Source organism: Priestia sp. MDV22-iso46 (genome assembly GCF_058629175.1).
Map to the genome: position 1 here is coordinate 862,486 of NZ_JBZVWT010000001.1, position 115,343 is coordinate 977,828.

Genomic DNA, 115,343 nt, shown 5'->3' on the forward strand with positions numbered 1-115,343 from the left:
TGAAAGAGTATTAGATAAATTAGAACGATATAAATTTCCCCCTCCGCTCCCGTCCGTTCCGTAGTGACATCCTAAGAAACTTGGGTTATGCTCGTCGTATTCTACAAGCATCGCTCCTGCTCCGTCACCGAACAGCACGCATGTTGCACGGTCCGTATAATCTGTAATTCTCGACATTACTTCGGCACCAATAACTAAAATCTTTTTATGCAATCCCGACGTCACTAAGCCGTTCGCCACATGAAGTCCATATGTAAAACCGGCGCATGCGGCACTTAAATCAAATGCAGCAGCTTGATCAATATGAAAGTAATCTTGAACCTGACATGCTACGCTAGGAAAAAAGTGATCAGGCGTTGTTGTCGAAACAATAATTGCATCTACATCTTCTATTTTTACATCATATCGGTTAAGCAAATTTTCAACGGCTTGAATGGCAAGCGTGGACGTGTATTCACCTTCTCCTGCAATTCGTCGTTCTTTCATTCCCGTACGCTGTACAATCCATTCGTCACTTGTATCAACCATTTCTTTTAAATGGTCATTCGTTAATTTTTGTTTTGGTGTATATATCCCCATTCCCGTGATTCTAGCTTTTGATTGTATCATTTCTCCACCTCAAATCAGTTGATACTTAATTATAACATCTACCTTTAATATCTGGTACTAATTTATTGTTAGATAAAAAGCGCAAAGGCATACCCTTTACGCTTTTTATCAAATAGAATAATCTTCTGGAATAAATACTTTTAGCTGCTTAGGCTTTACATACACCTGATCTCCGACTTGAAGGCTGAGTGTTTTATAATGCTCTTTGCTTAATTCAGCTTCTAAAAATTCTTCTGCATCTTCTCTTTTTAATTCAATTTGCACGATAGGTCCTATCACATGAATATGGCTAACGGTTGCAGAAACGGCATCTGCGCTTGTGTTTACCTTTTCAAGGTGAATATCATGAGGTCGCACATAACCAACAGCTGCTTCTTCATTTCTTCCGCTAAATTCTGGAACATCCATTTCAAAGCTTCCTTGTTTTAGTCTACCTTTATGAATGCGGCCCTTGAATAAATTGACGTTCCCTAAAAAATCGTACACAAACGGACTGTTAGGATGATCATATACTTCCTCAGGACTTCCAATCTGCTCAATTTTTCCGTTGTTCATCACAACAATACGATCGGCCACATCTAAAGCTTCTTCTTGATCATGCGTAACGAATATACTCGTAATATGAAAGTCATTATGCAATTTACGCAGCCACCTGCGCAAATCTTTGCGAACTTTTGCATCCAAAGCTCCAAAAGGTTCGTCTAATAGCAGTACTTTAGGTTCCACTGCTAACGCTCGAGCAAGCGCCACTCGCTGCCGCTGTCCGCCGGATAATTGAGAGGGATAGCGATTTGCAAGCGGCTCTAGTTTCACAAGCTGCAGCAGCTCGGCTACTTTCTTGTTAATGTCCGCTTTAGAAGGTCTTGTTTTTTTAGGTCGTACTTTTAAACCATACGCAACGTTATCAAATACAGTCATATGTCTGAACAAAGCATAGTGTTGAAAAACAAACCCTACATTCCGCTCCTTTGGATTTACGTGCGTAATTTCCTTTCCATCAAATAAAATAGCTCCTTGATCAAGGTGTTCAAGACCGGCAATGATGCGAAGCAAAGATGTTTTTCCAGAACCGGACGGACCGAGTAAAGCTACTAATTCACCCGTTTGAATATCAATGTTAATAGAATCCAGCGCTTTAAAATCACCAAAGTTCTTTGATACGTGCTTAATATGGATACTCATCTCATAAGCTCCTTCCTATTTAAATATGCTTGGCTTTCCACTCGATAATGTTTTTCACAATTAAGGTAAAAATAGCTAAAACTGACATTAAAGAAGCTACCGCAAATGCGGCTGCAAATTGATATTCATTGTAGAGAATTTCAATATGAAGAGGCATCGTATTTGTCATTCCTCGAATGTGCCCAGACACAACGGAAACAGCTCCAAACTCCCCAATCGCCCGCGCATTACATAAAATAATGCCATATAATAAGCCCCATTTAATATTAGGTAACGTCACTAGAAAAAAAGTTTTGAAACCGCTGGCTCCTAACGTTAACGATGCTTCTTCTTCTGCTGATCCTTGAGCTTGCATAAGTGGAATTAATTCTTTAGCAACAAACGGCAGCGTTACAAAAAGCGTAGCTAAAATAATACCGGGAATAGCAAATACAATTTTAATATCTTGATTAAACAGCCATTCTCCGAATAACCCTTGTGCACCAAATAATAAAATAAAAACCAATCCAGCAATAACAGGCGAAACGGCAAACGGTAAATCAATAAGCGTAATTAAAAGATTTTTCCCTTTAAAATCAAACTTCGTAATTAACCATGCAGCTACTACGCCAAAAACGGCATTTAAAGGAACGGTAATAAGCACAACGATTAACGTTAGTTTAATAGCAGCCAAAGCATCCGGATTCGTAATCGCAGCTAGATACGTTTCCCACCCTTTTTGAAAAGCTGTCATAAAAATGGTGATGAGCGGAAGCACTAAGAATAGAGCTAAAAAAGCCAGCGCAATAAATGTAAGCAGCCATCGGACGACTTTGGGCTCTTTTAAACTAGAATGATTAAGTTCCACATTCGTTTTTGCATGCTGCATTGGAACATGTCCTGCCAATGCCATCCCTCCTTAACTATGTACAAATTTACGATTTGTCCACCATTGAATAATATTAATAAGTAATAACAGAAAAAATGATACAACGAGCATGACTGATGCAATAGCAGTAGCGCCCGCATAATCGTACTGCTCGAGTTTTGTCATAATAATAAGCGGCGTAATTTCAGTTTTCATCGGCATATTTCCAGCAATAAAAACAACTGACCCGTATTCTCCAAGCGCTCTTGCGAATGAAAGAGAAAAGCCTGTTAAAATAGCAGGCACCAGCTCTGGAAAAATAACTTTTCTGAACGTTTGCATTCGGCTGGCTCCTAAACTAGCAGATGCTTCTTCAATCTCTGCATTAAAGTTTTGCAATACTGGCTGCACCATTCGGACAACAAACGGCAGACCAATAAACGTCAGAGCGATAATAATTCCGATAGGCGTAAATGCGATTTTAAACGTAAATAATTGACCAATCCATCCTTTTGGGACGTAAAGAGTGGTCAAGGCAATGCCGGCAACAGCCGTTGGTAAAGCAAACGGCAAATCTACAAGTCCATCAATAAACCTCTTTCCAGGAAAATGATATCTCACTAATACCCATGCAATAATGGTTCCAAAAATAACATTAATAATGCCTGCTGCAAATGCTGCTCCAAAACTTAATTTATATGATGCTACTACTCTAGAGTCTGTAACAGTTTTAATAAAGTCGCTCCATCCCATAGATGCCGTATTTAAAAAAATCATAGCTAACGGAAAAAGCACAAGGATACTTGCATAAAACATCGTAAAACCTAAAGAAAGCCCAAATCCAGGTAAGATGCTTTTCTTTTTCTTCTGTCGTTGTAACACGCTCACGTCTTACACCTCTCTCTGCTTTCAAGATACATGTACACAGAAGATACGAATTACCATTCGTATCTTCCTCATTTACTTTTTTTAATGCATCATATTACTTTGGCTGATAAATCTGATCGAATGTTCCTCCATCGTTAAAATGAGTTTCTTGAGCTTTTTTCCAGCCGCCAAAATCTTTGATGGTGACTAGGTTAAGAGAAGGAAATTGATCTTTGTGTTTCTCTAATACTTTTTCATTTCGAGGACGATAGTAGTTTTCCGCTGCGATTTCCTGACCTTTTTCTGTATATAGATATTTCAAGTATGCTTTTGCTACCTTTGTTGTGCCTTTCTTATCAGCTACTTTATCTACTACAGCAACAGGCGGTTCTGCTAAAATACTCAATGACGGTGTTACAATTTCAAATTTATCTTTTCCTAGCTCATTTAACGATAAGTAAGCTTCATTTTCCCATGCAATTAACACGTCTCCAATGCCCCGTTCTACAAACGTAGTTGTCGCTCCGCGTGCGCCTGAGTCTAACACTTCGACATTTCCATAAAGTTTACTCATGAAGTCTTCAATCTTTTTGTTATCTCCGTTATATTTATTCTTCGCGTATGCCCAAGCTGCTAAATAATTCCAGCGTGCGCCTCCAGAAGTTTTTGGATTTGGCGTAATAACGGATGTACCTTTTTTCGTTAAATCATCCCAATCTTTAATTCCCTTTGGATTTCCTTTACGAACTAAAAAAACAATTGTTGATGTGTATGGTGTAGAATTATGAGCCAATTCTTTTTCCCAGTCTTTGTTTAATAATTGGCGAGTTTGAGCGATTTCATCAATATCGTAAGCAAGCGCCAGCGTTACTACATCCGCTTCCAAACCGTCAATAACTGCTCGGCCTTGCTTACCAGAGCCACCGTGTGATTGCTTGATAGTAACGTCTTGCCCTGTTTTATCTTTCCAATAAGATGCAAAGCTCTTATTGAACTCCTGATAAAGCTCACGTGTAGGATCATATGAAACGTTTAAAAGCTCTACTGATTTTTTTGAATCGTTTTTACTCACAGAACTATCTTTCCCTGCTGTTTCAGTAGATTTCCCATTGCCGCAACCTGCTAGCACGACGAGCAATGCTGTTAGCACCATTAAAAACTGAACTGCTTTTTTCTTCATGTTTTACTCCCCTTTTTATAAAAAAATACAAAAAGGCTGCTATCTCTTTGAAAAGAGAAGCAGCCTTCAGTTAGTCTGATCAGCGTATATGCTCTTAAATTATTCTTATTAAATTTATTCGTAAGAATAAAAAGAAGATACTTTCTGAAAAGACAATTTATTCTTGTTTTTATAATAAACACACTTTACCTATTAGTCAACTAGGTTTTTAATCTTTTTTACACTTATTTTAGTTCTTTTTACGTGTTTTCCTTATTTACTGCGTGCCTGATACTCTTTTTCTAAGTCAGAGAGTGTGAGTTCAAAAAGATGATGGTTTTCTTTTTTGTAAATCCCTTTTTTCAGTAACTCTTCAATGAGGTATTGTTTTCTTTGCCGCACCGCTGCTCGTAATAAATTTTCCATCTTTTCTCCTCCTATTATATTAATTTAAGAATAAAAAAAAGACTTCTAACACAGGTCAGAAGCCTTCGGTAATCCGGTCAGCACAGGAATGAAACTGTCAGATTTTCATAATTTTAAAAAGTATAAAGCTGCTGCTTTAGCAGCTTTACACTTCTCATCGTCATACTCGTACAACCTATAATTTTAATTCAAAAAATTCTAAATCTTTGACCGGAAAGAAAGTCAATTTTTCTTCGAATACGCACGTTTTCTATATTTAATAAAGTACTTGCTTGCCCCGCCGTCAAGCATTCGCTAGCTAGGCTGTCCCTTCAGTTTCTCTAAATACGTATTTAAATAGGCTTATTTGTGGCTTGCTACTTTGCTTTTAGCTAAAAAGCGGTTTTTTTCCGTGCTGTCCACTTGAGTAATTTGTCCGTCGTGAAGAGTAATTAGTACAGATCCATAGTTGATTTCAGTTAGTAATTTAACAATATAATCTAATTTTTCTTGTGTAATTGAAGCCATTTTATCATTCTCCTATTCATAGATAAATTTATATTTTAGTTGCAGTTGAATAAACAAAGCGAACAACATCTATAAGTACTTGTATAATGTGCAGAAGATAAATACATGGTAATCCTCCCCATATGTTCAGTTGAAGATTGAGATTTTAATGACCACAACCAATGTACAGAAAAGGCCCACACTAGTAGCGAACAAGTATGAGCCTTCGGTTGACCGATCAGCTTCTTTAGCATCCCAATTTTTTCAAAAGATTTATACTATCTATATTATTTACACTTTACCTATATGTCAAGTAGGGATTAAAAAAATAAATAGATATTATTAAATTTTTTTATATCTTTGACCTAATAAAAAAGACTCATCTGCATGAACTTACACAGACGAGTCTTTTTTAGTCCTATTTTTTTGGATAGGCAGGGTTACCGTAAAAATGCTTCCTTGTTCTTTTTTGCTTTCAACACGTATTGCGCCCTCATGCAGCCGAACAATTTTTTTTGTAATGGCTAGACCGAGGCCGCTTCCTTTTAACGTTCTGGATTTATCTACTTTATAAAAGCTTTCAAAAATATATTTTTGATCTTCTTCGGCAATACCAATTCCATTATCCTTTATTTTCACGTCTATCTCTTCGTTTTTTTGATGAATGGATATTTTCACCAATCCATTTTCAGGCGTATATTTAATAGCATTTGTTACTAAATTCAGCCAAACTTGCTCCAACAAATCTTTATCTGCTTCCATTTGAACATTGGATAAATCAAGGTCAATTTCTATGTTCTTTTTTGTCCACTGAGGTTCTAAAGCCATGACCACATGCCTGATTTGTTCATCTAACCGGTATTGCTGCAGCGTTAGCGTTTGATGTTCAGAGTCTAGAGAAGCAAGCTTTAGCAAATTGGAACTAAGCTGAGAAAGTCTTGTACTTTCTTTTTCAATAATCGTTAAATATTGTATCTTTTTATCTTCACTGACGATATCATCTTTAAGTGCCGCTGAAAAACCACGAATAGAGGTCAGCGGTGATTGAATCTCATGCGAAACGCTAGCAATGAACTCTTGCCTCATCGTCTCTATTTTGTTTAATTCTTTAGTCATTTGATTAAAGTTTTTAGTTAACAAACCAATTTCATCATTTGTCGCGTGCTCGACTTGCACATTGTATTCGCCTTGTCCGACAACTTTCATCGCTGTACTGAGACGCTTAATCGGTTTAATAATAATCGTTGAAACATATGCAAATAATACAATACCTACTAATAAAATTGTAATAAGCTGGATATTTTGAACATCTTGAATAACTGAAAATTGCCGCTGTGGATGTGACTGAATAAATAGAGCATACGACCGTCCATTTTCTTTAAAAGGAAGACCCACTACGTTTGGCTGTGGACGATTACCTTTTTCCTCGTTTAAATTAGAATAACGCTTCCCGTCTAATACTTGATCTACTTCTTGCGGTGTAATTGGAATAGGCGGTCCTGGCTGTCCTAATACTTTTTCTTCATGCTGATCATCAATAATAATAAACGAAAAATGAATGAATGATGAATTAGATAAAAACCTTGCAGCTTTGTCGGAGTCTTCTGCTCCGTACAAATCGATAAAATCTTCTCCCATCTTCACCATATCCTGACCTAATCGCATTTCGAGCTTCTGCTTGCTAAGAAATGTCGTGACGACAACGGTAATCACAACGCTCAATAAAATTGTAATGATGAACGACAGAACCAGCTTTACATAAATTGATTTCACGTTAACACCCTTCTGCTCTATAGCCTAGTCCGCGAATTGTTTTGATTTCCATACCGACGTTTTTCATATGATTAAGCCTCTCTCGCAGACGTTTTATGTGAACGTCTACCGTGCGCTCATCGCCTTCATAATCATATCCCCAAATTAATTGAATAAGCTGATCACGAGTAAAAATCTTTCCTGGAGAACTAACTAACGTGAACAGTAATTCAAACTCTTTTAACGGCAGCTGTTCGCTTGTTTCTCCTGCACTCATCTCTAATTTGGTACGGTCTAGTTTTATATTCCCCATATAGATTACATTGTTAGCTTCTACTCGATACCTGCGTAAAAGAGCCTTTACACGAGCAACCATTTCCTGAGGATCAAAAGGTTTCACGACATAGTCGTCTGTTCCGATATCAAATCCTTTTAGCTTATCATGCGATTCGCCTCTAGCTGTTACCATTAAAACCGGTATATCAAAATACTCCTTAATTTCCTTTGTTAGTTCCCATCCGTCTTTAAATGGCATCATGATATCAACGACCGCTAGATCAATTCGAAACTCTTCCATTTTCGCCCACGCTTCTTCACCATCTGCTGCTTTTATAATTTTAAATCCTTGATTTTCTAAATATAATGATATCAGCTCTCGAATATGTTGATCATCATCTGCAACTAATATTTGAATCATACATGTCTCTCCCTATTCCTAAGTTTGTCCAGCTTTTACGCACAGTAAGCTCTCTGTTTATCGTAAACAGAGAGCCACATAAGATCATACAATGATTTTATACTTCAAATATGAACTGAATATGAACAAACTGATTAACTCTTATTAGCTGAAGTTGTTTGCTCGTTCTTTTTCTACAATTCCTTCCAAATACGATAAAAACGTTTGACGTAAATCTTTACGCTTTAACGCCACTTCTACCATTGCTTTCATATAGCCTATCTTATCTCCAATGTCAAAGCGCTGTCCTTCCAGTTCAAGAGCAAACAGCCGCTCTTTTTCACATACTACACGCAGTGCATCTGTTAATTGTAATTCATTTCCTACCCCTCTTTCAATGGTTTTTAGATAAGAAAAAATAGAAGGGTTTAAAATGTAGCGGCCCATAACGGCAATAGTTGACGGAGCTTGTTCTATCGATGGTTTTTCGATCAAGTCACTCACTTCATGAAGGCTGCCGGATTTATTTTTTGGCTGAATGATTCCGTATTTCGATACCTCTTCAACATCCACTTTTTGAACTCCGATAACTGATTGATTAGTCGTTTCATACGCTTGGATCATCTGTTTGAGCGCAGGTTCTTCAGAAGTCATAATATCATCTCCAAGAAGAACGGCAAACGGCTCATCTCCAATAAACTGCTCGGCACAAAGAATAGCATGACCGAGTCCTAACGGCTCTTTTTGACGAATATAGTGAATGCTGGCCATTGATGAGATCGTTTGTACTTCTTTTAACATGTCAAACTTGTGTTTTTCTTCAAGCATTTGCTCTAACTCAATTGATTTATCAAAATGGTCTTCAATTGATTTTTTGTTTCGTCCTGTAATAAAAATAATACTTTCAATGCCTGATTTCACAGCTTCTTCTACAATATATTGTACAGCAGGCTTATCGACAATTGGCAGCATTTCTTTCGGCTGCGCTTTTGTCGCTGGCAAAAATCGAGTTCCTAAACCGCCTACTGGAATAACTGCTTTTTTTATCGTCATATATGAATCCCTCTTTCTTTTTTAGTAGTAAATACAAATAATTTAGTACCAATAAAGTTGATACTGACACTTGCGATTGTAATTAAAAGTTTACTGATTAGCAGCGGTATACCCCATTTATTATATAGAACAGTCAACAGAAATGATGTTAGGGATAAAGTGATCAAATTTACGATCACAAATGAAATCACTTCACGCTTACTGCTTTTTTCTTTTCTCTCAAACGTCCATTTGCGATTCATGACATAACTGTTTAAAATGCCCACACTGTATGAAATCCACTGCGCTAGTATGTAGTTAACACCGATTGTTGTTAAAAGTGCGTATACTACAAAATCAATCAGTGTATTTACAACTCCTACTAACGCAAATTTAATAAAAGATATCCATTTGTTAGTCACGAAGTGATACTTCCTCGCGTGTTTCAAGCTGATACTTTTCACGGACGATATAGAGTGGACGATTTTTTGTTTCATCGTAGATGCGGCCAATATATTCTCCAATCATCCCAAGAATAATTAAAATGATGCCGCTAAAGAATAGCTGAATGACAATTAATGACGACCACCCGGTGATGGTGCTGTCTGTAAATAACTTCAAATACATCACCACTAAAAGATAAATAAAACCGATACCAGATAGAGTTACACCAGCATAGCTAGCTAGCTTTAGCGGTTTATAGGAAAAAGATGTAATGCCATCCATTGAAAGCTTCAGCATCTTTTTCAAAGGGTATTTCGACTCCCCGGCCAAACGCTCGTCTCGCTCATATTCTACTGCTATTTGCTTAAAGCCAACCCAGCTTACTAATCCGCGAACAAAGCGATTTTTTTCTTGAATGCTATTCATTTGATTGCACACTTTGCGATCTAGCAAACGGAAATCCCCTGTATCAAGCGGAATATCAATATCGGTCATCGCACGTAAGAAGCGATAAAACATAGCAGCCGTTTGTTTTTTAAAGTATGTTTCTCCTTTTCGCTTTGTACGCTTAGCATATACAACGTCAAACCCTTGCTTCCATTTTTCAATCATCTCTAAAATCAATTCGGGCGGATCTTGCAAATCAGCATCAATCACAACGACCGCCTCTCCTCTTGCATAATCCATACCAGCTGTAATAGCAATTTGATGACCAAAGTTACGGGCAAAATCTAATAAAACAACCGCTGGGTCTTGCTCACTGTACTCTTTAATGATTTCTGCTGTTCGATCTTTACTGCCGTCGTTCACGAAAAGAAGCTCGTAAGCTTCTTTCGTTGAACGCATCACTTCTGTGAGACGGCGGTAGGTTTCATGAATCACTTCTTCTTCGTTGTAGACAGGAACAACAATAGAATATTTAACAATGGAACTCATGTTCATGCCCTCCTTATTTAAGCGTTATTTCGTATAGTGTTCCGTTTCCAGATGGCCCTTGCTGAGCACTTGATGAAGTAGACTGCCACTTGGAAGAAGGAATCTCCTTACTATTTTCTTTAATCCACGTGATAACGTCAGATTGACCTCCCTTGCCCATTCCAGACAAGTAGAAATATTTCACTTCACCTTTTTTAATCATGGCTTTTAATTTACTTACCGTTAAAATTGGATCTGAACCGCTAAATCCACCCATTGCCATTACTGGCTTGCCCGTTTTGATAATGTAAGGCGCAGCTGAAGTTGAATCCGTTGTGGCAAATAAATATTTTTCACCTGTATTATTTTTTGTTAAATAGTTTAGTAGCTTTTGGTTTACTTCTGCGTTCATCCCTCCACTTTTTCGTTTTGAAGATGATGATTTGCTTGAAAAGCTATTTGGCATTTGACTATTATTGGATGAACCGCCTGGCATTTGCATTTGACCACTGTTTGAAGAACCGCTTGGCGGCTGCATTTGACCATTATTGGACGAACCGCCCGGCATTTGACCGCCGTTCGATGAACCGCTTGGCGGCTGCATTTGATTGTTCGATGATGAATTGCCGCTAGAGCTTCCTGGAGGTTGCATGCCGTTAAAGCCAGACTGTTTGCTATTTGTAGCTTTGCTTGGAGGTCCTCCCATACCGCTTGAAGAATCAGGACCTGCTGATGGAAGCATGCTATTTCCACCATAAATAATTGGTGTCATCGCCCAGTACGCCGGCATCGCAATTAAGACAACCATCGCTGCGGCTCCTAGGTAGTTCGTCAACGAATTTTTACGCTGTTTACGAATAGCTAAAACAAGAGCTAAAATGACGCCCAGTGCTCCTACACCTGCAATTGGCGCTACGCCGATTGAGCTGACATAAGGAGACATAATATATACTTGAAGTGCTGCTGTCGTTAAAATACCACCTGGTAGCAGCCATGATTTCCAGTCATTATGCTGTTTGTACATGCTCCATAAAGCTACTGCTCCCGCTCCGGCAAATGCAGCGATTGGAGGTGCCAGCATAATTAAATAATACTGATGGAAAAATCCTGCGATACTAAAGAAGACAGCTACTGGTAGCAGCCACGCTAACCAAAATAAACTTTCTTTTTGTTTTGCCGTGTAAGGCCCTTTAAATTTTACTCCGGCAAATAAACCCACGATTGAAAAGATTACAAATGGTAATAACCAGCTGATTTGATCTGATAAACCTTTTTGGAATAGTCGGAAGGGACCAGGATTCCCCGTGTTAAACATTCCGTTTTGATTCCCTCCGCCTGGAGCCTGCATCTTTTGAGAAAAGCTGCTCTTTCTTTGATTTGAGCTTTGTGAAGAATCAGCACTTGAATTACTATTTTGTTTTGTTTCACTGCTTGCTGTTTGCTGCTCAGTTTGAGCAGGCTGTTTATGACTGCTTCCCGTCACGCTTGTATTTCCAGTTAAACGATTGATACCGTTATATCCAAAAGCAAGCTCTAGAACTGAATTTGTTTGACTGCTTCCCATATAAGGTCGCTTATCAGCAGAAGTTGAATCTACTACAACTGCCCATGAGACAGAAACGGCAAGCATCAGTGCAGTTGCTGTTGTTAAGAAAGCAATTTTCTTTTTCCACGTGATTTTGGTTGCCACTACATAGAAAACATAAAATGCTGGTAAAACCATGTATGCTTGAAGCATTTTCATGTTAAATGCAACACCAATCATCGCAAAAGCCGCTAACACCCAGCCAAATTTAACCGTACGCACAGCACGAAACAACATCCATGTTGCTAATAATAATGTAAATACAAGCATACTATCGATATTATTTGTTCGGCTTACCGCCGGTACGATTGGCGTCAGGGCCATGGCAAGAGCAGCAAACCTCCCAGCCCATACGCCAAACGTACGTTTTATGAGTACGTATAGTAAAAGGACTGAACCGATGCCCGCTAAGGCTTGCGGTAAAATGACGCTCCACCCGTGAAATCCAAATATTTTGGCGCTAATTGTCTGAATCCAAAACACAACCGGCGGCTTATCAATCGTTACGTAGCCTCCTGGATCAAAAGATGCGTAAAAGAAATTATGAAAACTTTGAAGCATACTTTTGACAGCTGCCGTGTAATAAGCGTTGGCGTATTCATCTGTCCAAATTTTAAATAAGCTCAAAAACGCTGCAATTAAAACGATTGGAACTAAAAATAAGTCTATTCTTTTTTTATTTGAAGTTCGTTCTTCTTTCACTTCACTGTTCATGTGTTTCATTTCACTCCTTCGTAATTTCTGACTTTAGTCTAACAAGCATCTGTGAACTGATTATGAACAGCAAAAATAATTTTTATTTTTTAAAAATCCATTTGACCTCTTACGCTCACCAATGAAATATTTTACAATTAAAGAATCAAGCACATGAAATAGAAAGCGTATTCTTGGAATGCTGCAGCTTCTATGAAACATTATTATCAACACTTCATCCACTTCTTGCTCAGAAAGGAGACAACTTTATGATTCAAGTAAAAGATATATACGGAAATTTACCCACACTAGAAACAGAAAGACTCCGCTTGCGGAAAGTTACCAAAAAAGATGTGCGTGACATGTTTGAATATGCCTCAAATGAAAAGGTAAGCAGATATGTAAATTGGGAAAAGCACCGAAAGCTTCAAGATACAAAAGAGTTTGTTTCCTTCGTTTTAAAACAGTACAGCAACCAATCCATTTCTCCTTGGGCTATGGAAATCAAAGCCTTGAAAAAATGTATCGGCACCATTGACTTTGTCACTTGGAACCCTACCCATCGCATTGCGGAAATTGGCTATGCGATTTCTGAAGCATATTGGAATAAAGGATTTGTTACGGAAGCAGCTGAAAAAGTAATTGCGTTTGGATTTGAAGAAATGGATTTAGTCCGCATTCAGGCGAGGTGCTTTATTGAAAACGCTGCATCTGAGAAAGTGATGAAAAAAATCGGTATGTCTTATGAAGGAACGATTCGAAAAGCCATGTTTATTAAGGGAGCTCATCAAGACTTAAAGTTATATTCAATCTTGCGAGAAGAATATACACGCAACGCGTAGAAAATGTATAAAATACTTTCCATAACATAGGCTAACTTCAACACTAACTCTTCCTTTTGAGGTGAACAATGTTGGAGCAAGCAATTCAGCATTTAGACTTATCTGCACATGGTTTGTGGTTTCCGATTACCGTTAGTTTATGTTTATTTATTCTTGCCTTTTTTTTATTTAAACGAAAGCTAACTTGGCGAGATTTTTATATCACGTTTAGCGTAGTTGGATTTGTTGGATGGCTTTGTGATGTTATCATCACACGTGTTTTTAACGTGATTGATTTGGGAGATTCAAAAGTTACAGGACTTGGAGATATTCTAAGCTATACATTTATTCCACCTTCCCTTTCCGTTTTATTTTTGACTTACTTAACAGCTAAAAATAAATGGGTTTTATCACTTCTCTTTTGCGCTGGTTCACTACTCATAGAATACGGAATGATTAAAAGTGGCTATATGCATTTAAACGGCTGGTTTTTTATCTATTCAATAGTGGTATACTTACTCGTTTATGCTTTTGTGCTACCATGGCATATCGCATTTATTAAGTAAAAAAGCGGATGTTGATTAACATCCGCTTTTTTACTATACACTTACTTCCTATCCACTGAAATTCGTATTTCACAGCGAGTTTTAAAAGAATTGGAATAGTTACGTTTATAAAATACATTTCTAATTCTGGTGTCCCTGCATGTTCATAGTCTGTCATTTTATGCGACGTGATGACAGGTGCGTGGGTCTATGTTCTTCAGAACGTCTAAATCCAATTTTTAAAAGCGCTGCTTCTAAATTAGCTTCTGTTTTAATTTGATTAAAATTAATTCCTAATTTCACTACCGTTTGGGCAATTTCCGGTCGTATTCCCGTTATAATAGCTTCCACTCCTACCAATTTAAGAGCTTGATGAATTTTGAAAAGATTGTCTGCGACCATTGTATCGATAATTACAACACCTGAAATATCCAAAATAAGATAAGCTAATTGAAGACTTGTCCCTTTTTTCAAGCAGGTCTCCATAATAACCTGCGAGCGATGAGTATCAATTTCCCCAATAATCGGCATAATAGCGATGCCTTTGGTAACGGGTACAAGCGGAACTGAAAGTTCTTCTAATGACGTATAAGCTAAATTCATCATATATCGATTATGCTCATCGTAAATTTGACCAAAAATACATGTTACCGTATCTAAAAGCGGATCGATTCGCTCACTGACGTGCAGCATAGTAATTGCGGCAAACTGATGCTCCTCTAGTTCTCTTGTAAATACATCCCAAATAACACTGCGATAGATTGGCAAGGTACCTAGCGCTTTTTCTAAAGGAATATTTTTTTCTACCGCATATTTACCGGTAGCAAGCGCCCACTCTTTAACAAGTTTAAGTACAGCCTCTTGCTCTTCAAATAGTACTCTTCCAAAATACTCCATAATGGACACTCGCCACTTCAAAATTTTCTTTTCTTTTAATTCCTCTGTACTTAAAGGATGTGTAGCATCTAAACGTTCTGCTAATTTTTCTGACAAGTTGTATTTATGTTCAATAATCTTTTTTCCTATATACACGAGCTCCTCTTTCATAAAATACGCTCAGCTCCTCTTTTTTGCTATTTTTACTGCGTATATAACCTTGACTAAGCCTTCTTACCCATCCGACAATTGACTAGCCTTCCTAAAAATAACAAAAAAGCGGTTATTTTATGAATTTTCTTTCTTCTTATTATAGTACCAGAAAAAGAGGCGTACAACTTAAAATTTGCTGCGGATAAAACTTATGCTTTCGTATAAAAAAACAATCCTGTTCCAATTGGAACAAGATTGTTTTTTTATATTCACTTTCTTTTACCTCACCTTACACTTGGAATAACCAGACAACAATAGGCCCAAAAACCGAGCCTAGTACAGCGCTTAATGTCATTGATACTGAACTCATCGATACCGTTAATTCACCGTATTCAAATGCTTTAGAAGTTCCTAAGGCATGAGAAGCGCTGCCTAGGGCAATGCCTTTTCCTAAAGAACTCTTAATACGAATCCACTTTAAAAGTAAAGGTCCAAGGATTACTCCCGAAAAACCTGCAATCATAACAAATACTACGGTCATGGATGGAACGCCCCCTAATCCCGTAGCAATTTGAATCGCAACCGGAGTAGTAATGGACTTAGGAATAATGGATAAAATCAGACTTCGATCAATGCCGAATACTTCAGCGAACACAAGTCCGCTAATCATACCTGCAAATAACCCTACAAATACCCCTCCAATAATAGGAACGCTGTATTTCACCAGCATCTCACGCTGTTTATAGAGTGGATACGCTAATGCGACAACGGCTGGTCCTAGAAGTGAATTAATCCATTTGCCTCCAATCATATACTCATCATAGGAAACATGAAAAGTAAGCAAAAGAAGAATAACGAATATGGTTGTAGTTAAAACTGGAATAAGAATTGGATAGGAGAACCGTACATATACTTTTGCCATGACTAGGTACAAAGCAACTGTAGCTACGATTATAAAGACCGCGATAAAGAATTCTTGCACTGTTGTTTCTCCTTTCGTTTGTTCGCTTTCTTTTCTAAAAGTTGGCTGGCAATCCCTGCGGCGGCCATCGTAACAATCGTACTAAGTACAATAATTAAAAACAAAACCGCTCCGCTGCTTGAAAGAAGCGAAGGATAATTCATCACACCCGCCATAGCTGGTATAAATAATAGCGGTAAAAAAGATAACAAGAAACTCGCTCCGTCTTCAATCACTTTGATGGGAACAATTTTGCACATTAAGCAAATAAGCATTAAGATTAAGCCTATAATACTTCCTGGAATAGGCAGGTGCAGCATATGGTGAACAGCTTCGCCAATCATAGAAAAAGCATAAAGAATCGCAATTTGTAGAATAATTCGTATCACTTTCATTATAGGTCACTGTCCTATAGATAAAGAACAGCTGTCCTCCTCTCTTTCTTTTGTCATGTTGTCTAACATTTTACTATATAAACATACTTTACTTTACCTACTTTTACTTGTACTATACAACTATATATACATTTGTATTATACAAGTATATATTTCTTTGTCAATGAATGATTTTGTAAGGAGCGATTATGATGCAAGAAAAGAATTCAATTGAATTGATTGAATATGAACTTACTACCTTTATTAGACGAGCCGTCTATCTTGATAATTCCGAAAATAAAATAGGAAACCTAGAAAGATCAGCGTATTTATTATTACGCCAGTTAGATGAATTTGGACCAGCTCGTGTAAAAGAACTAGCTGAAGCATTTAAACTCGACATTTCAACTCTTTCTAGACAAGCTGCTGCTTTAGAAAATAAACAGCTGATTTCCCGCTCCTCTGATCCTTCGGATGGACGCGTCAGTCTATTTGATATCACAGCACGCGGAAAACGAATGCTGCAAAGTGATAAACAAATGCGCCTTGAACGCTATCATAGTATGTTGAAGAAATGGTCCAGTGAAGAAAAAGAGCTGTTTGGCAAACTATTAATGCGGATGAATGACGCATTTATCGATTAAATAGAAAGCCCTAAAAAATTAGGCTGCTGCTGCAAGGTGTTTGTCCCTGTCTCTTTTCCGTTTCTTGCATTTACTGTAAAGAGACTATTGAAAAGGATGTATGATTATGTCTGTTCCGAACAAAAGGAAAGCCACGCCCTGCCTTTTCCCCGGCTATAAATGGTGCGGCCCCGGATGCAGTGGTCCAGGATGCCCAGTAAATGATGTAGACTGCTGCTGTAAATACCACGATTTATGCTATGAAGATTACGGTTCATGCCGCTCATGTGATGAGCAATTTCTTAACTGTCTTTGCTCCAAAGCAAATCCATACAGCTTGAAAGGAAGACAGGCATACGCTATGTATACCTATATGCGACTGAAATTAGCTTTAAAACAATATGACTAAGCATAAAAGAGGTGAATTTAAAAATTCACCTCTTTTTTATACTATTTTATCCGTATGAATCCAAAAGCGCTGAACAACAGCTCCGTTTTCTTCTATATAATCCTCGTCTTGTATACCACCGTTTGCCAAAATAGTTTGACGAGAAGCGATGTTCCAATCATCGCACACTACTAATGCCCGTTGAACTCCTAGCTTTCTGATCTCCTGAAGAGATAACTTTAATAGCAGCTTTGCATACCCTTTTTTTCTTTCACTTGGCCGAATACCATAACCTATATGCCCTCCGCTATTTCGAAGCAATTCACTTAGTTCATGACGGATATTAACTACGCCTATTACTCTTTCGTTATGCATTAGCCAATAGGTAGAATCGGGTACATATCCTTTTTTTAATCCAATACCTTTTTCTGCATTTATTAACTCTTGAATCATTTCTTCAAAGTGAGTAGGGTCTTTAGCAATTACCCACGGAATCATTTTTTCTCCGCTTGCTTTCCATTCATGATAAAAGCTCATATAAGCCTTTTTATAAGCTGCATCTGGTTTCATTAAAACGGCGGCTTCCACGTACCTTCCTCCCTTTTTATTTATTATGTTTATACTACCGATTTTTCCCAATAAATAAAAGAGGATAATTTACGTGATGTGTAAACTGTCCACTGTTTAAATAAATTCCTTAAAAAACCTTGTTACTTTTGCAAGGGCGTACAGGAAGGTTCGCTTCATGACAGGTTCTTCTTTCCTTTGGACGTCGGGAGATTTAATCCATCGCTTATGGTTGGCAACAAGGATACTTTTATCTATTTTGTTTTCCATCGCCATCGTTAATTCTTTTGCAAATTTTTGACTATCGATAATGACCATCGATTCATTATTTAAAAATGTAGAACGGGAATCTAAATTAAAAGAGCCTACGGCACTGAGTCTTTGATCATAAATTACGGATTTTGCATGGATCGAATAAGGTCCTTGGTATTCGTAAAGCTTTACACCTGTCTTCATAATCGTATCCCGCATACTTATATACCCAGAAAAAGCTAACACATTGGGCGTAGATGTAACTGAGTTTGTGAGTAGCGTCCATTGAACGTCTCGCTTCTTTTTTATGGCTGTATACTTGCTCATCGCATTAGTTGGCACAACATAAGGGCTTTGAATAAGAACAGACCGGTTAGCTCCTTCTGCCAGATTAATAAGCGTTTTCCACATAAAAGGTCTTTTATTAAATCGTTCAATTGGATTATGAATAAAAGAAACACACTTTGTAGAAACGGTGGAAGCATTCCAATTAATCTTAGGAGTTGCAAACGTTTCTCCTACTTGCTTAGCTTTACCGTATTGCTGCAGCAGCAAAGCTTTCATCCTCTTTCCCTGATCGACCTGGTACTGTGTGAGATGATAAAAAGCTTTTTTAGTGTAAGGATGAGCCCATAATTCATTTATATAATTCTGCATTTGAACGATGACGCTATCTTGTTTATGTTTGCTGTTTGTAATAAAGACATCACGATCATAGACGAAGTCTGGAGGAGGCTTGTTGGCCAAATACTTGTCCCCTATATTCCGTCCCCCTATTATGCCTAGCTGTCCGTCTACAATCATTATTTTGTCATGCATACGATTTTGCCACGCCCAAGGTTTAAACAATTGAAACGGTTCATAATACTTCACTTCAATATTAGGATGTGAAGCTAATGCGTAGAGCACGCCTCTTCGATTCCCTCGTAAGCCGTTAGCTATCCCATCTAAAAGAACGCGAGTATAGACGCCTCGATCAGCTGCTTTAAAAAGAGCGGCCATAATTAAATCAGTTGACTCTCCTTTTCCTATTGAGTAATATGCAATATCAATCGATTTCTCAGCTTCTTGAATCATTTGAATACGAACTCTTCCTGCCTCATATCCATCTTCGAGAAGTCTCACCCGGTCCGTAGACTCACTGTGACCAAAAAAGCTACCCGGTTTAATTGAGGTCGTTTCCTCTCCTGTTTTTAAAGGTACATAAAAGAGAACCACCGCCGCTATAACCACATACAGAATATATAAAGATAAAATAATAAGTAATCCTTTGAATGCTATTTTTATCATCGCAACTCCAGCTTTTTGTCTTTTTCTGTTATCGTTCACAAATAATGATCATTACATGCAAGAAACTGCTTCCTTGATTGTTTTGCGCTTTGTCTTTTTGACACATTTATTTTTTCTGATTCACTATTTGTATAGTATGCTAGTACATATCATAGAAAAAAGGATGATGGTGATGGAGGAATATTCTTTTCGTTTTCATATTACAGATTCTTACCCTTTGCACAATGAAAACGATAAAATAGAAGCTGTTGTACGCACCAAAATCAAGCATGCGGACCGAGGATGCTTGTATGAGGGTTATCTTCGTGTTCATATCACTAAAGTCGGGGTATTTCCAGTAGCAAAAGATATTGCTGAAGCAATTAGCGTTCGTTCGCTTCGTCAGCAGTTAGCGGCCGAATTAAAAAGATACGTACGACCGCACCGCAATTTTTTATAACTTTATCCAAACATTTGTCCAAGTGGACTTTCATCTTCAATAATATCTTGAATAGTATAGATAGAAATGGGAAAGTGAGGAATTCCATATACGTAAGGAGCCAGGTCATACAGCTGATAAAAGAGCACAAGTGATTTATCGGCGATATAAAAATCTTGATCTGGTTTAATTCCTTTATATTCTCCAAGAACCATAATATCGCGCTCTTTTATTTGCTCTCCTACTATTTTAGAAAGAATGCTCACGTAATTACTGTCTTTTTTAAATAGATCTTTGAGTTGATACGTTTTTCCAGTCAGCACATTAAACGTTAACGGAACGACCACGGTCAATCCGTGCGCTCCCCCGGAATAAGCAAAATTGACAAGTGTTAAGCTGAGCACATTTCGCTCGTTTGTTTTCAACTCATAGTAACCCGTTTCTTCTGTATCCGGATTTTCTCCATATCCCTGCTGACGAATTAATTCATTCGTGCGCTGCAAAATTTTACTGTTCATGCTGTGCTGAACAGCTTGATTAGTCAAATGTACAACTGGATAATAAACGTTTAACTTTTTCTTCACCATTTGTTGAGAATATACGGTTGCAGGTAACGTAACCATCGCTTCCTCCTCTTTGTATACAGGTTGTTACATTCTATTCTTTTAGTATTCATTCCATTACTAAAGCAAAAAAAGATTCAGACATAACGAAATCACTCCAACCTAAAGACGAACAAACTGGATAAATGCTCTAGTATGGATCGCTTTTGATACCGCTATTAATTTCCGTGCAAGATTTCGCTTTCCGCGGAAATCTTCGCCTTGCCCTCCAATCAACAGCTAGAAGCACCTCCATACATGAAACCTATGTTGACTCTATCAATGAAAAAATCCGAACGAGTTTGATTCTCCATCAAGAATCAAACTCGTTCGGATCTTCCTTCAACGAAAATACCTTTGTCTCAGCCTCTTTTTAACTTCTTATTATTTTACGTTGTTAATTGTTTTAGCAGCGTCTACCGTATTTTTTAATAACATTGTGATGGTCATCGGACCAACTCCGCCTGGTACTGGTGTAATATAACCTGCAACTTCTAAAGCCGCTTCGTAATCAACATCACCAACGAGTTTACCATTTTCCATTGTGTTACCTACATCAATTACAATGGCACCCGGCTTAATATCATCTGCTTTGATAAGTCTAGGTTGTCCTACAGCTGACACAAGAATATCAGCTTGTTTTGTTAAAGCAGATAAATCTTTTGTGCGAGAGTGAGCAATTGTTACCGTTGCACTTTCTTGAAGTAACAGCATGGATACTGGTTTACCAACAATATTGCTTCGTCCAATTACTACCGCATGTTTACCTGAAATTTCTTCACCTGAACGTTTAATTAACTCAACGATACCATGTGGTGTACATGGTAAATAGCACTCATCGCCAATAACCATATTCCCTACGCTTACTGGGTGGAAGCCATCTACATCTTTTTTAGGAGATACAGCATTTAATACTGCCTTTTCATCAATATGTTTTGGTAATGGAAGTTGAATAAGAATACCATGAACAGATGGATTTCCATTCAAGTGATGGATTTCGTTTAAAAGCTCTTCTTCAGTAATCGTTACGTCACGTTTGATAATTTCAGATGCAACACCGATTTCTTCACAAGCCTTTGCTTTCGCTCTTACATATGATTGCGAAGCAGGATTTTCTCCTACTAAAATCACGGTTAAACCAGGAACGATACCTTTTGTTTTTAATTGAGCTACCTCTTCTTTTAATGCGGCGCGCAGTTCTTGCGCTACTTCTTTTCCTTTAATTACTTTCGCTGTCATGATGTTTTTTGCTCCTTTCAACTGTAGCCATTTAATAAATGTACGAATTATAGTTATTAATCTAACACAAAAGTTCGGTTTTGTTCAATGTTTTTATTATTTTTATTTTAAATAGATGAAAATAAATAACAAATAACGTATATTCCATTCTTATCGTACTATAATATTTTGTATTCACCAAAGCTGTTTTTATTCAAACGTTGCTTTTCCAAATTAAAAACCGCACCTTCGGCACGGTTTTCGGCGATTTATTTTTCTGTTGATATGCTTTTCTTTGTAGTCAACGGCAGCACGTCTTCCTCTGTTTTTAGATCCTTTACATGCATTTCCTTGAGAGGCGCACTTATTTTCTTATTTTTCGGAGGTTCTTCAAAATTCTCCACCCAATCACATAGCAATTCAAATCCTTGATACACATAAGGCAGGAGAGGTTGAAGCTTTCGATCTGGGTCAATTTGATGATTCCATACTAAGCTATCAATGTGGTTTCCATTTTCAACTACATAGTGACGATGAAGGTGCTGCTTACCAGAATCTTTTACCAGTTGTTCATAAGGATAAGCATGAATATCCGGAAAAATAAGAGCATCTAACGACCCTGTAATGCTTATCAACGGAACGGAAATATCACCTGTATTTTCAATTTCACGAACTCTTCGCTTTACATTTTGGGGTCTTTCTTGATAATCATACTTTTCAAAAATAGAATCTAACGAACGATCTCTAACTCCATTTTCAAAAAGCGTCAAGTATTTTTGCCATGGAATGCTTCCAGGTGCTTGACTGTCAAACTCATCTCTATATATATTAAGCGTTAAAAACCAATAATACTGGTCATGATATGGCCATAAAAACTCAGATCCTTTTGGCAACCCTGCCTGATACAAACGGTGCAAAGCTTCTTTTTGCGATTCACCTACCGTGTACAGTGCTTCTTCGGCATAATTTACAACAGGTGTTAAGGAAGTAATTAAGTTATCGTGATCAGCTCGCCACATAACCCCTTCCCATTCAACACCCCCATTAAAAAGCTGAGGCTCTCCATTTTTTCCATCGTTTTCTAAAGCATAACGAACAACATAACCCCCGTTAGAAATACCTAACGCATACGTTTTTATATCAAAATATTCTGTCACTTCTTTTTGAAGTTTGTGACGATAATTTTCAAACAAAAATCTCTGAGCTATTTTTGTCACTTCTCGGTATTGAATATGCCATTTTCTAATGGAGTCTTCTTCTTTGACTAGAGCGTTCTTTGCTTTAGCAAATGGATCATCTCGCACTTCTTCTCCCTGAGTTCCTTTATCAGAAGCAGCAAACGCAAACCCTTTTGCCAACACATAGTCGCTGAACAGTAAATCCGTTGATTTCTCATCCCTGGTAGCTGGAACTCCTGACATAACTAACTTTCCATTCCAGTCATCAGGAATTCGAATGAGAAACTTACCACCATCAACTTCACCTTCTACTTGAACACCCGTTATTTCTTCAGGCTGATACATGTAATACCATCCATTTTTTTCTTCTTTTGTTCCCCAATAGATAGGAGCCAGCCCAATGTTCCCATAGGCAGTCGCTGCTTGAAATTGAAGAGGGTTTTTAGTCGTTAGCCAGTTTCCATACCTACCGTCAAACGTTGTGATATTCAAGTGATAACCTCCATTCACATTTGCTTTTGAAGACACTCTTGGGGACTGTACACGCATAATTTTAGTTAAATATTACCATCCATTTCTCAAAAAGTACACCAAAACGCCTTTCTTACAGAAAGAAAGTAGACATTTATCACAACTGAGCCCATAGCGCCGTATAATATTGAAATTTATTCAAAAAAAGGAGTGTCAATGACTATGAGTTCGTTTAATTCTTCAAAACTTTCTACGACTCTTATTCCCCCTGCTACTTCCTCCTATCCGGTTTCCGGAAGAAAATATACTCTTACTCATTCTGATACAACCGGTCAGCTTTTTTTAAGCATCGGATGCTCATATAACAACAAGGAGATAGATGAAAATATGCGTGATGAAGTACTGGCTGCTCTTCACGTAACAGATCGACAGGCAGTTATTCAAGGCGAAGTTTTTGTTAGCGGAGGCGAGTTCAGCCGCGAGCAAGCACAGCTTCGTTATCAGATTTTCCGTCGTGAACTCCCCCTTGCTTTAGAAGCAATGTTTTACGGAGACCAAGCGTTTTTTCAACATTATCCAGACTTGCTAAATACGCCGATTTACATTTATTTTGTATCGACTTATCAAGAATTTAGAGGGTGGTCCTATTATCAAACTCCTAAATTTTATTTAAAACAAACATGCAGCAGCTAGCACGCTAGTGCATAAACTAATGGGAAATGAACGAGGAAGGTGTGAATGTTTCATGTACAGTCAATGGGTTTACCCCTATATGCCGCGCTATTACCATCCAGTGGTTCCTACTACGAATGAAAATTATTTAGAACCTTATAGATACAATGAAGACTTATTTTCTTATATCCTGCATGAGGAAGAGGAAGTTAGATCTACACGCGATGTAGACAGAGTGATGAAAATTTTAAAACGCCAGTATCAGTCTATCTACAGAGATGCTCAACGAGGCGGGATGGATAGCAAACTAACAGAATACTTATTTCGTTCCATTGTAAGATTTGTTGATGATAACTATAACAGTTACAGCGGATCTATTAACGAACGCGTCGAAAAAGCCGCGCGACAGCTGAAAAAACGTGACCCCTGGATATTTGAACTTTTTAACTTATACAGCGTTTCCCCCGCTTCACAAGTTCGAATTACCAACACGATTTTAACCGTTTCATTTGAAAATTTACGTAGAGGAAATGAAGTATCAAATCCTAGATAAACAAAAAACCGCCACAATTGTGACGGTTTTTTGTTATGGTAATACAGTTGCTCCCATTAGATGGCTATCAACTTGTTTAGCTACTTCACGACCTTCATGAATAGCCCATACGATTAAACTTTGCCCACGACGAGCGTCACCAGCAGCAAAAACACCTTCAACATTTGTTTTGTAATTTCCATACGCTGCATCTACGCGACGATTTTTCGTTTCAACACCAAACGCTGATAGAACCGGATGCTCTGGACCTTCAAACCCAATCGCAATAAAGACAAGCTGAGCTGGCCATACTTTTTCTGTTCCTGGAATTTCGGTAAAGATGTACTGTCCATTTTCCCCTTTTACTTTTTCCATTTGAACTGTATGAAGTTCCTTTAGATTGCCTTGCTCATCTGCCACGATTTTTTTCGTTTGAATTGAGTATTCACGTGGATCGTCCCCAAATTTTGCCTGTGCTTCTTCATAAGCATATTCAAGATTAAATACATGTGGATATTCAGGCCACATATTATCTGCCGTACGCTCAGCAGGAAGCTGAGGATGTTTACCAAACTGAACAACGCTGCGGCATTTTTGACGAAGAGCAGTAGCTACACAGTCAGCTCCCGTGTCTCCGCCTCCAATAACAATAACGTCTTTTCCTTCAGCATCAATAAATTGACCATCTTTGAAGTTAGAGTCTAAAAGGCTTTTTGTTGAAGTTGTTAAGTAGTCCATTGCAAAGTGAACTCCTTTTGCTTCACGACCTTCTAATACTAGATCTCTTTGCTTCTGAGCTCCTGTACACAAAATTACAGCATCATATTGTTCTTTTAACTCTTCAGCAGTAATGTCTTTTCCAACTTCCGTATTCGTTATAAAATCAATACCTTCTTGCGTCAATAAGCGAACACGTCTTTCCACTACTTCTTTATCTAGCTTCATATTTGGGATTCCATATGTTAATAAACCGCCAGCACGATCTGCTCTTTCATATACCGTTACTGAATGACCCGCTTGGTTCAGCTGATCTGCGCTTGCTAAGCCTGCTGGCCCAGAGCCAATAACAGCAATTTTTTTGCCTGTTCTCTTCTCCGGAATACGCGGAGTAATCCACCCATTCTCAAAGCCTTTATCAATAATAGCGCGTTCGATATTCTTAATCGAAACCGCTGGATCTGAAATAGCAAGCGTACAGGAACCTTCACACGGAGCAGGACAAACTCGTCCTGTAAACTCCGGGAAGTTGTTCGTTTTTATTAAACGCTCTAAAGCTTCTTTCCAGCGTCCTTTATAAACTAAATCATTCCACTCTGGAATTAAGTTATAGATTGGACATCCAGAAGTAAAAGCATTAATATCCATTCCCATGTGGCAAAAAGGTGTGCCACAATCCATACATCGTGCCCCTTGACGGCTTAGCGCTTCATCAGATAAAGGAGCAGCATACTCTTTCCAATCACCTAAACGTTTTAACGGGTCACGTTCCTTCCCTTTTTCACGTTTGATTTCCATAAATCCTGTTGGTTTTCCCATCGTACTCTCCCCTTTCTTACTGAGCTACCGCTTCTTGTTGTTTTGCCGATGCTTTCTTTTCTTGTTTTGCATTTTCCTCAAACGCACTCATAGCTGCTTCTTCTTCCGTTAGTCCAGCTGCTTTTTGCTCTTCAATGCGATTCATCATGCGTTTATAATCATTCGGAATCACTTTTACAAATTTTGAAAGTGATTGTTCCCAATTTTCCAAGACAAATGCTGCTTTATGACTGTTCGTATATTTCAGATGATTTGAAACCATCTCTTTTACTTCTTCTGCTTCTTCGCCTTTTAAACCCTCAAACCCAATCATGTCTTTATTACAAAGGTTTTTGAATGCTTCTTGATCATCAGCAAATACGTAAGCAATACCGCCTGACATTCCTGCACCAAAGTTTTTACCTACATCGCCTAATACGACAACACGTCCGCCAGTCATATATTCACAGCCATGATCGCCAATTCCTTCAACCACTACGTTCACACCGCTGTTACGAACTGCAAAACGTTCCCCTGCTAGCCCGCTAACATAGGCTTCACCGCTTGTTGCACCGTAAAATGCAACGTTCCCGACGATAACATTCTCACCTGACACAGCTGTTGTTTCCTTAGGTGGAGCAACAATGATTTTACCTCCTGATAAACCTTTTCCGATATAATCATTTGCATCTCCAGTTAGATACATAGACATTCCTTTTGGAACAAACGCACCAAAACTTTGTCCTGCAGAGCCAGTGAATCGAAGAGTAATCGTATCTTCTGGCAAACCTTTCTCACCGTAACGTTTTGTAACTTCACTTCCCACAATTGTTCCAGCTACACGGTTAATATTAGAAATTGGAAGTTCTAACTCGACTTGATACTTATGCTCGATTGCTTGCTGTACCGCAGGCAAAATCTTTTGCATATCAAGAGATTCGTCAATTTTATGATTTTGAGGTGTTTTAAAGGTACGTACACCTTCAGCTTGATATAAAAGAGTTGTTAAGTCTAAGTGCTGAGCCTTCCAGTGATTTTTTGCACGTTCGCTAACGCTTAATACGTCTGTACGTCCAACCATTTCATCCACTGTTTTAAATCCAAGTTCAGCCATAATTTCGCGCACTTCTTGTGCAACAAATTTCATATAGTTAACGATGTGGTCCGCTTCTCCCAGGAACTTTTTACGAAGCTCTGGATTTTGCGTTGCCACTCCAACTGGGCATGTATCTAAGTGACACGCACGCATCATGATACAGCCTAAAACAATTAAAGGCGCCGTAGCAAAACCAAACTCTTCTGCTCCTAGAAGTGCTGCCATGACTACATCTTTACCCGTCATTAATTTCCCGTCTGTTTCAAGCACTACTTTTTCACGAAGACCGTTTAACATAAGCGTTTGATGAGCTTCTGATAAGCCAAGTTCCCACGGTAGTCCAGTATGTTTAATACTTGTTTTTGGAGATGCTCCCGTACCTCCGTCGTAACCGCTAATGACAATAACATCCGCTACTCCTTTTGCTACTCCGGCAGCAATCGTTCCTACACCTGCTTTTGAAACGAGCTTGACGCTGATTCGTGCATCACGGTTTATATTTTTTAAGTCATGAATAAGCTGCGCTAAATCTTCAATCGAATAAATATCGTGGTGTGGAGGAGGTGAAATTAAGCCTACTCCTGGCGTTGATCCACGCACATCTGCCACCCATGGATATACTTTGTTTCCTGGAAGCTGACCGCCTTCTCCAGGTTTTGCACCTTGTGCCATTTTAATTTGAAGCTCATCTGCATTCACAAGGTAGTGACTTTTCACCCCAAAACGCCCAGAAGCGATTTGTTTAATCGCACTGCGGCGATTATCTCCATTCTCATCCAGAGTGTAGCGGCTAGGATGCTCGCCACCTTCTCCACTGTTGCTGCGTGCCCCTAAACGGTTCATCGCAATCGCTAATGTTTCATGAGCTTCTTGACTTAAAGATCCAAACGACATAGCACCTGATTTAAAACGTTTTACAATCGAATCAACTGATTCTACTTCATCAATGGAGATAGATGAACGCGATCCATTAAACGAGAACAGATTGCGCAAGAAACCGATGCGTTCTTCATTAGCCGATTCAGAGAATTTTTTAAATAAGCTGTAATCTCCCTTACGGCAAGCCCACTGCAGCGTGTGAATTGTTTTTGGATTAAACGCATGATGCTCGCCCGTGTGTCTCCACTGGAAGTCACTTCCTGATTCTAACGTTTGCTCAATTGTTTCAACATAAGCATTGTCATGACGCGTTTTTGCTTCTTTTGCAATAACATCTAAACCGATACCGCCAAGCTGCGAGGCAGTACCTGTAAAATATTGCTCGATAACCTCTGCACTGATTCCAACTGCTTCAAAAATTTGTGCGCCCCGATAACTTTGCACCGTTGAAATACCCATTTTAGACATTACTTTTACGACACCTTCAGTAACGGCTTTTACATATTTCTCAACAGCATAATCATACGATACGTTCAACGTACCTGCGTTAATTTCATTTTGATATGTTGCAAAAGTAAGATATGGATTAATTGCGTCTGCGCCGTAACCAATCAGCGCTGCAAAATGATGCACTTCACGCGCTTCTCCCGTTTCCACTACAATGCTCGCCTTTGTACGGTTTCCTTTTTGCACTAGGTGCTGGTGCAGCCCGCTGACCGCTAATAAAGCTGGAATAGCTACGGATTGAGCTCCCGCTTCACGGTCTGTCAGAACAAGAATGCTAGCACCTGCGTTAATTGCCGCTTCAGCTTCAGCAAATACGCGATCAAGATCTGCTTTTAAATCATTTGTAAATACAGCAGATATAACGGCACTTTTGAAATCTGGATGAATGGCAGACTTCAGCTGATCAGTTTGATCGTTTGTTAAAACCGGCGTCTCAAGCTGAATTCGATGAATGTTTTCTTTGGTTGGATGCAGTAGATTCCCTTCTGCACCAAGCAATGTCATTGTCGATGTAACCAACTGTTCACGAATAGCATCAATCGGTGGATTCGTTACTTGAGCAAATAGCTGCTTAAAGTAATTGAACAGCGATTGAGGACGATCAGACAACACGGCTAATGGAGTATCGTTCCCCATTGAACCAAGCGGATCTTTTCCTTCTGTAATAACTGGAACTAAATATTTATGAATATCTTCATACGTGTAGCCAAATGACTTCTGGCGAATGACCAAATCATCGAAGTATTCAGATTTTTCTTCTTGCACTTCTGGCAACGTTACCAGCTGTTCATCTAACCACTCTTGATAAGGCTCAGCCTGTGCCATTTCAGATTTAATTTCTTCGTCTGAAATAATTCGGCCCTCCTCTAAATCGATTAGAAGCATTTTACCTGGGCTTAAACGATCTTTATATAATACATTTTCATCTTCAACATCAATGACGCCTACTTCTGATGAAAGTATGATGTAATCATCTTTTGTAACATAATAGCGAGCTGGACGTAAACCGTTACGGTCTAGAATAGCACCGATTTGCTTTCCATCCGTAAACGAAATAGCAGTCGGACCATCCCATGGCTCCATTAATGCGCTATGATACTCATAGAAAGCACGTTTTTCTTTTGACATGTGCGGATTCTCAGACCAAGGCTCTGGAATAAGCATCATCGCTGCATGCGCTGGCTTGCGGCCGGCCAATACAAAGAACTCTAGCGCATTATCTAACATGGATGAGTCGCTTCCTTCAGCATCTAAAATTGGAAGAACCTTCGGCAAATCCTTACCGAATGCGTCCGAAACAAACTGCTGTTCACGTGCTCTCATCCAGTTTTGATTACCGCGAAGCGTATTGATTTCACCGTTATGAATTAAATAACGGTTTGGATGTGCTCTTTCCCAGCTTGGGAACGTGTTTGTGCTAAAGCGAGAATGCACTAAAGCAAACGCTGAAGTAAAGTCTTCATCTTGTAGGTCAAGATAAAAAGCATCAACTTGCTCAGGCGTTAATAACCCTTTGTACACAATTGTTCTACTTGAAAGACTTGTAAAATAAAAACGGTTTTGACGCGCCTGCGCCCAATTTTCCGCTTGCTTACGAATAACATATAGCTTGCGTTCAAACGCTAAGTCATCTTGAATACTGTCATTTGCCCCAATAAATACTTGTCGTACGTACGGACAGCTTTCTTTTGCGACTTTTCCGATTTTTCCGACATTTACAGGTACAGTTCTCCAACCTAGTAACGTTTGTCCCTCTTCTTCAATTAATTTATTAATATAAGCTTCGATTTCTCGACGCTCGTCTTCATTATTTGAGAAAAAGATCATTCCAACTCCATAACGACCTTTTTCTGGCAAGTTCAATTCAGCGCATGTCTTTTTAAAGAACGCGTGTGGAATTTGTACCATTAATCCAGCTCCATCTCCTGTTAGCGGATCGCTTCCCTGTCCGCCTCGATGGTCAAGCTGGCAAAGCATATTTAGTCCTTTTTTAACGATATCATGTGACGCTACGCCTTTCAATTGAGCGTATAGTCCGATTCCACATGCATCGTGCTCAAATTCAGGACGGTAGAGACCTTGAGCTTTTGGCATTTGATTGTATGTCATCTTCTTCTCCCCCGTTCGTTTTCTTTATCTTTTTAAGATCACCTGTTTACATTGTAAGTTTTCAAATCAATATAAACAATATATAATTTAGATAAAACTAATCTAATTTTGATATATATAGATGGAGGATGCCTATGGAACTGCGTCAATTACGCTATTTTATGGAAGTTGCAAAAAGAGAACACGTATCTGAGGCGGCAGAATATCTGCATGTAGCTCAATCAGCGATCAGCCGTCAAATCGCGAATCTGGAGTCTGAGCTAGGTGTTAGTTTATTCAAACGCGAAGGAAGAAATGTCAAGTTAACAGCAATAGGAAAAGTCTTTCTTGAGCATACGGAGACGGCTATGAAAGCTATTGACTATGCGAAAGAACAAATTGATGAATACCTGGATCCTGAAAGAGGAACGATTAAAATCGGATTTCCAACAAGCCTTGCCAGTCACCTTCTTCCTACTATTATATCAGCCTTTAAAGAAGAACACCCAAATGTTGCTTTTCATCTTAGACAAGGTTCGTATAAATTTTTAATTGAATCGGTTAAAAAAAGAGATATTAATATCGCTTTTTTAGGCCCTGTACCTGTAGAGGACCAGAGTATAGAAGGGCATATTTTATTCACTGAAAATCTTTTAGCCCTTGTTCCTTCTCATCATCCGCTCGCTGAACGGGATAACATTCGGCTGCGGGATTTAAGAAATGAAGATTTTGTGCTATTTCCAAAAGGATTCATTTTACATAAAATGGCCTTTGACGCTTGCAAACAAGCAGGATTCATGCCCAATATTTCATCTGAAGGAGAAGATTTAGATGCGATTAAAGGTCTTGTATCCGCAGGAATCGGCGTCACGCTTCTTCCTGAAAGCACAGTGTCTGAAACGACTCCTCGTTTTACGACTAAACTTCCTATTCATACGCCGCAGCTTCAGCGTACAGTCGGGATGATTATTCCTCGAAATCGTGATTTAGCACCTTCTGATAAAATTTTTTATAAGTTTGTCAAAACCTTTTTTGAACGGTTGGAGCAGTATAAATAAGAGAGGCCCCCTGCCTCTCTTATTCTTTGCTTTATACACTATTCCTCAGCAGATCAATTGTATAAATAGATCTTCTTCCCCTAAAGCTAACAGGCATTGACGCTTACCGGACTCTTTCTTATACTGAAGTAACTGACTAAAAAGAAACAAGGTGACTGCTATGGATTTTAAAATTAATTTTTTATCATTTTACGTAATACAAGTAGAAGGAAAAGAAGAACAGGCCTCTAAACAATATAAGCATTTTCAAACGCTTGATACGGAAGAATATGAAGAAAGTTCGATTAAAGATTTTTTAGACGGTGAATTTAAAAAAATTGTAAAGCGTAAAGTAGAACGACACCCCAAAGCAGAACAAGTGCCTACAAAGCTCGGGTATTTTATAGTTGAACCAGGACACGCTCTCGACTCAAACCCTAATTATAATTTATTTCACCGCACTCGTTTTGCCACAACCAAAGAAGAATTTGAAGAAAATAGCGAACAATTTATCAATGCATACCTTGATACTGCAGCCGTTCGAGGAGGAGCATTTTTAGTTGTATCCGCTGTTCCAAGAAAATATTTTGATCATGCTTTTGTGTTTATTTTAAAATGTGACTTCGAACCAAAAGTGGCTTCAATTTCAGATGAATCAACCCTTATTCGTCACGTAGAAATGGCAATTACTACTAAAAACATGAAATCTATTCAATACCCCTACATGCCTGAAGAAGGAATGGTCGAAGAAAGTGAACTTGTCATCCACCAAGCATCTCACGCCCGTTATTTTGAAGACTTCTTAAAATTCATTGACTACAACGAGCCGATGCCTGAGATTATGAAAACACAAGTGATGGATATGGTGCGTGAACACGTCAGCGAAACGTTTGAAGCAGAAAGCGTAGAACTTGAACAGTTTGAATCGGACATGGAACTGTGGGCAACAAGTGAAAAGCGTGAGCTTCAAGAACGTTTGGATACGCATCAAGTTATGGAAGCTGCTGCTCATATCGTCGAGCATACGCCTGATGCCGAGTTAAAAATGAAGCTTGGCGAAACAGAGATTAAAGGGCTGTTAGCTGATTTCGGGGAAAATATTCACTTAGCGAAAGTGAACGGACGCTACGTGGCTTTAATTGAAGCGGAATCGATTCTGTTTGAAAAAGGCGCGTCTCCGATTGAGTTTCATAAGCCCGATGATTTGCATGGAATTATTGAAAAGATCAGCAGTAAGAAATGGGAAGAATAAATAAAAGCCAGAGAGTAAAACATAGCTCTCTGGCTTTTATTTAACTGAAAAACCAGCTCTATTTATCCACCTTAATTCTCTACTAATTGGCTCACGGAAACATTTTGTTCATTTTCTGGCTGACCTAGCGGATAAATTCTTACCGTATCATTTTCTTCGCTTACATGTTGAATATAAACGGCCGTATCGTTATACGTAACGTTAGCCATAACGGGTGAATCAGCAATTTGTTTTGCTCGCTGCTTGTCCACGTTTCTTCCCCCCTCTATGCTGATATACATATAAGGTTTGCTCAAAGAATAGATGCTATTCGCCCCCTAGAGCAGTTCTACCGTTTTTTAGCGGTGCGGTAACCAAGGTAAAAAATGAAAGAAGTATAGGTAATGAATGCAGCTCCAGCCAGCAAGAGCATTTTGTGATGATGCCAAAGGGCCGCATATGTTTTGATGAAGATTCCCTTTGTAAGTAAAATATATTGATACACAATAAAAGCAACCACTAAAGCAAGAAACAGCACTCGAAACAAACGAATGAAATCAATGTTAGATAAAATGGAAGCAACTTTTACCCAGGGCGATGTAGGAGGCTGCGCTTTTTTAGCGCTTCGGCTCTTCGACTTTTGTTTCTTTGTAGGCGGAGCTTTTGATTCTTCTATTTTAGGTGCTGGTTTTTGTTTTCCTTGAGCCATTAGTCCCTTTCCCTCTTTCTTAAATAAAGTGTCTAAAAAAGAAGCTTTTCTATTTTGCATATTCAAGAAAGGAGCGGCTATCTCCTTTTGACTTTTAAAAATACTTTCCTTTTTTAAATACAGAATGTCTTTAGGTATGTGCCTATAGCATTTTTCTTATCTTCGCATACGTTATATCGTGTTTGATTTGAAATTACTATTTAAAAGGAGCGATGCCCTAATGAACCCTTATTATTTCAACCCTGGATACATTCCTCAGCAAGTTGATTACTCAGTTCAACAATACTATCCCCCTTACGTACCACAGCATGAAGAATACGATGAAAGACAGCAGCTTCAAAATCTTGGAGGATTTGAACGAAGAATTCGTGCCCTTGAGAGACAAAATGAGGAGCAAGTCAGAGAAATTACTCGTTTAAATCGAGTTGTAGAGCGACATACTGATCGTATAAACAGATTAAATCAGCGCTTACGCAATGTAGAAAGAAGACTTAACATTCCATTTACAGCAAGCCAGGACGGATTTTAAACTCACCTTAAGCATTCCCGTTTCTTTTGAGCGAGAATGCTTTTTTACATGTCTTCCGTCGTTTTTGATAGCACAAAGGATATTTGATTAAACTTTACATAAAATAAAATTTGACTATGAAAAAGAAAAGGAGAAAATCACATGAAATCACCTGTTGTTATTTGTCCTAACTGTCATTCTCAAAAAGAGCTTGCTACCGTTTTAACTGCTCAGTCCAATCAAAACGTTATCTATACATGCTCAGCTTGCGGATATAAGCTGACAAACATTAAAACAAGCAAAGGATAATAAGTATCTCTCACCTCACTTAGTACCTATACTCAATACGTTCCTTCTGTCCACATACAAAAATTAACGTTTACGTAAATGTTATTAATTTTGTATACTAATAGTATTATGGGAAAGGGAGTTGAAGAAGTTGAAGTTTAAAATGAAGGAACGCGGGCAGCTGCATTTGAGTCCCGAAGGAAAACAATTGATTTTAGACTTGTACGAATCAAATATGATGGAATCTGTAAATGAAGCTTTGGATGCTGAAACAAGAAGCTTTCACAGTGGAAAAGCCGATGGGATACAGGCTATTCTACTTCTTTTAGGAGTACAGCTAGAAGAAAACACTTCACAATCATAAATGAATGCCCTATAAAAACCGTAAAAGCAGACGCACTCTTCTGGTGAATGCGCCTGCTTTTTATGATTCTTCCTGCTCAAATTTTACAATTGCAGTCTTAGCACGATCTCTCAGTGACAGAAGATCAGACTCTACTTTTAAGATATTTTTCTTTTTCTGTTCAATCAGCTTGAGCTGCTCTTCTACCGTATGTAACACTTGCTCTAACTTTTCTTTTTGTTGACTTGTTCCTTTCACTTGCCTATAATCCATCTTTTGTATTTCAAGAGTATCACTTAAAGCAAGAAATTCCTGTAATTCTTGAAGCGAAAAACCCATGACTTCTTTGGCATTCGTAATTTTCTTTAAAAATTCTACATGTTCTTCGGTGTACAGACGAAATCCTCCTTCACTTCTTGGAGGTGCTGGCATCAGTCCAATTTGTTCATAATAACGAATTGTACGTTTTGTTAAACCGCTTTGCTTCGCTACATCATCTATTTTTAGTTCACTCATTTTTAAATCCCCTTTAATCAATTCACAATGTCAACTTTTCATACTTGTTACTATTATACACTAACGCTAGATATCTCAAAACAAATCTGAACAGCTGTACACTTATTTAAAAATAAATAAGCAATTTCTTTACCCTTTTTTAGAGTAAAAAAATTGCTTATACAATATATGCTGGGTTCTTTTCTCTGAAACCTTCTCATAAGTGCCGTTTTTGTTAATTTACGATTTAGCATACAAATTAATAAATTTGTTTTTGAGAGTTCTTATTTCTATCCACTAAATGTTTATTAACTTGTATGTAGCCTTCTCTTTCTGTACTAGCCCCGCCTGCGCTGAGTACACCGATAGCCACGCATGCTATCCAACCTAATTTCATTATAACAGAAAGCGCTTACATAATAAAGTGTTATGCTTTAATTTCTAAAAAGTTATAAATAAAAGCAGCAGATATTTTTCCACCTCCTGCTGACTTGTTAAATAGAACCGGCACGATACAGCTTTATCAAACAGTAAATACGTCGTCTTAATAAGCTACTTTATAAATCAAAAACCGTTCATATGGGTTTTTACGATCCAACTCTGGCAGCATTACCTCTTCTTTTAAAATGAAAGAAGGGTGTTTTTCGAGATGATGAAGATAATCCTCCGAACTATAATATAAAATCAAATCAATCTCGCGCTTATTCTCTTCCCATGAAAGCAAAATATTGTTCACTACTTGGATAAAAATTTGAACTGAAAAAGGATTAAAAAAATAAAAGCAGTTGTCTAGTGGATGAATCTTATATTCCTGGGCTAAACAACACTGAAAATGAATATGATGTTTGCGACCCTTGGCTTTTTTTAAATAGCGCCTCTGGTTATCTATGGCCTGCTCATAAAAGTGTTCATTCATTTCTACCCCTACAGCGGTGGCATTGCACAGGTAGTTCACATAAAAATTTAGCCTTCCTTTTCCACACCCGAAGTCGACAATTCTATCGCTGCTTGTTAGCTCATACTGAGTGAAAAGTGTTTCTAATGCACTATAAGGCGTGGGTTCATAACGGTGGTAATGAAATGAATCATTAAATCCCTTTTGTTCTCCCGTTGTTTTTATATTTAATAAAGCGTCATAATATTGCTCATTCATAGCCAATCTCCTGTTTATAGTTGTTGAAAAAGAGAAAGAAGGACAGATGTCCTTCTTTCTCTTTTTTCTCACTCTACTTTCACACGCATTTCTGATATTTTAAGACCAATCTCTTCGATTAACTGCACAGCTTCCGCTCGTTTTTGATCATCTAATGTGCTGATTCCCCGTACGTCTACGCTTTTTAAATATCGATAAGAGGCTTTAAGACGTTCTAGGGTATCTTCTTGGTCAAATGTTTTCATGATTATCTCCTCCAGTATATGTAGTTACTATATGTATACCACAAACATGTCCGTAATAAATCTAACCTGTTTAATAAATACTAAACGTATCTGATTTATCTAAGAGGAAATGCACTTCTAATAGCTGATATATACTCAAAGAATTCCTGGGTTTTCGAATTTTTCCGTTCATTTCTCGTATTAGTTGCAAAAAAAGCTTCTCTTTGCGCTTTACTTATCTCAATTTGCACACCCATCCGCCTAGCTGTTTTATTGGTTATATTTCTAGGGCTTGTACCGGAAAAAGGGTCTTGATCTGATAAAATTTCTGTACTAAAACCTTTGGAAACAAGCGCTTCATGTACTTTGGACCTTAACGCTTTGTCAGCACCGCCGATTTTAGTGTGTTTTTCACTTTTATCATTGTATCCATGAAAAGATACTACATAGTCTTCTTTCGATATAATAGTTAGCGCATGAGGTTCATCAAAATGAGTGGATGTGATATGAAGATCGGCATTTCCTGCTTTCTTTAACCCTTCAAATATATAGTACGAGTATTCGTTTCCTGCTAGCCCAACAGCAAGTTCGGATGTTCCAGTTTCGATACCTCCGCCGTGTATCGCAAGCATAATAATGTTAGAAGGTCTGATTTCAAATTGAATTTTGTAGTCTTGGTTGTATACTTCATAAGAGGCAAGTTCAGAGAAGCTAGCATATTTATCTGGCATCATATATCCTCCTTGTGAATAAGACATAGTAAATAAACTTATTAGTTCTTTCTTTAATGTACCACATCTTTTCTTTCATCACATACTATGTGATTGCAATTACCAATAAATATGGTACGATTAAGTTCGAGTTTCTTGCTCGTTAAAAGTTCACCAGATAGTCAAAATTTTCATTTTTAAGCATTCCATTTTTATCTTATAATAAAGGATGTACTTATTTTTAATTGGTAATTCGACATTTTTCTTTGTTTTTTTAAAAAGTTCAAGGAATGTTAACAAATTTTACGAGCAACCTTGATGTAATTACGATATTTTTTTGTTAAAATAGTTTAGTTGATTAATAAAGATTAGGTTTATTCATGCAAGAATAAGCTCAAAAAGGAGAATTGCTGTGAAAAATACCGAAGTTATCACAAAGGAATCACTTCCTATCAATCAGTATTTTTCCCGGGAAGTAATCAGTGCTATTATAAAAACTGGGATTATTAAATCGAACTCACTAGGAATGGTTGCTGGGCTTTGTCTCGCAATTGCTGTTAATGACTTAAGCTTTGTGACACAAATTCCTATCATTATTTTGGCTTTAATTGGGACATCCTTTGTCGTAGGAGGAGCTGGGGCAGTTAATAACTTCTATGACCGTGATATTGATGCGATCATGAAACGTACGAAAGACAGACCGACGGTAACAGGAGCGGTCAACCCTAAATTTGCTCTATGGTTAGGACTGGCTTTATTTGTTATCGGTGTAGGTATTTTATTTTTAGTTTCTAACATGGCCGCCATTATGGGTATTTTAGGATTTTTCTTTTATGTAGTGCCTTACACTATGCTTACAAAACGTACAACCATTTATAATACCGAAGTCGGAAGTATTTCTGGAGCTATGCCTCCAATCATTGGCTGGGCCGCTATTTCACCAGACTTATTTCATCCGGTAGCAATTGGATTGTTTGTATTTATGTTTTTATGGCAGCCTCCTCACTTCTACGCTATTGCGATTAGAAGACTTGAGGAATATAAAGCCGCAGGTGTACCAATGCTTCCTGTAGTAAAAGGTATCCGTCGTTCCAAAGTCCAAACGCTTGTATACCTAGTTATTTTACTAGCGGCATCTTTCTTATTTTTGTCGTTTAGTAAAATTATCGCATTTACAATGTTCTGTTTAACATTAGTGTGGATGCTTCTTGGAATTGTTGGATTTAAAAAATTAGAAGATACAAAATGGGCTACTTTAATGTTTGTGTTCTCATTGAACCATCTTACGATTATTTTTGCCCTTATGATTATACTGTCATTTTTTAAATAATAAACTTTCAAAAGCAGGTAGCTATCAGCTACCTGCTTTTATACTAGATACATCTTTTGCTTTAAGCGAAATTATTCCTCCATACCTTGCCGAAACTGCTCCACCTAACGCGTTAGCAAAGGTTGTGTACTGCTTCTGTGACTCCTCACTTTCAGGTAATCCTTTTTCGTGAACGCACCATAAAATTCCTGCCATAAATGCATCACCCGCTCCCGTCGTGTCTATCGCCTGCACTTCTTTTGCACTCACATGAAGCGTTTGATTTGCAGTAACGGCTGCTGCGCCATTTTCTCCCTGAGTGACCCATACGTACGGAATATGATATGCTCTCAGTTTTTCTAGGCTTTCTGTCAGGTCTGCTGAATTCATCAAAAATAGGAGCTCATCTTGAGAGATTTTCAAAATGTCTGTTTCGGACAAAAACGGTGTCACGATATTTCTACATGCTGCTTCACTTTCCCATCTTTTCATTCGAATATTTGGATCAAACGCTACAAGCATACGATGTTTTTTTGCGAGCCTCACAGCTTCTTTTGTAGTTTCCTGAGAAATCGGATGAAACAACGTACCTGATCCAAAATAAAAAATCGCTGCCTGCTCAAATAAAGCTTCCTGCAGCTCATGTTTATACACTTGCTCATGAGGTGTAGAATCTATGTAGGAATGAAAGTAACGATCTCCTTCTTTACTTTTATGTACATACACTTCACAAACTTTTTTAGTCTCCGATATTACACAGCCGCTTTGATTCACTCCTTCAATTAAAAGGTTCTTTCTTACAAAATCACTTGTTTCATCACTGCCTAACTTGCAGATATAATATGCTTTTGCTCCTAACTTCTGAACTCCAACTGCTACATTAACGGTTGTGCCTCCCAAAAAAGGGTCAAAGCTAGTGTTAAATTCGTTTTTAGCAATATAATCAATAAATGCCTCACCGTATGAAATAATTCCTTTTTTCAAGTTAATCCTCACCTTCTTTCTTCTGTCTCCCAACGCATTTGACACATACACACGCTTTTCCTCTGCTTTCTAAAGGAATTTGTTTAAACAGACCAGGAGTAAAAACTTTCTGCATACACCAACACTTTTCTATTTCTCTGCCTTGTACAGAAGCACAGTTATTTTTTTCTCCGCAGATAGGACATCTGCTATCATCGCCTGAAAATGGCATGAATTCCTCTCCTTTTTTTCTATGTAATTGTATAGATTATCTTTATTAGTATACAAGAGGTGGTTAAAATGTGCTTTCTGCTTTTTGATATTTTCGTTTTCAACTTCTTCTATTCTTGATACTATACATATAAAGGAAATAACATATTGCGAAAGGAGTCTTTATGACGACACATTTATTTCACCAAAAGCCCCTTGCTACATGGATGCATGAATATCCTTTATTAACACCTTTAATCAATAAACAGGAAATACTTTGGATAAATCCTTATATAAAACCTGCTCAAGGAGAACTTTCTTCACTTTCTTTACATACCAAAGATATAAAAGATGCAAAAGAACGTCTTTCTCGCTTTTCTTCTTTTCTTCAAATCGCTTTTCCGGAGCTGAAAGCATCAAAAGGAATCATTGAATCACCTCTTCAAGAAATTGCATACATGAAAGACTATTTAAATCAACAAATGAATAACATGCTGCAAGGAAAATTACTGATGAAATGCGATCATGATCTTCCCATATCAGGTTCTATTAAAGCAAGAGGCGGCATTTATGAAGTATTAAAATTTGCTGAAAGTCTTGCTATCAAAGAAGGACTGCTTACCGAGGAAGACAGCTACGCTCTTCTAGCTGAAGAACGATGTAAAAAGTTATTTTCTTCTTATTCTATTGCAGTAGGATCTACCGGTAATTTAGGTTTAAGCATTGGTATTATGAGCGCTACTCTCGGCTTTAACGTCACCGTCCATATGTCAGCGGACGCTAAAAAATGGAAAAAAGATCTGCTTCGTTCTAAAGGTGTAACCGTTATTGAATATCAGTCTGACTACGGAAAAGCCGTGGAAGAAGGACGAAAGCAAGCTGAAGCAGACCCCGCCTGTCATTTTATTGACGATGAGCAGTCTAGAGATTTATTTCTTGGTTATTCCGTCGCTGCTTTACGTTTGAAAAAGCAGCTAGCCGAGCTGCGGATTCAAGTAGACGCCGAACACCCTTTATTTGTCTATTTACCTTGCGGAGTAGGCGGAGGTCCTGGCGGTATTACGTTTGGATTAAAAGCAATATACGGTGATCACGTTCACTGCTTTTTTGCTGAACCTACTCACTCTCCTTGCATGCTGCTTGGATTAATGACCGAGCTGCATGATGGCATTTCCGTTACGGATATTGGACTTGATAACGCAACAGCTGCCGATGGACTAGCTGTAGGAAGGCCATCTAGCTTTGTAGGCGAAACGATAAAATCGCTTATTAGCGGAATTTATACCGTAGAAGATGATCAGCTTTTCCGATTTATTTATGAGCTAGCCAATCGTGAAAATATGTATATAGAACCTTCAGCAGCGGCTGGTCTACAAGGACCTCTCCACCTGATGGAAAGCGGGTCTTCCTATATACAAGCGCAAGGACTAGAAAACGATATGTCAAAAGCTACTCACCTTGTATGGTCAACTGGAGGCAGTATGGTGCCAGTTGAGGTGATGAATAGCTATTACGAGCAAGGGAAAAAATTTAATGAATAGATAACGTCAAAAGGCATGGAGAACAATGATGTTCTTCATGCCTTTTTAGACGAAGTAGCTTGCAGAAAGATAGGATGCCAAATCTCAAATGGAAAATATCCCGACTTATAGCTGCCGCTTGTACCCATAGTTGCAATTTTTATTTTTCTGTATCCTTTTTTCCATAAAAAGGTGCCTGCAAACACCTCAATTTCTTCTATTTTCTTTCTTCTAATAATCGTGGTTTTTCGTGTTAAAAACTGCGATCGAATACTGACAAATACATCGTTCATCATTAAGCCGCCTTGACGATAGCCGCCCCAGTGAATAAGTACGTATACAAGGCATAGCACAGCAATAATCCACACAAACATGGATTTCCAAAAGCTGATGCCAATCCCTGCCGCCGCAAATAACAAGACCGGTACTAGTAATGGATACCACGCATATTGAATTGCTGTATTTCTTGGACACTTTATATATTCATAGTGCGGCACATATACGTTCATTAACGCTGCAATCTTTTTTTGCTGGATAAACGGGTGCAAATAGACCTTTTCTTTTAAATCAGAGGTTACGACGTTTAACGAAACGGAAGACCATCCAAATAAGCGTCGAACCAACCCTTCCTCTATCGTAACAGCCTGTATTTTATGAAAAGGAATCGTAAGGGATTTCTTATTTAACAGTCCGTATTTAATATGTAGATAATGATCGTAGCGTTCTACGGTAAAACCGCCAAATCGTATCACATATAAAACGATAGACAGCAAATAAGCAAGCACCACAATTATAGCCACTAATACAAATAAACCAAGCATCGATTGATGAATCACTTCTTCGTAAGCTGTCTTCACCCAGCGGTTGATATACGTATCAATATACTGATAGAGAAAACCAAGAGCAGCAAATATATAGCCAAAATTCCCGGAAAACGCAGCAGCTAACGCCAGCTGTTTCACCGACACTTTCATCGTACGTTCAGGACTTTTTTCCCTTATTTCCGGCTGACTCCCTGACAGCTTTAACGTATCTTTAAGATGGTGCGCTTCTTTTAGTGAAATACCAGATAAATCAATTTCAGCATCTGTACCGCTGCTGGCCGTGTCAATACGAAGCCGGGCTAAGCGAAGAATTCTAAAAACAAAAGGCTGATCTAACTGAATCGATTGAATGCGATTTCGTTGAATAAATCTTTTTTCTTTTTTAAAAATCCCTTTATACAGACGCACTTCCGTTTCCGTTACTTCATAACGAAATTCCTTCCAAGTAAAAAAAGCAAATAAAGCGACTACGCCTCCCGCTAATAGCGTTGCCCACCAATATGTAAACAACAGGTGCCGATTGACAATAAATACAAACACAAAAGGCAGGATATTATTTTTTATATGTTCAATAAATGCTATTGCAATATATAACGGATGCAGCCGCTTACTCATCTTCATCATCTACCTCTGCTAGTCTAGCAATATACTCTCGCAGTGCTTCAGCATCTCTTTGTACAAGTGCAGGAATTTCGACGCTTCCAGCTGCTGTGATGATTTTAACAGATGCCAAGTCAAATTTTCGAAAAATCGGCCCTGTCAACGTTTCAACGTGCTGCACTTTCACAAGCGGAATTTTCGTATGATACCAGATAAACAGCCCTCTTTGTACATCAATTTGAGTATCTGTGACTTCATATGAATATACATTCATATATACATTTGGAGCTATAATTGTATATATGATAAAGCTCACGACTAATAGTCCAGCTGATATCCATCCAATAATTGACCACCAATCAAAAAAATGAACGAGTAGAAAATAACCCGCTGTTGCAAGAAGCCACAGGCTATGCGTAAAAATGGATTGCCAGCGCATCGCTTTTTTAGCCTCGAGGGGCAATTTGCCCTTTAAATGTTCAAACTCCATAAAAACTCCTTTCTCTACCTTTTTTACTATTTCTATTACTATATTACGTTAAAAAAGGAAAAAAGTTTCATAGTTTGCTATTTTCTTATTATTTTTGATAAAAAACAAACAAGGCTGCCTATTTCGAGGCAGCCTTGTTTGTTATCGATAAACGCCGTCTTTCTCTCCGTGTACAACAGCCGCTCTTTCAACTGCTTCAGATACTGCTTCATGTACAGCTAGATTAAGAGGATGAGGAACTAAATCGCCTGGACGCGTTGAATTTGCAATGGCTTCAGCTGCAGCTACAAGCATCGTATGCGTAATATCGCGCACCCCCGCATTTAACACTCCTCTGAAAATACCTGGGAAGCCAAGTACATTATTTACTGACCTTCCGTCAGTAGCGTAAATAGCTCCTGCTTCAAGAGCATCTTCAGGTTCAATTTCTGGCTTTGGATTAGAAAGTGCTAGAATGATTTGCCCTTTTCGAATCCATTCTTTTCGTATTAAGCCAGGTACACCTGTTGTCGCAATAACAATATCACAGTTCTCCATAAGCTCTTCTAATGAATCCGCTACTTTTCCACCGTAGCTGACTAAGCGCTCATTCGCTTCAGGAGACTTATCAGCTCCTATCACCTGTTTAACACCGTAAGCCATGAACATTCTGCAAGTAGCGATGCCGGCAGCTCCTAAGCCGATTTGTCCTACTTTTGCTTCTTTCAAATTCACACCTGTGCTGCGACAAGCTGAGATAGCTGCCGCTAGCGTCACCACCGCTGTTCCGTGCTGATCATCATGCATAACTGGAATATCGAGCTCTTCTTTTAAACGTTCTTCAATTTCAAAGCAGTGAGGCGACCCTATATCTTCTAGTAAAATACCGCCAAATCCCGGTGAAATATTTTTAACCGTTTGAATGATTTCTTTCGGCTCATTTACATTCAACAAAATAGGGATAGCGTTTACATTGGCAAGTTGATCAAATAACGCAGCTTTTCCTTCCATAACAGGCATTCCTGCAACTGGACCAATATTTCCCAATCCTAGTATAGCGGTACCATCTGTTACAATCGCAACCGTGTTTCCAATACTCGTATAAATCTTCGCTTTGTCCGGCTGTTCTTGAATAGCACGGCAAACGTTTGCTACACCAGGGGTATATACTCTTCTTAAATTAGCAATTGACTCAATTTTCATTTTGCTTTTCATTTGAATTTTGCCGCCTTCATGCGCATGAAGAACTTCATCTGATACTGTATGTAAAGTAATGCCTTCTAAACTGCGAACCGCTTCAAGCAATTCCTCAAGCTGGTCTTCACTTTCTACTTGAACCGTAATGCTTCTCATGGTGTAGTTATGTCCTACTTTAACGGTTTCAACTTCACCAATATCTCCTCCAACATTTCCAATAGCTGTTGCTACTCTTCCTAAGTTTCCCGGTACGGTCGGTGTTTGTACCATTAATGTGCGTATTAAATTGTTCATCATATCCCCATATCCCCCTTGTCTTAATCCTGCAAGTACGCATGCTTACTAATTGAAACGTTTAAAATGGTCAAATTTCCTATAAGTTCATGTTATCTACTTATCTTACAAGTAGATCTATACGTACTGTCTTTTCCATTAAAAGAAAAGCAATAGATAACGCTTTCAAACAGACGTTTCGCTTTGATTATAAGCAAAGTTTTTAGAATAATCAAGCGATGACATTGTGAAAATTCATAAATTATTAAGAAGGAATTTGTTCTTCACAAACAGAAAAGACTTATATAGAAAAGAAACAAAGGAGTGAATCAATTGAAATCAATTTGTGTGTTTGCAGGATCAAGCGCTGGAATAAAAACAGAATATAAAGAGGCCGCCGTCTCGCTAGGACGCTACATGGCCCAAAAAAACTACCGGCTGATTTACGGAGGCTCGCGAATGGGCCTGATGGGAGAAGTCGCAAATGAAATGCTTCAGCATGGAGGCGAAGTCATCGGCATTATGCCCCGCGGTTTGTTTAGCGGTGAAATTGTTCATACCGCGCTGACAGAACTCATCGAAGTAGAGAGCATGCATGAGCGAAAGGCAACTATGCACGAGTTAGCTGATGGTTATATTGCGCTTCCTGGAGGTTTCGGGACATTTGAAGAGTTGTTTGAGGCTCTTTGCTGGGCTCAAATTGGTATACATAAAAAACCAGTAGGGTTATTAAATGTGAACGGCTACTACAACCCGCTTATGCAAATGGTTCAGCATGCCGTAGATGAAGGGTTTTCTACGGATTCTGCTATTCGTCTCATCAACATTTCTGATACTCCCGAGCAGCTTATCTCTTCAATGGACACGTACACGTCCCCTTCAGAGGACCAAAAATGGAACACTGAACGCTAAAAAGCAAGCGCATAATTTGCGCTCGCTTTTTAAGCTTTATTAAAAGTAATCTCGTATTTTTTTACACCAAAAACAAAAGGGCTGCCTATTGGCTTTAAAGACTGATTTTGAACTTTCGAAAATTCTCCTTTTTCTAGTAACTTAGTAAAAGCAATTTTCCCTTCCATTCTTGCTAGCGGTGCTCCTAAGCAAAAATGGATGCCAAATCCAAAGCTCACGTGAGGATTTGTTTTACGATGCACGACAAAAGTGTCAGGACGTTCAAACTTAGCTGAATCTCTATTTGCACTCGCTGCCCAGCTAATTACCTGCTGTCCTTTTTTAATCTTACACTCTCCAAGTTCTACATCTTCAGCAGCTATGCGTCCAATCGCTTGAATAGGAGGATAATAGCGAAGCGTTTCTTCTACCAGGTTCGGAACTAGCGATATGTCTCGACGAACTTCATTCTGCACGTCTACGTCTTCTGTCATATACCGAACTCCGTTCGTAATTAAGTTTGTTGTTGTCTCATTACCTGCTACTAGCAATAAAATACAAAACCCCAGCACTTCCTCTTCTGTTAAATGCTCGCCGTCGATTTCTGCTTCTAAAAGAAGCGAAATGAGATCTTCTTGTTTATTTTGCTGACGCTCCGCGATAATTTCTTTAAAATACCCTTGTAAAAAAATCACGCCTTCATTACGCTTTTGCATCATTTTCGCAAAAGCTTCGTCTGAATTATTTTCAGCACCGCTCACTAAGTCATCGGAGTATTTTTTAAACAGTGCTCGGTCTTGTATTGGTACTCCTAGCAGCTCTGCTATTACAATAATCGGCAGTGGTCCAGCAAAGTCTTCTACTATGTCAAACTTTTTTTTGCTGCTTACTTCATCTAATAAATAATCTGCAATCTCTTCAATATGACCCTCCAAGTGCTGAATAGCTCTTGGCGTAAAAGCTTTGTTTACTAAGTTTCGTAACTTTGTATGTTTTGGAGGGTCCATCATTAAAATACTTTCTTGGCGTTCTTCCATTGCTCGTTTGGATGAAAAAAGCGACGGGTTTTTTAAAATATACTTTACTGTTTCATAATCAAATACATCCCAGCAGTTTCGGCTTTCATCGTAACGAATAGGTGCCTCTTGACGCAGACTGTTATAAATATCAAATGGGTAAAGCTGCTGTTCAACTGATTTGATTTCTTGCATAGGAATCCAGTTAGCATAGCGATTTTCTCTTTTTACTGCTTTTGAATTCATCTCGTATTCCTTCTTTCGTTTAAAAGTGACCTCGTTAAGTTTTTTAATCTTCTACAGATCAAAGAATTTTTTTCCATATTTGTATCTTTTGATCAGACTATCACAAGGTTTTTTCACTTTCAACGGACATAATCAGAAAATTTTGTCAATTATACAGAAGACTTATTTTATTTAAGGTCTAAATCAGTGATTCTTTTCCATTTTTTTAGTTCATTTATCTTGTTTCATAATAATCATAGAGATGGTTACACTACAAGTAAGTACGTAAGAAAGTAGGGATCTCATGTGATAGATGCCCTTATGTGGGGTGGTGTCTCAGGCTCAGCTGTATTAATTGGAGCTATTATAGCTATTTTTATACCTTTAAAAAAACAGTTGACTGCTTATATTATGGCTTTTGGCACGGGCGTTTTGTTAGGAGCTGCTGCTTACGAGCTCATTCAAGATTCGGTAAAAGAAGCGGGAATCATTGCTTCTTCTTTAGGCTTTTTAACAGGCGCAGCACTTTTTACTCTTCTTGACATCTCCTTAGCTAAAAAAGGCGCTCACAAAAGAAAACGTTCGGACCACCTAGTCCCCGCTAGCTCGGGACTAGCCATTTTTATTGGTACCATTATGGATGCTATACCTGAGTCACTGATGATTGGCGCAAGTTTGATTGAACAGCACCACGTTAGCTGGCTGCTTGTTGTTTCTATTTTTATCAGCAATATACCCGAAGGAATCTCCGGGACAAGCGGACTACTAAAAAGCCAATATAAGCAAAAGAAAATTTTTTCATTATGGCTTTCTGTCTTCTTTATATCAGCTCTTTGTTCTTGGATTGGATATCTATTTCTTCAAAATGCTACCCCAAACATGATGGGTTTTATTGCCTCATTCGCCGGGGGTGGAATTGTGTCAATGGTTGCTTCTACGATGTTGCCGGAAGCTTTTGAAGAAGGTGGCCCTGTTATTGGTTTTATTGCTTCATTAGGGTTATTAACTTCTATTATTTTGGATTATCTTTCTTTTTAGTGAATAAACTTATATTTTGTATGAAACAAAATATATAGGTCTTTCGTCTTTACAAGTAGATATAAATAAAAGGAGTTACCATTATGAAAAAAATATATGCTTCTCTTACACTTTGCACAGTGCTCACTTGCCTATCAGGGTGTGCTTATGCACCTCATAATAATCTGTCTGCCGAAAGAGTCTCTGCTTCTTCTATTCAACATACTTCTTCAAAACATGAGGCTTCAGTAGAGGAAATTACAAATAAGCTTCCAGGACACGTTTATTTAAAAGGTATAGCCTTTCAAGATACGCAAAAACCTTATTACTTAGCAATTAATTACGCGGCAATAAATAATCAGCATACGTTTGAAAAAAGCTGGACGTCTGTGAAAACTAAACGCATACTTTTACATAACGCAACCATCTTACTTTCTGCCGTACAAAATGCTGACAGCGTTCACTTTACTATTAATACGACTGTTCCTCAGACAATCACCATTACTCGAAAAGAGTTAACCGACTTCTACGGAATAGATCTTCGGAATTATAATGATGTGAAACAAGTATGGAAAGAAAAATTCGAAGGACAGCAAGAAAAAATCGAGGAATTTTATGATGCACATCCAATTACGGAAATGCAGTAAAAGCGGCCCATGGCCGCTTTTTAAAGTTGTTTTTTCATAAACACCTGCTCAAGTTTGATTCCTTCATCTGTATATAAATCTTGAAAACCAAATGATTTTAACATTTTCACGAGTAAGCTATTTCTTTTTTGAGGTACATTATATGTATTGTAAGCAATTGGTCCATACATATTAAAAATGGTTGCTAATAAAAAGCCCAGAACGTCCTCTGAATTTGAGATATGTTCCTTAACGCTTCCTTGATAAAAAGTAACAGAATTCACGATGCCTATGGAAGAAAAATTCTTTTGAAATAACAAATAGCCAACTTCTTCGTTTTTTTCATTCAACGTAATAAACGATTCTCCATCATGAATACAGTCAAATTGATTTTTCCACGGAACGTCGTATGTATAAAAGGGTAGGTTTCGAATATCTTTTGCAAGCCTTCGCTTTAACGAATACGTAAGCTGATTCTTCTTTTTAAGTAGAGAAGCGTGAAAACTACCTCTATGCTTTAGAAATAAAAGCGTATCTACAATCTCATATCCGTATTTCTGATAAAGGTGAATGGCTTTTTCATTCACTTTAAATGCTTCCAGACTGGCTTCCACTACTCCTTGCTGCTGATATTTCTCAAGTGTAGCTTTTAGTAAGGCTTCACCAATCCCCATTTTTCGGTAAAGGAATGCTACACTTGTACCTCCATTCCAAGCATGTTTTTTTCCTTTAACTCTTTTTATTCCATTTAACATAATTCCAGCTGGTGTGTCATTATAAAAAGCGACAAAAGAATGCTCGACAGATAACTGATCCACATCAAACCTACAAATGAATTGATCTAGTGACATCTCAACCGGAATGTAATAATCTTCAAAACCTTTATTGAATGCTTGTAATGCATCAGAAAAAGAACACTGACTTAGAGGCTTAATTATAATCACGGGATATTCCTTCCTTTTGTAAAAAGATAATAAGCTAGAAAATCATTATAAGAAAACATCATCAATAACATTCTGAATTTTTGTGGTTTTTAAAAGAAAAGAAAGAGACATACCGTTTAAACACCCTGTCTCTTCCTTTCTTTTAACACTCTATTCTATTGTCTTTTAACCTCTACATCCGACGCTTTCACAAACGCATAGCGGTGATTAAAATAAATTTGATAATATTCGTCTTTTCCAACAATCATTTTGTGATCGTTTGGATTTGTTGTAAAAGTGGGTGCATAGTAATAGTCACTCCTTACTTTTTCTACCCCCACATACACCTGCTCTGGAGAAATTTTATACTGAAGTGGCACCATAGCTTTAACTGGTATACCAGAAGAATAGGCTGAAGCTTCCGGAAAAGCTCCTCCGTATACTTGAATGCTTTCTTTTCCTGGTTTTGGCGTTAATAATATGCCTGTACCTTTACTTGTATTTTTATTATGCGGATTATAAAACCACGCTTTTTGCCCTCCGTACCAAATCGCTGTCCATTCTCCTTTTGTCTCAGCTACTGCATACGTTTGGCCAGTTACAGCTTTGCTTCCCCAGTCTAACGTTTGTTTCGTTCCCGGTCCTGAAGCTGCAGGCTCATTCAGTAGCGGTGAATCATTGCTTGGAGCTTGATGCAAATACACAAAGTTGGCCGGCTGCTTTGGTGCATCTGATACCTCCGGCTGATTGTTTTGAAAGACTGGATTAATCGTAACGGCTAGTTTGTTTGTGTGCTGGCGTTCAACCGGGCTTCCTACCAAATCCATATAGTGTCCCCAATCCCAAAACGGCCCGGGATCTGAATGCATACCTGATTGAGCCTTAGGAGACAAACCTGGCACCTCGTCATGACCAATAATGTGAGCTCGGTCTAACGGAATATTATATTCTTTGGCAAGGTGGCGTACGAGTCTTGCCGAAGAACGGTACATTTCTTCTGTAAACCACGTGGATCCTTCAAGCGCAAACCCTTCATGCTCGATTCCAATACTGTGCGTATTAAAATACCAGTTTCCTGCATGCCATGCTACGTCTTTGTTATGAATCATTTGTGCGATGTGACCATCACTTGAACGGATTACATAGTTTGCAGCTGCTCTATTTGGGTTAGCAAACAAATCAATCGTTCCATCATAACTTACTTCTGTATCATGAATAACAATATAGCGAACATCTGATTTTTGGCGATTCGCAATATCATAGTTTCCGTAATCTGAAGGACTTTCGCTGAATTTCCCGTAAAATGCAGGGATGTATTCACATTTTAAAGATGCGGGACAATCTGCTTTATTCGTATTGGAATTTTCAGAGCGAGGAATCGATATATCTATGTTTTGAGGAGAAATTTTAAGATGCTGTCCATCTGAAGTTGTAAGCTCTGCTCCTTTTTCCAATGTTTCATATACATCATCGGCAAATACTTGAGCGTTTTCTTTATCCTGAGAAGCACTGTAAGCGGCGACTGCATCGTACCATTTCTGATCAGTGGACGGTATGTTTCCATTTTTGTCTTTTGCGATAAAAGCTAGCACAGCAGCGCCACCGCGAATATTTTGCACAGGATCTTTTTTTAATCTTTCTTTATCTGAGTTAAGCAGCTTAGCAGCTAAGGAGAGCGTTTGCTGTTTGTCATATGCTGGTTTTGAAGGTGCAGCTCCGTTTCCTTTTCCATCTTCTAAAGAAGGGATGTCTGTTAAATGCATAAGACCGTATCCCCCGGCCGCACTAGGTTTTCCATTATGATTTTCCCAGCGCGACTTGTTGTAGGAAATTGCTTTTAAAAGCGAAGCTGGCACACCAAATTCTTTAGATGCTTGTGCAAATGCTAGCTCCAAAGAATCTGACTGATTCTCTGCAGCCAAAGCGACTACAGGCGCTTGTAGCGTATGAATAGACGTATAAGCTGTACACATAACCCCGGCTGCAAGCATGGCTACCCCTATCTTATTTAATTTTAATCGTTTCTTTAGTTTCAAACGTATTCCTCCCCCGTAAAGTATGTAAATGAAGTCAATAAAGACATAATATGACTTTACCTCGTTCTCAACCATTTCGTCTTCTTTCTTTCTATTCCCTTGAGACAATAGTCTAGAAGATTCGACAGAGTTACTAGGAGGAAAGATGTGGTACGAGGAAAAAATCATAAAAATCATCCCTCTTCTTTAAAGCTGCGCTCTCAAAAATGGTTGAGTACAAAGGCGGTCCATTCATCCCTTTTGCTGCCTTTTTAATAAAGCAGCAATATTGTAGATAATGACATTCCTTCTATAATTCAACTATTACTAAACCAAATTTCTTAATTTACCAGTTTTTTAACAGACTGTACGTTCGACATTTTAGTAACTTTTCACCATAGTTAACCATGGAAAAGGTTGCTATTATTAAAGACAAGAGAATGTTTACATATGATTGAACGCAGCAAGAACTGCTCTTGAAAGGAGATACCTTATGAGAGGACACAGCATTCCAGCAATTAAGTTGAATGAAGAAGAAAAAGAAAAATTAGAGGAACTTATTGAACACTATAATTTAAAACGAACGTCTCTCATTCGAAAATTTATTATGGATGGAAAAGTTAAGCCTCCTTTAATCGGCAAAGAAGCAGGTGTGGAACTATTGGTTAACCTCCGAAAGATTGAGTCTGAACTAAGCCGGCTAAGCAATAATATGCATCAAATTGCAAAGTACTTACATAAACCAAAAGATAAGCAAAACCATTCACAGAATCTTGAAGAAATACTATTAGAAATGATGAAAAAACAAAAACATGTACAAGAAGATGTAGAGACTATTTCAGAGCAGCTTAGCGATCATTTATACGTTAAATAGAGAAAAAACGCTCTTTTCATTTCAGAAAAGAGCGTTTTTTATAAAGAAGTAGGGATTTAAATGCTTTTTTTCATCCCGCACTTTGCGCATGTACGGATAAAAATAAAGTCTTTTACTAAGCTTTTAAATTTCACATGTCCACAGTTATCGCATCTGCCTGCAACTTTATCCGGAAACTCCTCATATACATATACTTTTGTTAAATCAATCGCTTCTTGTTGCTCTTCCATTTCCATCACACCTTTATGCATCTTTACGATTCAGCTCTTTATATTCTATCAAAAATAAGTAAAATTACTAGGGTGAAAGCTTCAAAAAACAAGCAGGTTTTTTCACTATTTTTTTATCCGTTCAGCTTTGTACCACCATTTTTCTCTATCTAAAAATGCTTTTACATTCAGTATTTTTTTATCCCGAAGTGTAATGATGGCTACTGCAGCTCCTTCTTTGGAAAAGGTTACCGCTGTTTCTAACTTTTCTTTCGTCACAAATACTTTTAATGTTTCCATATTCTCTTTTGTTAATTCCGCAGTTGTGATGGTTTCTCCTTCAATGATTGTATCTTTTTTTTCAATAAAATGTTGTCCATCAATCACCCAGGCTGCACGCGTTTCACCATAAACTTGAAAGAGGGTATTCTTTTTTAAATAACCTGTTCTCTCTGACATATTTGCATCCTTATACGTCTCCGTATCCTCAGTTGTTTTGATCCATAAAGGTTTATATAAAAAAGTAGGCTTTGGACAACCTTCCTCGTCAGAATCTCCCAAAGGATTTGTAGATTTAGGCTCCAAGTTTAAAAACTGTGCAACCCCTTTTGCATATGCCACCCCCATATCTTTTAGAAATTGAGGATTTTTTAAGAGCTTTGCATCATGTTCTGTATCAATAAATCCAATTTCAGTTAGTACAGACGGCATATATGAACGCCTTAACACACTATGATTAGCCAATTTCCTGCCTCGGTTAGAGTGATTGTATTTAGTGAGAACAAATTTCACATGATCGTGAATATCGTTTCGTAACACAATGGTTTGGTTATTTATATTTTTGCTATAAATAAAATCTTCATATCCCGTTTCGCCGCCTGAATTTATATGAATAGATAAGTATACATCAGCACCCCACGCATTGGCTTTGTTGACCCGTTCATTTAATGACAAAAACACATCGGTTGTACGCGTTGTACAAAGAGAAAATCCTTGATAGTGAGTAGAAAGAAAAGAGATGATGTACTGTTGAACAGCTAACACTAAGTCTTTTTCATATAGCCCGCTGGCGACAGCCCCTAGATCTGCCCCTCCGTGACCTGCATCTAAATAAATTTTTTTCATATAACCTGTCTCCTCCTTATCCGTAGCATATGCATGAATAAGCGAAGACGTTTGTTATACAAAACTACTTTTATGTATAAAGCTTTTTGCTATGACTCATTTAGAAGTCTTTACAACTGATTTACCATAGCTGGTAACATCAAAATATGTATTTGATCCATCGTCTTCATTGATCACAACATCTAAGTCATGAAAATAACGATGAAGTTCTTTTAACAGTGCTTGATCTTTCGTCTGCTCTAGCTGTCCAGCGAGCTTCTCCATATGCTGAAAGTCTTTCTTTAAAACAGAATCTTTTACTTCAATCGTGCCAATCGTATTTTTAATGGCTGTCGCTTCTTCTTGTACGGAAGACCAGTCTGGGTGCTCAATGGCACTCCACCCCGTCAAATCATTTAGTACGTCATGATGTTCAGCTATAAAATCTTTTGCCTGCTGATCACTGCTTTCCAGCTTATCAACTTTTTGTTGATTCACTTTAATGGCACTTGCCTTTATACTTTGCTGTGATAAAAAAGGAATTTTTCCGTTTTGGTACAATATCCATCCTGTCGCTCCTCCCCCGACTAAAAGAACGGATAAAGATATCGAAATGATCATACGCTTTTTCTTACTTTTATGTCTTTTTTCCATTTGACTCCTTTCCGGGTATTCAAAACCCTTTAGGCCTTATGAACTGAAACGAATAACCTACAAAAAGAATTTTACCATATTTTTAATATTAAAAATATTAAAAAAAGAGACTCCTTCGAGTCTCTTTGAATCCACTTCAATTAACTTTCACCTGTGTGTAGCGATTCTTAGGAACATTCAACTGCAAGTTACTTCTTAACGTACTCCCTTCGTATTCTGTACGATACAGGCCTCTTTCTTGCAGTATCGGTACAACGTGTTCAACAAAGTCATCTAAGCCATGGGGAACGCTTGAATGAATAATAAAGCCGTCAGCTCCTTTTTCTTCAAACCACTGTTCCATCAAATTAGCGATATGCTCTGGCGTCCCAATAAATTGTGTTTTAGGTGTAGCAATTCGCAGCGCTGCTTCTCGCAGTGTCCACTTATATTTTTTAGCATTTTCTTTAATTTTGTCTGTTGTACTGCGGAAACTATTACTTCCTATATCTCCTAAGTCAGGAAATGCCTCATCTAATGGAAACTGTGAAAAATCAAAATGATCGAAAAAGCGTCCTAAGTAGTTTAGCGCATGTTCAATTGTCACCAATTGAGAAAGTTCTTCATATTTTCTTTCGGCTTCTTCGTTTGTACTACCAATTATAGGACCAATTCCCGGGAAAATTAAAAGTTCGTTTTCATTGCGCCCTTGCGCTGCGGCTCTTGATTTTACATCTTGGTAAAAAGCTTTTGCTTCTTCTAAATTGTCTTGTCCCGTAAACACTGCGTCAGCCGTTTTCGCTGCTAGATCTTTGCCGCTTTCAGAAGAGCCTGCTTGAAACACTACGGGCTGCCCCTGAACTGAGCGGCCAATGTTTAACGGGCCTTCTACAGAAAAAAATTCGCCTTTGTGATGCAATCGGTGCAGCTTTTTCTCCTCAAAAAATTGTCCGGTTTCTTTATTTCGAATAAAAGCATCATCTTCCCAAGAATCCCATAATCCCTTTGTTACTTCTAGAAACTCTTCAGCTATTCTATAGCGTTTGTCATGAGTGGGGTGCTCTTTTCCATAGTTAAGCGCAGATCCTTCTAATGGAGATGTGACAACATTCCATCCCGCTCGGCCGCTGCTAATATGATCAAGTGAAGCAAATTGTCTAGCCACCGTAAACGGTTCGCTATACGAAGTCGATAGAGTGCCGACTAAACCAATATGAGAAGTGACAGAAGCAAGTGCTGATAGAATAGTAAGAGGTTCAAAACGATTCAAAAAATGCGGAAGCGATTTTTCATTAATATATAACCCATCGGCAATGAACACTAAATCAAATTTTCCTTCTTCCGCTTTTTGAGCCTGCTGCTTGTAAAAATCGAAATTAACGCTGGCATCTGACAAAATTTCAGGGTGTCTCCACGCCCCCATATTTCCTCCGACTCCATGAATAATAGCCCCTAGCTTTAATTGTCTTTGATGTGTCATATTACCATTCTCCTTTTTCATATCCATTCATAAATTCTCGTAATTGATTAGTTAAACCGCCTGCTCCAAAGCGAAGGACTCCTTCTTTTTCTGTCTTTCTTTCATTTCCTTCTTGTGCAAATTGTAAAAAAGCGATAACGTGAACTCTTCTAGGGTGAATATTTTCAATTCCTTCGTCATAAAACCATTGATCAATTGTATTGTAAATCCCTTTATTGACTTTGAATTGACTGTGGCACCAATTAAAAAACTGGAGATCAGGCAGATTTAAATATCTCGCTTGCCCTAGCTTGGAAGCTGTAGCTTCACTAGATACATAGCCCATATGTTGAAATCTTTGCTTAGCTTGCAGCGTATCAGCTTTAATTTGATGCTTTAAAAACTCAATAGAAGGGAACTTTTTCTCTCCTCGCACCCGAAAGATTACGTCGCATTGAACTGTCTCTCCATAAATAACGTCGTTAAAATCCAAAATATGAACCTCAAATGTTTTAGATAGTTCCGATCCAAATGTCGGCTTAACCCCTACATTCATAACTCCTATATGTTCAAGTCCCCGCAGATGAACGAGGACACCATACACGCCATTTTTTAATTCCTCATGCTGAGTATCTATATTAGCTGTTGGAAACCCTAAGTATCTTCCTTGCTGCCTTCCAGGTACAACCTGGCCTTTTATAATAAGTTTTTTGCTTGTTTTAGCTTTTAATGCTCCTCTATTCACTACGTTCACCCTTCTTCCCTTAAGTCTAGTAAAAAATAAAAGGTTCTTTGCACAATGTCACACATTGTGCAAAGAACCTCTAGTGATCTAGTCGGTTTGTTTAATTTGATGATTTTATCATATACTTATTATTCCTATGAGTCAAGTTGGTTTTTAATTAAAATATTAGATTGTTTTTTCATAAATATAAGAGTAAGGAGAATGCGTTGGGTTAATACGCTTGAAAAATTGCTTTGTTCGATCTTCTTTTGGGTTTAAAAATATGTCTTCAGGATGACCTTGTTCGACAATCTTTCCTCCGTCCATAAACACCACGTGATTAGAAACTTCACGGGCAAAACTCATTTCGTGCGTCACAATGATCATCGTAATTCCTTCTTCAGCAATTTTACGAATAACAGACAGTACTTCACCCACCAGTTCAGGGTCCAAAGCAGACGTCGGCTCATCAAATAAAATGACTTCAGGATTTAAAGCAAGCGCTCTAGCAATGCCCACTCGCTGCTGTTGACCTCCTGATAACTGACTTGGATAAGCATTTGCTTTTTCAGCAAGCCCAACTTTTTCAAGGACGTCTAAACTGCGTTGTTTCGCTTCTTCCTTTGGCAGCTTTTGAACAATAACTAGCCCCTCCATAATATTTTCAATAACGGTTTTGTGTTTGAACAAGTTGTATTGCTGAAAAACCATCGTTGTTTTTTGTCGAAGAGTTAAAATGTCTTTGCGATTTGGCTTTTGGCACTGAACCGTAAATTGATCAATCGAAACTTCTCCTTCATCTGCTTTTTCTAAGAAATTAATGCAGCGTAAAAACGTAGTCTTTCCAGAACCACTCGGTCCTAAAATGGTCACAACGTCGCCTTTTTTAACAAGTAAATCAATACCGTCCAATACTGTATTATGACCAAATGTTTTTTTTATATTTGTTAGTGTAATCATACAACCCCTCCTCGATTATAAACAGTTAATTTACGTTCAAGCAGCGCTGTTATTCCTTCTATTAACATCGTCAGCATCCAATAAATAAGAGCAGCAGCAATATAGGCTTCTAAAAACTTGAGATTATTCGAAGCTACGATATTAGCAGCACCGTTTAGCTCTTTTTGCGATACGATGAATGCGATAGAAGACGTATGCAAAAAGCCGATGAAGATATTACATAAATTCGGTAAAGACAAAGCAAACGCCTGTGGAAAAACAATTCGTTTCATCGATTGAAAACGATTCATCCCAATAGCATACGCAGCCTCAATTTGTCCTTTTTCTACAGCTAACAAACCAGAGCGAATAATCTCTGACATATAAGCTCCCGCTGTAAAAGACAAAGCGATTAATACAAATACGACAATAGGAATGCTGTTTGCATTGAAGCCCCATCCATAGTAACTCGATAGTTTATTAATAAATAGCGGGAACCCTAGGTAAATAACCATAATATGAAGAATAGCAGGCGTTCCTCGGAAAAATGATACGTATACGTTGGCAATTGGCGTTATTATTTTCACTGAATTGATTCTCACAGCCGCAACAGCAATACCAATAAGCAACCCGCCTAGTAACGGACCGATGGTAATAAGGAGCGTTAAAGGTAATGCCTTTAAAATTTCTACAAATGCTGTCCATATAAACGGTACGTCAATAATCATGTTTACACCTCTTTTAGTAAGCTCGTTTTATACATGAACAGGCTGATCATGTTTTTGCAGCTTCTGTTCTGATTCCACAAAAAATTTCTCTAATATAATCGCCACAAAATAATAAATAATGGCAAGTGCGATATATACCTCCACTGCATGAGCCGTTGCAGCGATAATGGTATCTCCTCTTCCCATCATATCCATCACACCAATGGTAAAGGCTAAAGACGTATCTTTTAAGGACCCAATCACAAGATTTCCAAAGTTAGGAAAGGCTACAACGAGAGCTTGCGGCAGCACAATTCGAGTGAACGTTTGTTTTCCGGTCATTCCTATACTATAAGCTGCTTCAGTTTGCCCTTTATCTACACTATTAATGGCACCGCGCATCATTTCAGAAAAAGACGCCGCCGTGCTCAGTGAATACGTGATAATAACAAATACGAGCGGAGCCATTCTTGAAACGTCAATATGAATCAATTGTAAAAGGGCAGGTATCCCGTAAAAAACTAAAAATAATTGAATTAAAATAGGCGTTCCCCTCATAAAAGAAATATAAACTGCTGCTATTTGACTTAACACCGGTACTTTATAAATACGAGGCAGGGCAATAAACAATCCCAAGGTACTGCCAATCACAAGTGAAGCAATCAAAATCCAAATTGTAATATGCAAATAAGATAATAATTGAGGAATAGAGGTGAAAATCAGCTCTATATCAAATGCTTTTCCCATCTTTTTCTCTCCTTTGTTTCCCTCTACAGGTAGCGAAAGGACCCAAGTTCAAGGCTTGGGTCACAGTAAGTGCTTTAGTTATTTCCAGCTGCTTTTGTATAATCTTCTCCCAGCCATTTTTTACTTAATTTTGTCAATGTTCCGTCTTCTTTTATTTCTTTTAACGCTTTATCAACATCTTTTTGTAAACCTGTTTCATTTTTGCGAAGCATAAAATATACTTTTGAATTTGAAATAGCAGGCCCTACAACTTTTTGCTCTGCGTCCGCTTGTTTATTGACAAAGTCAACTGCAAACGGCGTACTAATCGTGGCATCCGCACGCCCTGTTTTCAGCTGCGTTTTTGTATCATCAGATCCTTGGCCTGAATAGACGATATTAATTTTATTTCCATGTTCTTTGTTATACTTATCGATTAAGTTAGCAGAATTACTCGTTGCTCCTACAATTACCTTTTTACCGTTCAAATCTTTAATTGATTTAATAGACGTATTTTTTTCGTTTACAACTACATGTAGCGGAAAGATATTATAAGGTTCTTTATTAAAAAGGAACTTTTGTTTTCTCTCTTCATTCACTTCCATCTGATGGGCTACTAAATCAATTTTGTTCGATTCTAAGCTCAAAAGTAAATTAGAAAAATCCATTGTCTTAAATTCGAACTTATAGTTTGGAAGACGTTTGTCTATTTCTTTAACAAGTTCTACGTCATACCCTGTTAGATTTCCTTTATCGTCAAGAAAGCAAATGTTCGGAAATTGCGTACCCGTTCCTACAATAATTTTTTGTACTTTGTCTTTGCTTGCGTTAGCCGCTGTTTCTTTATTTGGTGTTCCGCAAGCGGCTAGTAATAAAAGAAGTGATAAAAAGATAGCTGTCAGCTGTAGTTTTTTCATGTGTTTTGTCCCTCACTATGTCTCAAAATAATTTATTGTTTTAATGAATTAATAAAATACATGTTCCAGCTATTTAACGATTGGTGAAAAGTCTTCAATCAATTTTTCTATTTGTTCATAATCTTTTTCAATTACTCCTTTAAACTGCCCCTCGTCTCCAATTTCAACGACCGGTACATGGCGAATACCGTATTTAAATTCAAGTAAATCCCGCAAATAATCTTTTCCTTCTACATCGATACTTTCATATTGATATCCTTTCTCATGAAAATATGCTTTTAGTTCCTCGCAATGATGACAACCTTTTCGATTCCATAATAAAATCTTTACTGACATTTTGTCTCCTCTTTTCTTTTTAATTATTAATTAGCTTTTTGCAACTCTTTGTGTTTTTCTAACTCGTATCTTTCAGGATGTAAGATTTTCCTTAAGAATACGCCTTTTCCTTCTTCTCCTTGATCGACTTCAAAAAAACGTTCGTACCCTTTCCTTTCATACATAGGAATCAACCACGGATGTCGATCAGAAGTAGCCAATGTAACGGCAGGTTCCCCCAATTGATCCCGAATAATTGTTTCTTCAACCCATGTTAAGAGTTTAGAACCTACTCCTTTCTTTTTAACCAAAGGATCTACCGCAAACCACCATAAGAAAGGCCAGTTCGTTATTTCTTTATACGTTCTTGCTGTAATCGTAGCTACGATTTTTTTATCACTTTCCAGCACGTAGCAACGGCTGTTTTGAATGTTTTCTTTTACAAGTTCAATCGTTGCCGTTGCGGCTGGAAACTTAATTCCTAGCTCTCGAATCGGCTCGTATGCTCGAAGTGTTAAATTCAACAGTTCTTCAGCATCTTCTACGGTTGCTAATCGAAATAATTCACTCATTTTCTCCACCTCATTTTATAAATGATTGAAGAGATAGACCTGCTTTATAAATCAGCTCATCCACCGCTTCCTTTAAACGACTTTTAGCATTCATATTGTTGATGCCTGCAAAAGACACGTATTCATGCAGCAGAAAAAGACTGCTGAGCCAATAAGGTCTACCTAAAAAAGACGCTAAAAGTTTTAAATCATATTTAGCTTTTAGTAAAGAATTCACATTTTCCCCAACAAGAATCGGCAGAAGTATTTTTTTATGCAATAAATCTTCCGGCAATACTTTTGTTAGTTGTTCAAAAGACTGTACGTATGTTTCATTTACTCCAGATAACAGAACGACAATACTTTTAGCTTGGTTCACTTTTGAAATGAATACCTTTACTTCTTTCTGAGCTTCCTCCGTTAAAGCGTGTACATCATGATACAAAATAGCTTCTGCGTGCACTCCTTTTGAGGTTAAGCAAGCTTCTAGCTCATCTTTTACTGAAGCTATTTGTTGATAATTATGAGAGCTTCCGTTATATAAAATACATACATCGCTCACTTTCTTCCCCTCCTTTTTATAGCAAAAAGGCTCCTGGAGTTTACTCAGGAGCCTTTGGTAGACCAATCAGCTTTAACTGTTTGTTTGATAAAACTGGAGAATGAAGTGAAGTGTCTTTGAAACATACTCACTTAATTCTTATTTATCCAAGTTGTTTTATCGGCTTTTCTGTTTGATGATTCAACTATATAGCCTCAAAATGGCAAAGTCAACTTATTTTTTTAAAAATATTTTTCTTTTAAAAAACTCTTTTCATTTGGAAAATCCTTTGCTAAAATAAATCCCAATTATTCTTACCTTTTTTATCAACTTTAAGGAGTGTTTTCATTGAAATTAAGTATTTTAGATCAAAGCCCACGTTATGAGGGTGAGCGTGCTGAAGATGCATTTCAGCATACCATTCAATTAGCTCAGCTAGCAGAAGAACTTGGTTACCATCGCTTTTGGGTAGCCGAGCATCACGACTCTGAACATGTTGTAGGATCATCACCTGAAGTGTTAATTTCTCACCTACTCGCTAAAACGCATCATATCCGTATTGGTTCAGGGGGCGTTATGCTTCAGCATTACAGCCCTTATAAAGTAGCAGAAAATTTTAATGTTTTAGCCTCATTATCTCCAAATCGCATCGATCTTGGAATCGGTAGAGCACCAGGAGGACTACCTCATTCTACTCAAGCCTTACAACAAAACTCTCAGCCCACTAAGTCCTTAACAGACAAACTGATAGAACTTAAACAATACCTAAACGATACGCTGCCGGAAGATCACCCTCTTTACGGTTTAAAAGCCTATCCAAGGCCGGAAAAAGCAGCAGATATGTTTTTACTGGGAGCAAGTGCTTCAAGCGCAGAGCTTGCGGGTTCATTAAACCTTCCTTATGTATTTGCTCAATTCATTAATGGTGATCAAAAAGTGCTAGAAGAAGCGATTTCTGTCTATAATCAGCACGTTTCATCTCGCGCACGCTCGCTTGTCGTTGCCCTTTCCGTCATCGTAGCGGATACCGTAGAAGAAGCAAAAGCATTAGCATCCAGCACAAAAATATTTAAAGTATACTTACAAAATGGTAAGTCCGCTACATTAGGCTCCAAAGAAAAAGCGGAAGAATTTGGTCAGCAGTCCAAAGAAAGCTATCAAATTGAAGAAAAAGAAGCCAACGTCATATACGGTACAAAAGAAACCGTTCGTCAAAAGCTTAAAGCTTTGAAGCAGTCATTTTCTATTGATGAATTTATTATTCTTACTGCTATTCAAGATTTTGAACAAAAAAAGCGGTCTTATACGCTCTTAAAAGAAGCTTTCAGTGAAGGAGATGCTCAGAAAACTAATCACACTTTAGCTGCTTACTAATCTAGAAGCTGGGACAAATAAATTTTAGTTGAAGTAAAACGCGAACTAATAATCAAAATTTCCGATTATTAGTTCGTGTTTTTTTATCATTAAAATGGACGTAGCTTTCATGTGTTTAGTTGCTTCTAGCTGGTGGTTGGAGGACAAGACAGAGACCCCTGCAGGAAAAGCGGAAGGGATGAGACCCCGCAGGAGCGTATGCGACGAGGAGGCTCATCCCCCGCGGAAAGCGAAGTCTTGCACGGAAATCAACAGCGGTGTAACAAGTCATCCATACTAGATCATTTATCTCATTTGTTCGTCTATAGATCCGAGTGATTTCGTTATATCTCAATTTCTTTGTTTCATCTACTTACGAGGAGTTCAAACAAAGTATACGCATGCTTCTTTTTTTCAAAAAATCATTAAATTGAATCGAACGTTTTTTTATAGTACCATATGAAGATATGAGTCTAGTAAAAGAAGGGAATTTACACATATGCCTTACAAAATGATTGTTTTAGATTTGGATGATACACTATTATGCGATGATCACACTATTTCTCCGCGCACGAAAGAAGCATTAATGAACGCGCAAGAATCAGGAGTAAAAGTTGTACTTGCTTCTGGACGACCAACTTACGGAATGGTTCACATTGCGAAAGAGCTAGAATTAGAAAAGTACGGAAGCTTTATTTTATCGTTTAACGGGGCAAAAATTATTAATTGCTTAACAAATGAAGAGCTATTTAGCAGCACATTATCTCCGAGAACCGTTGCACGTCTCAACGATATTAGCCGCGAAGAAGGCGTTTTAATTCATACGTACGTTGGAGATGAAATTATAACAGAAGTAGAAAATAAATTTACGGATATTGAAAGTGACATTACAGGTCTGCCGATCCGTGTTGTTTCATCTTTTACTGATGCCGTTACAGAACCTGTTGTAAAAGTACTCATGCTTGCAGAACCGGAAATGCTGGTTCACGTTGAAAAGAAACTTCAAAAGCAGCTTCAAGGAGAGCTAAGCGTAATGCGCTCTAAACCATACTTCCTTGAATTTACAGAAGAAGGCGTCACAAAAGGGACAAGTCTCCACTTATTAATTCAACAGCTTGGCATTACACGCGATGAAGTGATCGCCATTGGCGACAGTTATAATGATCTTGCCATGATTGAATTTGCTGGACTTGGCGTAGCAATGGGAAATGCTCCTGAAGATATTAAAGAAAAAGCCAACCACGTAACAGATACAAACATGAACGACGGTGTGGCAAAAGTTGTGGAAGAATTTATCTTAAAACCCGTTAGCGTTTCATAAGACAAAAAAAGCAGCTCGTACGAACCGAGCTGCTTTTTTGTTCTGATTTTATACTCCTAAAAGTTTCATAAGAAGCGTAGCTAAAATAACAGTAGAAGCGCCTCCAAGTCTTGTTGCTACTTGAGCAAATGGCATAAGTGACATACGGTTGGAAGCTGATAAAATCGCTACATCTCCCGTACCTCCTAAACCGCTGTGACAGCCGGTTACAATGGCAGCATCCACTGGATGCATTTTCATCATTTTACCTACAAAATAACCCGTTGCTACCATAGCAATAACAACTGCAGCACATACAACTACATAGCCTGGTGTAACAATTTTCACTACATCTTCAAGAGGAATATACAAAATTCCTAGCCCCACCATTAACGGCCATGTTAAGCTCGTAGAAATGAATTTGTACATATGGTAAGCACCTTGCTCCATCTTAGCAGGCATTACTTGTAAACATTTGACTAGCGTTGCCGCTACGATCATTAAGACTGGACCTGGAATTCCTAAAAACTTATGTGCTAAGCCTCCGAAAATAAAGAAACTACATGCAATTAAAAGGCCTGCACCCATTAACGAAAAATCTACTGGCTTATTGATGTTTGTTTCTTCTGAAATTCCATCTCCACCTTTTGTCTTTACAAGAACTCCGTTACCTGTTAATTCTGGCTTTTTCTCTCCAAGACGTTTCATTAAGCCGGCACACACAATCGCAACGATGTTTCCAATAACAGCAGCTGGAATCATTTGCGACACAAAAGATTCTGCTGAACTACCTAAAATTTGAGAATAAGCAAGTGAAAGCGGTAAAATACCTTCACCAATCCCTCCTCCAATGATTGGTACAACAATGTAGAAAAATGTATGTTTTGCTCCGTAACCAAATAACGTCCCAACAGCTACCCCTGCAGCTACAGCGGCTAGCGTACCTAATACAAGCGGTACAAACATACGTGTAAAGCCTTGAATTAAAACTTTGCGGTTCATACCAAGGATACTTCCGGCTACTAAACAAGAAATATAAAGGTATAAAAAGTTTGATGTTTTCATCAAAGTTGTTACCGCTTCCATAGATGCGGGATTTAAAACATTATAAAAAACTAATACGGAAGGTACAAGCAGCGATAAAATAGCTGGTCCGCCAATATCTTTTAAAATCGGAATTTTTAATCCTAAATCACCAAGCAGCATTCCCATTACCATAATAATTGCAAATCCGCCAATCATATCTGGAGGAAGCTCGTTGTAAACGGCCGCGCCATATACAATTAAGGCAAGTAACACATATAGCGGCAGAGGAATAACTCCTACTTTAATATTGTTGATGCGCTTCCAAAATCCTTTGTTTTTAGGCTGTGAATCTTGAGTAAACGTTTCCAATTTACGTGCTGTATTCATGTCATAACCCCCTGTGGTTCTAATATAGAGAATCATACACAAGTTTAAAAAAACTATATACGTTATGTAACTTAAGAATTCTTTTTGTAACTAAAAAAAGCACAGCTTCTTTTTTGAGAAGCTGTGCTTTTTCTATCTAAAAATTAAGCATTTACTGTTTCTAAAGCTTTAATTTCTTTGTATGTTGGTTCCCACATTGCTGCTTTCACTGCTGCTTTAACGTCTGATGGAACTTCTTTTGCAACTCCATCTTTAATCGCTGCGTTAGCAACTGCTAAAGCAACGTTATATGATACTTCACGTAATTCTTCTACGCGCGGTAGTAATGAAGCACCTGGTTTGCTGCTGTCTACCATCTCAGCTACAGCGTGTGCACATGCTGCGAACATGCTGTCTGTAATAACTTCTGCTTTTACCACGATTGATCCAAGACCAAGACCTGGGAAAACAAAAGCATTATTAGATTGACCAATTTCATATTCTACACCATCGTATTTAACTGGTTCAAATGGACTGCCAGTTGCTACAAGTGCTTTTCCTTCTGTCCAATTTAATAAGTTTTCAGGAGTAGCTTCCGCAAGCGGAGTTGGATTTGACATTGGTAAAATAGCTGGGCGTTCTACATGCTTCGCCATTTCTTTTACGATTTCTTCTGAGAATGCGCCTGCTACACCAGACGTACCAATTAAGATTGTTGGCTTAACTTGTCTGACAACTTCTAAAAGAGAAATTTTGTCTTCTTCACGGTTCCAGTCCTTCACTTCTTCTGCTTTTCGTGCATAAGGCGTTTGGAAACCTAATAAGTCGTCCATGTCATCTGTTAAAAGGCCTCGGAAATCAACTGCCCAGAAGTTTTTGTATGCTGCTTCTTCTGTAATACCGTCTAATACCATCGCGTCACGAACTTGGTCTGCAATACCGATACCTGCTGTACCCGGTCCAAAGATTAAAACGCGGTGGTCACGAAGTGGCATTTTAGACACTTGAACTGCTGAGAAAATAGCGGCAAGCGTTACAGCACCTGTTCCTTGGATATCATCATTAAACGTTAGAATTTCTTTTCCGTACTTGTTAATAATGTTACGAGCATTTACATTACCGAAATCTTCCCAGTGTAACAGTGCATTAGGGAATATTTCAAGAGATTTTGAAATGAATTGATCTACGAAATGATCATAACGCTCACCGCGGATACGTTCATGACGGTTTCCGATATATAAAGGATCATTTAATAATTTTTCGTTGTTTGTTCCTACATCAAGAACAACTGGAAGTACTCTGCTTGGGTCGATTCCTGCTGCAGCTGTGTATACGGCTAATTTACCGATAGCAATATTAATACCGCCAACGCCCCAGTCACCAATTCCTAAAATACTTTCTGAATCTGTAATAACCATTAAATCAATGTCTTCACTATTTGCATCGATATTTTTAAGGGCTTCTTCAATGCCTTCTACATTATCGATTGACAAGTATACGCCACCCGGACGGCGATATTCATGGCTGTATTCTTGGATTGCTTGTCCAACTGTTGGTGTATAAACAACTGGAAGCATTTCTTTTAAGTGATCTTGCAATAAACGATAGAATAATACAGCATTACGGTTCTGTAAATCGTTTAAATACACATTCTTACCAAGGTTATCCGCCTGAGCTAAAAATTGCTCATATGCACGTTTTGCCTGCTCATCTAAAGTTAAAGTCATTGGAGGAAGTAAACCTTCTAATCCTAACGTTTTACGCTCTTCTTTTGTAAAAGCTACTCCTTTGTTTAACATTGGAGCTCCTAAAATTTCTTTCCCACGTAAAGTCGTTTCAATTGTTTCATTATCTGCAAAAAATACGTTGCGCATACGACTATCTTCCTTTCTGTAGACTTGTATGACAAGCATACAAGTTGGTTAGATTTAAGTAATTAATACCTTATATGGATATTACTCATATTATTCAAATGTCCGTTAACTTTTTATGAATAGCTTGCTAATTCATTTGACAATAGTATATTTTATGCCTATCTATTTCTGCTGTCAACTATTTTAGTAGAGCAATTTTTTAGTTATAAAGAGGTGAAAAATTCTGAATTTAATATCTTTTATCAATTTTCTTTTTATATAGGTACTAAGAACCCTCTTTATTCTATTCATCTCTTTTTGAAAGTCAAAATAATCCTTTAATATGGAAAAAATGTTTAATTATAAAAAATTTATTTTGAAATAATTTTAATTTAACTATAAAAGAATATTTTTTATTTTTTTGTCTATGCTGATTAGTGAATTACTATGAATATTTTTTCCTTTCTATCTATACATATAAACTACATAGTTCTTTTTTATAATAATGGAGGTTATTGTATGTTAAAACCAGATACAGCTATTATTTTTGGATTTCTTATCGAAGAAGCGGCCAGTCGATTAGACGATCAAGAGATTAAAGAAATTGCGGCTAAAGAGCTAGAAAATGGAGAATTGGTGTTTGAAGAAGCGAGTTATTTTTATAAACGCTTTTTTATCCCTGCTTCCTCTGAATTAAGACAAGCTCTTCGCCGAGAGGTCTTATCGCTTCATTTAACATTAAATCAAATCAAAAATGCTCATGGCAACGGATCTATGTCTAAGATTGCTCATATGCATCAAATTATTGCAGAAACTGAAAAATCAACAAACGAACTTAACAGACTTTTAAATCTTGCGTTCTATGAGGGTGAGGACGATCAGACCTACGCCTCCTTCATGAATATTTTTTCAAATAAATCATAAAAAAACCGTCCTTAAGGACGGTTTTTCTTATTGAACACCTTTCATTAAACGCTGAATTTTTGGAGAAATCATTAGCACAATTAGACCTAAAATGACCGAAACTCCGCCCAATGCAGCAAAATAAACAACTTGCGAAATGTTTTCATAGTATTGAACAAGCTGAGCATTGATTGCCTGCGCCGCTGCGCTTGTTAGGAACCATAAACTCATCGTCTGAGCAGAAAACGCTGCAGGTGCTAGTTTTGTTGTAGTTGATAACCCTACTGGTGATAAACAAAGCTCTCCAACTACAACTAAGAAGAAGCTTAGCACTAGCCATAGCGGGCTCGCTAACGTTTCATTTCCATGAATGCTAGCCGGGATAACCATGACAAGGAAAGAAAGCCCTGCAAATAAAAGTCCTAATGAAAACTTCTTTGGTGTAGAAGGCTGTCTGTTTCCTAATTTTACCCAAACCGCTGCAAAAACTGGCGCAAACATAATAATGAATAGCGGATTTAACGATTGGAACCAGCCAACTGGAATTTTAAAACCACCATACGTTAGCTGCGTATGATCTTTTGCATACGTTGCTAAAATTGTTGACCCCTGCTCTTGAATCGCCCAGAACATTACTCCAGAGATAAAAAGAGGAATGTACGCTAATACGCGTGAACGCTCATCAGCTGTTGTCTTGGGGCTCTTATACATAACAACAAAGTAAATGATAGGAATAACAATCGCTAAAATACTTACAAATAAAATAACGCCTTCAACAGTTAAAATGCCCGCTAAAGAAGTCAGTACAATAAAGACTGCAAGTACAACTACAGCAAGTGCAATGGTACCAAAAACTTTTTTGCGTTCTTCTGGTTTTAAAGGGTTTGGAACTTGTCTGCCTGCACGACCTAGGTTTTTGCCTCTTGTAGCCATAAATACGATTAGACCTAAAAGCATTCCTACTGCCGCGATTCCAAAACCTAAGTGGTAGTTATACTTTTCACCTATTGTTGAAACAACTAGCGGCGCGATAAATGCTCCGGCATTTACACCCATATAGAAGATACTAAATCCAGCATCTCGACGGTTATCAGTAGGGCTATACATATCACCCACAACGCTTGAAACGTTTGGTTTTAATAAACCTGTTCCGATGATAATTAAGAACATTGAAATAAACAGCGCGGTTACACCTGCTGGCAACGCAAGCACTAGATGTCCGAGCATAATAAATATACCACCGTAAAACACCGTATTAGACGTACCTAAAATGCGGTCTGCAATCCAACCGCCAATAATTCCAGACATATAAACAAGGGAACCATAAATAGAAAAGATCGCTAAAGCGGTTCCTTGTTCCATTCCTAATCCACCGTTTGCAATTGTATCGTACATGTACAATACAAGTAGCGCACGCATTCCATAGTATGAAAAACGCTCCCAGAATTCTGTAAAGAACAAGGTAAATAACCCTTTAGGATGTCCGAAGAATCCTTTTTGAGGAACTGTTTCATACACTTTTTCTCTCTCTACCGACATATTCCTTAACCTCTCTTTCAACCGTAAACCATCATAGACAAAACTGTCAAAAAATTATGATGATATAAAAAAATAGAAACAAGAAAATTTTATTCTTATAAAATGATTCTGTCAATATCAGAATTTTACAATGAGTGCATAAAATACGATTTTCCATTATAAAATTGCACCTATAAAAAGCTTTAAATCAAGATTTCTTTTCTTAAAATATCTTTTTGAAAATTTTTTTATACAAAACCCTTGATTACAAAGCATCTGATTATCTACTTTTCATACAACCAGATAATATTTTTCTTTTTGGAAATTTTTTCTCCATATTAAAAAAGAAGCTTTATTATTTTTTTATTATGCTTCCCTCAACCAAAAATATATTTTTTCAGAATAATAAAAACCTCTTTAGAAATGTCTCTTTTGTTATAGTAGATACTCATTCTTCTCCTATGTATTACCTTTAATATAAGTCATCCTCATTTTTTTATGTAAAAAAAGAGATAAAAGGTTTATTTTTTATCTCTTTTTTCACTGTACCTACAATTTTACGTATTCACCGTTTACCATTTGTCCTTTGTGAAGAGGAAACACACCTTCTTCTTTATTGTATACAATCGTTCCTCTATTAATAGTGGTTAAAATAACGCTATTAAATACCGTTCCTTCATATATACTGTGCTTATGTTTGAAAACCATTCCTTCTTTTGTCACTTTTTCAGTTTGATCCAGATCAACGATAACCAAATCCGCATCCGACCCTAGCAAAATGCTTCCTTTTTTAGGATATAAACCGAATCGTTTAGCTGGATTGGTTGATACAAGCTTTGAAATGTGAGAAAGAGAAATCCCTCTAGTGATGGCTCCCTCACTAATCATTGCTTGCAAAGAGTACTGACCGCCTGATATTCCACCCCAAACTTTAAATAAATCATTCTGATGAGCTGTTTTTAACTCAATTGGACAAGGAGAATGATCCGAAGAAATCATATCTACCTCCTCTGATTGAATACAAGCCCATAATTTTTCTTTTTGACTCCTGCTGCGAAGAGGAGGTGCACACTTAGCCGTTACGCCAATTTCTTCAAAGTCTTCCTCTGTAAAAAGTAAATAATGCGGACAAGTTTCCAGCGTAACGTTCATTCCATTCTTCTTTGCTTCCGTAATAAGCCGCACTGCTTCATAGCTGCTAATGTGCACAAAGTGAAGTGGACATCCCGTTTCTTCACCGTACTCAAGCGCTTGCTTTACTGCGTTTACTTCTGCTACAACCGGTCGCGTTTCTAAATAATCTTTAATAGCAGTTTGCTTTTGCTTCTGTTTAGCCTGTTCAAGCTTTTGTATTAAGTCATTTCTTTCAGCATGCAGGGCAAGCACTTTATTTAGTTTTGCAATCTCTTTCATTCCTTCGTATAATGTGAGGTCATCTGAGAAATCAAATTCAGAACCGGCTTCTGACATAAATGCTTTAAAACCTATTACACCCGAATGAGCCATTTTGGCTAATTCTTCTTTATTACCAGGAACCACCCCTCCCCATAGACCATAATCTACTACTGACTTTTGATCAGCCAGCTTTTTCTTTTCCCACAGCGCTGCTTCTGTTACGGTAGGAGGAACGCCGTTTAAAGGCATATCAAAATATGTAGTGCAGCCTCCCGCAGCCATAGATGCTGAACCGTAGTCAAACCCTTCCCAATGGTCTCGGCTCGGTTCATCAAAATGCACGTGAATATCAATCATTCCAGGCAGAACATATTTGCCTTTAGCATCTACGTATTTTTTTGCTGGTGTGCTAACACCTTGCACTATTTCTGCAATCTTTCCTTTTTTAATCCCTATATCCGCTTTTACTATTTCGTCTTCTAATACGACCGAACCATCCCGAATAATTAAATCGTACATGTTATCAAACTCCCCTTTATTTAACTACTCCATCTTCTTATTAAACGAAGCAGTCTGCTATTGTTCTATCATGCACTGTTTCCTTTAAAAAGTCTTTATCCTTGTAAAGAAACCTGACACATAGACTGGTTATTACGCTAGTAAATATAACTGAATTATCTGATTTTTACACTCACCATTTTGTCTAAACTTTTCTTTTTTATTTGGTCACTTTCACTAACTAAAAAGAGATTAAGACACAACCAAATCAACAGCTAGAAGCAACTACATACATGAAATCTACGTTCACCCTAAACATAAAAAAACCGAACGAGTTTGATTCCCCATTAAGAATCAACTCGTTCGAATCTTCTTTCAACTAATTTTTTCACAGTCTCTTTTAACTCTTTTTCACTTTTTGTGACATTGGCAACCTTACTGTAAATGTACTTCCTTTTTCTTGTTCACTTTCTACGTCAATTTTCCCTTTATGTGTTTCTACGATCCATTTAGCGATTGCTAAGCCTAGCCCATGACCTCCCATTTGACGAGATCGCGATTTGTCAGCACGATAAAAGCGGTCAAAAATCCGATCCTTTTCATCTGGATGGATCCCAACGCCCGTATCACGTACTTTTAATATACATTCACTTCCATGCTGAACTACTTGAATGTTTACACTTCCATGAGGAGTCGTATATTTAATCGCATTGTCTAACAAAATGTAAATCAGCTGAGTTAGACGCTCTTGATCTCCAGTTACTACTAATTTTTCCGGCGTATCCAGCTGCAAATCAATATGTTTAGAAATCGCTAGGGTTTCAACGGATTCCATTACCTTTTGCACCGCGTCTGTAATATCAAAGGGCATCATTGCTTTTTCTACTTTATTAGAGTCTGAGCGTGCAAGCGTAAGCAAATCACTGACGAGACTCGTCATGCGCTTCACTTCAGCTTTCATATTATTGATTAATTTTTTAGAAAAAGGATCTTCTGTTACTTCCTCCTGCATTTCTAAAGCGTTGATAGAAGAAAGCATAACGCTAAGCGGCGTTCTTAACTCATGGGATGCATCCGCCACAAACTCTTTTTGCTTTTGGAAAGCTGTTTCAATTGGAACCATAGCCCGTTTTGACATTAAGCGGCTAATATAAATGGCTACTCCTACAAACAGTACGGTAAGGCTTAACATAATAATAAGGAGCCACTTTAACAGCTGATAAAGAAATGAAACGTCTTTTCCAATATAAAGCATCCCTAAAAATTGACCTTTATAAAAAATAGGTTCACCCGCCATCATCAAATCAATATCTATTTTGCCTTCCCCGTTTTGCCCTTTTACTCCTTCAATGTGTTCGAAACTAGGACGCGGGGCTTTTATTCGTTCTTTCCTCACTTCATTTTCAATAGGGATCCACCCATCAATTAAATCTAATAAGTTAGAGCGAAGCCGCTCGCTCGCTTCGTTTCCCATAATAAGGTCCCCTTCAGGACTGATTACATAATAAAAAAATTGATCTTCACCAGCTACGACAATGTTTTTGTACTCTTCTTTTGACTGTTGATTGGAGCTGTTTATCGCTTGTTTAATTAAGATGCTTTGGACAATTCGGGACTCTTGCTTTAGCATGCTATTTAAGTTTTGCTGCTGACTATTGGATACAACCACATATACCAATGCATAAACAATAAACACGAATAATAGCAAAAACAGCATTAGTAATGCGCTATATCGGAATGTTAAACGATTTTGCGTCTGGCTGAATAAATCTTGCTTTACTTTTTGTTTTACTTTCTGTTTAGCTCTTGTAAGGAGTTTAGCTTTCAATTTTGTAGCCTACTCCGCGAATGCTTTGAATAAGATCCTGTTTGTTAAATTTCTCTAGTTTTTTTCGCAAAAGTTTAACCGTCGCATCAATCGTTTTAATGGAAACATCTGATTCATATCCCCATACCCGGTCTAAAATAATATCTCGAGAAAGAACTTGTCCTTTGTTTTTCACTAAAAAATCTAGGAGTTGAAATTCACGAGGACTTAATTGAATAAACTCCTCGTCAAACTGTACGGTTTGACTTGCTCTTTTTAATATCATGCTGGCAATCTCTACTTCTTCTTCTAAAATCGGTGCATAATTACGACGAGACAAAGCACGAAGCCTTGCAAGCAGCTCGTCAATTTCAAATGGCTTAATAACGTAATCATCCGCTCCCGCATCTAAGCCTTGTATACGATCTTGAACCGCATCTTTTGCTGTTAACATAAGAATAGCTCCGGCGTATCCTTCTTTTCTTAGACGTTTACATACATCGATTCCGTCGCCATTGGGCATCATCCAGTCAAGAATTAACACATCATAATGCGCTTCAGATGCATAATCATATGCATCATTCCCTTCCGTCACCCATTCGACGTTATAGCCTCCTTTTTTCTTTAGCATATAACTAACTAATTCACCTAGCTGCAAATCATCTTCTGCTAGCAGTACATTCATTCCGCGTAACTCCTTCCTTCGATACATTTCGCTGCATCCTTTTGTTTACTTTATTATACAAAAAGAATCAGCAGAAACAAGCTGCCTCTACTGATCTCTTTTCATTTTAAATTCCCTTAGCTATACTCAGCAGGGGCGTAAACTGCTGTTCAGCAGTTTGCGTCTTTTGTACTCTTTATGAATGCCTAACGATTTGATTTGAATATGAAGGATTTGATCCATTAACAGTTTCTGTGACCTTTACAACACGCCGGCATATCTCAGCTCGTACACCTCTGTGCTTCAATTGCTCGACGATTTTTTCTAACTTACTATAAGACGCTGTTTGTTTCATATCCATCCCCTCATTTCGTTAAGGTATTATTTATGAATCAAGTTTGTTTGTAATATCATACTTTTTCTTTAGCTTTTGTAACCATGTTGGATACTCTGTTTGGTATTTTTGATCAAGCAGCGTTTGCTTGATTTTTGCTTTACTATTTTCATATGTTGCTTTTTGCGCTTCTTTTTTGCCTGTTACTTTAATAATGTGATAACCGTATTCTGTTTTAACTGGATCACTTACTTCATTTACCTTCATTGAAAATGCTTTGTTGGCAAAAGCTTCGACCATATCACCTTTTTTGAAATATCCAAGGTCTCCGCCATTTGATTTAGAAGCTGTATCTGTTGAGTATTCTTTTGCTAACTTCGCAAAATCTTCTCCTTTATCAAGCTTTGCCTTTACTTCTTTCGCTGTTTTTTCGTCTGCTACTAAGATATGACTAGCTTTCACCTGTGCTTCTGTAGCTAGTGAATCTTTATTTTGATTAAAGTACGATTTCATTTCACTATCTTTAATATTAATAGTCGACTCGACCATTTTTTTTGCTTCAATATTCGTCTTTAAATCTTTTTTCAGCTCTGACAATTTTACACCGCTAGATGCTAATGCTTGATTTAATGCATCTTCTCCCCCGTACTGACTTTTAAGGTTTTCTAATTCAGCATTAATTTCTTTATCGGTTACTTTAATATTTTGTTTAGCTGCTTCTTTTGAAATAACTTTTTGTTCAATCAGTGAATCAAGGACACTTGATCCTCCTTGAGCAAGAAGAGCATCGTACAGCTGATCTTTTGTGATTTTTTCATCACCAACGGTAGCAACCACCTTTGATTTATTCATTGCTACGGCACCAATAGCTACTGCAGCAATAATCACAACGGCTGCAATAATTATAATTATTTTGTTTTTAGACATCGTTAAACTCCTTTTCCATTTCTCATTACTTACCTAAACTTAAACTTTTGCGCCTTGGTAACGGTTTAAGCTCAATTAAAGGTCTTGCAATAGTAGATACGTATTTACTCGACAACAACCACGCCACTCCACAAGCTCCAATTAGAAGAATACTGTATCCTTGTACACTTTCTATCCAGTCTCCAAAAGAAGATAGGCGGATATATTTAATCAGAAACCCATGTAGCAGATATACATAAAAGGTTTGAGTACCTCGAGATGTAAAGGACATCGTTTGTGTAGGGATCAAAGCTAGAAAGGAAATCGTCATTGCTAAGCTGATGCTATAAAATAGCGTACGAATGGTCATTCCCTCTAATTGATTTACACCTAAAGAGGCATAAGATTTTGAACCAAATAACCACTCTTTCTCAAAATCCGGTGCTATATACTGAATCCATAGAGCAATAATCAGCAAAGTGCCTCCAGCTACTTTTTTGCAAGAAACAGACTTCAACTTTTTAAAATGTTTTTTTTTCATATAAAATCCTGCTAAGAAGAAGGGAAAGAACACAAAGGTTCTAGAAAGGCTTAACGTTGTTTCCAGCGGTTCACATAAGCCAATCATAATTCCTAAAACTGCCGCAACGGCTAAAGGATATTTGATTTTTGTAAAAATGAACAACATCGCGTTCCAACAAAATAAACTCAACAAAAACCATAGCGACCAAGCTGGCTGAAACACTGAAACTTCGAATGTGGATTCATCATACAGTTTATAGTCGTATACCGCATAGATAAGTTGAAAAATAATATAAGGAAGTAATACTTTCTTCGCCATCTTCCACATATATCCTTTTTTTCGGTATCCCTTTGCAAAATAGCCGCTTATTAAAATAAACGCTGGCATATGAAAGGTGTAAATAAATATGTAGAGCGTTCGTAGCCACTGTTCATCATTGATGAAGGGAGTTAACAAATGGCCAAACACTACTAATACAATTAAGATAAATTTTACATTATCAAAATACGCATCCCGCTTAGCCATTTGACCTCCTCCTTTCTTTCGCGTTCTACGGATCTGTACGACGTGCTGCTGCGAATATCTTTTCTTTACATTCCTTACTATACATAGTGAAAATGAAAAAACAGTGAAAACCTTGCTTATTTCTATTTTTAAATAAGGCGCGGCTAAATAAGTTTGACAAATGGCGCCTCTTTCTCTACTATATAGATACGCACCCTATCCAATTCAATTTCGCTTGTTGCGGGACACTTAACCAGTACGGATGGATAGGGTGTTTTTGTATGCAAAAAAAAGCAGAAGACCTAGGTCTTCTGCTTTTTATTTTGCTATAGGCTGACTTTCGTTTTTTCTGTTTCCTTTTTTATTTTTCAAATAATAAAACAAGTAACAAAAAAGGACAAATGGGATACCGCAGTATAATGCGATACGCTGACTCTCATCAAAAGCCAGTCCTACACAAGCAGCAAAGCATAAAACAAACGCTAAAATAGGTACAATAGGATATAAAGGAGCTTTGTAAACAAGCTTCGATACATCATTCCCTTCTTTAATATAGCGTCTTCTGAACATAAAGTGAGAAGCCGCAATAGCCATCCATACAGCTACAACCGCAAATCCAGAAATAGAAACTAATACTAAGTAAACAGTTGTTGGTGCAACTACGCTTGACAGCAAGGACAGACATGCCACTCCCATGCTGATAAGTAACGAATTAAATGGAACTCCTTTAGACGTTACTTTCCCTAACCAAGTGCTGACCATTTTTTGATCAGATAATGACCATAGCATTCTCGAACATGCGTATAATCCTGCATTAGCGTTTGATAATAAAGCTGTTAAAATAACCAAGTTCATGATATCTGCTGCGTAAGGAATACCTATTTGATCGAATACCGTTACAAAAGGACTTTCTAACACTCCTGCTTGTTTCCATGAAATCAATCCAGATAGTACAAACATGGCGCCAATAAAAAAGAAGAACGTACGCCAAATGATATTTTTAATTGCGCGAGGTATGTTCTTTTCCGGATCCTCTGTTTCCCCCGCCGTAATACCAATTAATTCTGTTCCCGAAAAAGCAAAGCTAACAGAAACCATCGTAATTAATACAGGCATAAGTCCATTTGGAAATAAACCGCCCTCTCCTGTAAAATGAGAAAGCATCGGCGCTTTTTCATGACCGCTAAGAGGAATGAATCCAAACATCGCTGCTGCGCCTAAAATAATAAATACAATAATCGTTAATACTTTAATACTTGAAAACCAAAATTCTGTTTCGCCGAAAAAACGTACAGATGTTGCATTTAAACCAAATAATAAAAGGGCAAACAGCGCGCTCCATATCCAAACCGAAACGTCAGGAAACCATCTTTGCATAAGCAATCCAGACGCTGTAAACTCCGAACCGACAGATACCACCCAAGTCAGCCAGTAGAGCCAGCCAACCGCAAAACCAGTTCCCGGCCCGATAAACTTCGTAGCGTATACTTGAAATGATCCTGACACAGGCATTGCTACGCTTAGTTCCCCTAGACATATCATGACTAAATACATAATTAATCCACCGATTAAATAAGCAAGGAGTGTTCCCCCAGGACCTGCTGCATTAATTGTGTAGCCTGAATTAAGAAACAGCCCCGTACCGATAACACCACCAAGAGAAATCATAAATAAATGACGGCTTTTCATTTTTCTTTGTAACTGATTCATAGATGTTGTATTCTCTCCCATTATGTACCTCCTTTTTGTAGTAAACCCATCAAAAAACTTGGTTTATTTACATATTCTCTATAGTCTCTTCTCTGCAGGAGTAGGCTCTATTTCTTCGATATGTACGAATTTTGTATATTGTATACAATATACACTTCTTAAATCTTTTTACGATTATATCATTTTTCAGATTTTTTACAACAATGAATAGTAAAAAATATTTCAATAATTCTATTTTTTATATTCTAACTAAGATTAAATGAAGTGATATGATATGATTATTTTTACACCTGTACGTTCTTTCATGCTATTTTTATACTTTTTCATCACCATGACATGAAGAGAAAGAACGGCTGATGCGATATTTATTTTAGGGGGAAACAATGAACAAGGGGCCTATGATTTATCATTCATTAAAAGATCATGTATATAACTACATAGCAAGTCAAATTCAAGACGGTACACTGCTGCCTAACGACAAAATAAATGAAGCCAGTATTTGTTCTCAGCTGAATGTCAGCCGAACGCCTGTGAGAGAAGCGCTTATTAAACTGGCTTCAAACAATCTATTAGAATACAGACCGCGCAGAGGGTTTACTGTAAAGGAAATTGACACACCAAAAAAACTAGAAGTATTTGAAATCGTCGGTGCTTTAGATGGTCTTGCAGCTGCGCTGTCGATTGATCACTTAACGGAAGAAGATTTTACGAAGATGGATGAGCTTATTAAAAAAATCGATGTTTCGATTGAATTAGAAAATTATCAGGATTATCAAAAATATCAAACGTATTTTCATCGAGTATATTTGAACCGATGCGGTAATGTGACCTTAAAAGAACAGCTTATGTCTTTGCAAGACGGATTCATCAGACAAACGTACTTTAGCAATGACAATAAAGAGCTATACGCCATTTTACATGTGATGAATGAGCATCACCGCCATATTCTAAAACTTCTGAAGCAGAAAAAAAAGGCGGATGTTCAGCTTTACCTTCAAAATGTCCACTGGAACATCGAATATCCAGAAATGATTTGATCAAAGAGCTCGAGACATAACTAAATCAATCCAATCAACAGCTAGAAGCAACGAAATACATGAAACCTACGTTTATCATACCAATAAAAAAATCCGAACGAAGTTGATTCTCCATCAAGAATCTCAATTCATCGTTCGGATCTTCTTTCAACTAACATACTGTTGTCTCAGCCTCTTTTATTTCGCTATAGAAGAACGCTGTTTTTCTTCGGTTACGTACCAAATGAATTTCCCTGTATATCCGTAAATAATCGCCAAAATAATAGAGACAAAGCTTAGCCACATAAACGGCAGATAAGCGAATGTAGAAATCCCAAGCGTTGTAGCTAGAAATACACCGTTGTCCGTCCACGGAACCATCCCTGAAGTTAAGGTTCCCCCTACTTCCGAGTTACGGGCAAGCACTAGACGCTGTATTCTTAACTTGTCATAACTTTTCTCCATAATTTTCGGTGTTAAAATTAATGAAACATACATTGCACAACCAAATATATTCCCTAATAACCCAACGAAAATAGTAGAAGCCGTAACGTTTCCTGAATTGACAAGAATTTTTTCGAATTTAGATAACAGGACTTCTAAGACGCCGAGCTCATCTAATAACCCGCCAAAGCCTAGTCCAAAAATAATGACAATAATGGAACCGACCATGCTTAAAATTCCGCCACGATTTAACAGCTCACTTAAAAATGTGTTGTCGGTATTAATTTTAAACCCTTCATAAGCCGTATTAAATGCGCTCGCCACATCCATATGTTGAAAGACAACTGCCCATATAATTCCTAATAATGAGCCAATCGCAATTGCTGGAAGAGAAGGTTTCTTGAATGCTAAAAGGACAATGACAGCCAAAGCCGGAATCAGCATCCACCCGCTGATATGGAATGTATCCAACAGCGAAGATTTTAATCCTTCTACCCGTCCAGCATCAAAATCTTTTCCTCCATACATAAATCCTGTTACCGTAAATAATACTGCCGTAATGAGGTAAGCAGGAATATCCAACACTAACATTGCTTTTACGTGATCAATAACGTTCACTCGAGCCATTGACGCAGATAAAATGGTACTGTCAGAAAGAGGAGAAAGCTTGTCTCCAAAATAAGCTCCTGAAATCACAGCTCCAGCTACTAAAGCGAGCGGCATGCCTAAGCCTTGTCCGATTCCCATCATCGCGATTCCAGCTGTACCAACCGTTCCCCAAGATGTTCCTGTTGAAATCGAGGTAATAGAGCAAATGATAAGTGTAGCAAGTAAAAAGAATGTTGGATTAATAAACTCTAATCCAAAATAAATAAGAGAAGGAACAACTCCTCCGGCAATCCATGTTCCAATTAACGTACCGACGGCTAATAAAATTAAAATAGCTTCTAAGCCGTTTGATATTCCTCTTGTAATGGCCCCTTGCAGCTGATTATACGTATACCCAAGTCGTACTCCTAGCGCCATAACAATAAACCATGAAATAAATAAAGCGAGCTGAATAGGTAAATCAAAAACAGTTGCAAATGAAATAACAACTGCTAAAAATAAAGCAAGCACAATCATTATTTCCCACATAGCTGGTAAACGGGTTGTGTTCAAACTAGCTCCTCCTAAACTGGTATGTAGATTCTGGAATGTGGTATCGTTTAAGAGTAAAACGTCCTTATTCTATTCTTTAATTGTTCCTCTTACTGCTTGAACCTATGTACTTCTTTGAATGCTTAAACAATAAACTGCATCTTTTTAAGAACATAAAATAAGGATACTCGTGTAAACAATAAGCCATTTTTCTTTTATCCAGTGGTCATAATACCACAAGAGCGTGCTTTCTTACAAGACTAGTTATAAAGCGCTTTCTGTTTATTTATACATTTTAATACATAAATATATTTTTATTTATTTCATTCAACGAAAAGAGGTAAGTAACGTGAAAGAATATGCAACATTTGCGGGAGGATGCTTTTGGTGCATGGTCGCTCCTTTTGATCAGCTTCCAGGAATCAGCAGTATCCGCTCGGGCTACGCTAAAGATGAACAAATCACTTCTGAAGCTAAACAGGAAAGCGAATACGTAGAAGCAGTACAAATTGTATGGGATCCTTCTCATATTATGTTTGAAGAACTGCTTAACCTGTATTGGCAGCAAATTGACCCTACGGATTCTGGCGGACAGTTTTCAGACCGCGGACCGGCATATCGAGCCATTATTTTTTATCACAATGAAAAACAAAAAGAAGCGGCTTTCGATTCTAAAAAAAAGCTAGCCCAAAGCGGACGCTTTAAGCATCCTATCGTCACACCTATTTTACCTTTTTCTTTTTTTTATGAAGCAGAAGAGCAGCAGCAGGATTATTATCGAAAAAACACATTTCACTATAAATTATACAAAGAAGGCTCGGGGCGAACTGATTTTCTGGCACAGCATTGGCCAAAGGACCGCTCCTATCTAAAAAAGGTCCTAACGCCCATGCAATATTTTGTTACGCAGGAAAACGGAACCGAACCTCCTTTTACAAATTTATATTGGAATAACAAAAAACAAGGAATTTACGTTGATCTTCTAACGGGAGAAGCACTGTTTAAAACGTCAGATCAACTCCCTTCCCATACAGGGTGGCCGGTTTTTAAACGCCCTATTTTATACGGAAATATAAAAAAAGTTCCGATGCAGCATGAAACAGCACTAAAAAGCAAAGAAGGAAATAACTATTTGGGTTTACTATTAACCGAAGAAAACAGCGAATACTATCAAGTAAATTCCGCGGCTTTGCGCTTCATTCCAACAGAGAAGCTTAAAGAAGAAGGGTATGAAGACTTTTTAATTTTGTTTTGATACTTATACTTTTTTAAAAGGATAAAAATAAGCCGTGACTTGATTTGCATAGTGCACAATTAAATCGCGATTGTCCGCGGGACGCAAAAAAGGCGGAGTAATAGAATCATCTCTTATTTCACACTCCCCTTTTTGCAGCTCCCAAGGATCATGATAAAGGTCTCCTCTGTAGACATTTCCTTGATGAGTGGTAAATAAGCAGTAGCGCTCTGTAAGCCAATGAGCTAATTCTCCTTTTCTACTGCGATAGGACGGAGAAATACCTCTATATGTAAGCTTTACTCGCTCTTTTTTTGAGTCTCTGTGCGTTCGAACTGACTGAAAAGAAATATGGTTCTGAGTTTTGTTGAATGTCATAGTAGCGTGGTAATAAGGCAAATGAAAAAACTGACGAGCAATCCATACCCCTAGCGGATTGCTTGCGTCTAAACTAAAAAAATAAACGCCTTTTTCCCCTTTATATGTAACATATGTACGCACATTCAGCTCATATAGCCGTGAAAAGATGGGAACTGCGGGCGTTCCTTTGAATCGAATGTCTGTCATCGTAAAAGGCACAAGTGCAATCCATCCTTGACCATCATAGGTGTCAGGCTCTAACTGACTAGGCAATAAAGAAGCCAAAAATGTCGGATCTACAGGCCAATGAATAAACAGTAAATCTTTCCACGTTTGTTTCATTATCCAATTATTTTTCACTTCTTGGTCCCTCCTTTTTCTAGATGTTCTTTCCCATTAATTCAGCGGCTGCCGATTTCCCTGACAAATATGCGCTCTCTAACCGTGAGTGATTTGTTTCGTCTTCCCTTCTTAAAAAAGCATCTCCTGCCACCAGTAGCGACGGCATAATTTTAGCAAAGGGCTGATGAAGAACTTGTTCAACCTCTGCATAGCGCCATTTCTTTAACTGAATGCTTTTAATATGATTTGCACCTATCCATTCTTTTATTTCATTTTTTATCGCCCGCAGCAGCTCATGTTCATGTTCATCAAAATGTTTTTCTGACCAGTCTTTATTCATATATATGCTAAGAATGGGCGTCTTTGATATTCCTTTTTGCTCATGATTAACGATTCTTTGGATTGTGCTAGAAGGATTCGTGATTTGACCATGATCACCATACAGCATCTCTGTGTAAAGCTCCACGATAGCAACCAAGCAGGGACTAAATTTCAGTGTATTAAGAATTGATTGGTCCGTTTGCAGCTTACTATTATTAAGTACCTCAATAACCTGAGGAGACGGAGGTGTAAGAATGATATCAGTCGCTTCAAAAATCTCATTTTCTTCTGTATACAGCTGATACCTTCCGTTTTGAAAATCAATGGCTTGAACTTTTCGATTCACGTATACGCGTAGATCTTCAGCTAAATATTTAGCTAGCGCATTCATGCCATTCATACTTTGATACCGAGGGTGATGGTCACCAAACCACTTCTTAACCTTTCTATCAGCTATCCATTTATTTACGTCTTGTTGAAATTCATCGGATCTCACTGTAAAAAATTGAGCTCCGTGATCTGCTTTTCCATCTCCTACTCTTCGAGTAGCCATTCGTCCCCCTACACTTTTACCCTTATCAAGAAGAAAGACCTCTATTCCTTCTTTTTTTAATTCAGCCGCTGCTGTAAGGCCAGTCATTCCAGCACCTACTATTCCTACTCGTCTCATTTTTTCCTCCTTATTTAACGCATTTACTTACAGTATAAAAAAAGCGGAATGATTGAGCTAATTTAAACTGTCTTTTTCATTTAACTGCGTTTCTGCTTGTCCCAAAAAAATAGTCTACGATTCCATTCAGCTGAGTATACTTGTTGTATACAAATATATCTTTACCTGCTAGCACGTCTATAGATAGGAGGACTGTCACATGATGCTCTATGATATTAAGCACAAAGTATATTACGAAGTATTTAATACAGCTCGCCCTAAAATGAAGGACGCTCACCAAGGACGAAGCTGGGGATATGTTTATAAAAATCTCAATGGACAACCTACAAAGTTTTGGATTGATTTTACGCACGGACGGTTTATGTACTTTCAAGTTGAAGACAAGTGGTATCGCGTGCAATATTTGCAGTCCAATGATAAGAAAAAAACAGCGGATGTCTTTAAAGGCGCTCTCATTGACTTGATTTTAGATGGAATGGATCTCAAGTTAGTACGAGGAAACTTTGAAAAGAGAAGACTCTTAGCTTTATAACACATAGAAAAACAGCCGTAAAAGCAGGACTGCTTTTACGGCTGTTTAATTGTACGAGGAGTAATCAATATTTCAACCCTCCTATTTTTCGCTTGTCCCTCTGCTGTATTGTTAGATGTCACCGGTTTGAACTCTCCAAATCCTTTTGCACTGAACATGCTTGGATTAAGCTTATCGTTTTTTAAGATAACTTTCATAAAGTTAACTGCTCTCATCACGCTTAACTCCCAGTTGGATTCAAAACCAGCGTTGCGAATAGGTACGTTATCGGTGTGACCGCTAATAATAATATTACGAGGAGGATCAATCACCAAAAGCTCTGAAATATCATTTGCGATTTTTGTATCTTCACTCCGAACTTGTGCTCTTCCCGAATCAAACAATACATTGTCTCGAATGGAAATTAAGAGACCTTCCTCGGTTAGCGAAGTCTGTAATTGATTTGTTAAGTTTTTCTTTTTAATATACGCATTAATTTTAGATTGAATTTGCTGAAGCTCTTCTTGATCAGCTTCTCGAATGGTTTGCTCCTTTTGTTCGCTCGTCAACGATTGTGAAGAAGCAGGAGACTGATTGGGGGCTGTCTCCACTTCATTTGTTTTTTCCGTACTTTTAGCTGCAGGAGTATTTGAAGGCTGAACCGCTTCTTCAGATTCCTGCAGAGATTGAAATTCCATCACGCCCGTTCCTCCAACGAACGCTTCATTAAATGCGCGAGAAAGGTTCTTAAATTTCTGCGCATCCACTGAGCTCATTGCAAACAATACAATGAATAAAGCAAGTAAAAGTGTAAGCAAATCTGAGTAAGGAAGCAGCCAGCTTTCGTCAACATGGTCCTCTTCATGCTTTCGTTTTCTGCGTCTACTCATTTATGCCCACTTCACTTTCTTGAAGAAGCTTTTTACGTTCCGCTGTTGGCAAATAAGAAGCCAGCTTTTGCTCAATTACTTTTGGTGTTTCTCCTTCTAAAAGTGAAAGCACTCCTTCGATCATCATATACTTTACCTTTACTTCATGTTTCGATTTACGCTTTAGTTTATTTGCAAACGGATGCCATAGTACATACCCAGTAAAAATACCAAGAAGCGTAGCAACAAACGCCGCGCTGATCGCATGTCCTAGCGTATCTGTATCTTCCATGTTCCCAAGCGCAGCAATTAACCCTATAACAGCTCCAAGTACACCCAGAGTTGGAGCATATGTACCTGCTAAAGCGAAAATACTTGCACCCGTTTGATGTCTTTCTTCCATAGCATCAATTTCTTCAGACAACACGTCTCGTATATAATCCGCACTTTGACCATCAATAGCTAAATTCAAACCATTTTTTAAGAAAGGGTCATCTACATCAATAATTTGGGCTTCAAGTGATAGTAACCCTTCTTTTCGAACAACTTGTCCCCATTCAGAAAACATGGATACTAAATCAACGGGCTGCAGCATTTTTTGTTCTTTAAACAGGACACCAAACAGTTTTGGGACTCTCTTGATTTCATTTGAAGGAAATGCAATCACTACTGCTCCGACGGTTCCGACAATAATAATTAAAATAGCAGCCGGATTTCCTAACACAGATGGATTAACCCCTTTGAAAAACATGCCTACAATAAGAGAGGCTATTCCTAAAATCAGTCCAATAAAAGATGTTTTATCCATATGTAATTCTCCTATCCTTAACTTCCTGTTCTTTCTTTTTGTGTATTTTATCCTCATCTTTTATTTCGACTATTTCATAGAATTTTTAAGCTTTTTATGAATCATATTTACAATTACAGCTTTTCTCTATTATAAAAACACTTTTTTTAACTTTTCATAAAGAATATCTGAAGGTCCAGCTATAATCGCTACAATTTGATTTTCCACATAAATAGCAGCCGTCATCTTATTATCAATATCAGCTAAAATTGCAAATCCGACGTTAATGTTCAACTTTACTCACCTCTATCACGTTCTTGTTTATCCGACATATAAAAAGAACAGTCTTACCATTTATTTTTCCGTCTTTTATTGACATTTGTAAATTTTATATTAAGATTATGTAAATGAGTTGACAAAATGGAGGTGATATCATGCTACTAGAAAAATACTGTAAAGACACTGATTTAATGATTATCCAGTTTACAATCGAACTAACAAAAGACATTCACGCTAAAATCTCCGCACGTACTTTATTTTATGAAGAACAGGTGATACGTTATGCTAATAAAAGAATACGTTCTTTCTTACATCCTCTTTCCCTTAAACATACGCTAAAATTTGTCTATCAATCTGAAATACTACAAACCATTCTATTCAAATTAAAACCAACTTTTGAGCAGCAGCATGTATTGCGCTGTATTTCATCTTAAAAAGGAGTTTCCTTTAGCGGAAACTCCTTTTTGATTTGATTCTACGATATAGACGATATGCTTTTCTGATAACGTTTAAAAGCGGGTACGGCAAGCGGATATGGTACTTATCAATAAACGGATAAAAGGTGTAATAAGCTTTTACAAGGTCTGTCCATTTTTTATCAATACCTTCTTTATAAAAGTCAGAGATATCCACCACATACCCTCGTCCATCTTTCATCATGACATTTTTACCATGCACATCATATGGGTTTAAACCCTGGCTTCTTGCATAGTCCAAAGCTTTATTCACATCTTTTATGACTTGTTCTGGAATCTTTATGCCCCGCTGGACGGCATCATACAGTGTAACGCCTGTAAGCCTTTTTAAAATCAAGTACGTCTTTCCCTCATGAAAAAGTTGAGAATAAGCTGGGTGAACGCCCAGCTTTCTATACACTTGCGCTTCTTTTTTTACACCATAAATTTCTCTTCCGTATACTTTCACGACAAATTCAGGATAATTTTCGTGCGTAAACACACCGGCATAGTTTCCTTTACCAATAAGTACCCACTCTTTTGTTTTGTTCGTAACTTCAACTGGATCATAGTCACTTTCACTTTGAATCGTAACTTGCGTTAGTAATGATGTTTCAACTAGCGACACCAACTGTTTAATTATTTTATCCATAGTCCCCTCTAAAAATCCTTCAGTAATCTCTATCAAATATTACCCTATGATAAATCTCAATGCAGGATGTGTCAATAAATTGACAGCCTGATATAAAGAGGGAAAGTATTCCCATTCATTCAAGACTGCGTGTGAACTTTGTGAACATTCACATTCAGTTCTTCTTTCATATTCAGCATTACGCCCGCCATCGGAGCAATAGATTCGGGCTTAGTCAGCTGAAATAAAAAGCGCTTTGTCATTTCTGACATAAAAATGGTTACTATTTCAGTGATATAGTCCATGCCCCTTTCCGCTTGATGCTCAATCCCAAGCGGCATATACATATAGCTTGGGACATCAATGGACCCTCCTTTTTCGAAACGGTCAGGTAAAAATTCACTTGGCTCTAAAAAATAGTCTTCATGGCGATGCATCATATAAGGGCTAATTAACATAATCTCCCCTTTTTTAATACTATAGCCATCTATTTGTATATCTTCACGTGCTTGACGCCCAAATAGCCAAAGAGGCGGATACAACCTCATGCTTTCAGCAATTATTTTACGCATATAGGTCAGGTTTTTGGTTGAAAGTGATTCGCCGCTAGCATAGGCTTGAATTTCTTTATGCAGCTGAAGATGCTCCCTAGTATTTTGAGACAGTAAATGAATAGACCAGCTGCATACGTGCGTAATCATTTCATACATCGAAAGGAATATAGATTTTAGCTGTTCGTATATTTCTCTTTCATCGATTTCTTCTCCGCAAGAATTCAATATATACTCCAGTAAATCATTTCCTTCGGTTTTGTTTTGAACACGCATTTGAACACGTTCAAAAAGGAGTTGTTCTAGCTGCTCATCTGAGTCAGGCTGGTGCAAAGGTAGACGAATATAAATTTTGCCTAACTTTTCTTTTTTTCTCATAAGCGCTTGAACATAGTGAATTTTATCTTTATCCTGAATCGAAATGCCAAATACAAGTTGAAGGAGTACAGCTACGACTATCTGTCTTATGTCTTTTACTATCTTTCGAAGCTGCCCTTCTTCCCACGTTTCCGTATGCTTTTCAATTATTTTTGCGATTACTTCCTTATTATAAGTTAGATGTTGTTTAAGTTGTGAGGGTTGAATGGGGCTCATGTATAATGCTTCATCTGTCCATAACATTTCTTCGCCTAGCAGTGTTTTAAACATGTGCGTTAGTTTAATTTTTTGAAACGCCTTGCTGTTTGTAATGACTACATCTTTAATAAGTTGAGGGTCTCTCGTTACATAAAAGCGTTTGTGCGCAACTCTAAATGTTGCAATTTCTCCATACTGAGTCAAGTTTTCCAAAAAACCCAGTGGGTTCTCTCTAAACTTTTGCAGGTGACCGGTAAGCTTATACGACGAGGGGCCCTGTATAACCGGCAATGTTATCACTCCTTTTCTAAAAATGCGGGACTTAAACAAATAAAAGAGTAGTCCACTAAAGACTACTCTTTTTCACACAAAGATATGCTATTGATTTTCACAAAAAATCTTACTTATTATTCCATATTGATCCATACGCTTTTCACTTCAGTGTAATTATCAAGCGCATAGCTTCCCATTTCACGACCAATTCCCGACTGTTTATAACCTCCAAACGGGCTTGCTGCATCAAATACGTTGTAACAGTTCACCCAAACTGTGCCCGCTTTAATACCATGAGCAATATAGTGTGCTTTCTTTAAATCCTGTGTCCAGACGCCCGCTGCTAGACCATATGCTGTATCATTTGCTTTGGCAATCAAATCATCAAGATCGTCAAACGGCATAGCAGCTACAACCGGACCGAAGATTTCTTCACGAGCAATCGTCATCGAATGATCGACATCTGCAAAGATAGTCGGTTCTACGAAATAGCCTTGATCAAATGGAATGTTTCCTCCTGCGAGTACTTCCGCTCCTTCTTCAATTCCTTTATCAATATAGGTTTTCACTCGTTTTTGCTGCTGCGCAGATACAAGCGGACCCATTGTCGTCTCATCTGCTAATCCATTTCCTTGTTTAATAGATTTCGTTTGAGAAACTAAATCAGCTACGACATTATCATATAAGCTTTTTTGGACATACAGACGACTTCCAGCACAACATACTTGTCCTTGATTAAACATAATACCTGAAAGCGCACCAGGCACTGCTTTTGTTAAGTCTGCATCCGGGAGGATAATGTTTGGTGATTTACCTCCAAGCTCTAACGTCACACGCTTTAAGGAGTCGCTAGCTTGCTTCATAATTGCTTTTCCGACAGCAGTAGATCCTGTAAAAGCAATTTTATCGACAAGATCATGATGAACGAGCGGTTCACCTGCTGTTTTCCCGTAGCCTGGCACAATGTTTAGCACGCCTTTTGGGAACCCTGCTTCATCGGCTAGTCGAGCTAAGTAAAGTGCAGAAAGCGGCGTTTGCTCTGCTGGCTTGAGCACAATTGTACATCCAGTTGCCAAAGCGGCTCCGAGCTTCCAAGCGGCCATTAAAAGTGGAAAGTTCCACGGAATAATTTGGCCAACAACCCCTACTGGTTCATATCTTGTATAGTTAAAATACGCTCCTTGCACAGGAATAGTTTGTCCAACCATTTTAGTTGACCACCCAGCAAAGTAGCGGAAATGTTCAATTGCTAATGGAATGTCTGCATTTGATGTTTCACGAATTGGTTTTCCGTTATCAAGCGTTTCAAGCTGCGCAAGCTCCAATTGATGTGTTTCCATTAAATCAGCTAATTTATAAATAAGTCGACTTCTTTCAGCTGCTGACATCTTTGTCCAAGGTCCATGATCAAAGGCTTCTCTAGCCGCTCTGACGGCACGATCAATATCCTCTGGATTTGCTTCAGCTACATCTGCCAACTTTTCACCCGTTGCTGGATTTACTGTTTCAAACGTTTTTCCTGAAACAGAGTCTACCCATTCGCCGTTAATGTATAGCTGTTTAACTCCTTTTAAAAACTCCACTACTTTCGGACTCATTTCAACTTTTTTCGCTCCAAGATTTTGCATCAAATACATACCTCCCCACGAATTTTGAAAACGCTAACAATGAATATTTTACCATGTTATCTAGTAAAATCAACAATTTCGCATGAAATATTCTGAATTTTTCTACATATATTCTAGTTATCTAAAATTTATCTTACTAGCACAAATGTCGAAAGAGGCGAAACGTTTACTGTATTTCCCTTCACCGTACGGAGCGTTTTTGTTCCTGCCTGCTCGCCGTCAACAAGTAATCTCCACGTTCTGTTAGAAGGTAGATGAACCGTTTGAGCTTGTTTATTTGCATTATGAATCACCATTATTTCGTTTGCTTTATCTTTATTGGCTTTAGCATTTAACGTATAGCCTACTACGTTTGCTGATGCATCAACAAAGCGTAAATTTTGATGAATAGCCTGTGCACTCGTCATTCTAAATGAGGAATATTGCTTTCGAAGCGCAATAAGTCCCTTCATATAATCTACTTCTTGGCTGAAAGCTGCTCGGCGCTTCCAATCTAGCTGATTGACAGAATCGGGTGACTGATAGCTATTATGATCTCCGCCTTTTGTTCTCATAAACTCTTGACCTGCATGTATAAAGTTCATTCCTTGAGATGTTAAAATAATAGAAGAAGCAAGCTTATGCATTTGCTTTTTCGTTTGTTCGGTTTCAGCAGGGTTCGTCAGCTGAAGTTTATCCCATAATGTATGGTTATCGTGTGCTTCTACATACGTCACAACTTGATCTGGGTCTTCATACGTGGCAGTTGAATGATCATAATCAATTCCAGCTGCTATACTTTGCTGTATGAGCTTTTCTTGACCCTGTTTTCCATTGACAAATCCGTTGTCACGATCAAAAAATACGCTGCCTTTAAGACCATCTCGCATACCGTCATTAAAGTGAGCGATGCGCTTCATATCCTGAGCGTTTTTCTGATTAGCTTTTAGCTTAGCATCAAGCTCGGTTTCTAGATCCCAGCCTTCTCCTAAGACGATAATAGAAGGATCAATTTCATCTAACTTCTTTCTCACTTCATTCATTGTCTTTGTATCGTGAATCCCCATTAAATCAAATCGAAACCCGTCAATGTGGTACTCTTTTGCCCAATACGCAACAGAATCTACAATAAACTTCCGAACCATTTTCCGTTCAGACGCCGTGTCGTTTCCAACACCTGTTCCGTTGGATAGAGTTCCATCTTCTTTATAACGGAAGTAGTAGCCTGGAACTAGTTTATCAAAGCTATGCTCACTCACTGCATACACATGATTATAAACAACGTCCATTATCATACGAAGCTGCTTATCATGAAGCGTTTGAATCATTTGTTTGAGCTCAATAATTCTCGTCTTAGGATTATATGGGTTTGTTGAATAGGAACCTTCTGGGACGTTGTAATTTTTTGGATCATATCCCCAGTTAAACTGCGGCTCGTTTAATTTCGTTTCATCCACCGTACGATAATCGTAAATAGGCAGGAACTGAACGTGCGTCACACCTAAATCTTTAATATGACTGAGTCCTGTTTTTACGCCATTTGGTCCTTTCGTATTCCACTCCGCTACGCCTAAATATTTTCCTTTATTTTTGATACCGCTCTCTTTTTGAGACGATAAATCTCGTACGTGCAGTTCATAAATAATCGCATCTTCTGGATTTTTAAATTTCGGCTTATTTGTACTCCACTTTCTCGGATTTGTCTTAGCCAAATCTACGACAACTCCGCGATCTCCATTCACCGTTGTTGCTCGTACATATGGATCAACCGCTTCGCTCCAGCTGTTCCCAATTTTTACTTTGTACGTATAAATTAGTTCATCTTGATTTCCTTTTAATTCCGCTTTCCACGTTCCTTTTTCACTTTTGGTCATAGAAATTTCTTTTACAGCTTTGGAGTTCCATGACGAATAAGTCACTAGCTTGGCTTCACTTGCGGTTGGAGCCCATACGCGAAAATTTGTTTGTTTCTTAGAATACGTGTTTCCTAAATCGTTTCCGCTATATGCATACTTTTCGTCAAATTCTTTCGTGCGAACGACATTTCCATTGACTACATCAGCTGAGCCGTAGCCTTTTTGCTTAACTCTATACGTTTTTGTAACGTCCAAAGGCTGTTTTGTTATAATTTTAACTTTAGTAGTAGCAGCGTCTCCTCCCTCTTTATAAGGTGTCACTTTCTCAATTTGAGCTCCGTCAATTTCAATGTCTCCTACACTCTTAGAAGAGTCAAACGGCACGTTTGTTTCTAAGGTGATTTGATTAAATGTATCCATAGTCGCTTTCGTGATTTTCCGAGTGATATCTACTCCAGCTCTATCATAATAAATTCGATTTTGTCCTTGAACAATCCATACTTCTACATTCCCATCTTTACCAACCTTGGTAATAAAGCGGTCCCCTCCGTCTTTATTTTCCCAATCGCTGTCACTAGTAGAATGGCGTACAATAAAACCAATTTTGTCAAATAAATTACCGCTTCCACTGTTAATGGCGTAAGTCGCTCTCTTCCCAAAATTCGTGTCTTCCGTAAATTCGATTTGCTTGCCTTCTTTTTCATCACCTGGCCATGTCCAAATGTTCCACCCGCTGTAATCTCCGTCGTACCGATGATAATTTAAGGTAACGTTTACTTTATCAAACTTCGGTAAATCTCGGTATTCACCGTCAGGAGGAGACGTATATGTATGTTCATCTCCACTTTTCACCCATACTTCTCCTTCACCGTTCTCCACTGAAACGAAGCGGTCTCCTCCATCTTTTTCCCACGACTCTGTTAGAACAATAAAACCTACTTTGTCATAAGTACCGGGTAATTCAACTTCCGCTACTTTTCCAAACTGGTCTTCTCCTGTAAATGCGTAAGGCTTCCCTTCTCCTCCTTCAGGAAAAACCCATAATCCCCATTCCTTTTTATCATTTGGAGCAGACTGATAGTGAATCGTGATTTTTGTTGCGTCTGCCGCAGATGCAAACGATTGCATAAACAGGCTAAAAAAAGAGCTTACTAGTAAGAGCAAAGCCGTCAGTACCATTGCATATTTAGTCCAACTACGTTTCAATGAAAACCCTCCCGTAAAATAGAGTACGTACACATTTTTCACTATAACCTTTTTTGAAAGCGTTATCATAAGTATTTTTTCCTATTTTATGTGAATGAAGAAAAAAAATCCATAGTTAACAATGTTAACTATGGATGACGTATCTCTTTTACACTTCTGCTGTTTCAGGTGAAATGGTTTGATCGTTGTATACGCTTGTATCTAGCTCTTTTGTTAATTTACTAGTGACGACTCCGGCTGTCATACTTCCACTTACATTAAGCGCCGTACGCCCCATATCAATTAATGGCTCTACTGAAATTAATAAACCTGCTAGCGCTACTGGTAAATTCATAGAAGATAATACAAGTAAAGCCGCAAATGTCGCTCCTCCGCCAACGCCTGCTACGCCAAACGAACTAATTGCTACAATGGCAATCAACGTGAAAATAAATGAAGGCGTTAAGGGATCAATACCTACCGTTGGTGCAATCATAACGGCTAACATAGCTGGATATATTCCAGCGCATCCATTTTGACCAATTGTAAGACCAAATGAACCTGCGAAATTTGCAATTCCTTCTGGAACCCCTAACTGTCTTGTTTGTGTATTAACATTCAAAGGTAATGCTCCAGCACTTGTACGGGAAGTAAAGGCAAAAGCCAATACAGGAAATACTTTCTTAACATATGTGATCGGATTTACACCGATGATTGTTAGAATAACTAAGTGAACAATAAACATAGCTGCCAATGCGACATAGGATGCTACAACAAATTTTCCAAGTTTAACAATTGCATCAATATCACTCGTTGCTACTGTTTTGGTCATAATTGCAAGTACCCCATAAGGAGTTAAACGAAGAATTAGCGTCACTACACGCATTACGATTGCATAAAGCGTATCAATAATTTTTGAAAATAACGCCGCTTCCTCAGCTTTTTTACGCTTCACGCCTAAATACGCAATTCCAACAAATGCCGCAAAGATGACAACGCCAATCGTGGAAGTTGAACGTGCGCCTGTTAAATCAAGAAACGGGTTAGCAGGTAATAATTCTACTACTTGCTGCGGGATTGTTTTTGCTTCTAAACTAGATAAATTGTTTTCTAAGTCCTCTCCGCGCTGAAGTTCCGCTTCCCCTTTTGTGATTTGGACAGATTCTAAATTAAAGCTCGTTGTTGTAAAAATACCAATTGCAGCTGCTATCGCTGTTGTGACAAGCAAAATCCCAATAATTAAACTACTAATCTTTCCAATATTGCTCGTCAATTTTAAGCGAGTGAATGCCGCTACAATCGATACAAATACAAGCGGCATAACAATCATTTGAAGAAACTTAACATATCCGCTTCCTACAATGCTAAACCAATCGGCGGTCGTCATCGTTACTTCATGAGTCGGACCATACACCCACTGAAGAGCAAAGCCAAAAATAATCCCTAGTCCAAGCGCTGTAAACACACGCTTTGAAAATGATACATGTTTTTTCTGCATCATAAACAGCCCCGCAAGCAATGCGAGCATAATGAAGATGTTTAGAATGACTAATAAGTTATTCATAGATGTTCCCCCTGTAATTTTTCCATAAATTATGTCTCTATTACTTATAATATAACAATACCAATAAGTCAACTAGGTTTTATGTTTTTTCCTAAAGACAGTTTTTTTGAATAATTTTGATAAAGCAAAAAAGCTAAGGATTTTCCTTAGCTTTCTATTTTACGCTTGTATGTACTTCAGTGGTCTTTTGCTCCGTTACCAGAGATGGTCCTTCTTTCATCACACCGGATGTACCACGATTCATATATAGGATTACATTTCATATAATTCATTTAGCCATTTTACAAACAAATGTCTCGGTAATTCTAGTTCGTGAAGCTCGACATATTGAATATCAGATAGCGTCGTCCCTCTAGCCATATAAAAGTACCACTGCCAGCCAATATCTTTAGCAATGGCATAGGATTTAGCTAGATCTTGTCTATTATCTGTCTGCTGCATATCATTCATCCACTGCGTTTCATCCGCTTCATACTCATAATAATGGAGAGTATATTTATCACACCAATACGCAAGGTCTTGATGGGAAAACGGATTTTCCCCGTCACATACTTGAAGCAATAGCATTCTTAAATTTTCCGGTGTATACGGTAATATAATTTTTTGATCTGCACGTCTCATTTTGCTACCTTCCTGACATGTTCGTTTCTTTTATTACATCATGTACGGCTGCGTTTAGCAATAAGAAATGGATGACGTTTTCATTACTTTTCGTTTACAACATTTCATTTGCTTGCAAAACCGCCGTATCTTCGACATACAGAGGCAGTCGGATTTTAACAATCGTCCCTTTGTTCTGTTCACTCTCAATCTGCAGGGTACCGTGATGATCATGAATAATTTTGGAGCTGATTGTTAATCCAAGCCCCATTCCTTTTTCTTTTAAAGTAAAAAACGGTTCTCCTATATGTTCTAGACGGTCTTTAGAAATTCCTACTCCTTCATCTCTAACTTCTATAAAAATATGGTTATCCTGCGCTGTTTTGATTGTAATGTAAATATTTCCAGGCCTATCCATGGCTTCAATTGCGTTTTTAAAAACATTAAGTAATACTTGAATAAGGTGATTTTTATTTCCATACACACTAGCGTTATTTGTTTGTTCATCGTATAAGAAGTCAATGTTTTTCAATAAAGCTTCATGGGAAGTTAAACTCATTACATACTTAACCGCTTCTGTAAGAGAAAACACGCGAAAATGTTCACTTTCAGGTTTTGACAAAAGGAGCATTTCACTGACAATACCATTAATTCGTTCCAGCTCATCAAGCATGATGTTAGCATACCCTATTGCGGATCGGTCTGTTTCTTTCATGAGCTGAACAAACCCTTTAATACTCGTAAGCGGATTTCTAATTTCATGAGCAATTCCAGCAGCTAATTCGCCTACTACAGAAAGCTTTTCCTTTTTTATCAGAAGCGCTTCTGCAAGCTTTTGCTGAGTAATATCTCGTCCAATCGTGATAAGAGCTTTTCTTGAGCCATCATCAAAAAACACAGGTATTTTAATAACATCAAATGTTTTGACCTCGCCGTTTGGTATTTCAAATGCTTCTTCCGTGCGTACCTTTTCCTTTTTTCTCCAAGCTTCTTCATCCGATGAAATACAGTGTAAGAAAGCCGCTTGAAAGAAAGGCACAAGCTCCCCAAGTTCTGCATCGGTTTTACCCCTGTAATCAATACCCTTTAAATGATAAAGTTCTCTTCCAAAATCATTCACCGCCACCCATTTGCCAGCTCCATCTTTAAAACAAATAAAATCTGGCATTGAATTTATTAATGTAGCAAGCTGATACTGTTCATCAGACACCTGGGTATGAACCGAACGCTTATGAAGTAAATAAAACGTGCCAGCCGTTACGCCCACTAGTAAACTATCTTTTATCAAACTGCTAAGAGCATATGCTCCTTTAAAAAATGCCATTGTTTGAAAGACGATGTACGCCCCTACAAGCAGAAGACCCGCTACCGCCGCTGCTTTTCGTACACCCTCCCTATTTTTTATCAATATTTCCCACCAGCCTTTGTTTTTTACGTGAATACTCTCTATGTCTCATCAATTAAGTTCTGAACATTCTTCTTGCTTTTAAACTAGTTTACCTTATTTTTTTATTCTTATCTAATACCTTTTTTTATTACTTTTGACACAGTTTCTTTTATCCTCTTTATTTGTTTCCGCATTTTCATTTTATTTGAATTATTTTCTCTATCAAAATAGGAATTTAGATACGGAATACCCTGGAACATTTAGGTAATAATACTCTTTTTTGTATTTTCTTAATATTGTAAATTCGATTAGTACCAACTACATCGATAAATTTAGGGGGATTTTAATGAAAAAAACCGTGATTTCTTTGGCTGTAGCAACAAGTTTGACTTTATCTTTTACAAGTGTACAAGCTTCTACTTCTGCAAATACTTCTCACCATCAAAGTTCTGAACAAAAAGTATTAAAAAAAATCAATGCTGAGAAAATTTATCAAGACATTGCGTATCTCTCAAAAAAACCTCGTGTGGCAGGAACTGAAGCTGAACGCGAAGCTGCTACATTTGTTCAAAAGCGTTTGTCTAAACTAGGCTATGAGAGCGCAGTAGAGCCTTTTACCTTTACCGGTTACACACCAGCAGCTAGTTTTTCACTAAGCGTAAACGGTACGAGCTACTCTCCAACAACTTTTACTTATAGCACCAATGGAAATGTCACCGCTGAAATTGTAGATGGAGGGCTGGGTACAAAAGATAATTTAGCAAACAAAGATGTGACAGGTAAAATTGTATTAGTTCAGCGAGGCACTATTACTTTTGGTGAAAAAGTATTAAATGCTGCTGAAAAAGGGGCTGCAGCCGTCATTATTTTTAATAATACAGACGGTGAGCTAAACGGAACGCTTGGCGGCGCTAATGATAACTACATTCCGTCTCTTGCTGTTACCAAAGAAGAAGGTGAAAAGATTCTTACTTCTATTCAAAAAGGCGAAAAGCCTTCAGGTATAGTAAAAATTGAAGGAGCTGTCGTAAGTGAGCGAACATCTTATAATGTAACCGCTACTAAACCTTCTACTTTTAAGAAAAAAGGAACAAATGATATTATTGTAGTAGGTGCTCATCATGATTCTGTGGCCGGAGCGCCTGGGGCAAACGACGATGCTTCTGGAACAGCAATGGTGCTTGAATTAGCTCGCGTATTTAAAACTCTTCCTACTGATACAGAACTGCGATTTGTTACATTCGGAGCTGAAGAAGTAGGCTTACTAGGATCCGAGCATTATGTTAGTGAGCTATCTGAAGATGAGAAAAATCGTATTGTTGGAATGTTTAATTTAGACATGGTAGGAAGTCGAGATGCGGGAGATTTGGTGATGAATACAGCTGATGGAACACCAAATCTTGTCACAGAATTAGCTCAAGCTTCAAGTACAAGATTAAATGGATCACCTACGCCATTTCAAGCTGGCGGCCGCAGTGATCACGTTCCTTTTGCAGAGGCAGGAATACCGGCTGCTCTATTTATTCACAGTCCGTCTGAACCTTGGTATCATACGCCTGAAGATACCCTTGATAAAATAAGCAAAGAAAAACTTCAAGATGTGGCTGAGATTGTTGGAACAGCTATTTACGATCGTTCCAGTCCCGACCAACAAGGTTCTTCAGTTAAAAAGAAAGCAACATTTAAAGCTCCTCACCTTTATCACGAGCAAGATGTTAAATAAGAATCTATCCCTGTTATTCATACATGATCAAAAAAAGAGATGTTTATGCATCTCTTTTTTTGATAAGCAGATTTCTCAAGGTTTTAAATCCATTATGCTACAATTATTATAGAGGAACCTCACTTATTGCTTACATAAAACTTTTGAACAAAAGAGGTGTATTTTTTGGATTTTACGGTAGACCATTCAATTCTTTTATTATCTATTCTCCTTGTCATAGGGGTACTTACTGCAAAGTTCTCTACTCGCCTTGGAGTCCCTTCGCTCGTACTCTTTATTATTGTAGGAATGGTTGTTAGCCACTACATCTACTTTGACAATGCTCTTTTAACACAAGGATTCGGAATATTAGCACTTATCATTATTCTTTTTGATGGGGGTGTGCAGACAAAATGGAAAGATGTTAAACGCGTTGTTCGCCCTTCCGTTTCATTAGCTACTTTCGGAGTCCTCATTACGACAGTTTTAACGGGTGTACTTGCCAAATATATTTTAGGTGTTACTTGGCTTGAAGGCTTTTTATTTGGGGCAATCGTTGGCTCTACAGATGCTGCGGCCGTGTTTTCTGTACTAGGGACACAGAATATCCGCCAAAAATTAAACTCCACGCTAGAAGCAGAATCTGGTTCCAATGATCCGATGGCCATCTTCTTAACCGTTTCTATTATTGAATTAATTCAACATCCGGACTCTCCTATCCTCTCATTAATCCTTAATTTCTTTTGGCAAATGGGAATCGGGCTGGTACTTGGTTTAGTACTTGGAAAAGCATCCGTTTGGATTATTAATCGAATTAATTTGGATTCTTCAGGTCTTTACCCTGTGCTTACATTGTCATTGGCCGCCTTAACCTATGGAATTTCCACATTTGTAGAAGCAAGCGGTCTACTTGCTGTATATGTAATGGCAGTGGTAGTAGGAAATGCAGATCTAACTTATCGTCATACAATTGTCCGCTTTAACGAAGGTTTTGCATGGATGATGCAAATTTTAATGTTTATTTTACTCGGCCTTCTTGTCTTTCCTAATCAACTGCTAGATATCATTTGGCAGGGTATACTGTTATCTCTTTTACTTATGTTTGTCGCTCGTCCGCTCGGCGTATTTCTTTCGATGATGTTTGCTAAATACTCATCCAAAGAAAAACTGTTTATTTCTTGGGCCGGTTTAAAAGGAGCTGTTCCAATTGTATTAGCCACTTATCCTATGATGGCAGGTTTGGAGAACAGCACGCTCATTTTTAACGTCGTTTTCTTTGTTGTCTTAACTTCCGCTCTTCTTCAAGGAGCAACAATCGCTCCTTTAGCCAAATTTCTAAACCTTTCTCAAGGTGAAAAAGAGACGGTTCCTCACAGTCTCGAGCTTGTTTCGATGGGCAAAACCAAAAATGAAATGATTGAGTTGAAGCTCGTGGAACATGCAGATATATCAGGAAAATCGCTTGAAGAACTTCACCTCCCTGAAGACATTTTAGTGACTGCTGTGATTCGAAATGATAAACTACTTACACCTAGAGGAAATACACAAATTTTTGCAGGTGATACATTATATATTCTTATTTCGAAGAAAAAACGGGATAAAGTAAAAGCATTTTTCCAAAAAAATACGTCTGACGGGGACGAAAGAGAAGGAAAAACCAGTTAAAAAATTGGTTAAAGCCTTTACTAGAAAAACAGCACCCGATTATTGAACGGAGTGCTGTTTTTGCTGTTGCATCAAATAAAGAGATTTATAATTAGGGTGATGTTTTAAAAGTTCTGAGACCGTTACAAATTTATACCCCTCTTCCTTTAACTTCGGTAAAATTTGTTTTAATGCTTCAATGGTTTGGGTTCGATCTCCTCCAGTATCATGAAACAATACAATATCTCCTGACCTGGCATGGTTAAGCACTTGACTTACAATTTTACCTACGCCTGGATTTCTCCAATCAAATGTATCTTGATGCCAAGACCAAAGAATAATGGTATACTGCTGATTTTTAGCAGCTTTTACTACCCGATCGTCATAATAGCCAGTAGGTGGACGAAACAGGTAAGGTTTTATTCCTGTAATAGCTTGTATACGTTCATCCGCTTTTTCAATTTCTTGTTCAATTCTCTCTACTTCCTGGCCCCTTACTTTCAAATGGCTATATGTATGATTAGCAAGTTCATGACCTTCGCGAACTTCTCTTTGAGCAAGCTTGGGAAACGACGTTATTCGATCGCCGACTACAAAAAAAGTTGCTTTGGCACCGTACTTTTGCAATAAATTTAAAATGGTCGGCGTATATTTAGGATCTGGTCCATCATCAAATGTAAGCGCAATCAACTTTTCATCTTTCATGGGAACTTCCCACACGATATCTCCTTTTTTTTCATAATAAAATCTGCTCTTCTTTGCAGCATCCGCCTGAATACCATAGAAATTAATGGAAACAATAATGATAATTGACAAGCACCATTTCACTCAATGACCTCCTTTTTTGTCTAGGTGTGATTCATGCGTATTGTCAATAAACGCTTTAATACCAACTGCAAATAATCGTTCATCACCCAAACACACGCGCTGTTGACGGCGATTAGCTGCAGAAGTTGATTTACGGTTTTTCATAGTCTTCTCTCCATTACTAATTGATTGTGTTTTTAGCTTTACCAAAAAGTCAAAAATAAACCTACGGGTTCTAACATGCCGAAAACATTTTTATATAGTAACTACACGCTGTCTAGCGTTTTGAATAGGAGATATATACATGCGAAAATTTTATTTAGCGCTTCTGTTAATGATAAGCGCAACCATAGTTATACTGCCTTCTGTTAAAGCAGTCAGTGAAAGCAATGAAAAACATCAGCAGCTCACCGTAAGCGAACAAGGATATTCTCTTTCATTGCCCAATGAATATACGCTTCAAAAAGAAGAGGATGGAAAAGATATTCTTTTTTCAACCAAGACTCCCTATACGTGGATGCGAATTGAAGTCCTTTCCGGGAAAGAAAGTACAAGCAAATCATATCTAGATCATTCAAAAGAATTGTTTGATGACCAGTTTGGAAAATCGTTAAAAATTTCTTCTACATCCCTATTTATTCAACCCGTTGTATTTGCATCTATATCCGGGAGTAAAAAAGAAACGGCAAAGCTATATGTACTAAGAGAAACAAAGGGGCACCCTCCTTTAAAAATCACGATGGTTACAGCTAAAAATTCTGATGATGAAAAAAAGTTAATTTCAATTGTTAACTCAGTAAAAACGCATGAATGAAAATAGATAAGGAAGCCAGCTATGAAAAAAAAGATATTTCTTGTTTGCTTTATATGTTTGATGAGTGGCTGCTCAACTGCTTTTCGTGAAGAGCTTATTAACACACAGGAAGAAATTCCAAAAGAACGCTTGCCACAGCAAGAATTCACCTATCCTTACAAAGGAAGCAGTAGAACAGATGTGGGTTATCTTAAAAGAAGCATCAATCAAAACTATACGCTTTACGTACTAGAAGGATACGAGTTTACAGAAGAAGAGCCCCGAAAAGATGTCATTTACAACAAAAAAAATGATGCTTTGTGGATGCGGATTGAAGTGTTTCCCTCAAATAAAAGTGTAGAGGAGCTCAATAAAGAAACAAAAGAAATTTTAAGAGCTGGCTTTTCAGAAGTGGCTTCCCTTGATACGCACCTCATTCACCATAACTTAGAGATAGAAGCTGCGTACAAAGCATCAGATGATAAAAGTAACGCATACGGTTTTCTCGTTCGAAAGCAAAATCAACACCCTACTTTCCGGTTAACGATCTTTGCTCCTAAATCTGAAAGAGATTTAACTCCGTTTTTAGAAATGGCGAGAACGCTTCAAAATGCATAAAACAGAGAAAAAGTCGGTTTACAAAGTGTGTAAACCGACTTTTTCTTTATTTCATATCTAATAGTTTAGTTTTTAAATCTTTTTCCATTTGATACAGCTCTGATTCTGCCTCGGTACGCTTCGTACGTCCTTCTTCTTGTATCTTTAGCACTTCTTCTAACGTGGTAATCAAATCGGACTGCGTTTTTTTCAATGTTTCGATATCGACAATCCCCGCCTCGTTTTCACGAGCTACTTCAATCGTATTCTGCTTGAGCAGCTCTGAATTTTTAGTAAGCAAGTCGTTTGTTGTCTTAGATACTTGCTTTTGGGCTTCCATTGCTTTCTTTTGGCGTAATAAAGTGGTTGCGATTACTACTTGATTTTTCCAAAGTGGAATAGCTGTTAAAATAGAGCTTTGAATTTTTTCCACAAGGGTCTGATTGACTTCTTGAATTAATCGAATCTGCGGTGCACTTTGAATGGCAATTTGACGGCTCAGTTTTAAATCATGCACTCGTTTTTCTAGCCTATTGATAAATTGATTTAAATCATTGACCTCCTGAGCCATCAAGTAGTCATTTTTTTGAGATGCTGTTTGCTGAAGCTGGGGCAGCGTTTCATTCTGCAGCGCCACTAACTTGTATTCTGCCGCTGCAATGTAGACGTTAAGCGCCTCGTAAAACTGTTTATTTTTATCATATAAGCTATCTAGCATCGTAATGTCTCGATACAGCATTTGTTTTGAGCGCTCTAACTTATCTGCAATTTTATCAATTTCAACATTAATGCTTTGATATTTTGTTAATAAATTTTGAATAGGCCTAGAGACTCCTGAAAATAATCGACCGATGACTCCTTTTTTCTTTGCAGAAAAATCATCGGGATTCACTTGGCGAATCTTACTCATTAAATCTCCTATAACGTCTCCTACTGGTCCCGTATCTTTCGTTTGAACATGCTGTAGTACAGATTGAGAAAACTGAGATAGTTCTGACTGAGCTGCTACCCCGTACTGTAAGATAGCCTGCTGATTTTTATAATCAATTTGATTTGCGATTTTCTGTGCTTTTTCCTGATATTCCGGTGTCAAATCATCGTATGTGTTTCTTTTTGCAGCGCGAGAGTCCGGTTGTACCTGCAGGGTAGGCGACGCAAAAGGATCATCAAGCAGCGCATCTAACGATTGATTTTGATTATATTCTTTCATCATAAAATCCCATCCTTTGCATTTACGTTACTTTGTGCGATTAGTAGCTGTCGGTATATACGGCTGCTCCTCTTCAAATGCTTGTTTTAGCACTTTAAGCTCTACATCTAACGTCAGCTTATCTTGTGAAAGAGCACTTGTTAATAAATGCTCATACTTCCCTGATAACCCGCGCAGCATGTCTTCCGCTTCATGAAGACTTTCTTTTACTTCTATGCTTTTTGTTGGTTTTGATAATAAAAACATATACCTTTCAATGACGGTAACCGTTGATTGTAAGTAGTTCGTAAAAAAGGGCTGAACATCTTTATATCGTGCGGGCTCTTTTTCTACCATTTCAATGATGCTTTTACCTACTTTGTATAGTTTAGAAAGTTCTGTCCACATATGAACAGACCGAATTTTAAAACGATAGCTTCCAATGGTTCTTAATTGCTTTTTTGCCTCTTTTACTTGATGACGAACGTATGCAATTTCTTCTCTATACGGATTTTGATAATGACGTCGAGCACTGCTCATAATAAAAAACAGGCTCGTCACGACCATTACTCCTATACTAATGCCAAAGGATTGAATCATCGTGGTACTAAATCCAAAATAGCTGACCGGAACGGCTACTGCTCCTGTTACCCAAATGGCAAGAATCTTTTTTATGATTCGAACGACTTTCATCGCTTTCACTCCTATCTCAAATGTGACCGAACTTTTAAACGTATACATATTATACCATTGTCTTCCCGTCTCTTAAAACGATTACTGTTATAATTTATATACGGATAAAACCTTTAAAGGTTTCATAAAACAAAAAAACAGGCAGCTATTAAAAGCTGCCTGTTTTTTATTGATCTTCGCGCTTGTTGTAATCATACTTCGAACGTTCAATTGGTTTGAACCCTTCTGGTGTATGAAAGCGGAGTAAATCTCCGTAAACAAGTTTATCTGATAGTTCTAGTTTTTTCTTAACTAGTTCATCATACTTATCATACTGTTTCGCTTCCTTATCTGAAAGCTGCTTGCCCGTTGCGTTGTCATACACTTTCTGATCAACTTTTGTTACCTTAGGTGTAACAAAGTCACCGTTACGGAAAGGTACAACTTGCTGATGTTCTTTTGATAATAAGTCTGTACCAAAGTCAATATAGTCTTTTGTATCAAGACCTAATAAATGCATCACTGTTGGACGAACATCTACGTCTCCGCCATACGTATGATTTACGCCGCCTTTAAGGCCTGGTGAAGTAATAAATAATGGTACGCGCTGCAGTTGAGCTTGTTCAAAATCATTGATGTTTTTACCCATTACTTTGCCCATTGCACGCTTATGGTTTTCAGAAATACCGTAGTGGTCACCGTACATCACGACCATCGTATTGTCTGCTAAACCAGAGGCCTGTAAATCCTCAAAGAATTGCTTGATTGATTCATCTAAATAACGAGCCGTTTGGAAGTATTGGTCAACTGACTTATCTCCTGTATTGTGAGGTCCAATCGTTTGGTCTTCCTTATCTAGCGGATAAGGGAAGTGGTTTGATAACGTAATGAACTTCGCGCTAAATGGCTGCTTTAAGCCTTTTAGGTACGGCATTGATTCTTTAAAGAATGGTTTATCTTTTAAACCATAGTTCAGCGTATCTTCGTCTGACATATTGTAATAAGCTGAATCAAAGAATTTTTCTACACCCATTGATTTATACATTTCATCACGGTTCCAGAACGATTTTCCATTTCCGTGGAACACAGATGTTGTATAGCCTTGCTGATCTAGAATACCAGATAGCGACTGATAGGTGTTATTTGCTTTTGTTGTAAATACAGAACCTTGAGGTAAGCCGAATAATGAGTTCTCCATCATGAATTCAGCATCTGACGTTTTACCTTGCCCTGTTTGATGGAAGAAGTTATCGAAATACATTGTGTTCTGATCTTTTAATAGTGAATTTAAGAATGGCGTTACTTCTTCACCATTTAACTTATAACCAATCATAAATGACTGAAGTGACTCCAATGAAATATAGATGACGTTTTTGCCTTTTGCTTGACCGAAATATTCTTTGTTCGGCTCAGCATATGTTGCTTTTGCATAGTTCTCTACCTCAGCCACATCACTGCTATCTGCTAACGCGCGCTGTGCTGAAGATTTCGAGCTCTGGATGATGTCATAGATCGTATAGTTATACGTTCCTAAATATTTTACTAAATAGTTGCGGTCAAATGTTCTTGTTAATAGTTGAGGACGATCCATTTCCGCTAGTGCGATGTTGGCACTTAAGAATAAAATCCCTGATAAAAATACACCTGTCACAGTACGTCGACTAATTGTTGCTGGTAAGTCAACTTTTTTCCATAGTACTAAAACTAAAAGAATAAAGAAATCTGTGAAGTATAAAATATCAGTTGGGCTAATTAAAGCCATGGCACTGCCGCCTAATTGACCAAAGTTGTTTGACTGAGTCAATACAGGAACAGTAATAAAATCATTAAAGAAGCGATAGTATACTACATTTGCGTACAGGATGAATGAAAGTAAAAAATTCATTCCAAGCAGTGCTCGTACTTTTCCGCGCCCTTTAAATAGTAGTGCAATGGCAAAAAAGAAAATTGCCGAACCAATTGGGTTTATGAAAAGTAAAAACTTTTGCATAAAATTATCTAACCCTAAGTTAAATTCGATACGATAAACGGTATACGTTTTAATCCAGAACAACAAAACTGCAATTAGAAATAACGGCAGCTGTTTCGAAAAAATATTTTTACCGTTTGTCATGAGCTGTTTCATATTCCCACCTCTGTCTCTATTGAAATTTAAGCTCACTTTTATTTTTATAGTAAATGTAAAAAGAAATCTCTCTTACAAAAAATGTAAGAGAGCTAATCTGTTCTTTCACATTTTAACTCTTTAAAAAAAATTGTCAACACCGCTACGTATAATTTTCACCAAACGTGAGAAAATAACTACTTTCTTATTCCCAGCTCTATCGGCTTTCAAACACAAATGTTTTCTGTGCTTTTTTCTTCTCACTATTTAATACGGACAACTTCTCTTTAAGTTTCACTATTTTATATTTATTTTTTATTTTGTCCACTATACATATAAATTTAACACTTGCCTTAGTTTTCCTTCTCCTTTACAAGAGAATGCATAAAAGTACTTGTGAATATTTGTTATATCAATACCTCTTATTTTCTTTTCTTTCTACAGTAAACCACATATTTTGAGTTATTTCTTTCTTTAAATTTGAAAAAAATGTGTCAGTTTGCATCGAAAATTTTTATTTTTTTACCTTTTTGTTTATAATATAAATTATAAATATTATTTGAAATTTCAGATCTCTTTAACATCTGATCTAGAAAGTGCATTTTTTATATAAAATTGGAATTAGTACGGGCTATGCATGCTTGTATACCTAGAAGTTTAAACGTCTTACATTTTTATAAAGGAGAAAAAATGAAAGAATGTATTGTTTTCATTACAAATATTATTAATGTATTGCACGACGGATTAATTTATATTTTTTATTTACTAGGATTTTCTCTTTCAGATAAAGAACTTCACTTCTGGATTATTGGTATTATTGGACTGCTCACGTTTTTAAGCGTTTATATGATCTTTAAATTATTGTCAAAGTGGAAATTTAGTATTACAGCTATTTCTTTTATCTATACCCTTACCGTTATGCTTGTCTTAGTTTTTGCCATTGAAATTCAGCAAGGAATTACCACCCGGGGCAATATGGAATTTGATGATGCCATAGCAGGTTTATGGGGGTTTTTAGTCTTTTTTAGTATTTATATCGCCTTTGCTTCTTTTTTTCTTTTATCCAAGAAGTTATTGTCTTCGAATAAGGAGAAAAAAATAAAAACCGAGGCCCCTACTCGGAGCCAAAGGCACGTGAATTAATTTCGTTTGAGTTTCAAAACGACTTGATGAATTCGTATTCGATTATATCGTTGAACCAAAATAAACGGTACGTTTGCAACAATCGCATAAATAACCATCCAAACACCTATAGAAGGAGAGTTCCATATAAAAAAAAGAATAGAAGGAAGTATGCTGATCCAGTGAGTTAACTCTGCTCGATTTGTTTCAATTAAAAAAAGCTGTGCATATTCCTTCGTTCTACTCTCCCATTTCTTTTTATAAAATCCTCGTTTAAATAGCTTTCCTTCATCAGGAAGCCACGGTTTCCATCGGTGTACCCCGAATTTTTTATATATCCCAACTGTTTCCCAGCTTTGAACCTTAAACAGCGCAAGGTCCTTCTTTAAATAAAAGGGAGAAATTTTTGTGCATCTGTAGGCGATGAACATGTGAATCACAAACCATGCCATGATATTAATTAAGAGCTGAGCACCTGTCATTTTATCACTTTCTTCTTTTTTTCTTCTTCTATAGATATGCTGCGTTCTTTCCATTTAACTTGCTTTCTCACTGCTGTTTGGATGAAAGACCATACGAATAGACCCAGAAAAAACAGCACATGAATAGGAAATAAGCACAAAGAAAAAAAAGTAAACGAACCTATTTTTCTTAAGCTATTAAATAAGAGACTTACATAGCAAACATAGCTGCTAATTGCCAAGCCTGCATGTTGATTCCATAGAGTAGGTAAAAAAAGGACATAATTAATCATGCTAGTAAGCCACAAACTTACTAGAAATAAATAAATGGCTTCCGTTTTCCCCGCACCTGAAGCGAAACTTTTACTCCACCCTCTTATAAGGCTTTTCATACCATTTGGATACATGCGCATGGAAAGAGCTCCCTGTCCACTCATACACGTAATAAATTCACCTTGATTGTTCATTTTCTCAACCAGCGCCATATTTTCAACCACTTCTTTTTTTATCCCTTCGTGGCCTCCGCTTTGAAAGTAGGAGGCTGCGCTGCAAAGCAAGCACTGCCCGAAACCGACAGAAGGACTTTTCCAATTTTTAAAGGGGTGAAACGCGCCAATCGATGCAAACGTAACATAGTGAAATAAAGCAGAAAACATTTCATAAGGCCTCTTAACAAGATGATAAGGATGAACCGACAGCACGCCCCCTTGCTGTTGATAATAGAAAAATACTTTTTCAATTCCGTCTTTCTCTACTGTAATATCAGCATCTAAAAACAAAAGCACCGAGCCTTTTGCTTCTCGTGCTCCATTCCAGCATGCCCATGACTTTCCTAGCCACCCAGCTGGAAGTGCGCCAGGGTGCACTACTTTTACGCCAAATGCTTTGGCTACCCTCTCAGTATTATCTGTTGAGTTGTCATCTACAACAATCACTTCAAAGTCAGCGTTCCGTAACTGGAGTGACTGCAATAAAAAGGTAAGGTTTCTTTCTTCATTTCTAGCTGGAATAATAATGGACAAACATGACATATCGTTTCTTACTATTTTTACACGTTTAAATGTAGGGATAGTGATGACAAGCGTACCTGTCAAGACAAGAGCAACCAGTAAAAAAGACATCCTTTTCTCCTTTCCTTCACGTATGAAAATTAGCGAACTGGACAAAATAAAAAGTTGTAGACCTATTTTTATTTTGCGTGAAGTCATTTTATACACATTGTTGACAACTCGCTTTTGTTTTATAAGGAGGAAAAAGATGAAAAAGAAAGTAATTGTTGTAGGCGCAGGTTTAGGTGGTCTGTCAGCTGCTATTCGTCTGTCAGCTGATGGATATGATGTAACAGTCGTTGAAAAAAGCGAGCGAATTGGCGGTAAGTTAAATATTCGCAGCGGCAAAGGGTTTTCTTTCGATACGGGACCTTCTATTTTAACAATGCCTTGGGTGCTAGAGCAGCTGTTTGACAGTGCAGGCCGCAATATCCACGACTACTTGACAATAGAACGAATTGAGCCTCAGTGGAGAACTTTTTTCCAAGATGGAACACAAATTGATTTGACCAGTGACCTTCCTCGCATGCTTCAGCAGCTTCAAGAACTTGCTCCAGAAGACATTGAAGGTTTTTTTGACTATTTATCTTATGCAAATAAAATGTACGAATCGAACTTAAAAAGTTTTTATAAAAAAAGTTTATCTGGACTGCACGATTTACGAACGATGCACACGGTAAAAGAACTGCTTCAAATGGATCCAATGAGATCTATGGATGCTACTACACGCAAATATTTTTCAAACAAACATTTGCGTCAATTGTTTAATTTTTTAATTATGTATATCGGCTCTTCTCCTTATCATGCACCGGCTGTATTAACACAGCTTGCTCACGTTCAGCTAGGATTAGGTATTTATTACGTAAAAGGCGGAATGTACAAAATTGCTGAAGCGATGGATAAGCTCCTTCAAGAACTTGGCGTCACTGTACATCTAAATACGCCGGTAAAAGAAATCACAACAAGCGGAGCAAAGGCAACTGGAATTACACTAGAAAATGGCGAGAATCTATCAGCAGATATTGTGGTATCTAATCTAGAAGCAATTCCAACTTACCGCTATTTATTAAAAAATCATGCGCAAGCAGCTAAACAAACTCAGCAGCTTGCAAAATTTGAACCTACTGTTTCTGGCCTTGTTCTTTTATTAGGGGTTAACAAACAGTACAAGCAGCTTCAACATCATAATTTCTTCTTCTCAAAGGATCAGAAAGAAGAGTTTGATACAATCTTTAACAAAGGTCAAGTAGCCATGGATCCGACAATTTACATTGGCGTATCGTCTAAATCAGACCCTACGCAAGCTCCTGAAGGAAAAGAAAACCTGTTCGTTCTTACTCATGTACCTCCTTTAAAAGAAGGCGACGACTGGGCTGCATTAAAAGACCGCTACCGTGATGTCGTATTGAAAAAGCTTGAGGCAATGGGATTAGAAGACTTACGTTCAAGCATTGAGTTTGAATATACGTTTACTCCTAATGATATCCAAGAGCTTTACGGTGCTAACGGCGGGTCCATTTATGGCGTAGCAACTGACCGTAAGAAAAATGGAGGTTTTAAAATTCCGGCAAGAAGTCAGCTTCTTTCTAACCTTTATTTTGTGGGCGGCTCTACACACCCTGGAGGCGGCGTGCCAATGGTGACATTATCAGGTCAGCTTACAGCGGACGCAATTAATGAAGATTTTCAGATTCCTCGTATGCAAAAAGATATTGGATAATGAAAAAGTGCAGGAAATTCCTGCACTTTTTTTAAAAGTTCATTTTTGACTGTCCACCGTCTACGTTTAACGTCGCACCCACTATCCATGAAGCTTGAGACGATGCTAAAAAAACAACGGCGTTTGCCACTTCTTCCGGCTCTCCAAAGCGCCCTGCTGGTATTTCATTTTCAACAAACTGCTTAATCTTTTCCGGATTTTCATCCATTCTTTTTTTCCAATTACCCGTTTCATGCAAAATGCTTCCCGGCGCTACTCCATTTACACGAATTCCTTTAGAAATCATTTCATCTGCAAACGACTTTGTAAAGCTGATAAGCGCTGCTTTTGCGTTATTGTACGTGACTTTCCCTCCACTTTCCCTTCCGAAAATAGACGTAACATTAACGATTGCCGCATCTTTTGTCATATGCGCCGCTGCTAGCTTGCTCAAGTGGACAGCTGAAAAGTAGTTAAGCTCCATCGCTTCTTTGAAAAGGGATAAATCTGTTTCCATCGCAGTGCTTCCATTACTTCCTCCAGCGTTATTAATTAAAATATCAATGCTTCCGAAGTCGCTAATGAACTTCTCAATTAATGCAACTCTGTCTGATTCGTTTGTTAGGTCTGCTGTATATGTACGCACGTTTTCTAATTCTGACTGTGCATCCTGTAACGCTTCCTCTCCTCTTGCCGCAATTCCAACATTTGCTCCTTCTTGAATAAACAAAGCAGCAATAGCCTTCCCAATTCCTTTTGACCCGCCGGTAATAAGTACATTTTTACTTTGCAACTGTAAATCCACACGTATCCCTCCACGTTAAATGATAATTACTATACTTTCTATCATAGCTCACTGCATGTCAAAATTAAAATCATATACTGTTTTACCTTTTTATTCCTTTTAAATCGCTGCGTTTTATGGATACATTCTTTGAATTTATTGTCAGAACTCTTAGCAAAAACAAGCCACGGCGTGATATAATGCTTTTTGGTGTAAATGTTTTCAAATTGGGGGTTTTTTAATGCAACAAACGTTTTCAACATCTCAAAAAGTTAAGCAGTTCGTTTTTATTTTATTTCCGATATTGGTCACCCAGTTTGGAATGTTTTCAATGACTTTTTTTGATACGATGATGTCAGGAAGGGTAAGTGCAGATGACTTGGCAGGGGTAGCAATTGGTTCAAGCTTATGGGTACCTGTTTTTACAGGGCTAAGCGGGATTTTAATGTCTATTACGCCAATTGTTGCACAGCTTGTCGGAGCTAATCAAAAGAAAAAGGTTCCGTTCTCCGTCATTCAAGGGCTTTATGTGTCCATTTTAATGGCCGTTGTTATTATTTTAATCGGTTTTTTTGTTGTTGATCCTATTTTAAAAGGGATGAATTTAGAAGCAAACGTAATGCGCATTGCCAAACAGTATTTAATTGCTTTATCTTTTGGTATTATTCCGCTTTTTATTTATACGGTTTTACGAAACTTTATTGATGCTTTAGGGCAAACTCGTACGTCTATGCTTATCACCATTTTAGGGCTTCCGGTTAATGTAGCTTTAAACTATGTATTAATCTTCGGTAAGCTGGGCTTCCCCCACTTGGGTGGAGTAGGCTCTGGTTATGCAACTGCCGTTACGTATTGGTGCATACTCATTGTATCCATTGTAATTATTCATAAAAAAGAACCTTTTTCTAACTTCGATTTATTTAAAAGATTTCACCGTATCTCTTTTTCTACTTGGAAAGAAATATTAAAAATTGGTTTACCTATCGGTTTTTCGGTCTTTTTCGAAACAAGTATTTTTTCAGCCGTCACGCTGTTTATGAGCTCGTATAATACCATTACAATCGCTTCTCACCAAGCAGCTATTAATTTTGCCTCATTTCTCTATATGATTCCGCTGAGTATTTCTATGGCTTTAACGATTGTTGTGGGATTTGAAGCGGGTGCTAAGCGTCATCAAGATGCAAGAAGCTATAGCAGGATCGGTGTAACTATCGCTGTTGGCATGGCTTTTGTTTGCGCAGGTCTTTTATTTACTCTTCGAGAATCAGTAGCTTCTTTGTATACAAAAGATGCAGATGTACTTGCATTAACTTCTCATTTTTTGATTTATGCAATTTTCTTTCAGCTTTCTGATGCTCTTCAAGCTCCTATTCAAGGCGCTCTGCGAGGATATAAGGATGTAAATGTTACCTTTTTAATGTCCTTGGTATCTTATTGGGTAATTGGTCTACCTTTAGGCATTGTTTTAGCAAAATACACCGATTTGCAGGCGTTTGGCTATTGGATTGGACTAATTGTGGGGCTTGCTGCAGGAGCAACAGGACTTGCGTATCGTTTGATAAAAATACAAAAAAAGCAGCTGCTAGAGGAGAATAAATCTTCTCGAACGGCTTAATCAAAAAAAGAACGTTCTCAAAAGAACGTTCTTTTTTAGTTTAAAGACGGATTGATATTCTTCCTTATACTAAAACTTCTTATTTATTTAAGGTACGCTCTAACTCTTGTAAAAGCTGTTCCGCACCTTTTTTACTTAACACAACGTTTCCATTCCCAAAGGTTAAGTTTTCACGCGTAATTTCCCCAGTTACTAAGCAAGCACCATACGGGCTATACTTTTGTAAAATAATAATATCTTCATCAACATATATTTCTACTGGATCACCTGTGTTGATATTTAAAATACGGCGCAATTCAATAGGAATTACTACGCGACCCAATTCATCTACTTTTCTTACAATTCCTGTAGACTTCATAAAATCCATTCCTTTCATAGTAAACAAATAATATCTTCTCGATACAAATCTAGTCAAATTCGTCAGAGTTGCTAAAACCAAAATGCTTCAATGATGGTCTGATAACGGTTTATAAGTTCTTAAAATATGGCAAATAACGCATTAAATAGATTTATATACACTTTGTATCATATCAATTCGTACACTATTTATGAATAGTGCATAATCTTTAAAATCGAATTCATCCATATATGTTAAAAGTGTGTATTTTATCCATAATATAACTATATATCCATCTTTTACACTACTTTGTACCCATTTTATAACTTTTATTCCGACATAAGACGACAAAATCAGCTATAGAAAAAACGTGTCTTTTCTAACTAAAGACACGTTCATTTGGACCCGAAGTTGTCACGAATAGCTTTTTGAATCATAGCTTCACACCGCTCCAGCTCTACTTTTAATTGTTTTTTATATAATTTAGCTTTCTCTTCTCCCTCATTTGTAAATGTATAATAAACCACTTCTTGAAGCTTCATTCCTTCTTTTTTACGCTTCACCTGTTTGAGGACACCGTCTTCAATCAAGTCATGAAGAGCTTTGTATACTTCAGAATGATTAGGTTTGAACCCAAAAGGTCGAAATTCATCTCTTAACACATCTAATAACCGAAGGCCATACAGACGCTCTTGTTCTGTCATCGTAATCATATATAATTTTAAGAAAGCACGTTGTTTTAATAGAAAACCACTGGATGTACGCTTTTCTCTCATCTCAACTTCCTCCTTCACATACTTGCTTTCATTCAGGATAATAGAAAGCTCTATACGTAATTATACTTTTTTTATTCTACATAATCCTTCTTTTTCACTCAAAATCTCTTTTTTTTCTCACATTTTTTCACTTATTTACGTGTTTTTCTCATTCTTTATAAGCAGGCATTGAATTTTCTTTTTTTCATATATATAGAAGGAATTTACGTGAATATAAGGAGGGGTTCCTTTGAGTAAAAAATATGAAGAGATTGATTGGGGTTCGATTCAGCATAAGGTAGAAGATATGCTTGGAAATCACTTTTGGAGCGATTTAAATCACATCTTGCCCAAGCGATTTCCAAACGTCGACTTATATGAAACCGATAAAGAAGGCATTATCGTCGTTGAGGTTCCTGGACTGCATTCAACTAACGACATTCAAATCAAGTTGGACGCAAATATATTAACAGTTGAAGGAAACGTTCCTTATGCTTATGAAGCATCTAAACAAAAGTTAAAGCTCAACGAACGCCATACAGGCATATTTTCTCGCACGGTCAAACTTCCTTTTCACTACACAGACGAACCAGTTCGCGCTAAGTACAAAAATGGATTATTGGAAATTCGACTGAATAAGATAGAAAATGATCAAACCATTGCCATACAATTTGAAGATGATTAACTGTACGTAACAAAAACCCTTCTGTTAGCAGAAGGGTTTTTGTTAGAGCGCTGAACTTAACACAATGTTTCCTTTTGGCGTCTTATTATTCGCATTCGGTTCTAAAGTAATCGCCATAACATCCCACTTTTCAGTCTGTTCTTTTCGGCTCATCGTATAGACCACTGTCCCGTTTCCATTTTTATCTGTTACAAAAGCACCTGCCGGATGAGGCTTATCACCTTTTATGAGCCACACCTGATAGACTTCATTCCCCTTTACGTTTTTCAAGTTATTCGCTTGAATGACCACATTTAAATTTCCACCTTTTTTCGTAAGAGATGCTGTTGCTTCGCCAGAAACGTTCGGCTCTGCCTGCAGCTTCATTGTTTTTTCAGATGTAAGAGGTTCGTTTTGAGGAGCAACCGAAACATTTGGTTCTTGTTTGCCTTTGTCTTCATCTTTCAACAGAAAGTAGCTGTTTCCTGCAAGGGATAAAAGAAGTGCCGCAGCTAATCCAATAATGATGGATTTTTTATTTGATTTCTTAGACTCAGCATGTTGTTTTTCATTTTTTAAAGCTATTGGTTCTCTCTTTGTCTCCCCTTGATCTTCTTCGAATACATTCGCAAGTATTCGCTGTTTCATTTCTGGCGGAGGAGATTGTTCTGGTGTCAAATACGTTAGATCTCCAAGAACTTCCTCCAGTTCTCTTAGTTCTTCTTGACAGCTTTGACAGTTTTTCAAATGCATTTCAAATTCTTTTTTCTCATGGGAAGTCAACTGATCATTATAGTAATCAATTAGTTTATTGCACATACTCATGAATCAGCTCTCCCTTCTGCATCAGTACCTAA

The 115,343-nt window shown here is 37.7% G+C and carries 117 protein-coding genes (2 of these 117 only partly in view); 33 read left to right on the plus strand and 84 right to left on the minus strand.

The annotated features are described in order from the left end of the window. The 13 genes from AC4NPH_RS04520 to AC4NPH_RS04580 form a co-directional block, all read right to left on the minus strand. Nucleotides 1-609: the 5' portion of a ketoacyl-ACP synthase III gene (locus tag AC4NPH_RS04520; RefSeq protein ID WP_035438927.1), read on the minus strand. Its footprint begins 387 nt before the window's first position; the window shows 609 of its 996 coding nt (coding positions 1-609); it begins with the start codon at nucleotides 607-609; its stop codon lies beyond the left edge, outside the window. Between the two features lie 108 nt (nucleotides 610-717). Continuing rightward, nucleotides 718-1,791 carry a sulfate/molybdate ABC transporter ATP-binding protein gene (locus tag AC4NPH_RS04525; protein ID WP_013056829.1) on the minus strand — a complete coding sequence of 358 codons (1,074 nt, stop codon included), beginning with the start codon at nucleotides 1,789-1,791 and terminating at the stop codon, nucleotides 718-720. 19 nt (nucleotides 1,792-1,810) lie between these two features. Then, nucleotides 1,811-2,677 carry a sulfate ABC transporter permease subunit CysW gene (cysW, locus tag AC4NPH_RS04530; RefSeq protein WP_029321493.1) on the minus strand — a complete coding sequence of 289 codons (867 nt, stop codon included), beginning with the start codon at nucleotides 2,675-2,677 and terminating at the stop codon, nucleotides 1,811-1,813. A 12-nt stretch (nucleotides 2,678-2,689) separates the two neighbouring features. Continuing rightward, the gene (gene cysT / locus AC4NPH_RS04535; protein WP_013082952.1) at nucleotides 2,690-3,526 is read right to left on the minus strand and encodes a sulfate ABC transporter permease subunit CysT; all 837 of its coding nucleotides are present in this window, start codon (nucleotides 3,524-3,526) and stop codon (nucleotides 2,690-2,692) included. A gap of 94 nt (nucleotides 3,527-3,620) precedes the next feature. After that, nucleotides 3,621-4,685 (minus strand): sulfate ABC transporter substrate-binding protein, encoded by a 1,065-nt coding sequence (locus tag AC4NPH_RS04540; RefSeq protein WP_098196422.1) that lies wholly within the window; start codon nucleotides 4,683-4,685, stop codon nucleotides 3,621-3,623. A gap of 252 nt (nucleotides 4,686-4,937) precedes the next feature. Beyond that, nucleotides 4,938-5,090: a Fur-regulated basic protein FbpA gene (locus AC4NPH_RS04545; protein WP_013056825.1), complete on the minus strand. Its 153-nt coding sequence runs from the start codon at nucleotides 5,088-5,090 to the stop codon at nucleotides 4,938-4,940. A gap of 342 nt (nucleotides 5,091-5,432) precedes the next feature. Then, nucleotides 5,433-5,597 (minus strand): YezD family protein, encoded by a 165-nt coding sequence (locus AC4NPH_RS04550; protein WP_013056824.1) that lies wholly within the window; start codon nucleotides 5,595-5,597, stop codon nucleotides 5,433-5,435. Nucleotides 5,598-5,969: 372 nt separating this feature from the next. Further along, nucleotides 5,970-7,349, minus strand: a complete 1,380-nt coding sequence (locus AC4NPH_RS04555) for a sensor histidine kinase (protein ID WP_098196421.1) — start codon at nucleotides 7,347-7,349, stop codon at nucleotides 5,970-5,972. 1 nt (nucleotide 7,350) lies between these two features. Next, nucleotides 7,351-8,025 carry a response regulator transcription factor gene (locus tag AC4NPH_RS04560; RefSeq protein WP_013056822.1) on the minus strand — a complete coding sequence of 225 codons (675 nt, stop codon included), beginning with the start codon at nucleotides 8,023-8,025 and terminating at the stop codon, nucleotides 7,351-7,353. A gap of 144 nt (nucleotides 8,026-8,169) precedes the next feature. After that, a complete protein-coding gene (gene galU / locus AC4NPH_RS04565) occupies nucleotides 8,170-9,057 on the minus strand; it encodes a UTP--glucose-1-phosphate uridylyltransferase GalU (protein WP_013056821.1) in 888 nt (295 codons plus the stop codon). Next, nucleotides 9,054-9,458, minus strand: a complete 405-nt coding sequence (locus AC4NPH_RS04570) for a GtrA family protein (RefSeq protein ID WP_098196419.1) — start codon at nucleotides 9,456-9,458, stop codon at nucleotides 9,054-9,056. The genes galU and AC4NPH_RS04570 overlap by 4 nt, the downstream gene beginning before the upstream one ends. Further along, the gene (locus tag AC4NPH_RS04575) at nucleotides 9,451-10,416 is read right to left on the minus strand and encodes a glycosyltransferase family 2 protein (protein WP_013056819.1); all 966 of its coding nucleotides are present in this window, start codon (nucleotides 10,414-10,416) and stop codon (nucleotides 9,451-9,453) included. The genes AC4NPH_RS04570 and AC4NPH_RS04575 overlap by 8 nt, the downstream gene beginning before the upstream one ends. A 13-nt stretch (nucleotides 10,417-10,429) precedes the next feature. Beyond that, a complete protein-coding gene (locus AC4NPH_RS04580; protein WP_491938608.1) occupies nucleotides 10,430-12,703 on the minus strand; it encodes a glycosyltransferase family 39 protein in 2,274 nt (757 codons plus the stop codon). A 239-nt stretch (nucleotides 12,704-12,942) separates the two neighbouring features. Between AC4NPH_RS04580 and AC4NPH_RS04585 the strand changes: the two genes are divergently transcribed. Both AC4NPH_RS04585 and AC4NPH_RS04590 read left to right on the plus strand, forming a co-directional pair. After that, nucleotides 12,943-13,515 carry a GNAT family N-acetyltransferase gene (locus tag AC4NPH_RS04585; protein WP_013056817.1) on the plus strand — a complete coding sequence of 191 codons (573 nt, stop codon included), beginning with the start codon at nucleotides 12,943-12,945 and terminating at the stop codon, nucleotides 13,513-13,515. A 68-nt stretch (nucleotides 13,516-13,583) separates the two neighbouring features. Further along, nucleotides 13,584-14,060: a hypothetical protein gene (locus AC4NPH_RS04590; RefSeq protein ID WP_097812387.1), complete on the plus strand. Its 477-nt coding sequence runs from the start codon at nucleotides 13,584-13,586 to the stop codon at nucleotides 14,058-14,060. 153 nt (nucleotides 14,061-14,213) lie between these two features. Here AC4NPH_RS04590 and AC4NPH_RS04595 read toward each other — a convergent pair whose 3' ends face one another. From AC4NPH_RS04595 to AC4NPH_RS04605, 3 genes are all read right to left on the minus strand, one after another. After that, nucleotides 14,214-15,086: an STAS domain-containing protein gene (locus tag AC4NPH_RS04595; RefSeq protein ID WP_013056815.1), complete on the minus strand. Its 873-nt coding sequence runs from the start codon at nucleotides 15,084-15,086 to the stop codon at nucleotides 14,214-14,216. A 271-nt stretch (nucleotides 15,087-15,357) separates the two neighbouring features. Beyond that, on the minus strand, nucleotides 15,358-15,990 hold the full coding sequence (locus AC4NPH_RS04600; RefSeq protein ID WP_236019619.1) for an LrgB family protein: 633 nt from the start codon (nucleotides 15,988-15,990) through the stop codon (nucleotides 15,358-15,360). A gap of 29 nt (nucleotides 15,991-16,019) precedes the next feature. Continuing rightward, complete coding sequence (locus AC4NPH_RS04605; RefSeq protein WP_013056813.1) at nucleotides 16,020-16,424, minus strand: CidA/LrgA family protein; 405 nt, start codon at nucleotides 16,422-16,424, stop codon at nucleotides 16,020-16,022. Nucleotides 16,425-16,615: 191 nt separating this feature from the next. Here AC4NPH_RS04605 and AC4NPH_RS04610 point away from each other — a divergent pair, with 191 nt between their 5' ends. Together AC4NPH_RS04610 and AC4NPH_RS04615 are read left to right on the plus strand one after the other, a co-directional pair. Further along, nucleotides 16,616-17,047 carry a MarR family winged helix-turn-helix transcriptional regulator gene (locus AC4NPH_RS04610; protein ID WP_029321464.1) on the plus strand — a complete coding sequence of 144 codons (432 nt, stop codon included), beginning with the start codon at nucleotides 16,616-16,618 and terminating at the stop codon, nucleotides 17,045-17,047. 106 nt (nucleotides 17,048-17,153) lie between these two features. Further along, nucleotides 17,154-17,435, plus strand: a complete 282-nt coding sequence (locus tag AC4NPH_RS04615; protein WP_078081757.1) for a hypothetical protein — start codon at nucleotides 17,154-17,156, stop codon at nucleotides 17,433-17,435. 36 nt (nucleotides 17,436-17,471) lie between these two features. Here the strand turns inward: AC4NPH_RS04615 and AC4NPH_RS04620 are convergent, their stop codons facing one another. Together AC4NPH_RS04620 and AC4NPH_RS04625 are read right to left on the minus strand one after the other, a co-directional pair. After that, nucleotides 17,472-17,984: a GNAT family N-acetyltransferase gene (locus tag AC4NPH_RS04620; RefSeq protein ID WP_057274117.1), complete on the minus strand. Its 513-nt coding sequence runs from the start codon at nucleotides 17,982-17,984 to the stop codon at nucleotides 17,472-17,474. A 114-nt stretch (nucleotides 17,985-18,098) separates the two neighbouring features. After that, nucleotides 18,099-19,523, minus strand: coding sequence for a phospholipase D-like domain-containing protein (locus tag AC4NPH_RS04625; RefSeq protein ID WP_057274116.1), 1,425 nt, complete (start codon nucleotides 19,521-19,523; stop codon nucleotides 18,099-18,101). A gap of 172 nt (nucleotides 19,524-19,695) precedes the next feature. Between AC4NPH_RS04625 and AC4NPH_RS04630 the strand changes: the two genes are divergently transcribed. Then, entirely contained in the window at nucleotides 19,696-19,962 is a 267-nt protein-coding gene (locus AC4NPH_RS04630; RefSeq protein ID WP_029321458.1) for a hypothetical protein, read from the plus strand. Between the two features lie 2 nt (nucleotides 19,963-19,964). Here AC4NPH_RS04630 and AC4NPH_RS04635 read toward each other — a convergent pair whose 3' ends face one another. From AC4NPH_RS04635 to AC4NPH_RS04645, 3 genes are all read right to left on the minus strand, one after another. Then, complete coding sequence (locus tag AC4NPH_RS04635) at nucleotides 19,965-20,564, minus strand: DUF3298 and DUF4163 domain-containing protein (protein ID WP_013056809.1); 600 nt, start codon at nucleotides 20,562-20,564, stop codon at nucleotides 19,965-19,967. A 363-nt stretch (nucleotides 20,565-20,927) separates the two neighbouring features. Beyond that, nucleotides 20,928-21,782 (minus strand): bifunctional methylenetetrahydrofolate dehydrogenase/methenyltetrahydrofolate cyclohydrolase FolD, encoded by an 855-nt coding sequence (gene folD / locus AC4NPH_RS04640; protein WP_013056807.1) that lies wholly within the window; start codon nucleotides 21,780-21,782, stop codon nucleotides 20,928-20,930. A gap of 248 nt (nucleotides 21,783-22,030) precedes the next feature. Further along, nucleotides 22,031-23,431, minus strand: coding sequence for a tannase/feruloyl esterase family alpha/beta hydrolase (locus AC4NPH_RS04645; RefSeq protein ID WP_063671447.1), 1,401 nt, complete (start codon nucleotides 23,429-23,431; stop codon nucleotides 22,031-22,033). A 201-nt stretch (nucleotides 23,432-23,632) separates the two neighbouring features. Here AC4NPH_RS04645 and AC4NPH_RS04650 point away from each other — a divergent pair, with 201 nt between their 5' ends. Continuing rightward, the gene (locus AC4NPH_RS04650; RefSeq protein WP_053487230.1) at nucleotides 23,633-24,103 is read left to right on the plus strand and encodes a staygreen family protein; all 471 of its coding nucleotides are present in this window, start codon (nucleotides 23,633-23,635) and stop codon (nucleotides 24,101-24,103) included. Between the two features lie 52 nt (nucleotides 24,104-24,155). Further along, nucleotides 24,156-24,635 carry a hypothetical protein gene (locus AC4NPH_RS04655; protein ID WP_063671443.1) on the plus strand — a complete coding sequence of 160 codons (480 nt, stop codon included), beginning with the start codon at nucleotides 24,156-24,158 and terminating at the stop codon, nucleotides 24,633-24,635. A 33-nt stretch (nucleotides 24,636-24,668) separates the two neighbouring features. Here the strand turns inward: AC4NPH_RS04655 and gltD are convergent, their stop codons facing one another. Beyond that, the gene (gene gltD, locus AC4NPH_RS04660) at nucleotides 24,669-26,150 is read right to left on the minus strand and encodes a glutamate synthase small subunit (RefSeq protein ID WP_491938611.1); all 1,482 of its coding nucleotides are present in this window, start codon (nucleotides 26,148-26,150) and stop codon (nucleotides 24,669-24,671) included. A 16-nt stretch (nucleotides 26,151-26,166) separates the two neighbouring features. After that, nucleotides 26,167-30,720 (minus strand): glutamate synthase large subunit, encoded by a 4,554-nt coding sequence (gene gltB / locus AC4NPH_RS04665; protein ID WP_029321447.1) that lies wholly within the window; start codon nucleotides 30,718-30,720, stop codon nucleotides 26,167-26,169. A gap of 134 nt (nucleotides 30,721-30,854) precedes the next feature. On the opposite strand from gltB, the gene gltC reads away from it, so the two are divergent. Both gltC and AC4NPH_RS04675 read left to right on the plus strand, forming a co-directional pair. Then, on the plus strand, nucleotides 30,855-31,757 hold the full coding sequence (gltC, locus tag AC4NPH_RS04670) for a glutamate biosynthesis transcriptional regulator GltC (RefSeq protein WP_013056801.1): 903 nt from the start codon (nucleotides 30,855-30,857) through the stop codon (nucleotides 31,755-31,757). 160 nt (nucleotides 31,758-31,917) lie between these two features. After that, complete coding sequence (locus tag AC4NPH_RS04675) at nucleotides 31,918-32,988, plus strand: DUF3900 domain-containing protein (protein WP_013056800.1); 1,071 nt, start codon at nucleotides 31,918-31,920, stop codon at nucleotides 32,986-32,988. 71 nt (nucleotides 32,989-33,059) lie between these two features. Here the strand turns inward: AC4NPH_RS04675 and AC4NPH_RS04680 are convergent, their stop codons facing one another. After that, complete coding sequence (locus AC4NPH_RS04680; RefSeq protein ID WP_013056799.1) at nucleotides 33,060-33,239, minus strand: H-type small acid-soluble spore protein; 180 nt, start codon at nucleotides 33,237-33,239, stop codon at nucleotides 33,060-33,062. A gap of 77 nt (nucleotides 33,240-33,316) precedes the next feature. Continuing rightward, nucleotides 33,317-33,676 (minus strand): hypothetical protein, encoded by a 360-nt coding sequence (locus AC4NPH_RS04685; protein WP_098196699.1) that lies wholly within the window; start codon nucleotides 33,674-33,676, stop codon nucleotides 33,317-33,319. A gap of 220 nt (nucleotides 33,677-33,896) precedes the next feature. Between AC4NPH_RS04685 and AC4NPH_RS04690 the strand changes: the two genes are divergently transcribed. The 3 genes from AC4NPH_RS04690 to AC4NPH_RS04700 all read left to right on the plus strand — a co-directional run bounded on the left by AC4NPH_RS04690 (nucleotide 33,897) and on the right by AC4NPH_RS04700 (nucleotide 34,836). Beyond that, complete coding sequence (locus AC4NPH_RS04690) at nucleotides 33,897-34,205, plus strand: flagellar hook-associated protein FlgK (RefSeq protein ID WP_013056797.1); 309 nt, start codon at nucleotides 33,897-33,899, stop codon at nucleotides 34,203-34,205. A gap of 141 nt (nucleotides 34,206-34,346) precedes the next feature. Further along, the gene (locus tag AC4NPH_RS04695) at nucleotides 34,347-34,493 is read left to right on the plus strand and encodes a hypothetical protein (protein ID WP_013056796.1); all 147 of its coding nucleotides are present in this window, start codon (nucleotides 34,347-34,349) and stop codon (nucleotides 34,491-34,493) included. Between the two features lie 130 nt (nucleotides 34,494-34,623). Further along, nucleotides 34,624-34,836: a hypothetical protein gene (locus tag AC4NPH_RS04700; RefSeq protein WP_013056795.1), complete on the plus strand. Its 213-nt coding sequence runs from the start codon at nucleotides 34,624-34,626 to the stop codon at nucleotides 34,834-34,836. A 60-nt stretch (nucleotides 34,837-34,896) separates the two neighbouring features. Here AC4NPH_RS04700 and AC4NPH_RS04705 read toward each other — a convergent pair whose 3' ends face one another. The 4 genes from AC4NPH_RS04705 to AC4NPH_RS04720 all read right to left on the minus strand — a co-directional run bounded on the left by AC4NPH_RS04705 (nucleotide 34,897) and on the right by AC4NPH_RS04720 (nucleotide 37,421). Then, nucleotides 34,897-35,331, minus strand: a complete 435-nt coding sequence (locus tag AC4NPH_RS04705; protein WP_013056794.1) for a MerR family transcriptional regulator — start codon at nucleotides 35,329-35,331, stop codon at nucleotides 34,897-34,899. 523 nt (nucleotides 35,332-35,854) lie between these two features. Continuing rightward, a complete protein-coding gene (locus AC4NPH_RS04710; protein WP_013056792.1) occupies nucleotides 35,855-36,463 on the minus strand; it encodes a methyltransferase in 609 nt (202 codons plus the stop codon). Between the two features lie 68 nt (nucleotides 36,464-36,531). Further along, complete coding sequence (locus tag AC4NPH_RS04715; protein ID WP_013056791.1) at nucleotides 36,532-36,708, minus strand: hypothetical protein; 177 nt, start codon at nucleotides 36,706-36,708, stop codon at nucleotides 36,532-36,534. Nucleotides 36,709-36,803: 95 nt separating this feature from the next. After that, nucleotides 36,804-37,421, minus strand: coding sequence for a poly-gamma-glutamate hydrolase family protein (locus AC4NPH_RS04720; protein WP_013056790.1), 618 nt, complete (start codon nucleotides 37,419-37,421; stop codon nucleotides 36,804-36,806). Nucleotides 37,422-37,809: 388 nt separating this feature from the next. Here AC4NPH_RS04720 and cyoE point away from each other — a divergent pair, with 388 nt between their 5' ends. Beyond that, entirely contained in the window at nucleotides 37,810-38,727 is a 918-nt protein-coding gene (gene cyoE, locus AC4NPH_RS04725; RefSeq protein WP_098196416.1) for a heme o synthase, read from the plus strand. Nucleotides 38,728-38,751: 24 nt separating this feature from the next. Here the strand turns inward: cyoE and AC4NPH_RS04730 are convergent, their stop codons facing one another. Together AC4NPH_RS04730 and AC4NPH_RS04735 are read right to left on the minus strand one after the other, a co-directional pair. Beyond that, the gene (locus tag AC4NPH_RS04730) at nucleotides 38,752-39,690 is read right to left on the minus strand and encodes a carbohydrate kinase family protein (protein ID WP_041816544.1); all 939 of its coding nucleotides are present in this window, start codon (nucleotides 39,688-39,690) and stop codon (nucleotides 38,752-38,754) included. A 1-nt stretch (nucleotide 39,691) separates the two neighbouring features. After that, a complete protein-coding gene (locus AC4NPH_RS04735) occupies nucleotides 39,692-39,901 on the minus strand; it encodes a cysteine-rich CWC family protein (RefSeq protein ID WP_029321430.1) in 210 nt (69 codons plus the stop codon). 163 nt (nucleotides 39,902-40,064) lie between these two features. Between AC4NPH_RS04735 and dsdA the strand changes: the two genes are divergently transcribed. Continuing rightward, complete coding sequence (gene dsdA / locus AC4NPH_RS04740; protein WP_013056787.1) at nucleotides 40,065-41,420, plus strand: D-serine ammonia-lyase; 1,356 nt, start codon at nucleotides 40,065-40,067, stop codon at nucleotides 41,418-41,420. Nucleotides 41,421-41,455: 35 nt separating this feature from the next. Here the strand turns inward: dsdA and AC4NPH_RS04745 are convergent, their stop codons facing one another. From AC4NPH_RS04745 to AC4NPH_RS04755, 3 genes are all read right to left on the minus strand, one after another. Next, nucleotides 41,456-42,838 carry a PH domain-containing protein gene (locus tag AC4NPH_RS04745; protein WP_231101723.1) on the minus strand — a complete coding sequence of 461 codons (1,383 nt, stop codon included), beginning with the start codon at nucleotides 42,836-42,838 and terminating at the stop codon, nucleotides 41,456-41,458. Then, on the minus strand, nucleotides 42,831-43,313 hold the full coding sequence (locus AC4NPH_RS04750) for a PH domain-containing protein (protein WP_013056785.1): 483 nt from the start codon (nucleotides 43,311-43,313) through the stop codon (nucleotides 42,831-42,833). Before AC4NPH_RS04750 ends, AC4NPH_RS04745 begins: the two co-directional genes overlap by 8 nt. A 141-nt stretch (nucleotides 43,314-43,454) precedes the next feature. Next, a complete protein-coding gene (locus tag AC4NPH_RS04755; RefSeq protein WP_491938612.1) occupies nucleotides 43,455-44,786 on the minus strand; it encodes an NAD-dependent malic enzyme in 1,332 nt (443 codons plus the stop codon). 309 nt (nucleotides 44,787-45,095) lie between these two features. Between AC4NPH_RS04755 and AC4NPH_RS04760 the strand changes: the two genes are divergently transcribed. Then, nucleotides 45,096-45,674 carry an LOG family protein gene (locus tag AC4NPH_RS04760; RefSeq protein WP_029321425.1) on the plus strand — a complete coding sequence of 193 codons (579 nt, stop codon included), beginning with the start codon at nucleotides 45,096-45,098 and terminating at the stop codon, nucleotides 45,672-45,674. A gap of 29 nt (nucleotides 45,675-45,703) precedes the next feature. Here the strand turns inward: AC4NPH_RS04760 and AC4NPH_RS04765 are convergent, their stop codons facing one another. After that, the gene (locus tag AC4NPH_RS04765) at nucleotides 45,704-46,915 is read right to left on the minus strand and encodes a cytochrome P450 (protein ID WP_013056782.1); all 1,212 of its coding nucleotides are present in this window, start codon (nucleotides 46,913-46,915) and stop codon (nucleotides 45,704-45,706) included. Between the two features lie 285 nt (nucleotides 46,916-47,200). Here AC4NPH_RS04765 and AC4NPH_RS04770 point away from each other — a divergent pair, with 285 nt between their 5' ends. Together AC4NPH_RS04770 and AC4NPH_RS04775 are read left to right on the plus strand one after the other, a co-directional pair. Then, nucleotides 47,201-47,932 (plus strand): ZIP family metal transporter, encoded by a 732-nt coding sequence (locus tag AC4NPH_RS04770; protein ID WP_013056781.1) that lies wholly within the window; start codon nucleotides 47,201-47,203, stop codon nucleotides 47,930-47,932. A gap of 83 nt (nucleotides 47,933-48,015) precedes the next feature. Then, nucleotides 48,016-48,558 (plus strand): DUF4825 domain-containing protein, encoded by a 543-nt coding sequence (locus AC4NPH_RS04775; RefSeq protein ID WP_029321421.1) that lies wholly within the window; start codon nucleotides 48,016-48,018, stop codon nucleotides 48,556-48,558. Nucleotides 48,559-48,578: 20 nt separating this feature from the next. Here AC4NPH_RS04775 and AC4NPH_RS04780 read toward each other — a convergent pair whose 3' ends face one another. Next, nucleotides 48,579-49,481, minus strand: a complete 903-nt coding sequence (locus tag AC4NPH_RS04780; protein ID WP_098196414.1) for a GNAT family N-acetyltransferase — start codon at nucleotides 49,479-49,481, stop codon at nucleotides 48,579-48,581. A 155-nt stretch (nucleotides 49,482-49,636) separates the two neighbouring features. Then, nucleotides 49,637-51,496, minus strand: coding sequence for an N-acetylmuramoyl-L-alanine amidase (locus tag AC4NPH_RS04785; protein WP_053487221.1), 1,860 nt, complete (start codon nucleotides 51,494-51,496; stop codon nucleotides 49,637-49,639). A 472-nt stretch (nucleotides 51,497-51,968) separates the two neighbouring features. Here AC4NPH_RS04785 and AC4NPH_RS04790 point away from each other — a divergent pair, with 472 nt between their 5' ends. Beyond that, the gene (locus AC4NPH_RS04790; protein ID WP_013056777.1) at nucleotides 51,969-52,349 is read left to right on the plus strand and encodes a plasmid mobilization protein; all 381 of its coding nucleotides are present in this window, start codon (nucleotides 51,969-51,971) and stop codon (nucleotides 52,347-52,349) included. Nucleotides 52,350-52,405: 56 nt separating this feature from the next. Here AC4NPH_RS04790 and AC4NPH_RS04795 read toward each other — a convergent pair whose 3' ends face one another. The 12 genes from AC4NPH_RS04795 to AC4NPH_RS04850 all read right to left on the minus strand — a co-directional run bounded on the left by AC4NPH_RS04795 (nucleotide 52,406) and on the right by AC4NPH_RS04850 (nucleotide 61,195). Further along, a complete protein-coding gene (locus AC4NPH_RS04795; RefSeq protein WP_025752091.1) occupies nucleotides 52,406-52,585 on the minus strand; it encodes a DUF8096 family protein in 180 nt (59 codons plus the stop codon). Between the two features lie 99 nt (nucleotides 52,586-52,684). Continuing rightward, entirely contained in the window at nucleotides 52,685-53,683 is a 999-nt protein-coding gene (locus AC4NPH_RS04800; RefSeq protein WP_057273068.1) for an N-acetylmuramoyl-L-alanine amidase family protein, read from the minus strand. A gap of 96 nt (nucleotides 53,684-53,779) precedes the next feature. Continuing rightward, entirely contained in the window at nucleotides 53,780-54,316 is a 537-nt protein-coding gene (locus AC4NPH_RS04805) for a hypothetical protein (protein ID WP_053487219.1), read from the minus strand. A 136-nt stretch (nucleotides 54,317-54,452) separates the two neighbouring features. Further along, nucleotides 54,453-55,775 carry an LLM class flavin-dependent oxidoreductase gene (locus AC4NPH_RS04810; protein ID WP_013056773.1) on the minus strand — a complete coding sequence of 441 codons (1,323 nt, stop codon included), beginning with the start codon at nucleotides 55,773-55,775 and terminating at the stop codon, nucleotides 54,453-54,455. 1 nt (nucleotide 55,776) lies between these two features. Then, a complete protein-coding gene (locus AC4NPH_RS04815; RefSeq protein ID WP_035439125.1) occupies nucleotides 55,777-56,499 on the minus strand; it encodes a riboflavin kinase in 723 nt (240 codons plus the stop codon). Between the two features lie 165 nt (nucleotides 56,500-56,664). Next, on the minus strand, nucleotides 56,665-57,438 hold the full coding sequence (locus AC4NPH_RS04820) for an amino acid ABC transporter ATP-binding protein (protein WP_029321411.1): 774 nt from the start codon (nucleotides 57,436-57,438) through the stop codon (nucleotides 56,665-56,667). Further along, nucleotides 57,435-58,145 carry an amino acid ABC transporter permease gene (locus AC4NPH_RS04825; protein WP_013056770.1) on the minus strand — a complete coding sequence of 237 codons (711 nt, stop codon included), beginning with the start codon at nucleotides 58,143-58,145 and terminating at the stop codon, nucleotides 57,435-57,437. Before AC4NPH_RS04825 ends, AC4NPH_RS04820 begins: the two co-directional genes overlap by 4 nt. 27 nt (nucleotides 58,146-58,172) lie before the next feature. Further along, nucleotides 58,173-58,871, minus strand: a complete 699-nt coding sequence (locus tag AC4NPH_RS04830) for an amino acid ABC transporter permease (protein ID WP_063671435.1) — start codon at nucleotides 58,869-58,871, stop codon at nucleotides 58,173-58,175. Nucleotides 58,872-58,945: 74 nt separating this feature from the next. Then, nucleotides 58,946-59,767 (minus strand): amino acid ABC transporter substrate-binding protein, encoded by an 822-nt coding sequence (locus tag AC4NPH_RS04835; RefSeq protein WP_013056768.1) that lies wholly within the window; start codon nucleotides 59,765-59,767, stop codon nucleotides 58,946-58,948. A gap of 69 nt (nucleotides 59,768-59,836) precedes the next feature. Beyond that, nucleotides 59,837-60,103 carry a glutaredoxin family protein gene (locus AC4NPH_RS04840; protein ID WP_491938614.1) on the minus strand — a complete coding sequence of 89 codons (267 nt, stop codon included), beginning with the start codon at nucleotides 60,101-60,103 and terminating at the stop codon, nucleotides 59,837-59,839. Nucleotides 60,104-60,129: 26 nt separating this feature from the next. Then, nucleotides 60,130-60,654, minus strand: coding sequence for a GNAT family N-acetyltransferase (locus AC4NPH_RS04845; RefSeq protein WP_013056766.1), 525 nt, complete (start codon nucleotides 60,652-60,654; stop codon nucleotides 60,130-60,132). Nucleotides 60,655-60,664: 10 nt separating this feature from the next. Continuing rightward, nucleotides 60,665-61,195 carry a hypothetical protein gene (locus tag AC4NPH_RS04850; RefSeq protein ID WP_013056765.1) on the minus strand — a complete coding sequence of 177 codons (531 nt, stop codon included), beginning with the start codon at nucleotides 61,193-61,195 and terminating at the stop codon, nucleotides 60,665-60,667. A gap of 327 nt (nucleotides 61,196-61,522) precedes the next feature. Here AC4NPH_RS04850 and AC4NPH_RS04855 point away from each other — a divergent pair, with 327 nt between their 5' ends. Beyond that, entirely contained in the window at nucleotides 61,523-62,548 is a 1,026-nt protein-coding gene (locus tag AC4NPH_RS04855; RefSeq protein WP_013056764.1) for an LLM class flavin-dependent oxidoreductase, read from the plus strand. A 478-nt stretch (nucleotides 62,549-63,026) separates the two neighbouring features. Continuing rightward, nucleotides 63,027-63,848 (plus strand): Cof-type HAD-IIB family hydrolase, encoded by an 822-nt coding sequence (locus tag AC4NPH_RS04860; RefSeq protein WP_013056763.1) that lies wholly within the window; start codon nucleotides 63,027-63,029, stop codon nucleotides 63,846-63,848. A gap of 48 nt (nucleotides 63,849-63,896) precedes the next feature. Here the strand turns inward: AC4NPH_RS04860 and AC4NPH_RS04865 are convergent, their stop codons facing one another. Both AC4NPH_RS04865 and AC4NPH_RS04870 read right to left on the minus strand, forming a co-directional pair. Beyond that, a complete protein-coding gene (locus AC4NPH_RS04865; protein ID WP_029321404.1) occupies nucleotides 63,897-65,240 on the minus strand; it encodes a 2-hydroxycarboxylate transporter family protein in 1,344 nt (447 codons plus the stop codon). Nucleotides 65,241-65,383: 143 nt separating this feature from the next. Next, nucleotides 65,384-67,093: an NAD-dependent malic enzyme gene (locus tag AC4NPH_RS04870; RefSeq protein ID WP_055991291.1), complete on the minus strand. Its 1,710-nt coding sequence runs from the start codon at nucleotides 67,091-67,093 to the stop codon at nucleotides 65,384-65,386. A 498-nt stretch (nucleotides 67,094-67,591) separates the two neighbouring features. Here AC4NPH_RS04870 and AC4NPH_RS04875 point away from each other — a divergent pair, with 498 nt between their 5' ends. Then, entirely contained in the window at nucleotides 67,592-67,996 is a 405-nt protein-coding gene (locus tag AC4NPH_RS04875) for a hypothetical protein (RefSeq protein ID WP_013056760.1), read from the plus strand. A 27-nt stretch (nucleotides 67,997-68,023) separates the two neighbouring features. Here the strand turns inward: AC4NPH_RS04875 and AC4NPH_RS04880 are convergent, their stop codons facing one another. The 8 genes from AC4NPH_RS04880 to AC4NPH_RS04915 all read right to left on the minus strand — a co-directional run bounded on the left by AC4NPH_RS04880 (nucleotide 68,024) and on the right by AC4NPH_RS04915 (nucleotide 77,855). Continuing rightward, nucleotides 68,024-69,514 carry a peptide MFS transporter gene (locus tag AC4NPH_RS04880; protein ID WP_491938617.1) on the minus strand — a complete coding sequence of 497 codons (1,491 nt, stop codon included), beginning with the start codon at nucleotides 69,512-69,514 and terminating at the stop codon, nucleotides 68,024-68,026. Between the two features lie 528 nt (nucleotides 69,515-70,042). Continuing rightward, complete coding sequence (locus AC4NPH_RS04885; protein ID WP_098196412.1) at nucleotides 70,043-71,407, minus strand: allantoinase; 1,365 nt, start codon at nucleotides 71,405-71,407, stop codon at nucleotides 70,043-70,045. A 379-nt stretch (nucleotides 71,408-71,786) separates the two neighbouring features. Next, complete coding sequence (locus AC4NPH_RS04890; RefSeq protein ID WP_013056757.1) at nucleotides 71,787-73,214, minus strand: sensor histidine kinase; 1,428 nt, start codon at nucleotides 73,212-73,214, stop codon at nucleotides 71,787-71,789. Continuing rightward, complete coding sequence (locus AC4NPH_RS04895; protein WP_013056756.1) at nucleotides 73,204-73,878, minus strand: response regulator transcription factor; 675 nt, start codon at nucleotides 73,876-73,878, stop codon at nucleotides 73,204-73,206. Before AC4NPH_RS04895 ends, AC4NPH_RS04890 begins: the two co-directional genes overlap by 11 nt. A 175-nt stretch (nucleotides 73,879-74,053) precedes the next feature. Further along, the gene (locus AC4NPH_RS04900) at nucleotides 74,054-74,212 is read right to left on the minus strand and encodes a hypothetical protein (RefSeq protein WP_014460408.1); all 159 of its coding nucleotides are present in this window, start codon (nucleotides 74,210-74,212) and stop codon (nucleotides 74,054-74,056) included. Between the two features lie 30 nt (nucleotides 74,213-74,242). Beyond that, nucleotides 74,243-75,118: a peptidylprolyl isomerase gene (locus tag AC4NPH_RS04905; RefSeq protein ID WP_013056755.1), complete on the minus strand. Its 876-nt coding sequence runs from the start codon at nucleotides 75,116-75,118 to the stop codon at nucleotides 74,243-74,245. A 25-nt stretch (nucleotides 75,119-75,143) separates the two neighbouring features. Then, nucleotides 75,144-76,145 (minus strand): acyltransferase family protein, encoded by a 1,002-nt coding sequence (locus AC4NPH_RS04910; RefSeq protein ID WP_491938618.1) that lies wholly within the window; start codon nucleotides 76,143-76,145, stop codon nucleotides 75,144-75,146. A 297-nt stretch (nucleotides 76,146-76,442) separates the two neighbouring features. Beyond that, nucleotides 76,443-77,855: an amino acid permease gene (locus tag AC4NPH_RS04915; protein ID WP_025752074.1), complete on the minus strand. Its 1,413-nt coding sequence runs from the start codon at nucleotides 77,853-77,855 to the stop codon at nucleotides 76,443-76,445. Nucleotides 77,856-78,217: 362 nt separating this feature from the next. On the opposite strand from AC4NPH_RS04915, the gene AC4NPH_RS04920 reads away from it, so the two are divergent. Next, entirely contained in the window at nucleotides 78,218-78,871 is a 654-nt protein-coding gene (locus AC4NPH_RS04920; RefSeq protein WP_491938619.1) for a GntR family transcriptional regulator, read from the plus strand. A gap of 177 nt (nucleotides 78,872-79,048) precedes the next feature. On the opposite strand, the gene nhaC is transcribed toward AC4NPH_RS04920, so the two are convergent. After that, nucleotides 79,049-80,455, minus strand: coding sequence for a Na+/H+ antiporter NhaC (gene nhaC / locus AC4NPH_RS04925; protein WP_029321389.1), 1,407 nt, complete (start codon nucleotides 80,453-80,455; stop codon nucleotides 79,049-79,051). 328 nt (nucleotides 80,456-80,783) lie between these two features. On the opposite strand from nhaC, the gene msrA reads away from it, so the two are divergent. Further along, nucleotides 80,784-81,689: a peptide-methionine (S)-S-oxide reductase MsrA gene (gene msrA / locus AC4NPH_RS04930; protein WP_013056750.1), complete on the plus strand. Its 906-nt coding sequence runs from the start codon at nucleotides 80,784-80,786 to the stop codon at nucleotides 81,687-81,689. Nucleotides 81,690-81,692: 3 nt separating this feature from the next. On the opposite strand, the gene AC4NPH_RS04935 is transcribed toward msrA, so the two are convergent. Beyond that, nucleotides 81,693-82,388 (minus strand): YqjF family protein, encoded by a 696-nt coding sequence (locus AC4NPH_RS04935; RefSeq protein ID WP_013056749.1) that lies wholly within the window; start codon nucleotides 82,386-82,388, stop codon nucleotides 81,693-81,695. Between the two features lie 19 nt (nucleotides 82,389-82,407). Continuing rightward, the gene (locus AC4NPH_RS04940; RefSeq protein ID WP_013056748.1) at nucleotides 82,408-83,361 is read right to left on the minus strand and encodes an NAD(P)/FAD-dependent oxidoreductase; all 954 of its coding nucleotides are present in this window, start codon (nucleotides 83,359-83,361) and stop codon (nucleotides 82,408-82,410) included. A 199-nt stretch (nucleotides 83,362-83,560) separates the two neighbouring features. Between AC4NPH_RS04940 and AC4NPH_RS04945 the strand changes: the two genes are divergently transcribed. Then, nucleotides 83,561-83,893: a hypothetical protein gene (locus tag AC4NPH_RS04945; RefSeq protein WP_013056747.1), complete on the plus strand. Its 333-nt coding sequence runs from the start codon at nucleotides 83,561-83,563 to the stop codon at nucleotides 83,891-83,893. Nucleotides 83,894-83,928: 35 nt separating this feature from the next. Here the strand turns inward: AC4NPH_RS04945 and motB are convergent, their stop codons facing one another. The 3 genes from motB to AC4NPH_RS04960 all read right to left on the minus strand — a co-directional run bounded on the left by motB (nucleotide 83,929) and on the right by AC4NPH_RS04960 (nucleotide 85,822). After that, complete coding sequence (gene motB / locus AC4NPH_RS04950; RefSeq protein ID WP_013056746.1) at nucleotides 83,929-84,762, minus strand: flagellar motor protein MotB; 834 nt, start codon at nucleotides 84,760-84,762, stop codon at nucleotides 83,929-83,931. Further along, a complete protein-coding gene (gene motA, locus AC4NPH_RS04955; protein ID WP_013056745.1) occupies nucleotides 84,755-85,549 on the minus strand; it encodes a flagellar motor stator protein MotA in 795 nt (264 codons plus the stop codon). Before motA ends, motB begins: the two co-directional genes overlap by 8 nt. A 129-nt stretch (nucleotides 85,550-85,678) precedes the next feature. Next, nucleotides 85,679-85,822: a hypothetical protein gene (locus tag AC4NPH_RS04960; RefSeq protein WP_014460421.1), complete on the minus strand. Its 144-nt coding sequence runs from the start codon at nucleotides 85,820-85,822 to the stop codon at nucleotides 85,679-85,681. A gap of 140 nt (nucleotides 85,823-85,962) precedes the next feature. On the opposite strand from AC4NPH_RS04960, the gene AC4NPH_RS04965 reads away from it, so the two are divergent. Next, on the plus strand, nucleotides 85,963-86,241 hold the full coding sequence (locus AC4NPH_RS04965; protein ID WP_029321381.1) for a hypothetical protein: 279 nt from the start codon (nucleotides 85,963-85,965) through the stop codon (nucleotides 86,239-86,241). A 13-nt stretch (nucleotides 86,242-86,254) separates the two neighbouring features. Here AC4NPH_RS04965 and AC4NPH_RS04970 read toward each other — a convergent pair whose 3' ends face one another. The 7 genes from AC4NPH_RS04970 to AC4NPH_RS05000 form a co-directional block, all read right to left on the minus strand. Next, on the minus strand, nucleotides 86,255-86,914 hold the full coding sequence (locus AC4NPH_RS04970) for a serine/threonine-protein kinase (protein ID WP_013056744.1): 660 nt from the start codon (nucleotides 86,912-86,914) through the stop codon (nucleotides 86,255-86,257). Between the two features lie 119 nt (nucleotides 86,915-87,033). Next, entirely contained in the window at nucleotides 87,034-88,320 is a 1,287-nt protein-coding gene (locus AC4NPH_RS04975) for a cytochrome P450 (protein ID WP_098196698.1), read from the minus strand. Nucleotides 88,321-88,427: 107 nt separating this feature from the next. Beyond that, on the minus strand, nucleotides 88,428-89,921 hold the full coding sequence (locus tag AC4NPH_RS04980) for an aldehyde dehydrogenase family protein (protein WP_013082880.1): 1,494 nt from the start codon (nucleotides 89,919-89,921) through the stop codon (nucleotides 88,428-88,430). A 128-nt stretch (nucleotides 89,922-90,049) separates the two neighbouring features. Next, entirely contained in the window at nucleotides 90,050-93,031 is a 2,982-nt protein-coding gene (pulA, locus tag AC4NPH_RS04985; RefSeq protein WP_491938620.1) for a type I pullulanase, read from the minus strand. A gap of 79 nt (nucleotides 93,032-93,110) precedes the next feature. Beyond that, on the minus strand, nucleotides 93,111-94,505 hold the full coding sequence (locus AC4NPH_RS04990; RefSeq protein WP_013056740.1) for an L-cystine transporter: 1,395 nt from the start codon (nucleotides 94,503-94,505) through the stop codon (nucleotides 93,111-93,113). A 252-nt stretch (nucleotides 94,506-94,757) separates the two neighbouring features. Continuing rightward, the gene (locus AC4NPH_RS04995; RefSeq protein ID WP_013056739.1) at nucleotides 94,758-95,126 is read right to left on the minus strand and encodes a hypothetical protein; all 369 of its coding nucleotides are present in this window, start codon (nucleotides 95,124-95,126) and stop codon (nucleotides 94,758-94,760) included. A 94-nt stretch (nucleotides 95,127-95,220) separates the two neighbouring features. Next, on the minus strand, nucleotides 95,221-96,513 hold the full coding sequence (locus tag AC4NPH_RS05000) for an ATP-binding protein (RefSeq protein WP_013056738.1): 1,293 nt from the start codon (nucleotides 96,511-96,513) through the stop codon (nucleotides 95,221-95,223). Nucleotides 96,514-96,838: 325 nt separating this feature from the next. On the opposite strand from AC4NPH_RS05000, the gene AC4NPH_RS05005 reads away from it, so the two are divergent. Next, nucleotides 96,839-98,215 (plus strand): M28 family peptidase, encoded by a 1,377-nt coding sequence (locus AC4NPH_RS05005; RefSeq protein ID WP_491938622.1) that lies wholly within the window; start codon nucleotides 96,839-96,841, stop codon nucleotides 98,213-98,215. 165 nt (nucleotides 98,216-98,380) lie between these two features. Continuing rightward, nucleotides 98,381-99,859 (plus strand): potassium/proton antiporter, encoded by a 1,479-nt coding sequence (locus AC4NPH_RS05010; RefSeq protein WP_053487211.1) that lies wholly within the window; start codon nucleotides 98,381-98,383, stop codon nucleotides 99,857-99,859. A gap of 39 nt (nucleotides 99,860-99,898) precedes the next feature. On the opposite strand, the gene AC4NPH_RS05015 is transcribed toward AC4NPH_RS05010, so the two are convergent. Further along, nucleotides 99,899-100,666, minus strand: coding sequence for a polysaccharide deacetylase family protein (locus tag AC4NPH_RS05015; protein WP_013056735.1), 768 nt, complete (start codon nucleotides 100,664-100,666; stop codon nucleotides 99,899-99,901). Further along, complete coding sequence (locus tag AC4NPH_RS05020) at nucleotides 100,667-100,810, minus strand: hypothetical protein (protein ID WP_013056734.1); 144 nt, start codon at nucleotides 100,808-100,810, stop codon at nucleotides 100,667-100,669. It abuts the gene before it with no gap. Between the two features lie 139 nt (nucleotides 100,811-100,949). Between AC4NPH_RS05020 and AC4NPH_RS05025 the strand changes: the two genes are divergently transcribed. Both AC4NPH_RS05025 and AC4NPH_RS05030 read left to right on the plus strand, forming a co-directional pair. Beyond that, nucleotides 100,950-101,459, plus strand: a complete 510-nt coding sequence (locus AC4NPH_RS05025; protein ID WP_013056733.1) for a hypothetical protein — start codon at nucleotides 100,950-100,952, stop codon at nucleotides 101,457-101,459. A 21-nt stretch (nucleotides 101,460-101,480) separates the two neighbouring features. Continuing rightward, on the plus strand, nucleotides 101,481-102,056 hold the full coding sequence (locus AC4NPH_RS05030) for a DUF8580 domain-containing lipoprotein (RefSeq protein ID WP_029321371.1): 576 nt from the start codon (nucleotides 101,481-101,483) through the stop codon (nucleotides 102,054-102,056). Between the two features lie 46 nt (nucleotides 102,057-102,102). Here AC4NPH_RS05030 and AC4NPH_RS05035 read toward each other — a convergent pair whose 3' ends face one another. From AC4NPH_RS05035 to ltaS, 3 genes are all read right to left on the minus strand, one after another. Continuing rightward, nucleotides 102,103-103,248: a toxic anion resistance protein gene (locus AC4NPH_RS05035; RefSeq protein WP_279824758.1), complete on the minus strand. Its 1,146-nt coding sequence runs from the start codon at nucleotides 103,246-103,248 to the stop codon at nucleotides 102,103-102,105. A gap of 24 nt (nucleotides 103,249-103,272) precedes the next feature. Beyond that, complete coding sequence (locus AC4NPH_RS05040) at nucleotides 103,273-103,917, minus strand: 5-bromo-4-chloroindolyl phosphate hydrolysis family protein (RefSeq protein WP_013056730.1); 645 nt, start codon at nucleotides 103,915-103,917, stop codon at nucleotides 103,273-103,275. 166 nt (nucleotides 103,918-104,083) lie between these two features. Further along, nucleotides 104,084-106,021 carry a lipoteichoic acid synthase gene (ltaS, locus tag AC4NPH_RS05045; protein ID WP_013056729.1) on the minus strand — a complete coding sequence of 646 codons (1,938 nt, stop codon included), beginning with the start codon at nucleotides 106,019-106,021 and terminating at the stop codon, nucleotides 104,084-104,086. Between the two features lie 669 nt (nucleotides 106,022-106,690). Here ltaS and AC4NPH_RS05050 point away from each other — a divergent pair. Next, entirely contained in the window at nucleotides 106,691-107,143 is a 453-nt protein-coding gene (locus AC4NPH_RS05050) for a hypothetical protein (protein WP_013056728.1), read from the plus strand. On the opposite strand, the gene AC4NPH_RS05055 is transcribed toward AC4NPH_RS05050, so the two are convergent. Together AC4NPH_RS05055 and AC4NPH_RS05060 are read right to left on the minus strand one after the other, a co-directional pair. After that, on the minus strand, nucleotides 107,140-107,658 hold the full coding sequence (locus tag AC4NPH_RS05055; RefSeq protein WP_255286329.1) for a glycosyl-4,4'-diaponeurosporenoate acyltransferase CrtO family protein: 519 nt from the start codon (nucleotides 107,656-107,658) through the stop codon (nucleotides 107,140-107,142). The genes AC4NPH_RS05050 and AC4NPH_RS05055 overlap by 4 nt on opposite strands. Further along, complete coding sequence (locus AC4NPH_RS05060) at nucleotides 107,601-108,704, minus strand: glycosyltransferase family 2 protein (RefSeq protein ID WP_063671416.1); 1,104 nt, start codon at nucleotides 108,702-108,704, stop codon at nucleotides 107,601-107,603. Before AC4NPH_RS05060 ends, AC4NPH_RS05055 begins: the two co-directional genes overlap by 58 nt. Before the next feature lie 136 nt (nucleotides 108,705-108,840). Here AC4NPH_RS05060 and AC4NPH_RS05065 point away from each other — a divergent pair, with 136 nt between their 5' ends. Beyond that, nucleotides 108,841-110,352 (plus strand): phytoene desaturase family protein, encoded by a 1,512-nt coding sequence (locus tag AC4NPH_RS05065; RefSeq protein WP_029321365.1) that lies wholly within the window; start codon nucleotides 108,841-108,843, stop codon nucleotides 110,350-110,352. Nucleotides 110,353-110,383: 31 nt separating this feature from the next. On the opposite strand, the gene AC4NPH_RS05070 is transcribed toward AC4NPH_RS05065, so the two are convergent. Continuing rightward, nucleotides 110,384-111,136 carry an SDR family NAD(P)-dependent oxidoreductase gene (locus AC4NPH_RS05070; RefSeq protein WP_013056724.1) on the minus strand — a complete coding sequence of 251 codons (753 nt, stop codon included), beginning with the start codon at nucleotides 111,134-111,136 and terminating at the stop codon, nucleotides 110,384-110,386. Between the two features lie 220 nt (nucleotides 111,137-111,356). On the opposite strand from AC4NPH_RS05070, the gene AC4NPH_RS05075 reads away from it, so the two are divergent. Then, nucleotides 111,357-112,730: an MATE family efflux transporter gene (locus tag AC4NPH_RS05075; RefSeq protein ID WP_013056723.1), complete on the plus strand. Its 1,374-nt coding sequence runs from the start codon at nucleotides 111,357-111,359 to the stop codon at nucleotides 112,728-112,730. Nucleotides 112,731-112,809: 79 nt separating this feature from the next. On the opposite strand, the gene AC4NPH_RS05080 is transcribed toward AC4NPH_RS05075, so the two are convergent. Both AC4NPH_RS05080 and AC4NPH_RS05085 read right to left on the minus strand, forming a co-directional pair. After that, nucleotides 112,810-113,088, minus strand: coding sequence for an AbrB/MazE/SpoVT family DNA-binding domain-containing protein (locus AC4NPH_RS05080; RefSeq protein WP_025752053.1), 279 nt, complete (start codon nucleotides 113,086-113,088; stop codon nucleotides 112,810-112,812). A gap of 374 nt (nucleotides 113,089-113,462) precedes the next feature. Beyond that, on the minus strand, nucleotides 113,463-113,843 hold the full coding sequence (locus AC4NPH_RS05085) for a replication termination protein (protein WP_013056721.1): 381 nt from the start codon (nucleotides 113,841-113,843) through the stop codon (nucleotides 113,463-113,465). A 229-nt stretch (nucleotides 113,844-114,072) separates the two neighbouring features. Here AC4NPH_RS05085 and AC4NPH_RS05090 point away from each other — a divergent pair, with 229 nt between their 5' ends. Next, nucleotides 114,073-114,507 (plus strand): Hsp20/alpha crystallin family protein, encoded by a 435-nt coding sequence (locus AC4NPH_RS05090; RefSeq protein ID WP_013056720.1) that lies wholly within the window; start codon nucleotides 114,073-114,075, stop codon nucleotides 114,505-114,507. 42 nt (nucleotides 114,508-114,549) lie between these two features. Here the strand turns inward: AC4NPH_RS05090 and AC4NPH_RS05095 are convergent, their stop codons facing one another. Then, entirely contained in the window at nucleotides 114,550-115,311 is a 762-nt protein-coding gene (locus AC4NPH_RS05095; protein WP_013056719.1) for an anti-sigma factor, read from the minus strand. Further along, nucleotides 115,308-115,343, minus strand: the final stretch of a protein-coding gene (locus AC4NPH_RS05100) for an RNA polymerase sigma factor (protein WP_013056718.1). 531 nt of this gene lie beyond the right edge of the window; the window shows 36 of its 567 coding nt (coding positions 532-567); its start codon lies beyond the right edge, outside the window; it ends in the stop codon at nucleotides 115,308-115,310. Before AC4NPH_RS05100 ends, AC4NPH_RS05095 begins: the two co-directional genes overlap by 4 nt.

Excerpts from the sequence above, each read along its gene's own strand:
- AC4NPH_RS04525 (WP_013056829.1), bottom strand. The coding sequence starts at position 1,791 with ATGAGTATCCATATTAAGCACGTATCAAAGAACTTTGGTGATTTTAAA.
- AC4NPH_RS04620 (WP_057274117.1), bottom strand. The coding sequence starts at position 17,984 with ATGAAACCAGATGCAGCTTATAAAAAGGCTTATATGAGCTTTTATCAT.
- AC4NPH_RS04915 (WP_025752074.1), bottom strand. The coding sequence starts at position 77,855 with ATGGGAGAGAATACAACATCTATGAATCAGTTACAAAGAAAAATGAAA.
- AC4NPH_RS05050 (WP_013056728.1), top strand. The coding sequence starts at position 106,691 with ATGAAAGAATGTATTGTTTTCATTACAAATATTATTAATGTATTGCAC.
- AC4NPH_RS04790 (WP_013056777.1), top strand. The coding sequence starts at position 51,969 with ATGAGAGGACACAGCATTCCAGCAATTAAGTTGAATGAAGAAGAAAAA.
- AC4NPH_RS05060 (WP_063671416.1), bottom strand. The coding sequence starts at position 108,704 with ATGTCTTTTTTACTGGTTGCTCTTGTCTTGACAGGTACGCTTGTCATC.
- AC4NPH_RS04590 (WP_097812387.1), top strand. The coding sequence starts at position 13,584 with ATGTTGGAGCAAGCAATTCAGCATTTAGACTTATCTGCACATGGTTTG.
- AC4NPH_RS04910 (WP_491938618.1), bottom strand. The coding sequence starts at position 76,145 with ATGGCTAAGCGGGATGCGTATTTTGATAATGTAAAATTTATCTTAATT.
- AC4NPH_RS04695 (WP_013056796.1), top strand. The coding sequence starts at position 34,347 with ATGAAATCACCTGTTGTTATTTGTCCTAACTGTCATTCTCAAAAAGAG.
- AC4NPH_RS04990 (WP_013056740.1), bottom strand. The coding sequence starts at position 94,505 with ATGAATAACTTATTAGTCATTCTAAACATCTTCATTATGCTCGCATTG.
- AC4NPH_RS05025 (WP_013056733.1), top strand. The coding sequence starts at position 100,950 with ATGCGAAAATTTTATTTAGCGCTTCTGTTAATGATAAGCGCAACCATA.
- AC4NPH_RS04900 (WP_014460408.1), bottom strand. The coding sequence starts at position 74,212 with ATGAAACAAACAGCGTCTTATAGTAAGTTAGAAAAAATCGTCGAGCAA.
- galU (WP_013056821.1), bottom strand. The coding sequence starts at position 9,057 with ATGACGATAAAAAAAGCAGTTATTCCAGTAGGCGGTTTAGGAACTCGA.
- AC4NPH_RS04965 (WP_029321381.1), top strand. The coding sequence starts at position 85,963 with ATGCTACTAGAAAAATACTGTAAAGACACTGATTTAATGATTATCCAG.
- AC4NPH_RS04905 (WP_013056755.1), bottom strand. The coding sequence starts at position 75,118 with ATGTCTAAAAACAAAATAATTATAATTATTGCAGCCGTTGTGATTATT.
- AC4NPH_RS04970 (WP_013056744.1), bottom strand. The coding sequence starts at position 86,914 with ATGGATAAAATAATTAAACAGTTGGTGTCGCTAGTTGAAACATCATTA.
- AC4NPH_RS05080 (WP_025752053.1), bottom strand. The coding sequence starts at position 113,088 with ATGAAGTCTACAGGAATTGTAAGAAAAGTAGATGAATTGGGTCGCGTA.
- ltaS (WP_013056729.1), bottom strand. The coding sequence starts at position 106,021 with ATGAAACAGCTCATGACAAACGGTAAAAATATTTTTTCGAAACAGCTG.
- AC4NPH_RS04980 (WP_013082880.1), bottom strand. The coding sequence starts at position 89,921 with ATGCAAAATCTTGGAGCGAAAAAAGTTGAAATGAGTCCGAAAGTAGTG.
- AC4NPH_RS05040 (WP_013056730.1), bottom strand. The coding sequence starts at position 103,917 with ATGAAAGTCGTTCGAATCATAAAAAAGATTCTTGCCATTTGGGTAACA.
- AC4NPH_RS04545 (WP_013056825.1), bottom strand. The coding sequence starts at position 5,090 with ATGGAAAATTTATTACGAGCAGCGGTGCGGCAAAGAAAACAATACCTC.
- AC4NPH_RS04885 (WP_098196412.1), bottom strand. The coding sequence starts at position 71,407 with ATGTACGATTTAATTATTCGGGATGGTTCGGTCGTATTAGAAGACGAA.
- motA (WP_013056745.1), bottom strand. The coding sequence starts at position 85,549 with ATGGATAAAACATCTTTTATTGGACTGATTTTAGGAATAGCCTCTCTT.
- AC4NPH_RS04945 (WP_013056747.1), top strand. The coding sequence starts at position 83,561 with ATGATGCTCTATGATATTAAGCACAAAGTATATTACGAAGTATTTAAT.
- AC4NPH_RS04920 (WP_491938619.1), top strand. The coding sequence starts at position 78,218 with ATGAACAAGGGGCCTATGATTTATCATTCATTAAAAGATCATGTATAT.
- AC4NPH_RS04540 (WP_098196422.1), bottom strand. The coding sequence starts at position 4,685 with ATGAAGAAAAAAGCAGTTCAGTTTTTAATGGTGCTAACAGCATTGCTC.
- AC4NPH_RS04765 (WP_013056782.1), bottom strand. The coding sequence starts at position 46,915 with ATGAATTCAAAAGCAGTAAAAAGAGAAAATCGCTATGCTAACTGGATT.
- AC4NPH_RS05065 (WP_029321365.1), top strand. The coding sequence starts at position 108,841 with ATGAAAAAGAAAGTAATTGTTGTAGGCGCAGGTTTAGGTGGTCTGTCA.
- AC4NPH_RS05095 (WP_013056719.1), bottom strand. The coding sequence starts at position 115,311 with ATGAGTATGTGCAATAAACTAATTGATTACTATAATGATCAGTTGACT.
- AC4NPH_RS04585 (WP_013056817.1), top strand. The coding sequence starts at position 12,943 with ATGATTCAAGTAAAAGATATATACGGAAATTTACCCACACTAGAAACA.
- AC4NPH_RS04595 (WP_013056815.1), bottom strand. The coding sequence starts at position 15,086 with ATGAAAGAGGAGCTCGTGTATATAGGAAAAAAGATTATTGAACATAAA.
- AC4NPH_RS04650 (WP_053487230.1), top strand. The coding sequence starts at position 23,633 with ATGAGTTCGTTTAATTCTTCAAAACTTTCTACGACTCTTATTCCCCCT.
- AC4NPH_RS04735 (WP_029321430.1), bottom strand. The coding sequence starts at position 39,901 with ATGCCATTTTCAGGCGATGATAGCAGATGTCCTATCTGCGGAGAAAAA.
- AC4NPH_RS04795 (WP_025752091.1), bottom strand. The coding sequence starts at position 52,585 with ATGGAAATGGAAGAGCAACAAGAAGCGATTGATTTAACAAAAGTATAT.
- AC4NPH_RS04675 (WP_013056800.1), top strand. The coding sequence starts at position 31,918 with ATGGATTTTAAAATTAATTTTTTATCATTTTACGTAATACAAGTAGAA.
- pulA (WP_491938620.1), bottom strand. The coding sequence starts at position 93,031 with ATGATAACGCTTTCAAAAAAGGTTATAGTGAAAAATGTGTACGTACTC.
- AC4NPH_RS04715 (WP_013056791.1), bottom strand. The coding sequence starts at position 36,708 with ATGAAAACATTTGACCAAGAAGATACCCTAGAACGTCTTAAAGCCTCT.
- gltC (WP_013056801.1), top strand. The coding sequence starts at position 30,855 with ATGGAACTGCGTCAATTACGCTATTTTATGGAAGTTGCAAAAAGAGAA.
- AC4NPH_RS04835 (WP_013056768.1), bottom strand. The coding sequence starts at position 59,767 with ATGAAAAAACTACAGCTGACAGCTATCTTTTTATCACTTCTTTTATTA.
- AC4NPH_RS04830 (WP_063671435.1), bottom strand. The coding sequence starts at position 58,871 with ATGGGAAAAGCATTTGATATAGAGCTGATTTTCACCTCTATTCCTCAA.
- AC4NPH_RS04825 (WP_013056770.1), bottom strand. The coding sequence starts at position 58,145 with ATGATTATTGACGTACCGTTTATATGGACAGCATTTGTAGAAATTTTA.
- AC4NPH_RS04940 (WP_013056748.1), bottom strand. The coding sequence starts at position 83,361 with ATGAGACGAGTAGGAATAGTAGGTGCTGGAATGACTGGCCTTACAGCA.
- AC4NPH_RS04865 (WP_029321404.1), bottom strand. The coding sequence starts at position 65,240 with ATGAATACAGCACGTAAATTGGAAACGTTTACTCAAGATTCACAGCCT.
- AC4NPH_RS04820 (WP_029321411.1), bottom strand. The coding sequence starts at position 57,438 with ATGATTACACTAACAAATATAAAAAAAACATTTGGTCATAATACAGTA.
- AC4NPH_RS05005 (WP_491938622.1), top strand. The coding sequence starts at position 96,839 with ATGAAAAAAACCGTGATTTCTTTGGCTGTAGCAACAAGTTTGACTTTA.
- motB (WP_013056746.1), bottom strand. The coding sequence starts at position 84,762 with ATGAGTAGACGCAGAAAACGAAAGCATGAAGAGGACCATGTTGACGAA.
- AC4NPH_RS04615 (WP_078081757.1), top strand. The coding sequence starts at position 17,154 with ATGTCTGTTCCGAACAAAAGGAAAGCCACGCCCTGCCTTTTCCCCGGC.
- AC4NPH_RS04690 (WP_013056797.1), top strand. The coding sequence starts at position 33,897 with ATGAACCCTTATTATTTCAACCCTGGATACATTCCTCAGCAAGTTGAT.
- AC4NPH_RS04625 (WP_057274116.1), bottom strand. The coding sequence starts at position 19,523 with ATGATAAAAATAGCATTCAAAGGATTACTTATTATTTTATCTTTATAT.
- AC4NPH_RS04750 (WP_013056785.1), bottom strand. The coding sequence starts at position 43,313 with ATGGAGTTTGAACATTTAAAGGGCAAATTGCCCCTCGAGGCTAAAAAA.
- AC4NPH_RS04600 (WP_236019619.1), bottom strand. The coding sequence starts at position 15,990 with ATGGCAAAAGTATATGTACGGTTCTCCTATCCAATTCTTATTCCAGTT.
- AC4NPH_RS05085 (WP_013056721.1), bottom strand. The coding sequence starts at position 113,843 with ATGAGAGAAAAGCGTACATCCAGTGGTTTTCTATTAAAACAACGTGCT.
- AC4NPH_RS04610 (WP_029321464.1), top strand. The coding sequence starts at position 16,616 with ATGCAAGAAAAGAATTCAATTGAATTGATTGAATATGAACTTACTACC.
- gltB (WP_029321447.1), bottom strand. The coding sequence starts at position 30,720 with ATGACATACAATCAAATGCCAAAAGCTCAAGGTCTCTACCGTCCTGAA.
- AC4NPH_RS04575 (WP_013056819.1), bottom strand. The coding sequence starts at position 10,416 with ATGAGTTCCATTGTTAAATATTCTATTGTTGTTCCTGTCTACAACGAA.
- AC4NPH_RS04995 (WP_013056739.1), bottom strand. The coding sequence starts at position 95,126 with ATGAGACGTGCAGATCAAAAAATTATATTACCGTATACACCGGAAAAT.
- AC4NPH_RS04775 (WP_029321421.1), top strand. The coding sequence starts at position 48,016 with ATGAAAAAAATATATGCTTCTCTTACACTTTGCACAGTGCTCACTTGC.
- AC4NPH_RS04840 (WP_491938614.1), bottom strand. The coding sequence starts at position 60,103 with ATGTCAGTAAAGATTTTATTATGGAATCGAAAAGGTTGTCATCATTGC.
- AC4NPH_RS05075 (WP_013056723.1), top strand. The coding sequence starts at position 111,357 with ATGCAACAAACGTTTTCAACATCTCAAAAAGTTAAGCAGTTCGTTTTT.
- AC4NPH_RS04755 (WP_491938612.1), bottom strand. The coding sequence starts at position 44,786 with ATGATGAACAATTTAATACGCACATTAATGGTACAAACACCGACCGTA.
- folD (WP_013056807.1), bottom strand. The coding sequence starts at position 21,782 with ATGACAGCGAAAGTAATTAAAGGAAAAGAAGTAGCGCAAGAACTGCGC.
- AC4NPH_RS04710 (WP_013056792.1), bottom strand. The coding sequence starts at position 36,463 with ATGAATGAGCAATATTATGACGCTTTATTAAATATAAAAACAACGGGA.
- AC4NPH_RS04720 (WP_013056790.1), bottom strand. The coding sequence starts at position 37,421 with ATGATGCCAGATAAATATGCTAGCTTCTCTGAACTTGCCTCTTATGAA.
- AC4NPH_RS04875 (WP_013056760.1), top strand. The coding sequence starts at position 67,592 with ATGTTAAAACCAGATACAGCTATTATTTTTGGATTTCTTATCGAAGAA.
- AC4NPH_RS04630 (WP_029321458.1), top strand. The coding sequence starts at position 19,696 with ATGGAGGAATATTCTTTTCGTTTTCATATTACAGATTCTTACCCTTTG.
- AC4NPH_RS05035 (WP_279824758.1), bottom strand. The coding sequence starts at position 103,248 with ATGATGAAAGAATATAATCAAAATCAATCGTTAGATGCGCTGCTTGAT.
- AC4NPH_RS05020 (WP_013056734.1), bottom strand. The coding sequence starts at position 100,810 with ATGAAAAACCGTAAATCAACTTCTGCAGCTAATCGCCGTCAACAGCGC.
- AC4NPH_RS04860 (WP_013056763.1), top strand. The coding sequence starts at position 63,027 with ATGCCTTACAAAATGATTGTTTTAGATTTGGATGATACACTATTATGC.
- AC4NPH_RS04685 (WP_098196699.1), bottom strand. The coding sequence starts at position 33,676 with ATGGCTCAAGGAAAACAAAAACCAGCACCTAAAATAGAAGAATCAAAA.
- AC4NPH_RS04655 (WP_063671443.1), top strand. The coding sequence starts at position 24,156 with ATGTACAGTCAATGGGTTTACCCCTATATGCCGCGCTATTACCATCCA.
- dsdA (WP_013056787.1), top strand. The coding sequence starts at position 40,065 with ATGACGACACATTTATTTCACCAAAAGCCCCTTGCTACATGGATGCAT.
- AC4NPH_RS04870 (WP_055991291.1), bottom strand. The coding sequence starts at position 67,093 with ATGCGCAACGTATTTTTTGCAGATAATGAAACAATTGAAACGACTTTA.
- AC4NPH_RS04580 (WP_491938608.1), bottom strand. The coding sequence starts at position 12,703 with ATGAAACACATGAACAGTGAAGTGAAAGAAGAACGAACTTCAAATAAA.
- AC4NPH_RS04895 (WP_013056756.1), bottom strand. The coding sequence starts at position 73,878 with ATGAATGTACTGCTAGCAGAAGATGATTTGCAGCTAGGTGAATTAGTT.
- AC4NPH_RS04805 (WP_053487219.1), bottom strand. The coding sequence starts at position 54,316 with ATGGAAAAAAGACATAAAAGTAAGAAAAAGCGTATGATCATTTCGATA.
- AC4NPH_RS05030 (WP_029321371.1), top strand. The coding sequence starts at position 101,481 with ATGAAAAAAAAGATATTTCTTGTTTGCTTTATATGTTTGATGAGTGGC.
- AC4NPH_RS04745 (WP_231101723.1), bottom strand. The coding sequence starts at position 42,838 with ATGAGTAAGCGGCTGCATCCGTTATATATTGCAATAGCATTTATTGAA.
- AC4NPH_RS04880 (WP_491938617.1), bottom strand. The coding sequence starts at position 69,514 with ATGTCGGTAGAGAGAGAAAAAGTGTATGAAACAGTTCCTCAAAAAGGA.
- AC4NPH_RS04560 (WP_013056822.1), bottom strand. The coding sequence starts at position 8,025 with ATGATTCAAATATTAGTTGCAGATGATGATCAACATATTCGAGAGCTG.
- AC4NPH_RS04810 (WP_013056773.1), bottom strand. The coding sequence starts at position 55,775 with ATGACACATCAAAGACAATTAAAGCTAGGGGCTATTATTCATGGAGTC.
- AC4NPH_RS05055 (WP_255286329.1), bottom strand. The coding sequence starts at position 107,658 with ATGGAAAGAACGCAGCATATCTATAGAAGAAGAAAAAAAGAAGAAAGT.
- AC4NPH_RS04800 (WP_057273068.1), bottom strand. The coding sequence starts at position 53,683 with ATGAAAAAAATTTATTTAGATGCAGGTCACGGAGGGGCAGATCTAGGG.
- AC4NPH_RS04635 (WP_013056809.1), bottom strand. The coding sequence starts at position 20,564 with ATGGTTACGTTACCTGCAACCGTATATTCTCAACAAATGGTGAAGAAA.
- gltD (WP_491938611.1), bottom strand. The coding sequence starts at position 26,150 with ATGGGAAAACCAACAGGATTTATGGAAATCAAACGTGAAAAAGGGAAG.
- AC4NPH_RS04550 (WP_013056824.1), bottom strand. The coding sequence starts at position 5,597 with ATGGCTTCAATTACACAAGAAAAATTAGATTATATTGTTAAATTACTA.
- AC4NPH_RS04705 (WP_013056794.1), bottom strand. The coding sequence starts at position 35,331 with ATGAGTGAACTAAAAATAGATGATGTAGCGAAGCAAAGCGGTTTAACA.
- AC4NPH_RS04605 (WP_013056813.1), bottom strand. The coding sequence starts at position 16,424 with ATGAAAGTGATACGAATTATTCTACAAATTGCGATTCTTTATGCTTTT.
- AC4NPH_RS04845 (WP_013056766.1), bottom strand. The coding sequence starts at position 60,654 with ATGAGTGAATTATTTCGATTAGCAACCGTAGAAGATGCTGAAGAACTG.